The 112,437-nt window shown below is 70.2% G+C and carries 101 protein-coding genes, 2 tRNA genes and 10 pseudogenes (2 of these 113 cut by a window edge); 42 read left to right on the plus strand and 71 right to left on the minus strand.

What is annotated here, in order from left to right:
- Together HUV60_RS09375 and HUV60_RS09380 are read right to left on the minus strand one after the other, a co-directional pair.
- Window positions 1–34 (minus strand): annotated as a pseudogene (locus tag HUV60_RS09375) (DUF6400 family protein); its annotated part reaches 162 nt to the left of the window's first position; the annotation flags it as partial.
- 394 nt (window positions 35–428) lie between these two features.
- Entirely contained in the window at window positions 429–1,454 is a 1,026-nt protein-coding gene (locus tag HUV60_RS09380; RefSeq protein WP_257847855.1) for an ATP-dependent 6-phosphofructokinase, read from the minus strand.
- A 499-nt stretch (window positions 1,455–1,953) separates the two neighbouring features.
- Here HUV60_RS09380 and pta point away from each other — a divergent pair, with 499 nt between their 5' ends.
- The 3 genes from pta to pyk all read left to right on the plus strand — a co-directional run bounded on the left by pta (window position 1,954) and on the right by pyk (window position 6,756).
- Window positions 1,954–4,050 (plus strand): phosphate acetyltransferase, encoded by a 2,097-nt coding sequence (gene pta / locus HUV60_RS09385; protein ID WP_257847854.1) that lies wholly within the window; start codon window positions 1,954–1,956, stop codon window positions 4,048–4,050.
- A complete protein-coding gene (locus tag HUV60_RS09390) occupies window positions 4,047–5,255 on the plus strand; it encodes an acetate kinase (RefSeq protein WP_257847853.1) in 1,209 nt (402 codons plus the stop codon). Before pta ends, HUV60_RS09390 begins: the two co-directional genes overlap by 4 nt.
- Window positions 5,256–5,328: 73 nt before the next feature.
- On the plus strand, window positions 5,329–6,756 hold the full coding sequence (gene pyk / locus HUV60_RS09395; protein WP_257847852.1) for a pyruvate kinase: 1,428 nt from the start codon (window positions 5,329–5,331) through the stop codon (window positions 6,754–6,756).
- Window positions 6,757–6,875: 119 nt separating this feature from the next.
- Here the strand turns inward: pyk and HUV60_RS09400 are convergent, their stop codons facing one another.
- The 4 genes from HUV60_RS09400 to HUV60_RS09415 all read right to left on the minus strand — a co-directional run bounded on the left by HUV60_RS09400 (window position 6,876) and on the right by HUV60_RS09415 (window position 11,267).
- Window positions 6,876–8,225 (minus strand): hypothetical protein, encoded by a 1,350-nt coding sequence (locus tag HUV60_RS09400; RefSeq protein ID WP_443047246.1) that lies wholly within the window; start codon window positions 8,223–8,225, stop codon window positions 6,876–6,878.
- On the minus strand, window positions 8,215–8,802 hold the full coding sequence (locus tag HUV60_RS09405; RefSeq protein WP_257847850.1) for a DUF6114 domain-containing protein: 588 nt from the start codon (window positions 8,800–8,802) through the stop codon (window positions 8,215–8,217). Before HUV60_RS09405 ends, HUV60_RS09400 begins: the two co-directional genes overlap by 11 nt.
- 192 nt (window positions 8,803–8,994) lie before the next feature.
- Window positions 8,995–9,639 (minus strand): DUF6230 family protein, encoded by a 645-nt coding sequence (locus HUV60_RS09410; protein ID WP_257847849.1) that lies wholly within the window; start codon window positions 9,637–9,639, stop codon window positions 8,995–8,997.
- Between the two features lie 647 nt (window positions 9,640–10,286).
- Window positions 10,287–11,267, minus strand: a complete 981-nt coding sequence (locus tag HUV60_RS09415) for a tetratricopeptide repeat protein (protein WP_257847848.1) — start codon at window positions 11,265–11,267, stop codon at window positions 10,287–10,289.
- A 277-nt stretch (window positions 11,268–11,544) separates the two neighbouring features.
- Here HUV60_RS09415 and HUV60_RS09420 point away from each other — a divergent pair, with 277 nt between their 5' ends.
- On the plus strand, window positions 11,545–12,171 hold the full coding sequence (locus HUV60_RS09420; protein ID WP_257850112.1) for a TetR/AcrR family transcriptional regulator: 627 nt from the start codon (window positions 11,545–11,547) through the stop codon (window positions 12,169–12,171).
- Between the two features lie 65 nt (window positions 12,172–12,236).
- On the opposite strand, the gene HUV60_RS09425 is transcribed toward HUV60_RS09420, so the two are convergent.
- The 3 genes from HUV60_RS09425 to HUV60_RS09435 form a co-directional block, all read right to left on the minus strand.
- The gene (locus HUV60_RS09425; RefSeq protein ID WP_257847847.1) at window positions 12,237–13,937 is read right to left on the minus strand and encodes an acyl-CoA mutase large subunit family protein; all 1,701 of its coding nucleotides are present in this window, start codon (window positions 13,935–13,937) and stop codon (window positions 12,237–12,239) included.
- 138 nt (window positions 13,938–14,075) lie between these two features.
- Window positions 14,076–14,414, minus strand: a complete 339-nt coding sequence (locus tag HUV60_RS09430; protein ID WP_257847846.1) for a DUF3817 domain-containing protein — start codon at window positions 14,412–14,414, stop codon at window positions 14,076–14,078.
- A 59-nt stretch (window positions 14,415–14,473) separates the two neighbouring features.
- A complete protein-coding gene (locus HUV60_RS09435) occupies window positions 14,474–14,983 on the minus strand; it encodes a MarR family winged helix-turn-helix transcriptional regulator (RefSeq protein ID WP_257847845.1) in 510 nt (169 codons plus the stop codon).
- A gap of 162 nt (window positions 14,984–15,145) precedes the next feature.
- Between HUV60_RS09435 and HUV60_RS33870 the strand changes: the two genes are divergently transcribed.
- From HUV60_RS33870 to HUV60_RS09450, 3 genes and pseudogenes are all read left to right on the plus strand, one after another.
- Complete coding sequence (locus HUV60_RS33870) at window positions 15,146–16,000, plus strand: hypothetical protein (RefSeq protein WP_257847844.1); 855 nt, start codon at window positions 15,146–15,148, stop codon at window positions 15,998–16,000.
- On the plus strand, window positions 15,997–16,677 hold the full coding sequence (locus HUV60_RS09445; RefSeq protein ID WP_257847843.1) for a DUF4166 domain-containing protein: 681 nt from the start codon (window positions 15,997–15,999) through the stop codon (window positions 16,675–16,677). The genes HUV60_RS33870 and HUV60_RS09445 overlap by 4 nt, the downstream gene beginning before the upstream one ends.
- Window positions 16,674–17,316, plus strand: a pseudogene (locus HUV60_RS09450) (TetR/AcrR family transcriptional regulator). The gene HUV60_RS09445 and the pseudogene HUV60_RS09450 overlap by 4 nt, the downstream one beginning before the upstream one ends.
- Before the next feature lie 47 nt (window positions 17,317–17,363).
- Here the strand turns inward: HUV60_RS09450 and HUV60_RS09455 are convergent.
- Window positions 17,364–17,675: an MTH1187 family thiamine-binding protein gene (locus tag HUV60_RS09455; protein ID WP_257847842.1), complete on the minus strand. Its 312-nt coding sequence runs from the start codon at window positions 17,673–17,675 to the stop codon at window positions 17,364–17,366.
- Entirely contained in the window at window positions 17,672–18,025 is a 354-nt protein-coding gene (locus tag HUV60_RS09460) for a DUF3817 domain-containing protein (protein ID WP_257847841.1), read from the minus strand. The genes HUV60_RS09455 and HUV60_RS09460 overlap by 4 nt, the downstream gene beginning before the upstream one ends.
- Before the next feature lie 259 nt (window positions 18,026–18,284).
- On the opposite strand from HUV60_RS09460, the gene HUV60_RS09465 reads away from it, so the two are divergent.
- The 4 genes from HUV60_RS09465 to HUV60_RS09480 all read left to right on the plus strand — a co-directional run bounded on the left by HUV60_RS09465 (window position 18,285) and on the right by HUV60_RS09480 (window position 20,956).
- Window positions 18,285–18,917, plus strand: coding sequence for an AIM24 family protein (locus HUV60_RS09465; protein ID WP_257847840.1), 633 nt, complete (start codon window positions 18,285–18,287; stop codon window positions 18,915–18,917).
- A 1-nt stretch (window position 18,918) separates the two neighbouring features.
- Complete coding sequence (locus HUV60_RS09470; protein ID WP_257850111.1) at window positions 18,919–19,569, plus strand: AIM24 family protein; 651 nt, start codon at window positions 18,919–18,921, stop codon at window positions 19,567–19,569.
- Window positions 19,566–20,378 (plus strand): AIM24 family protein, encoded by an 813-nt coding sequence (locus tag HUV60_RS09475; protein WP_443047247.1) that lies wholly within the window; start codon window positions 19,566–19,568, stop codon window positions 20,376–20,378. Before HUV60_RS09470 ends, HUV60_RS09475 begins: the two co-directional genes overlap by 4 nt.
- A 101-nt stretch (window positions 20,379–20,479) precedes the next feature.
- Window positions 20,480–20,956: a MarR family winged helix-turn-helix transcriptional regulator gene (locus tag HUV60_RS09480; protein WP_257847839.1), complete on the plus strand. Its 477-nt coding sequence runs from the start codon at window positions 20,480–20,482 to the stop codon at window positions 20,954–20,956.
- Between the two features lie 60 nt (window positions 20,957–21,016).
- On the opposite strand, the gene HUV60_RS09485 is transcribed toward HUV60_RS09480, so the two are convergent.
- On the minus strand, window positions 21,017–22,555 hold the full coding sequence (locus HUV60_RS09485) for a sensor histidine kinase (RefSeq protein WP_257847838.1): 1,539 nt from the start codon (window positions 22,553–22,555) through the stop codon (window positions 21,017–21,019).
- A complete protein-coding gene (locus HUV60_RS09490) occupies window positions 22,552–23,220 on the minus strand; it encodes a response regulator transcription factor (RefSeq protein ID WP_257847837.1) in 669 nt (222 codons plus the stop codon). The genes HUV60_RS09485 and HUV60_RS09490 overlap by 4 nt, the downstream gene beginning before the upstream one ends.
- 116 nt (window positions 23,221–23,336) lie before the next feature.
- Here HUV60_RS09490 and HUV60_RS09495 point away from each other — a divergent pair, with 116 nt between their 5' ends.
- On the plus strand, window positions 23,337–24,272 hold the full coding sequence (locus tag HUV60_RS09495; protein WP_443047249.1) for a PepSY domain-containing protein: 936 nt from the start codon (window positions 23,337–23,339) through the stop codon (window positions 24,270–24,272).
- Window positions 24,273–24,376: 104 nt separating this feature from the next.
- Here the strand turns inward: HUV60_RS09495 and meaB are convergent, their stop codons facing one another.
- Both meaB and HUV60_RS09510 read right to left on the minus strand, forming a co-directional pair.
- The gene (gene meaB / locus HUV60_RS09505) at window positions 24,377–25,333 is read right to left on the minus strand and encodes a methylmalonyl Co-A mutase-associated GTPase MeaB (protein ID WP_257847836.1); all 957 of its coding nucleotides are present in this window, start codon (window positions 25,331–25,333) and stop codon (window positions 24,377–24,379) included.
- Window positions 25,334–25,395: 62 nt separating this feature from the next.
- Complete coding sequence (locus HUV60_RS09510) at window positions 25,396–26,637, minus strand: acetyl-CoA C-acetyltransferase (RefSeq protein WP_257847835.1); 1,242 nt, start codon at window positions 26,635–26,637, stop codon at window positions 25,396–25,398.
- Window positions 26,638–26,784: 147 nt separating this feature from the next.
- Between HUV60_RS09510 and mce the strand changes: the two genes are divergently transcribed.
- From mce to HUV60_RS09545, 7 genes are all read left to right on the plus strand, one after another.
- Entirely contained in the window at window positions 26,785–27,225 is a 441-nt protein-coding gene (gene mce, locus HUV60_RS09515; RefSeq protein WP_257847834.1) for a methylmalonyl-CoA epimerase, read from the plus strand.
- Window positions 27,226–27,496: 271 nt separating this feature from the next.
- Window positions 27,497–31,345 (plus strand): polarized growth protein Scy, encoded by a 3,849-nt coding sequence (gene scy, locus HUV60_RS09520; RefSeq protein WP_257847833.1) that lies wholly within the window; start codon window positions 27,497–27,499, stop codon window positions 31,343–31,345.
- A gap of 235 nt (window positions 31,346–31,580) precedes the next feature.
- Window positions 31,581–32,516, plus strand: a complete 936-nt coding sequence (locus HUV60_RS09525; RefSeq protein ID WP_257847832.1) for a cellulose-binding protein — start codon at window positions 31,581–31,583, stop codon at window positions 32,514–32,516.
- 101 nt (window positions 32,517–32,617) lie between these two features.
- On the plus strand, window positions 32,618–33,586 hold the full coding sequence (locus HUV60_RS09530; protein ID WP_257847831.1) for an ATP-binding cassette domain-containing protein: 969 nt from the start codon (window positions 32,618–32,620) through the stop codon (window positions 33,584–33,586).
- Between the two features lie 2 nt (window positions 33,587–33,588).
- Window positions 33,589–34,359, plus strand: coding sequence for an ABC transporter permease (locus HUV60_RS09535; RefSeq protein ID WP_257847830.1), 771 nt, complete (start codon window positions 33,589–33,591; stop codon window positions 34,357–34,359).
- Between the two features lie 179 nt (window positions 34,360–34,538).
- A complete protein-coding gene (locus HUV60_RS09540; RefSeq protein ID WP_257847829.1) occupies window positions 34,539–35,828 on the plus strand; it encodes an ABC transporter ATP-binding protein in 1,290 nt (429 codons plus the stop codon).
- Window positions 35,825–36,673, plus strand: a complete 849-nt coding sequence (locus HUV60_RS09545) for an ABC transporter permease (RefSeq protein WP_257847828.1) — start codon at window positions 35,825–35,827, stop codon at window positions 36,671–36,673. Before HUV60_RS09540 ends, HUV60_RS09545 begins: the two co-directional genes overlap by 4 nt.
- A 188-nt stretch (window positions 36,674–36,861) precedes the next feature.
- On the opposite strand, the gene HUV60_RS09550 is transcribed toward HUV60_RS09545, so the two are convergent.
- The gene (locus tag HUV60_RS09550; RefSeq protein ID WP_257847827.1) at window positions 36,862–37,194 is read right to left on the minus strand and encodes an ATP/GTP-binding protein; all 333 of its coding nucleotides are present in this window, start codon (window positions 37,192–37,194) and stop codon (window positions 36,862–36,864) included.
- A gap of 245 nt (window positions 37,195–37,439) precedes the next feature.
- Between HUV60_RS09550 and HUV60_RS09555 the strand changes: the two genes are divergently transcribed.
- Window positions 37,440–38,477 (plus strand): LLM class flavin-dependent oxidoreductase, encoded by a 1,038-nt coding sequence (locus HUV60_RS09555; RefSeq protein ID WP_257847826.1) that lies wholly within the window; start codon window positions 37,440–37,442, stop codon window positions 38,475–38,477.
- A gap of 88 nt (window positions 38,478–38,565) precedes the next feature.
- Here the strand turns inward: HUV60_RS09555 and HUV60_RS09560 are convergent, their stop codons facing one another.
- A complete protein-coding gene (locus tag HUV60_RS09560) occupies window positions 38,566–38,958 on the minus strand; it encodes an SCO5389 family protein (RefSeq protein ID WP_164588632.1) in 393 nt (130 codons plus the stop codon).
- A 368-nt stretch (window positions 38,959–39,326) separates the two neighbouring features.
- On the opposite strand from HUV60_RS09560, the gene nucS reads away from it, so the two are divergent.
- A complete protein-coding gene (gene nucS, locus HUV60_RS09565) occupies window positions 39,327–39,998 on the plus strand; it encodes an endonuclease NucS (protein ID WP_257847825.1) in 672 nt (223 codons plus the stop codon).
- A gap of 125 nt (window positions 39,999–40,123) precedes the next feature.
- Here the strand turns inward: nucS and HUV60_RS09570 are convergent, their stop codons facing one another.
- The 3 genes from HUV60_RS09570 to HUV60_RS09580 form a co-directional block, all read right to left on the minus strand.
- Entirely contained in the window at window positions 40,124–42,673 is a 2,550-nt protein-coding gene (locus HUV60_RS09570) for an ATP-binding protein (RefSeq protein WP_257847824.1), read from the minus strand.
- Between the two features lie 283 nt (window positions 42,674–42,956).
- Window positions 42,957–43,280 (minus strand): STAS domain-containing protein, encoded by a 324-nt coding sequence (locus HUV60_RS09575; protein ID WP_257847823.1) that lies wholly within the window; start codon window positions 43,278–43,280, stop codon window positions 42,957–42,959.
- 154 nt (window positions 43,281–43,434) lie between these two features.
- On the minus strand, window positions 43,435–44,283 hold the full coding sequence (locus tag HUV60_RS09580; protein WP_257847822.1) for a 3-hydroxyacyl-CoA dehydrogenase family protein: 849 nt from the start codon (window positions 44,281–44,283) through the stop codon (window positions 43,435–43,437).
- A 335-nt stretch (window positions 44,284–44,618) separates the two neighbouring features.
- Here HUV60_RS09580 and HUV60_RS09585 point away from each other — a divergent pair.
- The 4 genes and pseudogenes from HUV60_RS09585 to HUV60_RS09600 all read left to right on the plus strand — a co-directional run bounded on the left by HUV60_RS09585 (window position 44,619) and on the right by HUV60_RS09600 (window position 48,688).
- Window positions 44,619–45,350: pseudogene (locus HUV60_RS09585) on the plus strand (D-Ala-D-Ala carboxypeptidase family metallohydrolase).
- Window positions 45,351–45,452: 102 nt separating this feature from the next.
- Window positions 45,453–46,025, plus strand: coding sequence for a cob(I)yrinic acid a,c-diamide adenosyltransferase (locus tag HUV60_RS09590; RefSeq protein WP_257847821.1), 573 nt, complete (start codon window positions 45,453–45,455; stop codon window positions 46,023–46,025).
- A gap of 458 nt (window positions 46,026–46,483) precedes the next feature.
- Window positions 46,484–46,744 (plus strand): annotated as a pseudogene (locus HUV60_RS09595) (response regulator transcription factor); the annotation flags it as partial.
- Window positions 46,745–46,864: 120 nt separating this feature from the next.
- On the plus strand, window positions 46,865–48,688 hold the full coding sequence (locus HUV60_RS09600; protein ID WP_257847820.1) for a glycoside hydrolase family 18 chitinase: 1,824 nt from the start codon (window positions 46,865–46,867) through the stop codon (window positions 48,686–48,688).
- 154 nt (window positions 48,689–48,842) lie between these two features.
- Here the strand turns inward: HUV60_RS09600 and HUV60_RS09605 are convergent, their stop codons facing one another.
- From HUV60_RS09605 to HUV60_RS09725, 25 genes are all read right to left on the minus strand, one after another.
- Complete coding sequence (locus HUV60_RS09605; protein WP_257847819.1) at window positions 48,843–49,289, minus strand: DUF2550 domain-containing protein; 447 nt, start codon at window positions 49,287–49,289, stop codon at window positions 48,843–48,845.
- Window positions 49,290–49,459: 170 nt separating this feature from the next.
- Window positions 49,460–49,837: a F0F1 ATP synthase subunit epsilon gene (locus tag HUV60_RS09610; protein WP_257847818.1), complete on the minus strand. Its 378-nt coding sequence runs from the start codon at window positions 49,835–49,837 to the stop codon at window positions 49,460–49,462.
- Window positions 49,838–49,950: 113 nt separating this feature from the next.
- Window positions 49,951–51,387: a F0F1 ATP synthase subunit beta gene (atpD, locus tag HUV60_RS09615; RefSeq protein ID WP_257847817.1), complete on the minus strand. Its 1,437-nt coding sequence runs from the start codon at window positions 51,385–51,387 to the stop codon at window positions 49,951–49,953.
- The gene (locus HUV60_RS09620; RefSeq protein WP_257847816.1) at window positions 51,384–52,304 is read right to left on the minus strand and encodes a F0F1 ATP synthase subunit gamma; all 921 of its coding nucleotides are present in this window, start codon (window positions 52,302–52,304) and stop codon (window positions 51,384–51,386) included. The genes atpD and HUV60_RS09620 overlap by 4 nt, the downstream gene beginning before the upstream one ends.
- A 23-nt stretch (window positions 52,305–52,327) precedes the next feature.
- Window positions 52,328–53,920, minus strand: coding sequence for a F0F1 ATP synthase subunit alpha (gene atpA / locus HUV60_RS09625; protein WP_257847815.1), 1,593 nt, complete (start codon window positions 53,918–53,920; stop codon window positions 52,328–52,330).
- A 175-nt stretch (window positions 53,921–54,095) separates the two neighbouring features.
- Window positions 54,096–54,911 (minus strand): F0F1 ATP synthase subunit delta, encoded by an 816-nt coding sequence (locus HUV60_RS09630; protein ID WP_257847814.1) that lies wholly within the window; start codon window positions 54,909–54,911, stop codon window positions 54,096–54,098.
- Entirely contained in the window at window positions 54,908–55,453 is a 546-nt protein-coding gene (locus tag HUV60_RS09635) for a F0F1 ATP synthase subunit B (RefSeq protein ID WP_257847813.1), read from the minus strand. Before HUV60_RS09635 ends, HUV60_RS09630 begins: the two co-directional genes overlap by 4 nt.
- A 44-nt stretch (window positions 55,454–55,497) precedes the next feature.
- Window positions 55,498–55,728 carry an ATP synthase F0 subunit C gene (atpE, locus tag HUV60_RS09640; RefSeq protein WP_257847812.1) on the minus strand — a complete coding sequence of 77 codons (231 nt, stop codon included), beginning with the start codon at window positions 55,726–55,728 and terminating at the stop codon, window positions 55,498–55,500.
- 71 nt (window positions 55,729–55,799) lie between these two features.
- A complete protein-coding gene (gene atpB, locus HUV60_RS09645) occupies window positions 55,800–56,621 on the minus strand; it encodes a F0F1 ATP synthase subunit A (protein ID WP_257847811.1) in 822 nt (273 codons plus the stop codon).
- Between the two features lie 225 nt (window positions 56,622–56,846).
- Complete coding sequence (locus HUV60_RS09650; protein ID WP_257847810.1) at window positions 56,847–57,296, minus strand: hypothetical protein; 450 nt, start codon at window positions 57,294–57,296, stop codon at window positions 56,847–56,849.
- 346 nt (window positions 57,297–57,642) lie between these two features.
- Window positions 57,643–59,028 carry an MraY family glycosyltransferase gene (locus HUV60_RS09655; protein WP_257847809.1) on the minus strand — a complete coding sequence of 462 codons (1,386 nt, stop codon included), beginning with the start codon at window positions 59,026–59,028 and terminating at the stop codon, window positions 57,643–57,645.
- 194 nt (window positions 59,029–59,222) lie between these two features.
- The gene (glyA, locus tag HUV60_RS09660) at window positions 59,223–60,467 is read right to left on the minus strand and encodes a serine hydroxymethyltransferase (protein WP_257850108.1); all 1,245 of its coding nucleotides are present in this window, start codon (window positions 60,465–60,467) and stop codon (window positions 59,223–59,225) included.
- Between the two features lie 240 nt (window positions 60,468–60,707).
- The gene (locus HUV60_RS09665; RefSeq protein WP_257847808.1) at window positions 60,708–61,385 is read right to left on the minus strand and encodes an arsenate reductase/protein-tyrosine-phosphatase family protein; all 678 of its coding nucleotides are present in this window, start codon (window positions 61,383–61,385) and stop codon (window positions 60,708–60,710) included.
- Window positions 61,382–62,029 carry an L-threonylcarbamoyladenylate synthase gene (locus HUV60_RS09670; RefSeq protein WP_257847807.1) on the minus strand — a complete coding sequence of 216 codons (648 nt, stop codon included), beginning with the start codon at window positions 62,027–62,029 and terminating at the stop codon, window positions 61,382–61,384. Before HUV60_RS09670 ends, HUV60_RS09665 begins: the two co-directional genes overlap by 4 nt.
- 55 nt (window positions 62,030–62,084) lie before the next feature.
- Window positions 62,085–62,972 (minus strand): peptide chain release factor N(5)-glutamine methyltransferase, encoded by an 888-nt coding sequence (gene prmC, locus HUV60_RS09675; protein WP_257847806.1) that lies wholly within the window; start codon window positions 62,970–62,972, stop codon window positions 62,085–62,087.
- 102 nt (window positions 62,973–63,074) lie between these two features.
- On the minus strand, window positions 63,075–64,151 hold the full coding sequence (gene prfA / locus HUV60_RS09680; protein ID WP_257847805.1) for a peptide chain release factor 1: 1,077 nt from the start codon (window positions 64,149–64,151) through the stop codon (window positions 63,075–63,077).
- Window positions 64,152–64,253: 102 nt separating this feature from the next.
- A complete protein-coding gene (gene rpmE, locus HUV60_RS09685; RefSeq protein WP_257847804.1) occupies window positions 64,254–64,475 on the minus strand; it encodes a 50S ribosomal protein L31 in 222 nt (73 codons plus the stop codon).
- Between the two features lie 169 nt (window positions 64,476–64,644).
- Window positions 64,645–65,739 carry an LCP family protein gene (locus HUV60_RS09690; protein ID WP_257847803.1) on the minus strand — a complete coding sequence of 365 codons (1,095 nt, stop codon included), beginning with the start codon at window positions 65,737–65,739 and terminating at the stop codon, window positions 64,645–64,647.
- Between the two features lie 152 nt (window positions 65,740–65,891).
- A complete protein-coding gene (gene rho / locus HUV60_RS09695) occupies window positions 65,892–67,955 on the minus strand; it encodes a transcription termination factor Rho (RefSeq protein ID WP_257847802.1) in 2,064 nt (687 codons plus the stop codon).
- 403 nt (window positions 67,956–68,358) lie between these two features.
- Complete coding sequence (gene thrB / locus HUV60_RS09700) at window positions 68,359–69,276, minus strand: homoserine kinase (protein WP_257847801.1); 918 nt, start codon at window positions 69,274–69,276, stop codon at window positions 68,359–68,361.
- Window positions 69,277–69,707: 431 nt separating this feature from the next.
- Window positions 69,708–70,766, minus strand: a complete 1,059-nt coding sequence (gene thrC / locus HUV60_RS09705; protein WP_257847800.1) for a threonine synthase — start codon at window positions 70,764–70,766, stop codon at window positions 69,708–69,710.
- 6 nt (window positions 70,767–70,772) lie between these two features.
- Window positions 70,773–72,065 carry a homoserine dehydrogenase gene (locus tag HUV60_RS09710; RefSeq protein ID WP_257847799.1) on the minus strand — a complete coding sequence of 431 codons (1,293 nt, stop codon included), beginning with the start codon at window positions 72,063–72,065 and terminating at the stop codon, window positions 70,773–70,775.
- Between the two features lie 181 nt (window positions 72,066–72,246).
- Window positions 72,247–73,647, minus strand: coding sequence for a diaminopimelate decarboxylase (gene lysA / locus HUV60_RS09715; protein WP_257847798.1), 1,401 nt, complete (start codon window positions 73,645–73,647; stop codon window positions 72,247–72,249).
- Window positions 73,648–73,662: 15 nt separating this feature from the next.
- Entirely contained in the window at window positions 73,663–74,742 is a 1,080-nt protein-coding gene (gene nrtL, locus HUV60_RS09720; RefSeq protein ID WP_257847797.1) for an ArgS-related anticodon-binding protein NrtL, read from the minus strand.
- Between the two features lie 95 nt (window positions 74,743–74,837).
- Window positions 74,838–75,425: a response regulator gene (locus HUV60_RS09725; protein ID WP_443047250.1), complete on the minus strand. Its 588-nt coding sequence runs from the start codon at window positions 75,423–75,425 to the stop codon at window positions 74,838–74,840.
- Between the two features lie 59 nt (window positions 75,426–75,484).
- On the opposite strand from HUV60_RS09725, the gene HUV60_RS09730 reads away from it, so the two are divergent.
- Window positions 75,485–75,556 (plus strand) — tRNA-Arg (locus HUV60_RS09730).
- Between the two features lie 211 nt (window positions 75,557–75,767).
- Here the strand turns inward: HUV60_RS09730 and HUV60_RS09735 are convergent.
- Both HUV60_RS09735 and HUV60_RS09740 read right to left on the minus strand, forming a co-directional pair.
- Window positions 75,768–76,367, minus strand: a pseudogene (locus HUV60_RS09735) (tyrosine-type recombinase/integrase); the annotation flags it as partial.
- Window positions 76,368–76,403: 36 nt separating this feature from the next.
- Window positions 76,404–77,699 carry an ISAs1 family transposase gene (locus HUV60_RS09740; RefSeq protein WP_257847795.1) on the minus strand — a complete coding sequence of 432 codons (1,296 nt, stop codon included), beginning with the start codon at window positions 77,697–77,699 and terminating at the stop codon, window positions 76,404–76,406.
- 154 nt (window positions 77,700–77,853) lie between these two features.
- On the opposite strand from HUV60_RS09740, the pseudogene HUV60_RS09745 reads away from it, so the two are divergent.
- Window positions 77,854–78,258, plus strand: a pseudogene (locus HUV60_RS09745) (DDE-type integrase/transposase/recombinase); the annotation flags it as partial.
- On the opposite strand, the gene ltrA reads toward HUV60_RS09745, so the two are convergent.
- Window positions 78,207–79,484: a group II intron reverse transcriptase/maturase gene (gene ltrA / locus HUV60_RS09750; protein WP_269441160.1), complete on the minus strand. Its 1,278-nt coding sequence runs from the start codon at window positions 79,482–79,484 to the stop codon at window positions 78,207–78,209. The pseudogene HUV60_RS09745 and the gene ltrA overlap by 52 nt on opposite strands.
- Window positions 79,485–80,038: 554 nt before the next feature.
- Here ltrA and HUV60_RS09755 point away from each other — a divergent pair.
- From HUV60_RS09755 to HUV60_RS09765, 3 genes are all read left to right on the plus strand, one after another.
- Window positions 80,039–80,275 carry an integrase core domain-containing protein gene (locus HUV60_RS09755; protein WP_443047507.1) on the plus strand — a complete coding sequence of 79 codons (237 nt, stop codon included), beginning with the start codon at window positions 80,039–80,041 and terminating at the stop codon, window positions 80,273–80,275.
- Window positions 80,276–80,357: 82 nt separating this feature from the next.
- Window positions 80,358–80,735 (plus strand): phosphotransferase family protein, encoded by a 378-nt coding sequence (locus tag HUV60_RS09760; protein WP_257850107.1) that lies wholly within the window; start codon window positions 80,358–80,360, stop codon window positions 80,733–80,735.
- 276 nt (window positions 80,736–81,011) lie between these two features.
- Window positions 81,012–81,836 (plus strand): RNA methyltransferase, encoded by an 825-nt coding sequence (locus HUV60_RS09765; RefSeq protein WP_257847793.1) that lies wholly within the window; start codon window positions 81,012–81,014, stop codon window positions 81,834–81,836.
- A 10-nt stretch (window positions 81,837–81,846) separates the two neighbouring features.
- Here HUV60_RS09765 and HUV60_RS09770 read toward each other — a convergent pair whose 3' ends face one another.
- The 10 genes from HUV60_RS09770 to HUV60_RS09815 form a co-directional block, all read right to left on the minus strand.
- Window positions 81,847–82,836, minus strand: coding sequence for a glycosyltransferase (locus HUV60_RS09770; protein WP_257847792.1), 990 nt, complete (start codon window positions 82,834–82,836; stop codon window positions 81,847–81,849).
- A gap of 8 nt (window positions 82,837–82,844) precedes the next feature.
- A complete protein-coding gene (locus tag HUV60_RS09775) occupies window positions 82,845–83,744 on the minus strand; it encodes a glycosyltransferase family 2 protein (RefSeq protein ID WP_257847791.1) in 900 nt (299 codons plus the stop codon).
- Window positions 83,741–84,496, minus strand: a complete 756-nt coding sequence (locus HUV60_RS09780; RefSeq protein ID WP_257847790.1) for an HAD family hydrolase — start codon at window positions 84,494–84,496, stop codon at window positions 83,741–83,743. Before HUV60_RS09780 ends, HUV60_RS09775 begins: the two co-directional genes overlap by 4 nt.
- Window positions 84,493–85,515 (minus strand): NAD-dependent epimerase/dehydratase family protein, encoded by a 1,023-nt coding sequence (locus HUV60_RS09785; RefSeq protein ID WP_257847789.1) that lies wholly within the window; start codon window positions 85,513–85,515, stop codon window positions 84,493–84,495. The genes HUV60_RS09780 and HUV60_RS09785 overlap by 4 nt, the downstream gene beginning before the upstream one ends.
- A 109-nt stretch (window positions 85,516–85,624) precedes the next feature.
- The gene (locus tag HUV60_RS09790; protein WP_257847788.1) at window positions 85,625–86,857 is read right to left on the minus strand and encodes a polysaccharide pyruvyl transferase family protein; all 1,233 of its coding nucleotides are present in this window, start codon (window positions 86,855–86,857) and stop codon (window positions 85,625–85,627) included.
- On the minus strand, window positions 86,854–87,909 hold the full coding sequence (locus HUV60_RS09795; protein WP_257847787.1) for a glycosyltransferase family protein: 1,056 nt from the start codon (window positions 87,907–87,909) through the stop codon (window positions 86,854–86,856). Before HUV60_RS09795 ends, HUV60_RS09790 begins: the two co-directional genes overlap by 4 nt.
- Window positions 87,906–88,949, minus strand: coding sequence for a glycosyltransferase family 2 protein (locus HUV60_RS09800; RefSeq protein WP_257847786.1), 1,044 nt, complete (start codon window positions 88,947–88,949; stop codon window positions 87,906–87,908). The genes HUV60_RS09795 and HUV60_RS09800 overlap by 4 nt, the downstream gene beginning before the upstream one ends.
- Window positions 88,946–89,644 carry a phytanoyl-CoA dioxygenase family protein gene (locus HUV60_RS09805; protein WP_257847785.1) on the minus strand — a complete coding sequence of 233 codons (699 nt, stop codon included), beginning with the start codon at window positions 89,642–89,644 and terminating at the stop codon, window positions 88,946–88,948. The genes HUV60_RS09800 and HUV60_RS09805 overlap by 4 nt, the downstream gene beginning before the upstream one ends.
- Window positions 89,641–90,642: a UDP-glucuronic acid decarboxylase family protein gene (locus tag HUV60_RS09810; protein WP_257847784.1), complete on the minus strand. Its 1,002-nt coding sequence runs from the start codon at window positions 90,640–90,642 to the stop codon at window positions 89,641–89,643. The genes HUV60_RS09805 and HUV60_RS09810 overlap by 4 nt, the downstream gene beginning before the upstream one ends.
- Window positions 90,643–91,628: 986 nt before the next feature.
- Window positions 91,629–92,294 carry a YdcF family protein gene (locus HUV60_RS09815; RefSeq protein WP_168104046.1) on the minus strand — a complete coding sequence of 222 codons (666 nt, stop codon included), beginning with the start codon at window positions 92,292–92,294 and terminating at the stop codon, window positions 91,629–91,631.
- Between the two features lie 218 nt (window positions 92,295–92,512).
- Here HUV60_RS09815 and HUV60_RS09820 point away from each other — a divergent pair, with 218 nt between their 5' ends.
- Window positions 92,513–92,911: a helix-turn-helix domain-containing protein gene (locus tag HUV60_RS09820; protein WP_257847783.1), complete on the plus strand. Its 399-nt coding sequence runs from the start codon at window positions 92,513–92,515 to the stop codon at window positions 92,909–92,911.
- 9 nt (window positions 92,912–92,920) lie between these two features.
- Here HUV60_RS09820 and HUV60_RS09825 read toward each other — a convergent pair whose 3' ends face one another.
- The 3 genes from HUV60_RS09825 to gltX form a co-directional block, all read right to left on the minus strand.
- Entirely contained in the window at window positions 92,921–93,784 is an 864-nt protein-coding gene (locus tag HUV60_RS09825) for an IS3 family transposase (RefSeq protein WP_443047251.1), read from the minus strand.
- On the minus strand, window positions 93,735–94,115 hold the full coding sequence (locus HUV60_RS33875) for a transposase (RefSeq protein ID WP_257853085.1): 381 nt from the start codon (window positions 94,113–94,115) through the stop codon (window positions 93,735–93,737). Before HUV60_RS33875 ends, HUV60_RS09825 begins: the two co-directional genes overlap by 50 nt.
- Window positions 94,116–94,447: 332 nt before the next feature.
- On the minus strand, window positions 94,448–95,815 hold the full coding sequence (gltX, locus tag HUV60_RS09830) for a glutamate--tRNA ligase (protein WP_257847781.1): 1,368 nt from the start codon (window positions 95,813–95,815) through the stop codon (window positions 94,448–94,450).
- A 460-nt stretch (window positions 95,816–96,275) separates the two neighbouring features.
- Between gltX and HUV60_RS09835 the strand changes: the two genes are divergently transcribed.
- Window positions 96,276–97,508: a helix-turn-helix domain-containing protein gene (locus HUV60_RS09835; RefSeq protein ID WP_257847780.1), complete on the plus strand. Its 1,233-nt coding sequence runs from the start codon at window positions 96,276–96,278 to the stop codon at window positions 97,506–97,508.
- 5 nt (window positions 97,509–97,513) lie between these two features.
- Complete coding sequence (locus HUV60_RS09840; protein WP_257847779.1) at window positions 97,514–98,068, plus strand: flavoprotein; 555 nt, start codon at window positions 97,514–97,516, stop codon at window positions 98,066–98,068.
- 388 nt (window positions 98,069–98,456) lie between these two features.
- Here the strand turns inward: HUV60_RS09840 and HUV60_RS09845 are convergent, their stop codons facing one another.
- Window positions 98,457–99,236, minus strand: coding sequence for a transposase (locus HUV60_RS09845; protein ID WP_257853091.1), 780 nt, complete (start codon window positions 99,234–99,236; stop codon window positions 98,457–98,459).
- Complete coding sequence (locus HUV60_RS09850; protein WP_269441099.1) at window positions 99,233–99,916, minus strand: transposase; 684 nt, start codon at window positions 99,914–99,916, stop codon at window positions 99,233–99,235. Before HUV60_RS09850 ends, HUV60_RS09845 begins: the two co-directional genes overlap by 4 nt.
- Window positions 99,917–100,681: 765 nt before the next feature.
- On the opposite strand from HUV60_RS09850, the gene HUV60_RS09860 reads away from it, so the two are divergent.
- Together HUV60_RS09860 and HUV60_RS09865 are read left to right on the plus strand one after the other, a co-directional pair.
- Window positions 100,682–101,182 carry a restriction endonuclease gene (locus tag HUV60_RS09860; RefSeq protein WP_257847777.1) on the plus strand — a complete coding sequence of 167 codons (501 nt, stop codon included), beginning with the start codon at window positions 100,682–100,684 and terminating at the stop codon, window positions 101,180–101,182.
- Window positions 101,183–101,266: 84 nt separating this feature from the next.
- Window positions 101,267–102,563: pseudogene (locus HUV60_RS09865) on the plus strand (ISAs1 family transposase).
- On the opposite strand, the gene HUV60_RS09870 reads toward HUV60_RS09865, so the two are convergent.
- Window positions 102,564–102,953 carry an IS3 family transposase gene (locus tag HUV60_RS09870; protein ID WP_257847776.1) on the minus strand — a complete coding sequence of 130 codons (390 nt, stop codon included), beginning with the start codon at window positions 102,951–102,953 and terminating at the stop codon, window positions 102,564–102,566.
- 26 nt (window positions 102,954–102,979) lie between these two features.
- Window positions 102,980–103,267 (minus strand): transposase, encoded by a 288-nt coding sequence (locus HUV60_RS09875; protein ID WP_257847775.1) that lies wholly within the window; start codon window positions 103,265–103,267, stop codon window positions 102,980–102,982.
- A 752-nt stretch (window positions 103,268–104,019) separates the two neighbouring features.
- On the opposite strand from HUV60_RS09875, the gene HUV60_RS09880 reads away from it, so the two are divergent.
- Window positions 104,020–104,083: transfer RNA gene (locus HUV60_RS09880), tRNA-Arg, on the plus strand.
- Between the two features lie 252 nt (window positions 104,084–104,335).
- Here the strand turns inward: HUV60_RS09880 and HUV60_RS09885 are convergent.
- Complete coding sequence (locus HUV60_RS09885) at window positions 104,336–104,881, minus strand: GNAT family N-acetyltransferase (protein ID WP_257847774.1); 546 nt, start codon at window positions 104,879–104,881, stop codon at window positions 104,336–104,338.
- A 141-nt stretch (window positions 104,882–105,022) separates the two neighbouring features.
- On the opposite strand from HUV60_RS09885, the gene HUV60_RS09890 reads away from it, so the two are divergent.
- The 4 genes and pseudogenes from HUV60_RS09890 (at window position 105,023) to HUV60_RS09905 (ending at window position 106,444) form a co-directional block, all read left to right on the plus strand.
- Window positions 105,023–105,265 (plus strand): hypothetical protein, encoded by a 243-nt coding sequence (locus HUV60_RS09890; protein ID WP_257850310.1) that lies wholly within the window; start codon window positions 105,023–105,025, stop codon window positions 105,263–105,265.
- Window positions 105,262–105,465 (plus strand): annotated as a pseudogene (locus HUV60_RS09895) (pyridoxal-5'-phosphate-dependent protein subunit beta); the annotation flags it as partial. The gene HUV60_RS09890 and the pseudogene HUV60_RS09895, both read left to right, overlap by 4 nt.
- A pseudogene (locus HUV60_RS09900) lies at window positions 105,458–105,610 on the plus strand (MFS transporter); the annotation flags it as partial. The pseudogenes HUV60_RS09895 and HUV60_RS09900, both read left to right, overlap by 8 nt.
- Entirely contained in the window at window positions 105,602–106,444 is an 843-nt protein-coding gene (locus HUV60_RS09905; protein WP_257850106.1) for a class I SAM-dependent methyltransferase, read from the plus strand. The pseudogene HUV60_RS09900 and the gene HUV60_RS09905, both read left to right, overlap by 9 nt.
- A 106-nt stretch (window positions 106,445–106,550) precedes the next feature.
- Here HUV60_RS09905 and HUV60_RS09910 read toward each other — a convergent pair.
- The 5 genes and pseudogenes from HUV60_RS09910 to HUV60_RS09930 all read right to left on the minus strand — a co-directional run.
- Window positions 106,551–106,910: pseudogene (locus tag HUV60_RS09910) on the minus strand (copper resistance protein CopC); the annotation flags it as partial.
- On the minus strand, window positions 106,889–107,620 hold the full coding sequence (locus tag HUV60_RS09915; protein ID WP_257847773.1) for a superoxide dismutase family protein: 732 nt from the start codon (window positions 107,618–107,620) through the stop codon (window positions 106,889–106,891). The gene HUV60_RS09915 and the pseudogene HUV60_RS09910, both read right to left, overlap by 22 nt.
- 187 nt (window positions 107,621–107,807) lie before the next feature.
- Window positions 107,808–108,572 (minus strand): hypothetical protein, encoded by a 765-nt coding sequence (locus HUV60_RS09920; protein WP_257847772.1) that lies wholly within the window; start codon window positions 108,570–108,572, stop codon window positions 107,808–107,810.
- Window positions 108,573–109,092: 520 nt separating this feature from the next.
- Window positions 109,093–109,710, minus strand: coding sequence for a sigma-70 family RNA polymerase sigma factor (locus tag HUV60_RS09925; RefSeq protein ID WP_062189525.1), 618 nt, complete (start codon window positions 109,708–109,710; stop codon window positions 109,093–109,095).
- Window positions 109,711–109,895: 185 nt separating this feature from the next.
- The gene (locus HUV60_RS09930; protein ID WP_257847771.1) at window positions 109,896–110,669 is read right to left on the minus strand and encodes a hypothetical protein; all 774 of its coding nucleotides are present in this window, start codon (window positions 110,667–110,669) and stop codon (window positions 109,896–109,898) included.
- A gap of 282 nt (window positions 110,670–110,951) precedes the next feature.
- Here HUV60_RS09930 and HUV60_RS09935 point away from each other — a divergent pair, with 282 nt between their 5' ends.
- Both HUV60_RS09935 and HUV60_RS09940 read left to right on the plus strand, forming a co-directional pair.
- Window positions 110,952–112,070: an MFS transporter gene (locus HUV60_RS09935; RefSeq protein WP_078878221.1), complete on the plus strand. Its 1,119-nt coding sequence runs from the start codon at window positions 110,952–110,954 to the stop codon at window positions 112,068–112,070.
- Window positions 112,067–112,437: the 5' end (the start) of a sugar ABC transporter permease gene (locus HUV60_RS09940; protein WP_257847770.1), read on the plus strand. The gene runs 649 nt beyond the window's last position; only the first 371 of its 1,020 coding nucleotides appear in the window; its start codon is at window positions 112,067–112,069; its stop codon lies off the right edge, out of view. The genes HUV60_RS09935 and HUV60_RS09940 overlap by 4 nt, the downstream gene beginning before the upstream one ends.

Raw genomic sequence — 112,437 nt, forward strand, 5'->3', positions numbered from 1 at the left:
CCTCCGCGGTCAGGTCGAGGGTGAAGGGGACCAGGTGGTCGGGAGCATCGGGCTGGTCCCTGCGCGCGCCTTCCCGCGGTACGAACTGCTTGAAAGCCACATGTACCAGCCGGTGCCCGGCCGCCGGAAGGAGGTATGACGGATCCCATCGCCGGCCGGGCACACCGACGGCCCGCTCCCCGACCGGGCCTCCTCCGGCCGGCGCCCGGACACGAGCCCGCGAGGACGTGGCACGAGCCGAGCCCCGCCCGGTGCGCCCGCGTCTCGCGCCGGGCGGGCGGTCGAGGAGCGAGAGGACCTGTGGCGACGGCGGCACGGGGGAGGCGGCCCGGAGTTCTCCGGCCGGGCCGCCGGGTGCCTCCGGACGGCGGTCGGGGAGCGGCCCGAGGGGGAACCGCGCAGGTGCCGCCCCGGCCGCCCGGGGCGCGTCAGTAGACCGACTCGGCCTCGTCCATCCGGTCCTTCGGGACCGTCTTCAGCTCGGTGACGGCCTCCGCCAGCGGGACCATCACGATGTCCGTGCCGCGCAGCGCCGTCATCCGGCCGAACCGCCCCTGGTGCGCGGCCTCCACCGCGTGCCATCCGAAGCGCGTGGCGAGCACCCTGTCGTACGCGGTCGGGGTCCCGCCGCGCTGGATGTGACCGAGGATGACCGGCCTGGCTTCCTTGCCGAGGCGCCGCTCCAGCTCGCGGGCCAGTGCCGTGCCGATGCCCTGGAAGCGCTCGTGGCCGAACTTGTCGATCTTGCCCTTGCCGTAGTCCATGGCGCCGTTGGCGGGGTGGGCGCCCTCGGCGACGCAGATCACCGCGAACTTCTTGCCGCGGGCGAAACGCTCCTCGATCATCTTCACCAACCGGTCCGGGCCGAAGGCCCGTTCGGGCAGGCAGATGCCGTGGGCGCCGGCGGCCATGCCGGACTCCAGGGCGATCCAGCCCGCGTGCCGGCCCATGACCTCGACGACCATGACCCGCTGGTGGGACTCGGCGGTGGTCTTCAGCCGGTCCATCGCCTCGGTGGCGACGCCGACGGCGGTGTCGAAACCGAAGGTACGGTCGGTGGAGGAGATGTCGTTGTCGATCGTCTTCGGGACGCCGACCACCGGCAGGCCCGCCTCCGACAGCATGTGCGCCGCGGTGAGCGTGCCCTCGCCGCCGATCGGGATGAGCGCGTCGATGCCGAAGTCGCGGATCATGTCCGAGGCGTTCTCGCAGGCCTCGCGGAGCCGGTCGCGCTCCAGGCGTGAGGAACCGAGTATGGTGCCGCCGCGGGCCAGGATGCCGCTGACCGCGTCGAGGTCGAGGGTGCGGTAGCGGCCGTCGAGCAGGCCCGCGTAGCCGTCCTCGAAGCCGATGACCTCGTCGCCGTAGTTGTCGACCGCTCGGTGCACGACCGACCGGATCACTGCGTTCAGGCCTGGGCAGTCGCCGCCTGCGGTGAGAACTCCGATACGCATCGTGCAGTCGTCTCCTGGTCGCTGTGGAGGCCGGTGAGCCGTCTCCGATTGTTCCATGCCGCCCGGCACACCGCGGCCCTGTCCCTCCCCGGGTACCGGTCCCCCTGCCCCTCCCCCGCCCTGCCTCCCGTCCCCGGCCCGGGTCCCGCCCTCTCCTGGCCTCGCCGAAGCCGCCCCGGCCGGGCCGTCCCGTTGCGGTCGCGTATCCCGTCCCGGGGTCTTGCGTTCGGGGCCCCGGCATGACCGGCATGATGCGAGCGGAGGGCCGCTGCGCGCACCGGACCCCGCTCAGCCGCGCCGGAGAGCGCCGTCCGCTGCCGCCGACCCGGTCCGCCGGACGGGCCCCGGCGCCCCCGCCCCCGGGCGGGCACTCCGACCAGCGGCGGAGGTACTGTCGAGGAGGATCCGCGCACCCCGGCGGGCGGGTGCCGGCCGGCGCCGGGAGGCCCTGGTCCGCCGGGCCCGAAGCACCGCGAGACCCCGACGAAACGGAGCACGCGTGACCCGCAGTGTGTACGTCACCGGAATCGACCGTGGCGACGGCCGTCAGGTCGTCGAACTGGGAGTGATGGAACTCCTGACCCGGCAGGTCGACCGGGTGGGCGTCTTCCGTCCTCTGGTGCACGACGGCCCGGACCGCCTCTTCGAACTGCTGCGCGCCCGCTACCGGCTCACCCAGGACCCGGCGACCGTCTACGGCATGGACTACCAGGAGGCGTCCGCCCTCCAGGCCGACCGCGGCACCGACGAACTGGTGTCGACGCTGGTCGACCGCTTCCTCCTGGTCGCCCGCGAGTACGACGTCGTCCTCGTCCTCGGCACCGACTACGCCGACACCCAGTTCCCCGACGAGCTGTCCCTGAACGCCCGCCTGGCCAACGAGTTCGGCGCCTCGGTGATCCCGGTCGTGGGCGGCCGGAGGCAGACCTCCGAGTCGGTGCGCGACGAGGCCCGCAACGCCTACCGCGCCTACCGGACCCTGGGCTGCGACGTGCTCGCCATGGTGGTCAACCGGGTCGCCCGCGAGGACCGCGACGAGCTCGCCGGGCGGCTCGCCTCCCGGCTGCCCGTGCCCTGCTACGTCGTCCCCGACGAACCCGCGCTCGCCGCCCCCACGGTGGCCCAGGTCGCCCACACCCTCGGCGCGAAGGTGGTGCTCGGCGACGACTCCGGACTGGCCCGCGACGCCCTGGACTTCGTCTTCGGCGGCGCCATGCTCCCCAACCTCCTCGCCGCCCTGACCCCCGGCTGCCTGGTCATCACCCCGGGCGACCGTGCCGATCTGGTCGTCGGCACACTGGCCGCGCACAGCGCCGGCACCCCGCCGATAGCCGGTGTACTGCTCACCCTGGACGAGGTGCCCGGCGACCGCATTCTCACCCTCGCCGCCCGGCTCGCCCCCGGCACCCCGGTGCTGTCGGTGCCCGGCAACAGTTTCCCCACCGCCGAACAGCTGTTCTCCCTGGAGGGGAAGCTGAACGCGGCCGCCCCGCGCAAGGCGGAGACCGCGCTCGGCCTCTTCGAGCGGTACGCCGACACCGTCGAACTCACCCGGCGGGTCTCCGCGCCCAGCAGCGACCGGGTGACGCCGATGATGTTCGAGCACAAGCTGCTCGAACAGGCCCGCTCCGACCTCAGGCGGGTCGTCCTGCCCGAGGGCGACGAGGAGCGGGTGCTGCGCGCGGCCGAGGTGCTGATGCGCCGGGGCGTGTGCGACCTCACCCTGCTGGGGCCGGTCGACCGCATCCGCAAGCACGCCGCCGACCTCGGCATCGCCCTCGGCGACACCCGGCTGATCGATCCGGCCGCATCCGAACTGCGCGACGCCTTCGCCGAGAAGTACGCCGCCCTGCGCGCCCACCGGGGCGTCAGCCTCGAACTGGCCTACGACGTCGTCTCGGACGTGAACTACTTCGGCACGCTGATGGTGCAGGAGGGGCTCGCCGACGGCATGGTGTCCGGCTCGGTGCACTCCACGGCCGCGACCATCCGTCCGGCCTTCGAGATCATCAAGACCCGTGAGGACGCCTCCATCGTCTCCTCCGTGTTCTTCATGTGCCTGGCCGACCGGGTCCTGGTCTACGGCGACTGCGCGGTCAACCCCGACCCGGACGCCGAGCAGCTCGGCGACATCGCCGTGCAGTCGGCGGTCACGGCCGCACGGTTCGGGGTGGAGCCGCGGATCGCGATGCTGTCGTACTCGACGGGTACGTCCGGCTCCGGCGCCGACGTCGACAAGGTGCGCGAGGCGACCGAGCTGGTCCGCGCGCGCCGCCCCGACCTGCGGGTCGAGGGGCCGATCCAGTACGACGCGGCCGTGGAGCCGTCGGTCGCGGCGACCAAGCTGCCGGACTCCGAGGTGGCCGGGCAGGCGACCGTACTGATCTTCCCCGACCTGAACACCGGCAACAACACCTACAAGGCCGTGCAGCGCTCGGCCGGCGCGGTGGCGGTCGGCCCGGTGCTCCAGGGTCTGCGCAAGCCGGTCAACGACCTGTCCCGGGGCGCCCTCGTCCAGGACATCGTGAACACCGTCGCCATCACGGCCATCCAGGCCCAGTCCCCCGCACCGAGCGAGAAGGCAGCGTCCCAGTGAGCACCCGTGTCCTCGTCCTCAACTCCGGTTCCTCGTCGGTGAAGTACCGACTGCTGGACATGAGGGACCGCGGCCGACTCGCGTCCGGCCTGGTCGAGCGGATCGGCGAACGGACCTCGCTGGTGAGGCACACGCCGTCGGCGTCGGACGGGGAGCCCAGGGAGCGCACCGGCCCGGTCGTGGACCACGAGGCCGCCCTGAAGGCGATGGCCGAGGAACTGGCCGCCGACGGGCTGGGGCTCGACTCCCCCGAACTGGCCGCGATCGGGCACCGGGTGGTGCACGGCGGGATGCACTTCACGGAGCCGACGGTCGTCGACGACGCGGTGCTTGCCGAGATCGAGCGGCTCGTCCCGGTCGCCCCGCTGCACAACCCGGCCAACCTGACCGGCATCCGCACCGCGATGGCGCTGCGCCCGGACCTGCCGCAGGTCGCCGTCTTCGACACCGCCTTCCACACCACGATGCCGGAGTCGGCCGCCCGCTACGCGATCGACGTGGCGACCGCCGACGAGCACCGGATCCGCCGCTACGGCTTCCACGGCACCTCGCACGCGTACGTGTCCCGCCGGACGGCCCGGCTGCTCGGGAAGGCGCCCGAGGACGTGAACGTCATCGTGCTGCACCTGGGCAACGGCGCGTCCGCCTCGGCGGTGCGGGGCGGGAGATGCGTGGACACCTCGATGGGGCTGACGCCCTTGGAGGGGCTGGTGATGGGTACCCGGTCGGGAGACGTGGACCCGGCCGTCATCTTCCATTTGACGCGCGTTGGCGACATGTCCGTCGACGAGATCGACACTCTCCTCAACAAGAAGAGCGGTCTGGCCGGCCTGTGCGGTGACAACGACATGCGGGAGATCCGCCGCCGGGTCGACGCGGGCGACGAACAGGCGAAGCTCGCGTTCGACATCTACATTCACCGTCTGAAGAAGTACATCGGGGCCTATTACGCCGTGCTCGGCCGGGTGGACGCGGTGGCCTTCACCGCCGGGGTCGGCGAGAACGCCGCCGAGGTGCGGGAAGCGGCCGTGGCGGGCCTGGCCGGGCTGGGCCTGGAGATCGACGTCGCGCGCAACGGCGTACGCGGCGACGGGCCGCGGCTGGTCTCCCCCGAGGGTGCGCGGGTCGCGGTCGCCGTGGTACCGACGGACGAGGAAATGGAGATCGCCACCCAGACCTACGCACTGGCGGGAAAGGACAACTGAGCGCCGGCCATCTCATCTGCACCTTCCGCCAGACGGAATATTCCGGAGCGAAACAAACCGTTAGGATCGCCCCATGCGCCGTTCCAAAATCGTCTGTACTCTCGGCCCCGCGGTCGACTCCCACGAGCAGCTCGTCACCCTGATCGAAGCCGGCATGAACGTGGCCCGCTTCAACTTCAGCCACGGCTCGCACGCCGAGCACCAGGGCAGGTACGACAGGGTCCGTGCCGCCGCCAAGGAGACGGGCAGGGCCATCGGCGTCCTCGCCGACCTCCAGGGCCCGAAGATCCGTCTGGAGACCTTCGCCGAGGGACCCGTCGAGCTGGTGCGGGGTGACGAGTTCACCATCACCACCGAGGACGTCCCGGGCGACCGGACGATCTGCGGGACGACCTACAAGGGCCTGCCCGGTGACGTGTCCCGCGGCGACCAGGTGCTGATCAACGACGGCAACGTCGAGCTGAAGGTGCTGGACGTCGAGGGCAGCCGGGTCAGGACGATCGTCATCGAGGGCGGCGTCATCTCCGACCACAAGGGCATCAACCTGCCCGGCACGGCCGTGAACGTGCCCGCGCTGTCCGAGAAGGACATCGAGGACCTGCGGTTCGCGCTGCGCATGGGCTGCGACATGGTCGCCCTGTCCTTCGTCCGGGACGCGAAGGACGTCGCCGACGTCCACCGCGTGATGGACGAGGAGGGCCGCCGGGTGCCCGTCATCGCCAAGGTGGAGAAGCCGCAGGCGGTGGAGAACATGGAGGACGTCGTGATGGCGTTCGACGGTGTGATGGTCGCCCGCGGCGACCTCGCCGTCGAGTACCCGCTCGAGCGGGTCCCCATGGTGCAGAAGCGCCTGATCGAGCTGTGCCGGCGCAACGCGAAGCCGGTGATCGTGGCGACCCAGATGATGGAGTCGATGATCACCAACTCCCGTCCGACCCGCGCCGAGGCCTCCGACGTGGCCAACGCGATCCTGGACGGCGCGGACGCGGTCATGCTCTCGGCCGAGTCGAGCGTGGGCGCGTACCCGGTCGAGACCGTGCGGACGATGTCGAAGATCGTGCGGGCGGCCGAGCAGGAGCTGCTGTCCAAGGGCCTGCAGCCGCTGGTCCCCGGCAAGAAGCCGCGCACGCAGGGCGGCTCGGTGGCCCGTGCCGCCGCCGAGATCGCCGACTTCCTCGGCGGCAGGGGCCTGGTGGCCTTCACCCAGTCCGGCGACACCGCGCGCCGGCTGTCCCGTTACCGCGCGAGCCAGCCGATCCTGGCGTTCACCACGGACGAGTCCACCCGCAACCAGCTCGCGCTCAGCTGGGGTGTGGAGTCCCACGTCGTGCCGTTCGTGAACAGCACCGACGAGATGATCGACCTGGTCCAGCAGGAGCTGGTCCGGCTGCAGCGCTTCGACGAGGGCGACATCGTCGTGATCACCGCCGGCTCGCCTCCCGGCGTCCCCGGCACCACCAACATGGTCCGCGTCCACCACATGGGCGGCGCCACCAGCTGACCCGGCCGGCGCGTACAACGTGTACGGCACCGGGGGCGCCCCCTGTGGCAGGGGGCGCCCCCGGTGTCTCTCCGCGGCTCCCGGAGCAGTCCTGACGGGTGCTCGGGGGACGTACGGGTTCAGGTGACGTACTGGCTCAGTCCGGGGATGCGCAGGGTCCCGCCGAACTGGCCGGCCTGCTGCACCGTCACGTCCGTGAAGTAGATCAGCGGGATGTCGAGCGGCGGCGGGTTCTCCGGGTCGAAGGTGACCGGGATCAGCCCGAGCAGCTTGCCGGAGATGGACTCCGTGTACATCACGGTGTCGCCGTCGCGGATGGTGGACATCGACCCCTCGGCCGCCCGCACGTGGTGGGTCCTGCCGGACATCTTGTCCTCGACCGTCTGGTGCAGGTCTCCGATGTCGGTGCCGTCGGAGACGACGTACTTCAGAACCTTCTTGATCTTGCCGCTCGCGGTGCGCACCTCGACGACGCCCTGGTAGTCGGCGCCCTTCAGCAGCAGTGAGCTGGCGTTCAGGAACCACGGGTCCTCGGGCAGAAGGATCTCGTTGTCGACTCCGCCCTCGGCGTCGGTGGCGACCGGGCAGTCCTCGGCGTCGGTCGTGGCGCTCTCGGAGGGGCTGGGGCTCGGCGAGGCGGTGGCCCCGGGGGTCGCGGTGGCCTCCTCGGTCTCCGCGACGGCGTCCTCCGCTCCCTCGGCTGCCTCGTCCGCCTGGCCGGCCGTTTCCCCGGCGGCGTCCTCCACGGCGTCGGCGGCCTCTCCCGCGGCCTTCCCGGCGGACTCCTCCACCGTGTCCGTCTCGTCCCCGGCGGACGCGGAGGCCGACGGGGCGGGGCTCGCGGTCGCCTCGCCGGTCTTCCTGTCTTTCGAGGTGAGGAGGTCGGTGAGGGAATCACCGAGCTCCTCCAGAGCGTTGCGCTCGGTCTTCGAGGGCGACGGCCCGGGCTCCTCGGCCCGGTCGCCGGAGGACTCGGAGCCGGCGGGCGCCGTCTCGTCCTTGTCGTCGGAACCTGGATCCGGCGAAGAGGACGGGGGGGCACCCCTGCCCGTGTCCGAGCCCGCGCCGGAGTCCTCGGCCGCGTCGCCGTCGGCGGATGCCGAGAAGCTCGGCTCCGTGGCGGGCTCCCCGGCCTCCGGGGAGGCCGTGTCACTCGCCGGCGCCGACGGCGACGCGGCCGGGGAGGACGCGCCGCCCTCGGAGGCCTCCAGGGCCGCCACGCAGTCCTTGTACTCGTCTGTGGTCAGGCTGTTCGAGAGCGGCTGCTGCTCGTCGGCCTGGGCCAGCGTCGGCGTGAACCCCATGCCCATGAGGACCGCGGTCGGCATCGCCGCGAGGGCTATCGCCTTCCCGGCGGGCATGTGGAACCTGGTGAACAGTGGCTTCCTGGGGGCCGCGTGGCGCGGCCCCCTTCTCTCCGGGACCGGCACCGCGGCAACGCTCCGGCCCCGGGTCTCGTCAGCCGACACGGTGCCCCCTGTCGTGGTCCTCGATCCGGGCGTCCGCCTCCCCGGACCCGTCGGCCCCGTACGGGGGATGCGGCTGCCCCGTCCCGGTGCCCTCGGGGGCGCCCTCGGAGACGTCCTTCTGCGCGCCGGTCCTGGAAGGCCCACCGGGGAACCTCCAGCGTCCGCCCGCCTCGGCCTGCGGCTTGTCCGGCACCCAGGAGAGGGCCAGCGCACCGCCGACCAGCGCGAGCAGGAAGCCGACGACGAAGCCGCCTAGGTTGGAGACCACCAGGGACACCAGGGCCAGAAGTATCGACGCCACACCGGCGAAGATGCGGGTGGCCTGCTGGAACCACATGGTCAGACCCAGCGTGATCAGCAGGACACCGATGATCAGGGAGCCCGCGCCGGCGGTCGTCGCCATGGCGATCGACATGTGGCCCAGTTTCAGCGTGGCGTAGGGGAAGTATGCGATGGGCACCCCGCCGAGCAGGGTGAACAGACCCGCCCAGAACGGCCGGTGGCCCCGCCAGTCACGGAATCGCAGACGCAGCCGGTTGAAGGGCCCGGCGCTCTGGACCGGAGTCTCGGCACTCATGGAAAACAGCTCCCTGGTCCGGTGAAGGTACATACCGGCTCGGCCTGGGGGTGGAGAAGCCGGAAAGTCTGAGTCTGTGCAAACACCCGGACACGAGGTACCGGGCTGGGGGTACGGGGCGGAGAAGCGGCTGCTTCCCCGCCCCCCCCTCGGCCGCTCAGCCGACCGAGGGCGGCTCCGGAGCGGAGACCGTCAGTAACACTCCATCTTGGGGTCCGCGCCCAGACGCATCTTCAGGCCGCTGAGCTTGAACGTCCCTGCCGTGGTCGCCCACGCCGTCTGCTTGACGTTGGTGAGGTCGGCCTTCTCCGCCTGCTGGGCGAAACCACCCGGCAGGACGTTCTCGCCTTCCTTCACCGCGGGACCGCGGGTCTTGTCCCTGATCGCAACACCGATGTCGATGTTGGTGAAGGTCGCGTCGGCGTCGAGCTGGGCGACGTCGATGTAGAGGTTCTTGGCCTCGACCTTGTTCTTCTCGTTCGGACCCGCCTCCAGACGGAGGTAGACCGTCTTCCCTATGAGGGGAATCTCCGTCTTGACGGACTGGCACATCTTGGTGATCTCGGCCGTGTCGAACGACGAGATCGCCACCGGGTGCTGGGTCTTCTTGTTGCCGTCGGTCGACGTGTAACCGGTGTCGATACCGCCGTACTGGGCGAATCCCCATCCCTCAAGATGCTGGGCCGTCACCTTGAACTGCTGGCCCGACACGCTGAACGACGCCGCGAGGGCACCCTGCGCCAGGCCGACACCCACCGCGGCCGTGGCGACCGCACTGGGCACCATGACCACGGCGAACCGCTTCCATCTGGTCCCGCCACGCACCTGGGACTCCATATTTTCCTCCTTCTCGGACGTACATCTCCTGCTCTGACGCGCCCCCAGCAGGCGGACGGCCGGGCAGGGATGGGAGAAGTGCTACGTCCTCGGGAAGGAGAGCGCCGCGCTCGGCAGCGCACTAGGCGTCCGAATCACCGGCGATCACCCCCGAGCGACAACCACTGGTCGCGTCTGACACGCATCACGCACCACCTGCTGGACAGGCTTCGCCGATCGGGCGAAGACCCCCCTGTCCGAGAACCGGCTCCACTGCCACCGGTTCTGCCCGGTGGGGACCCAGGGCGCCCGCGTCCCGACCGGATGTCGGGGGACGGGCAGTGGACCGAGCGTCGCCGATCGTGGTGCATTCTCGGCGCCCGCACAAGGGGGTTCGTTACTTGCCAGTAACGACCGGATGACCCAGGGGCGACACGCCGGCACCGGACGGCGACCCTCGGTACCCCGGGACGGGATCGCAAAGCGGTTGATCGCCGGACGGAACGCGACAGACCCGCGCGGGCGACTTACTCGCAGTAACGGCGGCCGCGATTACCAAGTTTCGGTAAAACGCGGCCGCACCGGTCCCCGTCGGTCATTCCTTCACTCGGGCATCACTTCTCCGGAAACCGGCTTCGGGCGGCCGGAAACCAGGTGCCCGCCCCGCTCTAGAACAGGGCGCGTGCCAGCGCCCGACGCGCCGCAACGACCCGCGGGTCCTCGGCGCCGACCACCTCGAACAGCTCCAGCAGCCGCACCCGTACGGCGTCGCGGTCGTCGCCCGCGGTACGCCCCACCGTCTCGATGAGCCGACCGAAGGCGTCCTCCACATGGCCGCCCACCAGGTCCAGGTCGGCTGCGGTGATCTGCGCCTGGATGTCCTTCGGTTTGCCGGCGGCGTCCGCGCGCACCTGCTGCGGGTCCAGGCCCTGCACCCGGTGGAGCAGTTCGGCCTGGGCGAGACCCAGCTGAGCCTCCGGGTTGCCCGGGTCGTCACCGAGCACGTTCTTGTACGCCTGGATCGCGCCGCCCAGGTCACCGGCGTCCATCGCCCGCACCGCGGCCTCCAACAGGGCGTCGTACGGACCGACGGGCTCCTCGGCGTCCGAGGAGGCGGGGCCCTCCCCGGGCACGGCCTCGGGGTCGACGGTGAGCCCGGTCAGGCCGAACCGCTCCTCGGCGACCTGCACCAGCTGGTCCAGCGTCTGACGGATCTGCGCCTCGCCGGCGGCCCCCTGGAAGAGCGGCAGCGCCTGGCCGGCGACCACCGCGAAGACCGCCGGGATGCCCTGGATCCCGAACTGCTGCATCAGCATCTGGTTGGCGTCGACGTCGACCTTGGCGAGCAGGAAACGCCCGTTGTACTCGACGGCGAGGCGCTCCAGGACGGGGCTCAGCTGCTTGCAGGGCTCGCACCACTCGGCCCAGAAGTCGATGACGACCGGGACCTCGGCGGACCGCTGCAGGATCTCGCTCTCGAAGCCGGCCTCGTCGACGTCGATGACGAGGCCGGCCGGGGAGACGGCGCCCCCGCCGCCCTGCCGGACCGATTCCGCGCGGGCCTGCTCCGCCTTCGTCTTGGCCTCTTGGGCCGCCTTCACCGCGGCGAGGTCGACGACCCCGCTCATGGACATGTTCCGTGGCTGCATGCGTCTATCCTCCCCCGTACCCCGCCTGTCTGTGAAAAGCGCCCGGAAACCGGTCCGTACGGGCACTGTTGGCCGCACGTACCGTCGGGCGCCGTACTGTCGGGCGCCGGGCCCCCACCCCACGCCGGTGGTCGTCGCTCGAACGTGTGGGCCCGACCGGGCGGCCACGCTTACGCTACAGGTCGTAGCGTCATACGACGCGGGGTGCACGGAACAGCACGCCCCGGTGATCTCCCTCACGGCCGTACCCGCACGGATCCGCACGGAAACCGCGGTTATGGTCGTGCGCTGCACGCCCGTCGGCCGCCCCGGCCGGCCGCGCAGCGCCGCCGACGCCGCGATCCCGGCCACCACGCGGGAGGCGCTGGCCGAGGCGGGGTGGCCCGGGATCGCCCTGGGGGATGCGGCGAGCCGCGCGGGGGTCGCCAAGACGACCCTCTACCGGCGCTGGGCGGGCAAGAACGAACGGGTCGTGGACGCGGTCGCCGAACTCTTCGACGAACCCGAACTCCCCGACCGCGGCAGCCTCGCCGCGGGCATCGAGGGCGTGGTGCTCCAGTTCGCGGCCCTGCTGTCCCGTCCGGAGGCCAGATGCGGACCGATGGCGGTGGTCGCGGAGTCCACCCTCGACGAGGCGCTGCGCGAACGCATCCGCGTCTCGATCGTCGAACGGCAGAAACACCTGGTCCACACCGGCCGGGCCCGCGCCCAGCACCGGGGCGAGCTGCCGCCGGAGCCGGAGCCGCAGGAGGCGGCCCGCACGGTGGGCCTGATCTTCGACATGGTGGCCGGCGCGGTGGTCCACCGCACGCTGGTCGGCGGCCGACCGGTGGACGAGGAGTGGATCCGCGACTTCACCCGGATCCTGCTGTCGGGCCTCGTCACGGCCGCCACCGGCCCGTAGCGGAAGGCATCCCCCGGCGGACCGGACTCCTGCGCCGCCCTGCGGTCCGGCCCCCTGCCGTCCGGTCAGAAGCCCGCCGGCTCCGTGTACACCCCCCACTCGTCGCGCAGTACGTCGCAGATCTCACCGAGGGTGGCCTCCGCGCGTACGGCGTCCAGCATCGGTTCGATCATGTTGGCGCCGGAGCGGGCCGCGTCGAGCATGCCGGCCAGGGCGTCGCGTACCGCCGCGTCGTCGCGGGCGGCCCTGCGCTCGGCCAGGGTGCGCACCTGTTCACGTTCCACCTCGTGGCTGACCCGCAGTATCTCCAGGTCGCCGGTGACCGAGCCGGGGTGGACGTTGACGCCGACGACGTTCTTGTCGCCCTTCTCCAGGGACTGCTGGTAGCGGAACGCCGACTCGGCGATCTCGCCGGTGAACCAGCCGTCCTCGATGCCGCGCAGGATGCCGGAGGTGACGGGGCCGATGGGGTGCCGCCCGTCGGGGTGGGCGCGCAGGCCGCGCTCCTTGATCTGTTCGAAGATCTTCTCGGCGTCGGCCTCGATCCGGTCCGTCAGCTGTTCGACGAACCAGGAACCGCCGAGCGGGTCGGCCACGTTGGCGACGCCGGTCTCCTCCATGAGCACCTGCTGGGTGCGCAGGGCGATCTCGGCGGCCTGCGCACTGGGCAGCGCGAGGGTTTCGTCCAGGGCGTTGGTGTGCAGGGAGTTGGTCCCGCCGAGCACGGCGGCAAGGGCCTCGACGGCGGTGCGTACGACGTTGTTGTACGGCTGCTGGGCGGTCAGCGAGACGCCCGCGGTCTGGGTGTGGAAGCGGAGCCACTGCGCCTTCTCGCTCTTCGCGCCGTACACGTCCCGCATCCAGCGGGCCCAGATGCGGCGCGCGGCGCGGAACTTGGCGATCTCCTCGAAGAAGTCGAGGTGCGCGTCGAAGAAGAAGGACAGGCCGGGGGCGAACACGTCCACGTCGAGCCCGCGGCTGAGCCCCAGCTCCACGTACCCGAAGCCGTCCGCGAGCGTGTACGCCAGCTCCTGGGCGGCCGTGGAGCCGGCCTCGCGGATGTGGTAGCCGGAGACGGAGAGCGGCTTGTAGGCGGGGATGCCGGCCGCGCAGTGCTCCATCAGGTCGCCGATGAGGCGCAGATGCGGCTCGGGCGTGAAGAGCCACTCCTTCTGGGCGATGTACTCCTTGAAGATGTCCGTCTGCAGCGTGCCGTTGAGCACGGCGGGGTCCACGCCCTGGCGCTCGGCGGCGACGAGGTACATGCAGAAGACGGGCACGGCCGGCCCGCTGATCGTCATCGAGGTCGTCACGTCCCCGAGCGGGATGTCCTTGAACAGGACCTCCATGTCGGCGGCCGAGTCGATGGCCACCCCGCAGTGGCCGACCTCGCCCAGGGAGCGGGGGTCGTCGGAGTCACGGCCCATGAGCGTGGGCATGTCGAAGGCGACGGACAGTCCGCCGCCGCCGTTGCCCAGGATCATCCGGTAGCGCTCGTTGGTCTGCTCGGCGTTCCCGAACCCGGCGAACTGCCGGATCGTCCAGGTACGCCCCCGGTAGCCGGTCGGATAAAGGCCGCGGGTGAAGGGGTACTCACCGGGCCAGCCGATCCGCTCGAACCCTTCGTAGGTGTCCCCGGGCCGGGGCCCGTACGCCGGCTCCACGGGGTCGCCGGAGAGCGTGGTGAAGTCCGCGTCGCGCTTGCGTGCGGCGTCGTACCGGGCCTGCCAGCGACGGCGGCCCTCCTCGATGGCGTCAGCATCCATACCCTCGAATTTACTAGGACGTCCTAGTAGATGTCGATGGCTGACCGCCGCACGCTGCTCCGTACGGCGGCACGGCCCGGGAAGGACGCGGGCGCGGGACCGGGAACCCCCGGGACGCCCGGTCGTGACGCCCGGTGGCTACGCCTTGGCGGTCGCGGGCGCCTCGGCGGCGGATGCCGACTCCAGCTCGCGGGAGATCCGGCGCTCGACGAAGAACGCGGCGGTCGGGACGGTGCCGGCCAGCAGCACCCAGATCTGCTTCTTGACCGGCCACTTCAGCGTGGAGCCGAGGTCGAAGGCGAAGACCAGGTACAGGATGTACAGCCAGCCGTGGGCGATGCTGACCACCTGCGTGAAGTCGGCCGCGCCGTCCATGTCGAGCGCGTACTTGCCGATCATGCCGAAGATCAGCAGGACAAGCAGGACACCGGTGACATAGGCCATGACCCGGTAGCGGGTCAGCACGCTTCGCTTCATGGCGTCGAGCGTAACGGCCCGTTCCGGCGGATCCCGGACCGGGTCCGGGGTGCCGTCGCTCACTTCTCCTCGAAGTCCCCGGCGGCGAGGCGCAGCGGACGGAGCATCGCGAACAGCTCCGTGCACTCCGCGGCGTCGTAGGCGCCGAGGCCGAAGTCCATCGCCATCAGGTCGGCGGTGGCCGCCTCGACGACCTCACGGCCCTTGTCGGTGATGCTCGCGAGGGTGCCGCGGCCGTCGTTGGGGTTGGGGCGCTTGCCGACCAGGCCCGACCGCACCAGCCGGTCCACGGTGTTCGTCACGGACGTGGGGTGCACCATGAGCCGCTCGCCGATCTTGGACATCGGCAGTTCGCCGGACTTCGAGAAGGTCAGCAGCACCAGCGCCTCGTACCGCGCGAAGGTGAGACCGTACGGCTTGACGACCGCGTCGACCTCGGCCAGCAGGATCTGGTGGGCGCGCATGACCGAGGTGATCGCGGCCATGGACGGCACGCTTCCCCAGCGCTGCTTCCAGAGTTCGTCGGCGCGGGCGATGGGATCGAACGAGAGACTGAGCGGCTTCGGCACGCAGCAGACCCTACCGGCCGGTCACATGCCGGTCAGCCCTGTCTCGCCCTTCGGCCGGGGCCTGTACGGCACCCCCTCGTTGAGCGAGTGCTCAAAATGACGTGCGCTCCCCACCGCAGCTCTTGCGCACTCGCTCAAACATGCTGCTGACAGAGGGTCGGCATGAGGCTGTACACAGAAACGCGCGTCCGCGCGGATTTCGACGAGCTGTGGGCGCGCACCCAGGACCCGGCCGAGCACCAGCGCTGGGACCTGCGCTTCACCGAGATCCGTTGCCTCCCGCGCACCGGGGGCGAATCCCGGCACTTCCGCTACGCCCCGCGCGTGCTGCCGTTCCTCACCATCGCCGGCACCGGCGTCTCGGCCGGTGAGGAGGCGCGCCCCGACGGCACCCGCACCTCCGCGCTCCGCTTCTCCTGCCCGCACCCGCTCTCCCCGCTCGCGGACGGCAGCGGCTACTGGCTGTTACCTCCCGGACGGGACCGGCACCGGCGTGCGCTTCCTCACCGGGTACGACTGCCGGCCCCGCTGGGGTGCCGCGGGAGCGCTCGCGGACCGGCTGGTGCTGCGGCCCCTGATGGGCTGGGCGACGGCCTGGTCCTTCGACCGGCTCCGGATCCGGCTGGAGCACGGGGTCACCCCCGAACGCTCCCGCCGCAACCGGCCGACGGAAGTGACGCTCCGGGCGGCGGTGACCGCCGCCGGCACCGTCCTCGCCCTGGAGCCGGTCGCCCTGCCCGGCTCCGCGGGAGCCTTCCTGTCCCCGCTGCTCCTCATGGCGGCGATCACCGCCGCGCTGCGCCTCCCGCCGCCGGCACCGTCCTCGCCCTGGAGCCGGTCGCCCTGCCCGGCTCCGCGGGAGCCTTCCTGTCCCCGCTGCTCCTCATGGCGGCGATCACCGCCGCGCTGCGCCTCCCGCCGCCGGCCCGCACCCCGGCCGCCCGCCGCTGTCTGCGCACCCCGCCGGCCCCGGTCCGTCCGCCCCGCCTGCTGCGCACCCTGGAGACCCCGCGATGACCTCGATCTCCCGCACCGTGACGGGCGCCGACTTCGACCGCCTCCACCCCGAGCTGCGACGCCGCTTCTCCGTCGGCCTGACGAGCGGCGAGGCCTGTACGGGTCACGGGGTGACGGACCGCGTCCGACACGGCGGCGCCTTCGTGAAGCCGTTCCTGGCGCTCGGCGCGACCCGGAACGTCCTGGTCCCCCGCCAGGGCCGGCACGTCCCCTTCATCATCGAGAACGTGCCGTACACCGACGGCTTCGGCCGTAAGACGGTGACCTTCGTGCGTACCTTCCGGCTGTCCGGCCGCCCCTACCGCTTCGAAGCCCAGATGGTGCCGGGTCCCCGGGGCGACCGCGTCGTCGACTGCCTCGGCACCCACCAGCACCTCGCCACCGACCTCGGCTTCCGCGCGGAACCCGACGGCTCGCTGCTGATCCGCTCGGGCGACCACCGCTTCGGGGAGGGCCCGGTGGACGTGCGCGTGCCCGAGTTCGTCGGCGCGACCGCGGAGGTACGCGAGTCCTACGACGAACGCGCCGGCCGCTTCCGTATCCGGGTCGACGTCGCCAACCGGCGCTTCGGACCGCTCTTCGGCCACGAGGGTTCCTTCACCGCCGTCTACAGCGACATCCGCGCCCGCGGGGTGCGCCCCGGTCTGCGTCCGGTCCGTGAGGAGCCGCGCGCGTGAGCCCCGCCGACAGCACCAGGACGAAGCTGCTGGAGGGCGCCCTGCGCACGCTCGCCGAACAGGGCATCGCCAAGGCCTCGGCGCGGGCGATCGCGACGACGGCCGGGGTCAACCAGGCGCTGGTCTTCCACCATTTCGGCTCGGTGGACGAACTGCTCTCCGCCGCCTGCCGTCACGGGGCCGAGCAGCGGGTGGCCCGCTACCGCGCCCGCCTCGCGGAGGTCGGCTCCCTCACGGAACTCCTCGCCTTCGGCCGAAAGACGCACGACGGGGAGCGCGCCGCGGGCCAGGTGGCCCTGCTCGGGCAGCTGCTGGCCGGCGCACAGACCCACGACAGCCTGAAGGCGGCGACGTCGGCGGGGCTCGACCTGTGGATCGTGGAGGTCGAGAAGGTCCTCGAACGGGTGCTGCCCGGAACCCCGTTCGGCGAGTTCACCGACTCCGCGCGGGCTCGCCCGCGCGGTGGCGGCTGCCTTCGTGGGCCTCGGGCTGTACGAGGGGGTGGACCCGGCGGGGGCGGGCGCGGCGCTGGACGCCCTGGAGCAGCTCGGGATCCTCGTCGCCGCCCTGGACGACCTCGGCCCGGTCGCCCACCGCGCGGTACGCCATCACCTGCGCCGCACGGCGGGGCGCGCGTGAGGCGCGAGGCCCCGTTGACGCCCCGCGCCCCCGCGCTCCTTGTCGTACTACGCGCTCTCGTCCGCGCCCCGGACCAGGTGCCGCTCGAGGGTGTCGACCTTGGAGGTGAGGCCGTCCTCGACCCCGGGGCGGATGTCCGCCTTGAGGACCAGGGAGACCCGCGGGGCGCGCGCCTCGACGGCGGCCACGGCGCGCCTCACGACGTCCATCACCTCGTCCCAGTCGCCCTCGACCGAGGTGAACATGGCGTCGGTGCGGTTCGGCAGCCCGGACTCGCGGACCACCCGCACGGCGTCGGCGACGTACTCCCCCACGTCCTCGCCCACGCCGAGGGGGGTCACGGAGAAGGCGACGATCACGCGCTCACGGCCCCTTCCGCGCCTTCCGCACGGGCGCGGGAGGAGATCACCGCGTCCTCGGCCTCCCGCCTGAGCCGGCGCTCGGCGAAGAAGCCGCCGGTGGGCAGGACCGACATCAGGAAGTAGAAGGCGGCGGTCTTCAGCGTCCACTTGGCGCGGTTCCAGGCGTCGGCCCAGAAGAGCACGTACACGACGAAGAGGAATCCGTGGATCGCGCCCAGCGCCGGAACGGCGTTGAACTCCGTGGTCCGCTTCAGGACCGAGGCCACGAGCAGCAGCAGGAACGAGATCGCCTCGGGGCCCGATACCAGGCGGAGGCGGCGGAGGGCACTGGCGGTCTTGAGGTCCACGGATCACCTTCGGTGGGAGAGACAGCGATGTCTACGGGTCGTACTGGGCCGGGCGGCCCGGTGTCCTGTGCCTGACGGTTTGTGAACGCATACACAAGCCTCCGCCCATTGTGGCAAACACCGTCCGTGACCGGCGGAGGGGGTCCGGCTTCGACGCAGTGCAGTGCCTGGGGTCGCCCCGGGGGAATCTTCGGGGTGCGTGTCCCCCGACAGGGCCTGTTCCGGGGGCGGGGCTGCGGCTACCGTCGCACACGTGGCGATGTTCCGACTTCAGAGCAGCAAGGTGCTCGCCGTCGAGATGACCGGGGACGCCGTGAGGGCGAAGAACGGCTCGATGGTCGCGTACGACGGCGACATGGCGTTCAAGAAGCTCAGCGGCGGCGGGGACGGCATCCGGGGGATGGTGGCCCGGCGGCTGACCGGCGAGCAGATGACGGTGATGGAGGTGAGGGGGCGCGGGGTCTGCTGGTTCGCGGACCGTGCCGCCGAGATCAACCTGGTCGGCCTTCAGGGGGACACGCTCTCCGTGGAGTCGAGCAACCTGCTGGCGACCGACGGCGGCCTGCGCACGGGGACGGGTTTCACCGGCCTGCGCGGCGCCTCGCAGGGCAACGGGCTGTTCACGACCACCGTGGAGGGCCACGGGCAGGCGGCGATCATGTCGGACGGTCCCGCGGTGGTGCTCCGGGTCGCCCCGCAGCACCCGCTGACCGTCGACCCCGGCGCGTACGTGGCCCACCAGGGGAGCCTTCGCCAGTCCCTCCAGTCCGGGGTGACGTTCCGCACGCTGCTCGGCGAGGGCGGCGGCGAGGCGTTCCAGATGCGGTTCGAGGGCGACGGGCTGGTGTACGTCCAGCCCAGCGAGCGGAACACGATCGCGGGAGATGTCTGACATGCCCTTCCAGGAGATCAACTCGAAGGTCGTCGAGGCGACCGTGGTGCCCGGCCGGCGCCTGTTCAGCCAGCGGGGCGCGATGCTCGCCTACCGGGGCGAGGTCGGCTTCACCCCCAGCACGACGGGCGGCCAGGGCGGGCTCCGCTCGATGGTCGGCCGGCGGGTGGCGGGCGAGGACACGCCCCTGATGACCGTCGAGGGCAACGGCACGGTCCTGTTCGGACACGGCGGCCACCACATCCAGGTGATCGACCTCTCCGGGGACACCCTGTACGTCGAGGCGGACCGCCTGCTGGCGTTCGAGGGCACGCTGGAGCAGGGCACGATGTTCCTGGGCTCGCAGGGCGGGGTGATGGGCATGGTCCGGGGCCAGGTCTCCGGGCAGGGCCTGTTCACCACCACGCTCAAGGGACACGGCTCCGTGGCGGTCATGGCGCACGGGGGCGTGATCGAGATCCCGGTCACGCCGCAGCGCCCGATCCACGTCGATCCGCAGGCCTACGTCGCCCATCACGGCGACGTCCGCAACAAGCTGTCCACCGCGCTCGGCTGGCGGGACATGGTGGGGCGGGGCTCCGGCGAGGCGTTCCAGCTGGAGCTCAGCGGCAGCGGCGCGGTGTTCGTCCAGGCCTCGGAGGAGAAGCTTTGAGTACGTACGCGACCCCGGGCGCGGGCCGGCAGCCGGGCGTGACGGTCTTCGACCCGATGACGCTGCCGTCCGACGACAACGTCGGTCACTACACCTTCTGCGTGGAGCTCGCGGGGAGCCAGTGGTTCCTGCAGAAAGGGAAGATGATCGCCTACTACGGCACGATCGAGTTCAACGGCATCGGACACGGCCGGCTCGACCGGATTGTCCGCACGTCGTTCCATTCGCCTCTGCACGCGAGTGACTGGGTCGTGGCGGAGGGCTCGGGCAAGATGCTCCTCGCCGACCGGGCGTTCGACGTGAACTCGTACGACCTCGAGGACGGCAACCTGACCATTCGCTCAGGCAATCTGCTCGCTTTTCAGCCAAGTCTGTCACTGAAGCAGTCGATCGTGCCGGGTTTCCTGACGCTCATCGGAACCGGAAAGTTCGTGGCCGCGTCCAACGGCCCGGTGGTGTTCATGGAACCCCCGCTCCGGGTGGATCCGCAGGCGCTGGTCGGGTGGGCGGACTGCCCCTCCCCGTGCCACCACTACGACCACGGATACATGACCGGCGTCATGGGCGGTCTACGTGCACTGACGGGCCTCGGCGGGGCCTCCGGCGAGGAGCACCAGTTCGAGTTCGTGGGGGCCGGCACCGTACTGCTGCAGTCGTCCGAGTCGCTGATGCCGGAGCAGGCCACGGGGGTCACTCCGCAGCAGCCGGGAGTGCCCGGCGGCGGGGCGCCCGGAGCACCCGGGGAGGGCGCGGGGGCGGGGCGCCTTCCCGGACAGCTGGGAGACCTCCAGCGTCGCTTCGGTCTGTGAGCGGTAGTCTGCGGAGTGTGACATCGAACGCGTGCACGCCGTCACCGTCACAGAGAAACCCTCACTAGTTCGCCTTTCAACTTCTTAGGTAGACTTCATTCATGGAGACCGAGACGGCCACACGCTGGCTGGCCAACGCGGAGCAGTGCGCCTGGCGCACCCACCTGGAGGTCAACAGGCTGTTGACGTACCAGCTCGAAAAGGATCTGCAGCCCTTCGGCCTGACAATGAACGACTACGAGATCCTGGTGAACCTCTCCGAGTCGGAGGACCGCCGGATGCGGATGAGCGACCTCGCCGCCGCCACCCTCCAGTCCAAGAGCCGCCTCTCGCACCAGGTCACCCGTATGGAGAACGCGGACCTGGTCCGGCGGGAGAGCTGCGAGTCCGACCGGCGCGGATTCTTCGCCGTCCTCACCGACCTCGGCATGGAGACCATGCAGAGAGTCGCGCCGCATCACGTGGCGTCGGTCCGCCGGCACTTCATCGACCTGCTCTCCCCCGAGACCCTCGGCGAGCTGGACAAGGCCCTGAAGCCCATCGCCGAGCACCTGCGCGGAGAGCGCGGGCGTTTCTGACCCGGTCGGCCGGCCCGGTGGTCCGGTGACCCGGCCGGGTCCGGTCCGTTCCGGTGCCTGTCAGACGAGCGGCAGACGGAGTTCGAACAGGGCTCCACCCGAGGGCACCGCACCCGCCGTGAGCGTCCCGCCGTGCCGTACGGCGACGTCCCGCGCGATGGCGAGGCCCAGACCGGCCCCGCCGTCGTCGCGGCTGCGGGCGGCGTCCAGCCGGACGAACCGCTCGAAGATCCGCTCCCGGTCGGCCTCGGCCACCCCGTCGCCGTCGTCGGCGACCCCGAGCACCGCCCAGCCGCCCTCCCGCCGCACGGTCACCGAGACCGTCTCGCAGGCGTGCCTGCGTCCGTTGTCGAGCAGGTTGCCGAGCACCCGGGCAAGCTGCCCCCGCGACCCGGCCACCTCCGCCGGCTCCACCTCCACGGTCACCCCCGTGCGTCCCGCCGCCTCCTCGCGGGCCAGCGCGGCCAGGTCGACCCGCGCGTCGACGGGCCGCTCCCCCGCGTCAAGGCGGGCGAGCAGCAGCAGGTCGGCGGCGAGGTGCTGGAGCCGCACGGTGTCCTCGACGGCACCGTCCAGGTCGAGGAGTTCGGGGTGCGCGGCGGCCACCTCCAGCTGGGTGCGCAGAGAGGCGATCGGGCTGCGCAGCTCGTGCGAGGCGTCGGCGACGAACCGCCGCTGACGCTCCACGGACGTCTCCAGGGCGGCGAGCGTCTCGTTGGTGGTGCGGGCGAGCCGGGCGATCTCGTCGTGGGTCGCCGGTTCCGGAACCCGGCGCGTGAGATCCTCGGACGCGGTGATCGCGGCCATTTCCTCGCGGATACCGGCGACCGGACGCAGGGCACGCCCGGTGACCACCCAGGTCATCCCGGCGACCAGCGCCGCCAGCAGCGGGAGGCCGATCAGCATGACGGTCAGCGCGGTGCGTACGGCGCTGTGTTCGGCGGCCAGCGGGGCGCCCGCGTAGACGGTGAGCAGGCCCCGCTCGTGGGTCCGCACGTCCACGGCCGCGAAACGGTAGTCCGCGGTGTCCTCGTCCATGGTCGCGGCGCCGCTGCTGAAGGTGGTCTGCCGGCTGGTCCCACCGGGGGTGAGGGAGGTTTCGGCCTCTCCGGAGTCCTCCGGGGCGACAGGGCTCCGCGGGGCCTCGTCGGCGTCGGAATCCTCGTCCTCGTCCTCGTCGCCGACGCCGACGCCGTCGCCGTCCTCGTCGTCGCGGGCCGGAGCCGACGGCGAGGGGGACGCCGACGCGGGGGGCGAGGGCGAAGGGGAGGACGACGGGCGGGACTCCACCTGGTCGGTGGTCGTGCCGGTGATCCACCGCAGGTCCTCGGTGGCCGCGACGAGGTTCCCGTCCTCGTCGACGACCTGTACGGGCCCGGTCTCGCTGTCCAGCTCGGACAACTGGTCGTACGGGGTCCGCGCGGCGAGTTCGGAGGCGACCGCCCGCGCCGTGCGCTCCGCCTGGGTACCCGCCTCGGCGGTCAGGTTGGAGCGCAGTGCCTGCAGGACCGCGGCACCGGTGAGGACGAGGGCCACCACGACCACGAGGGTGGCTCCGAGCGTCGCCCGGGAGCGGACCGAGCCGAACAGGCGGGTCACGGCGCGGTCTCCAGCCGGTATCCGGCGCCGCGCACGGTCCGGATCAGCCCGGAGCGCAGCTTGCGGCGCAGGGCGCTGACGTAGACCTCGACGATGTTCGGGTCTCCCTCGTAGGCGAAGTCCCAGACGTGCTCCAGGATCTCCGGCTTGGACACGACCTCGCCGGCCCGCAGCACCAGTTGCTCGAGCACGGAGAACTCCTTGGCGGTGAGCGTCACCTCGTCCTCGGCCAGGAAGACCCGGCGTGCGGCGGTGTCCACCCTCAGGTCCCCGAGCACGTGCAGCGGCGAGGCCCCTGCGCCCTGTCCCCGGCGGCGCAGCAGCGCCTTCACCCGGGCGACGAGGACGACGTAGGAGAACGGCTTGGTGAGGTAGTCGTCGGCGCCGGTGTCCAGGCCCTCGGCCTCGTCGTACTCGCCGTCCTTGGCGGTGAGCATCAGGATCGGCACGTCGTGTCCGGCGGCGCGCAGGGCGGCGCAGACGCGGTAGCCGTTGAGGCGGGGCAGCATGATGTCGAGGATCACCAGGTCGTACGCACTCTCCGTGGCCCGGTGCAGGCCCTCCCGGCCGTCGTGGACGACGTCCACGGCGTATCCCTCGGCGGTCAGCCCCTTCGCGAGGGACAGGGCAAGCCGCTTCTCGTCCTCGACTATCAACAGACGCATGCGCACAAGGGTTGCAGAGCGAACCTGAAGAGCGCTTCAGGCGGTTTCAGGCTCCTCTCAGCATCGGTCGGCGAGATTGAGGACGTCGAAAACGCAGCGAACGGGGAGGAACCCACATGAAGCGCAACATCGTGATCGCCGCCGTCACCGCCGCGGCACTGGTCGGCGGAGGCACCGCTACGGCCGTCGCGGTCTCGGGGGACGACGCGCCGACGACCACGGACCAGGCGGAGACGAGGGGACCGGACGACGACGGCCGGGACGACCGGCGCGACGACGACCGCGACAACCTGGACGACCTGGACGACCTGGACGACCTGGACGACGACTCTCGGGCGCTCTCCGCCGACGTGACCGCGGCCGAGGCCGTCGCCGCCGCGCTGAAGCACCGGGCGGGCACCGCGGTCTCCGTCGTGATGGACGACGATGACGACGACCACCGCGGCAGGACGGCCTGGAAGGTCGACGTCCTCGGCGGCGGCACCTGGCACAGCGTGTGGACCGACCCGAGCAGCGGCAAGGTCCTGGGCTCGGAGCGGGACGACGACGATGACGACGACGATGACGACGACACCGCCGAGGCGCGCGCCGCGCTGAAGGGAACGTCGGTGACGGCCGAGAAGGCCGCGCGGGCGGTGGCCGCCAAGGGCACCGTGACGTCGGTGGAGCTGGACGACGACACCAAGGCCTGGGAGGTCGGGACGGTCGCCTCCGGCGGGGACGACCGGGAGTGGAGGGTCGACCCGAACAGCGGCGAGGTCACCGCGGACGACACCTCGGTGGAGCTGGACGACGACACCAAGGCCTGGGAGGTCGGGACGGTCGCCTCCGGCGGGGACGACCGGGAGTGGAGGGTCGACCCGAACAGCGGCGAGGTCACCGCGGACGACACCTCGGTGGAGTTGGACGACGACACCAAGGCCTGGGAGGTCGGGACGGTCGCCTCCGGCGGGGACGACCGGGAGTGGAGGGTCGACCCGAACAGCGGCGAGGTCACCGCGGACGACGCCTCGGACGACCGCGACGACGCCGATGACCGCGACGACCGCTGAGCGGAGTTCCGGGCGGGCCTCCGAACCGGCCACGTGAACAGGGTGGTGCGGGCGAATGTGCCCGCACCGCCCTGCCCGTGCGTTCCTGCCCGCCCGGCCCCGCCTCAGCCCTGCGTCAGCCCCGCCACCAGTTCGTCCGCCGCGCGGTAGGGATCCAGCTCGCCGCCGAGGATCCGTTCCGCCAGCGCGCCCAGGCGGCGGTCGCCGTGCAGGTCGCCGATGCGCTCCCGCAGGGTCGTGACGGCGATCGTCTCGACCTCGCGGGCCGCGCGGGCCAGCCTGCGCTCCGCCAGGACCCCGTGCTCCTCCATCCACGCGCGGTGCTTCTCCAGGGCCTCGACGACCTCGTCGACGCCCTCCCCGCGCGAGGCGACGGTCTTGACGATCGGGGGCCGCCAGTCCCCGGGGGCACGGGACTCACCGAGGCCCAGCATGTGGTTCAGCTCGCGGGCGGTGGCGTCGGCGCCGTCGCGGTCGGCCTTGTTGACGACGTAGACGTCGCCGATCTCCAGGATTCCGGCCTTGGCCGCCTGGATCCCGTCGCCCATGCCGGGGGCGAGGAGCACCACCGACGTGTCGGCCTGGGAGGCGATCTCCACCTCCGACTGGCCTACGCCGACCGTCTCCACCAGGACCACGTCGCAGCCGGCCGCGTCCAGGACGCGGATGGCCTGCGGCGCGGACCAGGCGAGGCCGCCCAGGTGGCCGCGGGTCGCCATGGAACGGATGTACACGCCGGGGTCGGAGGCGTGCTCCGACATCCGGACCCGGTCACCGAGCAGCGCGCCGCCGGAGAACGGCGAGGACGGGTCGACGGCCAGGACGCCGACCCGCTTGCCCTGCCTGCGGTACGCGCTCACCAGCGCCGAGGTGGACGTCGACTTGCCGACGCCCGGCGAACCGGTCAGACCGACCACGTACGCGTTGCCGGTCAGCGGCGCCAGGGCCGCCATGACCTCCCTCAGCTGTGGGGACGCCCCCTCCACCAGGGAGATCAGCCGGGCCACGGCACGCGGCGCGCCCTCCCTGGCCCGTGCCACCAGAGTGGAGACGTCCTGCATCACTGCTCCGTTCACAAGGAAGACCCGTCAAGACCTACGGACGAAAGAGACGACCGGTTCGCTCAGGCCCTGGGTACCCGCACGATCAGCGCGTCACCCTGCCCACCGCCGCCGCACAGCGCCGCCGCACCGACACCGCCGCCGCGCCGCTTCAGCTCCAGCGCCAGGTGCAGCACCAGCCGTGCGCCGGACATCCCGATCGGGTGCCCCAGGGCGATGGCGCCGCCGTTGACGTTCACCTTTTCCGTGGACACGCCGAGGTCCTTCATCGACTGCACGGCCACCGCCGCGAAGGCCTCGTTGATCTCGACGAGGTCCAGGTCGGACACCTCGAGACCCTCCTTCTTGAGGGCGTGGGCGATCGCGTTGGACGGCTGCGACTGCAGGGAGTTGTCGGGTCCCGCCACGTTGCCGTGGGCGCCGAGCTCGGCGATCCACCCGAGGCCGAGCTCCTGCGCCTTGGCCTTGCTCATCACGACCACGGCCGCCGCACCGTCCGAGATCTGGGAGGAGGAACCGGCGGTGATCGTGCCGTCCTCGGCGAAGGCGGGGCGCAGCCTGCCCAGCGACTCGGCGGTGGTGTCGGCGCGGATGCCCTCGTCCTGGCTGAAGAGGACCGGGTCGCCCTTGCGCTGCGGGATCTCGACGGGAGTGATCTCCGCCTCGAAGATTCCGTTCTTCTGCGCTGCTGCGGCCCGCTGGTGGGACAGGGCGGCGATCTCGTCCTGCTCCGGTCGGCCGATGCCGAGGCGGGTGTTGTGCTTCTCGGTGGACTCGCCCATGGCGACGTTCTCGAAGGAGTCGGTGAGACCGTCGTACGCCATGGCGTCGATCATCTGGACCGCGCCGTACTTGAAGCCCTCCCGGGACTTCGGCAGCAGGTGCGGGGCGTTGGTCATGGACTCCTGGCCGCCGGCGACGACCACGTCGAACTCGCCGGCCCTGATCAGCTGGTCGGCCAGCGCGATCGCGTCGAGGCCGGACAGGCACACCTTGTTGACGGTGAGCGCCGGGACGTTCATCGGGATGCCTGCCTTGGCGGCGGCCTGGCGTGCCGGGATCTGCCCTGCCCCGGCCTGGAGCACCTGCCCCATGATCACGTACTGGACCTGGTCGCCGCCGATCCCCGCGCGGTCGAGGGCGGCCTTGATCGCGAAGCCACCGAGGTCGGCTCCGGAGAAGGACTTGAGCGAGCCGAGCAACCGGCCCATCGGGGTCCGGGCGCCCGCGACGATGACGGACGTCGTGCCGTTCGCCGCGGATGGTGCGGATGGTGCGGAAGTTTCGGAAGATGCAGAAGCCATGAGCTGCGATCCCCTTCCGGCTGCACAGCCGAGGAGTGAACGAGGGTTTACTTCGAATGTACTGAGCTGCGGTCCGCCCCGTCATCGGGCCGTCGGTGTGATCGCGCGCACGTTGCGTAACCGTCCCGGTGACGCTCCACTGATTCCATGCTGACGCGAATCGACCACATCGGAATCGCCTGCCACGACCTCGACGCGACCGTGGAGTTCTACCGGGCCACCTACGGCTTCGAGGTGTTCCACTCCGAGATCAACGAGGAGCAGGGTGTGCGCGAGGCCATGTTGAAGATCAACGAGACCTCGGACGGAGGCGCGTCCTACCTCCAGTTGCTGGAGCCGACCCGGGAGGACTCCACCGTCGCGAAGTGGCTCGCGAAGAACGGCGAGGGGGTCCACCACATCGCTTTCGGCACGGCGGACGTCGACGCCGAGGCCACCTCGGTCAAGGGCAAGGGGGTGCGTGTTCTGTACGAAGAGCCCCGACGCGGCTCCATGGGGTCACGAATCACCTTCCTGCACCCCAAGGACTGTCACGGCGTACTGACAGAACTGGTCACTTCGGCGCCAGTTGAGTCGCCCGAGCACTGACCCACGTACATAAGGGCCGGTAGGGTTGGGTGCGGTCGCCGCTCGATCCAGGGCGATCGGGTCCTGCCGTCAGAAAAGTGACGACTGCCTCCGTTCGGGTGAGCGTCGCCGGTCTTGGCAGCAGGACGTACCGGGGTCCGGGTTTCGGGGGCGAGCGCGGGGCAGCAGCGCATGTTCCTCCGTTGATCTGACACCATTCCCCGGGGGTCCCGTTCCGCTGATGGACGGGACCCGGCCAGAGTTGCGACCAGGGGACGGATGGGACCGCGCAGTGCGGGGCTACGAGAGCCAGGAGCGAGATCCGGCGGCTGACGTCGACCACCTCTCTCGGTTCGAAGCCGAGATGAAGCGGCTGAAGACCGAGCGGGAAAAGGCGATCCAGCACGCCGACGACCTCGGCTACCAGGTCGAGGTGCTGCGTGCCAAGCTGCACGAGGCGCGGCGCACCATCATGTTCCGGCCCGCCTACGAGGGCGGTGACATCGGCTACCAGGCCGAGCAGATGCTGCGGAACGCGCAGGTGCAGGCCGACCAGCTCCGCGCGGACGCCGAACGCGAGCTGAGCCAGGTCCGGGCACAGACCCAGCGGATCCTCCAGGAACACGCCGAGCAGGCGGCCCGGCTCCAGTCCGAGCTGCACCAGGAGGCCGTGACCCGGCGCCAGCAGCTCGACCAGGAGCTGGCGGAGCGCAGGCAGACCGTCGAGTCGCACGTCAACGAGAACGTGGCGTGGGCCGAGCAGGTCCGGGCCCGTTCCGAGCAGCAGGCCCGCCGGCTCCTCGACGAGTCCCGCGCGGAGGCCGAGCAGGCGCTGGCCGCCGCCCGCGCGGAGGCCGAACGGGTGACCGCCGAGGCCCGTCACCGGCTGCGCAGCGAGGCCGAGGCCGCCCGTACGGAGGCCGACCAGACGCTGCGCCGGGCCCGCGCGGAGGCGGAGCGGCTGCTGAACGCCGCCTCCACGCAGGCGCAGGAGGCCACCGACCACGCCGAGCAGCTGCGGACGTCGACGGCCAGTGAGTCGCAGTCCGCCCGCCGTGAGGCTCAGGAACTCGCCAGGGCCGCCGAGCAACGCATGGCGGAAGCCGAGGAGGCGCTGCGCACGGCCCGCGCCGAGGCGGACAAGGTGCTCGACGAGGCGAAGGAGGCAGCGTCGAAGGCGCTGGCCTCCGCCGAGTCCGCCAACGAGACCCGTACGCGTACGGCCAAGGAGCAGGTCGCCCGGCTGGTCACCGAGGCCACCAAGGAGGCCGAGACCACCAAGGCGGACGCCGAGCAGATCGTCGCGGACGCCCGCGCGGAGGCCGAGAAGATCGTCGCGGAGGCCTCCGAAAGGGCCCGTGCGCTCACCGCCGAGGAGAGCGCCACCCAGTTGTCGAAGGCGGCCCGGACCGCCGAGGATGTGCTCAACAAGGCGTCGGAGGAAGCCAAGCGCACCACCAAGGAGGCGGCCGAGGAGGCCGCGCGGATCCGTGGCGAGGCGGAGACGGAGGCGGACCGGCTGCGTGCCGAGGCGCACGACATCGCCACGCAGCTCAAGGGCGCGGCAAAGGACGACACCAAGGAGTACCGGGCCAAGACGGTCGAGCTCCAGGAGGAGGCCCGTCGGCTGCGCGGCGAGGCCGAGCACCTGCGCGCCGACGCGGTCGCCGAGGGCGAGAAGATCCGCGCGGAGGCCCGCAAGCAGGCCGTGTCGCAGATCGAGGAGGCCGCCCGGTCCGCCGAGGAGCTGCTGGCCAAGGCGAGGGCGGACGCCGACGAGCTGCGTTCCACCGCGCAGACGGACAGCGAGAAGGTCCGTACCGAGGCCATCGAGCGCGCCACGGCGCTGCGCCGGCAGGCCGAGGAGACCCTGGACCGTACCCGCAAGGAGGCGGAGCGGCACCACGCGGACGCCGTCGAGCAGGCCGACGCGCTCAGGGAGGACGCCGAGCGGGCCGCGCGCAAGGTCCACGAGGAGGCCGAGCGGGCCGTCACCGCGCGCCGCGCGGAGGCCGCCGAGGAGCTGACCCGGCTGCACACGGAGGCCGAGGAACGCATCGCCTCGGCCGAGCAGGCGCTGGGTGACGCCCGCGAGGAGGCGGCCCGTATCCGCCGGGAGGCGGCGGACGAGGCCGAGCGGCTGCGTACCGAGGCGGCGGAGCGGAGCCGCGCGCAGCGGCAGCAGGCGGAGGCGGAGGCGGAGCGGCTGCGCGGCGAGGCAGCGGCGGACGCGTCGGCCTCCCGCGCGGAGGGCGAGTCCGTGGCCGTGCGGCTGCGGTCGGAAGCCGCGGCGGAGGCGGAGCGGCTGAAGTCGGAGGCGCAGGACAGCGCCGACCGGATGCGGACCGAGGCACTGGCCGCCGCCGAGCGGCTCGGCGCGGAGGCACAGCAGACGCTGGCCGGCGCGCAGGAGGAGGCCGCCCGGCGCCGGCGCGAGGCCGAGGAGCTGCTGGGCGCGGCCCGCACGGAGGCCGACCAGGAGCGCGAGCGGGCCCGGGAGCAGAGCGAGGAGCTGCTGGCGTCGGCCCGCAAGCGGGTGGAGGAGGCACAGGCCGAGGCCGTACGGCTGGTCGAGGAGGCCGACCGGCGCGCCACCGAGATGGTGTCGGCGGCCGAGCAGCACGCCCAGCAGGTCCGGGACTCGGTCGCGGGGCTGCACGAGCAGGCGCAGGACGAGATCACCGGGCTGCGGCAGGCCGCCGAGCACGCGGCGGACCGCGCGCGCCGCGAGGCGCAGGAGGAGACGGAGCGGGTCCGGGCCGACGCCTACGCGGAGCGGGAGCGGGCCGGCGAGGACGCGGCCCGGCTGCGGCGCGAGGCGCAGGAGGAGACGGAGGCCGCCAAGGCGCTCGCCGAGCGCACGGTCTCCGAGGCGATCACCGAGGCGGACCGGGTCCGTTCGGAGGTCTCCGAGCAGGCCCGGCGGATGCGTACGGAGGCGTCGGACGCGGTCGCCGAGGCCGAGCAGGCCGCCGCGCACACCCGCGCCGAGGCCCGGGAGGACTCCAACCGGATCCGTTCGGACGCGGCGGCCCAGGTGGACACCCTGATCACCGAGGCCCGCGGCGAGGCGGAGCGGCTCACCGCGGAGACGATCGCGGAGACCGACCGGCTGCGCGCGGAGTCGGTGGCCAAGGCCGAGAAGCTGATCGCGGACGCGTCCGGCGACGCGGAGCGGCTGCGGGCCGAGGCGTCCCAGGCGGCCGGTTCGGCGCAGCAGCACGCGGAGCGGGTCCGCAGCGAGTCCGCACGGCTCAAGGCCGACGCGGAGCGGGAGGCGGACCTGCTGGTGACGTCCGCGCGCGAGGAGGCCGAGCGCACCCTCGACGAGGCCCGCAAGGATGCCAACAAGCGGCGTTCGGAGGCGGCCGAGCAGGTCGACACCCTCATCACGGAGACCGCCGCCGAGGCGGACAAGCTGCTCGCCGAGGCGCAGCAGCAGGCTCAGAGGACTACGGCGGAGGCGGAGGCCCGGGCCGACTCGATGGTCGGCGCTGCCCGTGCCGAGGCCGACCGGCTCGTCTCCGAGGCGACGGTCGAGGGCAACACCCGGGTGGAGAAGTCCCGTACGGACGCGGACGAGCTGCTGATCGGAGCCCGCCGGGACGCGACCCGGATCAGGGAGCGGGCCGAGGAGCTGCGGGACCGGATCACCGGGGAGATCGAGGAGCTGCACGAGCGGGCCCGCCGTGAGGCGTCCGAGACGATGAAGTCCACCGGTGACCGCTGCGACGCTCTGATCAAAGCGTCCGAGGAACAGCTGGCCAAGGCGCAGGCGAAGGCCAAGGAGCTCGTGTCCGAGGCCAACTCCGAGGCGGGCAGGGTGCGTATCGCCGCGGTGAAGAAGGCCGAGGGTCTCCTGAAGGAGGCCGAGCAGAAGAAGGCCACGCTGGTCAGGGAGGCCGAGGAGCTGAAGGCCGAGGCGGTCCGCGAGGCGCGGGCCACGGTCGAGGAGGGCAAGCGCGAGCTGGAGGTCCTGGTGCGGCGGCGCGAGGACATCAACGTCGAGATCTCGCGTGTGCAGGACGTCCTGGAGGCCCTGGAGTCGTTCGAGACACCCGGCGGCGGCAAGGACAACGGGGTGAAGGCGGCCGCGGCGGCCGGTACGCCCGGTCAGCGGAGCAAGTCTTCGGACAGTTAGGGCTTATCGTGATGAACCGGCCGAATCCCTTCGAGGGTGGGTGAAATCCCTTACTTACAGGTCAAACCTCCTGCCAGTAAGGGGGTTTGAGCATGAACTTGGCAAGCACTCCGGGGGGCAGCCACTCAAAAGGGGTGTCATTCTCCGTATCAAACGTGCATCCGCTCGATGACACAGCGCTTCGGCCCCTAGGATTCCCCCTATCACCTCACCGGTCTCATTCGACAGGAACCCCATGAGCGACACTTCCCCCTACGGCTTCGAGCTTGTGCGGCGTGGATACGACCGCGCTCAGGTGGACGAACGAATCTCCAAGCTCGTCTCCGACCGTGACAGCGCTCTCGCCCGCATCACCGCTCTGGAAAAGCGCATCGAAGAGCTCCACCTGGAAACGCAGAACGCCCAGGCCCAGGTCACCGACGTCGAGCCGTCGTACGCGGGGCTCGGCGCGCGGGTGGAGAAGATCCTGCGCCTGGCCGAGGAGGAGGCGAAGGACCTCCGCGAGGAGGCCCGGCGCGCGTCCGAGCAGCACCGCGAGCTCGCCGAGTCCGCCGCCCAGCAGGTACGCAACGACGCGGAGTCGTACTCCGCCGAGCGCAAGGCCAAGGCCGAGGACGACGGCGTCCGGATCGTCGAGAAGGCGCAGAGCGAGGCCGCGCAGCTGCGGTCGGACGCCCAGAGGGACGCCCAGTCCAAGCGCGAGGAGGCGGACGCCCTCTTCGAGGAGACCCGCGCGAAGGCCGCGCAGGCCGCCGCCGACTTCGAGACGAACCTCGCCAAGCGCCGCGAGCAGTCCGAGCGCGACCTGGCATCGCGTCAGGCCAAGGCCGAGAAGCGTCTGGCCGAGATCGAGCACCGGGCGGAGCAGCTGCGCCTGGAGGCCGAGAAGCTGCGTACGGACGCCGAGCGCCGGGCCCGCCAGACGGTGGAGACCGCCCAGCGCCAGGCCGAGGACATCGTGGCCGACGCCAACGCCAAGGCCGACCGGATCCGTTCGGAATCCGAGCGGGAGCTCGCGGCGCTGACCAACCGCCGCGACTCCATCAACGCCCAGCTGACCAACGTCCGCGAGATGCTGGCGACGCTCACGGGCGCCGCGGTGGCCGCGGCCGGTTCGCCGGCCGAGGAGGAGCCCGCCTCCCGCGGGGTCCCGGCCCAGCAGACCCGGTAACCAGCGGTTCCGGTTACCGGCCGGAACACCGCGGCCGAACATCGGCGAAGCCCTCTGCCACTGAGGTGGCAGAGGGCTTCGTCCCGTTCTAGCGTTGCCGCATGATCGAGCTCGTGGGGCTGACCAAGCGGTACGGCGAGAAGGTGGCGGTCAACAACCTGACGTTCACCGTCAGACCGGGCATCGTCACGGGTTTCCTCGGTCCCAACGGCGCGGGCAAGTCCACCACCCTGCGGATGATGCTGGGTCTGGACCGCCCCACCACCGGTGACGTCCGGATCGACGGCAAGCACTATGACCGGCTCAGGGATCCGCTGAAGTACATCGGCGCCCTGCTCGACGCCAAGGCCGTACACGGCGGCCGCAGCGCCTTCAACCATCTGCTGTGCCTCGCCCAGAGCAACGGCATCCCCCGGCGGCGGGTGCACGAGGTACTGGACACGGTGGGGCTCTCGTCGGTGGCGGGGAAGAAGGCCAAGGGGTTCTCGCTCGGCATGGGCCAGCGGCTGGGCATCGCCGGCGCGCTGCTCGGCGATCCGCGCATCCTGATGTTCGACGAGCCGGTCAACGGGCTCGACCCCGAGGGCATCCACTGGATCCGCACCCTGATGAAGACCCTCGCCGCGCAGGGCCGTACGGTCTTCGTCTCCTCCCACCTGATGAGCGAGATGGCGCTGACCGCCGACCACCTCGTCGTCATCGGGCAGGGCCGGCTGCTCGCCGACACCTCCATGGCCGGTTTCATCGCGCACAACTCCCGCACGTACGTCCGGATCCGCTCCCCGCAGCGGGAGCGGCTGCTGGACGTGCTGCACGAGGCCGGTATCACGGCCGTGGAGAGCGGCGGGGCGCTGGAGGTGGACGGCGCCGGGGCGGAGCGGATCGGGGAGCTGGCGGCCCGGCACCAGCTGGTGCTGCACGAGCTGAGCCCGCAGCGAGCCTCCCTGGAGGAGGCGTTCATGCGGTTGACCGCGGAGTCGGTGGAGTACCACGCGCAGTCCGACGCGCCCGCGTCCCCGCAGCAGCGGGGCGGCGGGCAGCGGTGGGGCGACGGCTGGAAGAGGGGCTGAGCATGGCGGCGGCGCAGGTCGTCCGGTCCGAGTGGACCAAGATCCGGTCGGTGGCGTCCACCGTGTGGACGCTCTCTCTGGCAGTGGTCGTCACCATCGCGCTCGGCATGCTGATCTCGGCCCTGTCGGCGAACGAGTTCGACACCATGAACGCCCGGGACCGGCTCTCCTTCGACCCGACACTCATCAGCTTCGCGGGGATGAGCCTCGGTCAGCTCGCGATGATCGTGTTCGGGGTGCTGGTGGTGTCGAACGAGTACAGCACCGGCATGATCCGCACCTCGCTGGCGGCCGTGCCGCAGCGGGGCAGCTTCCTGGCCGGCAAGCTCGGCGTGGCGACCGCGCTCGCACTCGTCGTGAGCATGGCCACCAGCTTCGCCGCCTTCTTCCTCGGACAGGCGATGCTCGGCGAGCACAAGGCGGCCCTGGGCGACGAAGGCGTGTTGCGGGCCGTGATCGGCGGCGGCCTGTACATGACGCTGATCGCAGTGTTCTCGATGGGCGTCGCCACGATGCTGCGCTCCCCGATGCTGTCGCTGGGCATCCTGATGCCGTTCTTCTTCCTGATCTCCAGCATCCTGGGCAACGTTCCCGCGACGGAGAAGATCGGCCGGTTCCTGCCGGACCAGGCCGGGAGCAGGATCATGCAGGTGGTCACGCCGCTCGACGACGACACCCCGTACGGGCCCTGGGGCGGACTCGGCATCATGGTGCTGTGGGTGATCGCGGCGCTCGCCGGCGGCTATCTGCTGCTGAGGAAACGCGACGCGTAGAGGACGCGGGGAGGACGCGGAGAGGACGCGGAGAGGACGCGGGGAGGACGCGGGGAGGACGCGGAGAGGCGGGCCGGTTTTTACCTCGCCTTGGGCGGAACCGTCAGCCTCTCGATATCCTCCTAACCCTTACGGGGGTGTGCGCCCTCGTTGTCCTGAACCTCTCGATGGGGCGGAGCATGATCGAGGCAGTCGGCCTGACCAAGCGGTACGGCGACAAAACCGCTGTGTACAACCTTTCCTTCCAGGTGCGGCCCGGCGCCGTCACCGGCTTCCTCGGGCCCAACGGATCGGGCAAGTCGACGACGATGCGGATGATCCTCGGTCTCGACAACCCCACCGCGGGCCATGTCACGATCGGCGGCTATCCCTACCGAAGGCTGCCCAGCGCCGCCCGGCAGGTCGGCGCCCTGCTGGACGCCAAGGCGGTGCACGGCGGCCGGTCCGCCCGCAGCCACCTGCTGAGCCTGGCCCAGCTGTCCGGCATCCCGGCCCGCCGCGTCGACGAGGTACTGGGCGTGGTCGGGCTGCACGAGGTGGCGCGGCGGCGTTCCAAGGGCTTCTCCCTGGGCATGAACCAGCGGCTGGGCATCGCCGCCGCGCTGCTCGGCGACCCCCAGGTGCTGCTCTTCGACGAGCCGGTCAACGGCCTCGACCCCGAGGGCATCCTCTGGGTGCGCAACCTGATGAAGGCGCTCGCCGCGGAGGGCCGTACGGTCTTCGTCTCGTCCCACCTGATGAGCGAGATGGCGCTGACCGCCGACCACCTCATCGTGATCGGTCGGGGGCAGTTGCTGTCCGACATGAGCGTGAAGGACTTCATCTCCGCGAACTCCGCCGACTTCGCCCGGGTGCGCACCCCGGACACCGAGCCGCAGCAGCGCGAGAAGCTGTCCGCCGCGCTCACCGAGGCGGGCGGTCACGTACTGCCCGAGCAGGACGGCGCACTGCGGGTGACGGGACTGCCGCTGTCCCGCCTGAGCGACATCGCCCACGAGGCCGGCGTACGGCTGTGGGAGCTGTCCCCGCACCAGGCCTCGCTGGAGGAGGCGTACATGCGGATGACGCAGGGCGTGGTCGACTACCGTTCGACCACCGACCAGAAGGAGGGGTTCCAGGAGCCGCTCCCGCCGGGTACGCAGCCGCCGGTACCGGTGCCGGGTCAGGGCCAGCCCGGCTGGTACGCCCCGCCGCCGCCCCAGCAGGGCGGTCAGCAGTTCGCGGCGGCGCCGGGCGCACCGCAGGCCCCCGCGAGCCCGTACGGCACTCCGGGCGGCCCTGCGGTGCTCCCGGTGGCACCGGTGGCCAACCCGTACGCCCAGCTCGTCCCGCAGCCCGGCCGGGGTGCCGCTCCGGCAACCGCCCCGCCCGCTCCCCCGTCGGCCGCACCGGCCGCGTCACATGCCGCCCCCGCTGCCCCGGCCGGCCCGGCCGGCTCCGACGTGACCAAGCCCGAGGACGCCCGATGAGCACGCCCCAGCCCCCGACGCAGCAGGCCGCGGCCGGATCCCCGTACCCCGGCTACACCTCGCCGATCCCGGTGGCGCGCACCCACTTCGGGCATGCGCTCGCCTCCGAGTGGACGAAGATCAAGTCGGTGCGCTCCACGATGTGGACGCTGGGCGTGTTCGCGCTCCTCGTCGTCGGCATCGGCCTGCTGACCGGTGTGGTGGCGAGCACCGAGCCGGACCTCGATGGTGAGAACGCGCTCTTCATGGGCTTCTTCGGCCTGCTCCTGGGCATCGTGTGCATCATCACGCTGGGCGTGCTGACCACCGCCTCGGAGTACGGCACCGGCATGATCCGCACCACCATGGTGGCCTGCCCCTCGCGCGGCCGGGTGCTCGCGGCGAAGGCCCTGGTGTTCTTCCTGATCGCCTTCCTGGTCACGCTGGTGTCCGTGACGATCGTCGCCCTCCTGCACGTGTCCATGCTGGAGGGCAACAACGCGGACGAACCCACCGGAGACGAGTGGCTGAAGGGCACCGTCGGCATCTCGCTCTACATCGCGCTGCTCGGCACGCTCTCGCTGGCGGTCGGCTCGATCGTCCGGCACTCGGCGGGCGCCATCACCCTCATGATCGGCGCCGTGCTCGCCCCGCTGGTGATCGCGATGTTCATGTTCGCCTCGTCACTGCAGGACGTGCGCACCGCGCTGTTCGAGTACTCCATCCCGAACCAGCTGAGCATCTTCTACGCCAACTCCCTCAGCACGTCCGGCCCGTCCGGCTGGGACCCGCTGTGGATCATGCTCGGGCTCACGGCCGTGGCGTTCGGCGCCGCCTTCACCCTCCTCGGAAGGCGGGACGTCTAGGTCCTGTCTGGAGTTTCCCGTCATCGTCCCCAGGGCGGCCGTGCGGTGTCTGGTGCGGTGCATCGGGGTGCGGCCGGACCGCCCTCGTACCGGACGTACCTGGATGATGCGGCCGTGCGGCGCGATGCCGTGCCAGACGCCGCACGGCCGACGGGAAACTCCAGACAGGGCCCAGGGTCCCGGAGACCTCAGAACCTGGGCGCGTTACGGGACCGCTGCACCCGCGTGGTGCGGCGGTCCCTGGCGTTCCAGCAGGACTTGTGCCAGTGCCGGCGCTCGTCGACCCCCGAGTGGTCCGGCCAGGCCACCACGTGCGGCACCCCGTCCGGGATCAACTGGTCGCAGCCGGGACAGCGGTACGCCTTGCCCTGGGCGCTGGCTCCCGCCACATGCCGTACGTTCCACTCCTCGCCCCGCCAGTTCTGGGCGGACTGCCAGCCCCCGTAGCGCCCGGACCGGTCGTCCTCGGCGCTCCTGCCGGACGAACCGGCTCCCTTGGCTCGGTTGCGACGCGGGGACACAGGACACCTCACGGGGGCTATACAGGATGCAGGGACCGCATCCAGCCTACGCGGGGCGGAGCCGGGTACACGTGCGGAACCAATCATCACAAGCCTCGCTTCACGGCGACGCAACACCGGTTCCCTGACCGCTCATTCTGTAGACAATCCGTAAATTCTCCCCTCCCGGCCGTGCCCTCGGCACGTGTCAGACGGTTATGCCCTGCGGGGGAGCTCCGGGTCGGAGCCAAGGAAGCAGGAAAGCGATGCGTGTGGGAAGTTTCGTGCTGGGCGCCCAGTTCCCCGGGCAGGGCGAAGGGGAGGCGCTGCACCGAGCGGTCCGTTCCGCCGAACTGGCGGAGGAGGCGGGGCTGGACACGGTCTGGCTGGGCGAGCACCACTTCGTGCCGTACGGCATCTGCCCGTCGGCGATCACCCTGGCGGCGTTACTGCTCGGCCGCACCCGCCGCATCCGTGTCGGTACGGCGGTGAGCGTGCTGCCCACCGTCCATCCGGTGGCGCTCGGCGAGCAGGCCGCGCTGCTGCACGTCACCAGCGGCGGCCGGTTCTCGCTGGGTGTCGGACGCGGCGGGCCGTGGGTCGACCTGGAGGTGTTCGGCGCCGGCCTGAAGGCGTACGAACAGGGGTTCCCCGAATCCCTCGATCTGCTGATGCGCTGGCTGCGCGAACCGTCCGTCGCGGCCGACGGGGAGCGCTACCGCTTCCGTGAAGTGCCCGTCGTGCCACGCCCGTCGGAGGCCCTCACCGGGGCCGCGGGCCCCGAGGTCGTGGTCGCCTGCACCTCCCCGGCGAGCGTGCGGCTCGCCGCCGAGCGCGGGCTGCCGATGCTGCTCGGCATGCATGTCGGGGACGAGGAGAAGGCCGAGATGGTCGCCCTGTGGGCACGGCACGCGCGCGCGTGCGGGCGGTCCGTGCCGGAGATCCGCCGGGCGTCCCATGTGTCGGCCGGTGTCTGCCAGATCGCCGACCGGCGCACCGACGCGGCGGAGGCGCTGCTGAAGGCGATGCCGGGCTGGCTGCGGCAGGGGCTCGGCGCCCACGTCACGGTGAACGGCCGCCGACGGCGGATGCGTGACCCGCTGGCCTACACCGAACTGCTCTGCGGGCTGCACCCGGTGGGCACCCCGCGGCTGTGCGCGGACCGGCTCGCCGCGACCGCGGAGCGGACCGGCATCTCCCGGTTCGCGCTGCTCGTCGAGGGTTCCGGTGACCTCGCGGCGACCGAGGAGACCGTGCGGCGGCTCGGCTGCGAGGTGATCCCCCGACTCGCCGACAGGCCCTGAACGAGCCGGGGGTTCGAGGGTGGCTTGCCGCCCCGGTGCAAAAAACCGCACCTCCGCGTACGGAGCGGCAAGCGACCGACGTGGTGCGTCAGCAGTCACGCAGTTCCGGTGACTGGTTCAGCAGTTGTCCGCGGACCGAGGTGAACCTGGCCAGCCTCTCGTCGACCGAGGAGTCCAGCGGGAACACGGCCACCCGGTGGCAGTTCTGGAAGGCCAGCCGGACACCGAAGTGCCGCTGCAGCGCGCCGCGTATCGCGTCACTCGCGAGCGCACGCAACAGCTGACCGCGCGCCTGCTCGTCCGGCGGGGGCGTCTGGTTGTCGGCGAACTCTCCGCCGTCGACCTTCAGCTGGGCCACCAGGGAGCTGATCATCTCCCATGCGTAGGGCAGGGAGGTCCGGACGCAGTCGACGAAGTCAGCTTCGTCGACCTCGCCTCGCTCGGCCTGTTCGAGTAGGGCCGGTGAGACGTCGAGCGACATGGGTTCTCCTCTCGCACCCCCGCAGGGCGGGGGATGCCTGACAGATACGGGAGCTCGCAAATTTCGACACGCTGCGTACACACTTCGCGACCTCCCGTTCAATACCGTAAGCAACGGACCGTGACCGCACCAGGAGAATCCCCGGATGCGGGACTTCCCGTGGGCCGGTAATCAGCCATCGGCGAACACGCGTTTTCCAGGAGATACAGGACGGGCCGTGTGGGTCCGGAGGGGCTCGTGGGAGTCGGTGGCACGTGCGGTGCGAGGGCTGCGCGGGACCCGCCGCGGTGCTGTGCGCGGGTGCGCCGACGGGGTGCCCGTGAGGGCGGATCGCATCGACCCCGGCCCGTCGAGTAGCGTTGCCGACCATGCGTCTCGTCATTGCCCGCTGCTCCGTGGACTACGCCGGGCGGCTCACCGCGCACCTGCCCCCGGCACCCCGTCTGATCCTGGTCAAGGCGGACGGCAGCGTGTCCATCCATGCCGACGACCGGGCCTACAAGCCCTTGAACTGGATGTCGCCGCCCTGTGCCCTCACAGAGGGCACCGGCGACGAGGAGGGGGTCTGGACCGTCGTCAACAAGGCGGGCGAGAAACTCATCATCACGATGGAGGAGATCCTGCACGACTCCTCGCACGAACTGGGCGTCGATCCCGGTCTGATCAAGGACGGCGTGGAAGCTCACCTCCAGGAGTTGCTGGCGGACCGCATCGAGACCCTCGGCGAGGGCTACACCCTCATCCGCCGCGAGTACATGACCGCCATCGGCCCGGTCGACATCCTCTGCCGCGACGCCGAGGGACAGACGGTCGCGGTGGAGATCAAGCGACGCGGTGAGATCGACGGCGTGGAGCAACTCACCCGCTACCTCCAGCTGTTGAACCGCGATCCGCATCTCGCCCCGGTGCGCGGTGTGTTCGCCGCCCAGGAGATCAAGCCGCAGGCCCGGGTGCTCGCCACCGACCGGGGCATCGGCTGCCAGGTCCTCGACTACAACGCGATGCGGGGCATCGAGGACGACAAGCTGCGCCTGTTCTGACCGTCGCCGCGGTGCCCGGCGCCGCGGCACGCGCCGTCACGCCACCACGGCATATGCGAAGGGCCGGATTCCTCTCCTCGGGTTCCAGGAGGGGCAGCCGGCCCTTCGTCGCGGGGTGACGTCCGTCAGATCACCGTGGCCCCGGAGCTGCTGGGCGTGCCCGCGTCGCCGCTCTGCGGGGCGCTCGCCGAACTGCTCGCCTCCGACTGCGTCTCGGCCGGGGTGGAGGGTGCGGGACCGCTCGCCGAGTTGGACGTCTCGGGCGGCGGGGGCTCCTCCGTGGGCTCCCCCGTCGACTCGGTGGGCTCGGACGGCTCCCCGCTCGGCTCCTCACCGGGCTCCGTCGGACCACCCGGCTCCGTCGGCCCGCCGGAGTCCGACGGCTCGCCGGACGGCTCGGACGGCCTGGGGGACTTCGACGGCCCCGTGCCGGTCGTCGGACCGTCCGGTTCCCTCGTGCCGCTCGGGTCGTCCGAGGGCTCGCCCGAGCCGGTGGCCGTCGGCGTCGGGCCGTCCGGGGTGCCGTCCGGGCCGGGGGCGGCCGGCCGGCCGGTGGCGTCACCGGTGTCGCCGTTCTCGTCGGCACGCGGGTCGGCGCCCAGGCTGCCGTCGTCGATGCCCCGGCTCGCGGACGGGTTGACGCCGACGTTCTCCGAGGGAGTGCCCGCGTCGTGGTCCGAGGTGGCTCCGAGGGTGACCACCGTGCCCAGCACGGCCACGAGCAGCGCGCCCGCGCCGGCCGCCACCAGGTTGCGCCGGGCCATACCCTTCAGGCCGCCTGCCGCCCTGTGCGCGGGAGCGGGCCCCGGCACGGGCGCGGGCGCGGTGCGGTGGACGATCAGCCCCGTGTCGGCGGGCGGCCGGAGCTCCGGGAAGGCCGTCGGCACCCCGCGGGGCGGCGACACCGACTCCTCGTCGCGGGCGTCGGGCACCTCCTCCCCCGCGGCCGGCGTCACCGGGATGCCGGAACGGTCGGCGACCAGGGCCAGCGCGCGGCGTCCGGCGACGGTGCCGCGCTTGTCGGCGAGGGCGCCGCGCAGGCCGATGGAGGCCTCCAGCTCGGCACGGGCACGGTCGAGATCGCCGGTGCACAGGGCGTGGATGCCGAGCTCGTGGTGGAAGTAGGCCTCCTCCGCCACGTCCCCGGCGAGCCGGGCGGCCTCCGCGCCGGCCCGCAGCGCCCGCTCCCAGGCGCTCCAGCGCAGGCCCGCGGCGAACGCGGGTGCGGCGGAGCGGGCGAGCTGCACGGCGGCGCTGGGCTCGCCCTCGCCTGCGGACGAGCCGAGCGGCGACAGCAGGCCGAGCGCGGCGAGCACGGCGTCGGCCTCGGCGCAGACCCGCTCGGGGGTGACCGAGGGGTGCCCGGTCCACCAGGCGTAGTGCTGGGCGGCGGTACGGGCCTGCGCCTCGGCCTCGTCGGTGTACCCGGCGGCCTCCAGCTGGGCCGGCACACCGGCGGCGAGCCGGTAGCGGGAGCCGACGGCGGAGACCAGTCCGCACGCGGTCAGTTCACCGAGCGCGGCGTCGGCGTGGGTGTCGCCGACCAGCGCGGGCAGGTGTGCCCGGTGCGGGAGTTCACCGCCGAGCGCGACGGCGAACCGCAGGGTGGCACGGGCGGAGGCACTGAGCCGGGAGGCGAGCAGCGGGGCGGGGGCGGCCGCCTCGCCGAGCGAGGGCAGCGGGACAGCGTCACCCTCGACGGCGCCCTCGGGCAGGTCCTCGGGCGGGGTGTCCTCGAAGACACCGAACTCGTCGACGGCACTGGTCCCGATGCGCAGCCGGTCGCGCTGCCGCAGCAGGGCGCCGGCCTGGACGAAGCGCAGCGGCAGCCCCTCGGACTCGAACCAGAGGTCACCGGCCCAGTTCGACTCGTCCTCGGTGAGGCGCCGGCCGACGGCGTGCTCCAGCAGGTCCAGGCCGGCCGCGCGGTCGAGACCCTCGAGGGCGACCTCCTCGACACCGGAGTCGGCGGACGGGGCGGGCACGTCCGGTGTGGCGCCGAGCAGGAAGGCGCACTCGGGGGTGGCGTCCAGCAGTTCGTCCAGGGCCGCCCCGCCGAACCCGAGGTCGTCGAGGACGACGACCGCGCCGACCTCCCGCAGGCAGTCGGCCAGTTCGTCCCGGCCGGGGCGGTACAGGGGAGCGCCGTGGACGGCGTAGAAGAGGTCGTACAGCAGGTCGTCGGCGCTGCGGCGGTGGCCGTTGATGCGGACGACGCCGTCGGGGGCGAGGTCCGCGCAGTCCTCGGCGACGGTGTCGAGCAGCCGGGTGCGGCCGGATCCCGCGGGCCCGGTCAGGAGCACGGAGCGGCCGCGGGCGAGCAGCCGGACCAGCTTCTCGCGCTCGTCGTGACGGGCCAGCAGCGGCAGCTCGGCCTGGGCGGGCCCCGGCGGGACGGGCGGCTTCGCGGCACGGGCGGTCCCGGCGCGCTCGGCCTCCGCCAGCTTCACCGGACGGGCGGGCCGCTCGGCGGGCGGGCAGGGCTCTATCTCGCTGCCGTCGACGGGGTTGACGGTGAGCAGGTAGTCGCCGGAGACGAGCTGCACCGTGCGCGCGAGTGCGGGCACGTGCTGTCCGATTTCGGATGCGAGGGAATCCCTGGGCGGGCGCTGGCGGGGCGCGTGCCCGTCGCCGTCGCGACCGTACTCCTCGGGTCCCGGGTTGTTCGGGTCCATAGGTCCTAGCCCCCCAAAAGCGTTGTGTGCCTGGGTCCTGTCGTCGGACTCCCGGTGTCGCTGCACACCGCGCTGTCGCTTCTGGTCCGGTCCCGCCCGAGGGTTGCAAGGCGGCGGGTAGCCGAACCCTAAACCTTCGCTCAGTATCCACGACAGCCCGGGGTGCCGGGCGGTCCGAGACGTCACGGTCTCGTGAGGATTGTGCGTGCGTCACACCGTTGGCCGAGGTCGGCCCGGGTCCGCCTGTCCTTCCGGTCCGGTCCGGCAGATCCCGTCCCGCACCTCATACACGGGGCAGCGTGTCCACCCCGATGCCTCCTTCGATCGCCAGGATCCGGTGCAGCCGGGTGGCCACCAACAGGCGCTGCATCTGCAGTGGTACGTCACGCAGCACCAGACGACGGCCGCAACGGCCGGCCCGCCGGTGGGCTCCCATGATCACACCGAGTCCGGTGGCGTCCCAGGAGTCCAGTTCGGACAGGTCCAGCAGCAGGTCGCCGACTCCGTCGTCGACGGCCGCGTGCAGGGCCGTACGGGCGTCCGCCGCGCTGCGGACGTCGAGGCGGCCCCCGACGACCAGCTCGGTGTGGTCGCCCCTGATGTGCATATGCGCTCCCCGGTGCGTGCGTCTCGTGTCTCCGTAGTTCGGTCATGACGGTGATGCAACCTCTGACTGCGTGGAGCCTGCGGAGGTTGCCCCGCGTAAGCGAACCGATACCGAATTCACCCCGGCGCGTGACCGGGCCGGGGGTTCGGATGGATCAGTACGTGTAGAAGCCCTGCCCGCTCTTCCGGCCGATGTCACCGGCATCAACCATCCGGCGCATCAGCTCGGGAGCGGCGAACTTCTCGTCCTGGGACTCGGTGTAGATGTTGCTGGTGGCGTGCAGCAGGATGTCCACGCCGGTCAGGTCGGCGGTGGCCAGTGGTCCCATGGCGTGGCCGAAGCCCAGTTTGCAGGCCAGGTCGATGTCCTCGGCGCTCGCCACACCCGACTCGTGGAGCTTCGCGGCCTCGACGACGAGGGCGGAGATGAGGCGGGTGGTCACGAAGCCGGCCACATCGCGGTTGACGACGATGCAGGTCTTGCCGACGGACTCGGCGAACTCCCGCGCGGTGGCGAGGGTTTCGTCGCTGGTCTTGTAGCCGCGGACCAGTTCGCACAGCTGCATCATCGGCACCGGCGAGAAGAAGTGGACGCCGACGACCCGCTCCGGGCGCCGCGTAGCCGCCGCGATCTTGGTGATCGGGATGGCGGAGGTGTTGGAGGCGAGGACGGTGTCGTCGCGCACGATTCCGTCCAGGGCGCTGAAGATCTCGTGCTTGACCTCGAGCTTCTCGAAGACCGCCTCGACCACGACGTCGGCGTCGGCGCAGGCGTCCAGGTCGGTGGTCGTGGTGATCCGGGCGAGGGCCGCGTCGGCGTCGTGGGCCTCGAGTCTGCCCTTGCTCACGAACTTGTCGTACGACGACTTGATCCCGTCGGTGCCTCGCGCGAGCGCCTCGTCGGTGACGTCGCGCAGCACGACGTCCCAGCCCGCCCGGGCGGAGACCTGGGCGATTCCGGACCCCATGAGACCGGCCCCGATGACGGCGAGCTTCCGTGCCACTGTGCGACTCCCCTTCGAAACGCTCACACACTGTTCATGTCTGTCACTCGCGGACATTAGCGTCCGCGAGCGGATGTGTGAGGGGTTAGTAATGCGTGTCACGTCTCACGCCGTGAGACGCCGATCACGCCCGAGGACCGTACCGTTTCCGACTCCGGCGGGGCTCCCGGCCGGTGACGGACGGCAGGGTTCGCTCACCGGGTCCCCCCGCAGTCAACTCCGGTCATTCACCGGCGCGTTGTTGACGCGCGTAGCGGTGTGGCGCACGCTGGCCGGCGGTCGCCGTCCGGCCGACGGCACCGCCCCCTCCAGCGACCGACGGCCGGGAGGCCACCATGCTCGGACGCGCGGCACGCACCCTCCTCCCTTTGCCATGATCATGACTGACACGGTCCTCGGTGTGGGGGCCACCGCGGGCACGGCGCACGCCGACGACGGCCACCCCTGGAACCGCACCCTGTCCCAGGGCTCCTCCGGCAGCGACGTGACCCAGCTGCAGATCCGGGTCGCGGGCTGGGTGACCTCGGGCGAACGCCTCTCCTACGACGGCCGGTACGGCGCCCGCCCACCGCCGCCGTCAAGAAGTTCCGGGCGGCCTGCGGACTGACCGCGGACGGCGTGGCCGGACCGGCGGCCTTCGGCAGGATCTACACGCTCCAGGACTCCGACCGCACGCCGGTCCACTCCACCTACGCCGCCCGACCAGGTGCAACTCCACCCGGTCGGGCGGCGCGGTCCCGGCGGCCACCGCCGGGGTGAACGCCCTGAAGACCATGTGGAAGCTGGAGGCCATGCGGCGCCAACTCGGTGACGTGCCGATCACCGTCTCCAGCGGCTTCCGGTCCCGCGCCGGCGACAACGCGGCCGGCGGCTCCTCGACCAGCCGTCACCTCTACGGCGACGCGGCCGACCTGGTCGGCTCCCCGGGCTTCTGCACCCTCGCCAGGCAGAGCAGGACCCACGGCTCCTCGGAGATCCTCGGCCCCGGCTACATCGGCCACAACGACCACCTCCACGTGGCCCACGACCCGTCACCGTACTGGTCGGCCCTCACCTGCGGCATCTGACGGACCGGTCCGACGTCCCGACGCCGCACGGCGGGCGGACCCGCGCCCACCGGGGCCCGCCCACCGTGCCGTCCGCGCCCGGGCGCAACTAGGCTGGGCCGCATGGTCAATCTGACGCGCATCTACACCAGGACCGGTGACAGGGGCACCACGAACCTGGGTGACATGAGCCGGGTCCCCAAGACCGACCTGCGCATCGCCGCCTACGCCGACGCCAACGAGGCGAACGCGGTGATCGGCACGGCGATCGCGCTGGGCACTCTGGACGAGGAGGTCGTCACGGTCCTCACCCGCGTGCAGAACGACCTGTTCGACGTGGGCGCCGACCTGTCGACACCGGTCGTGGAGAACCCGGAGTACCCGCCGCTGCGGGTCGAACAGTTCTACGTGGACCGGCTGGAGGCGGACTGCGACCGCTTCAACGGGCAGCTGGAGAAGCTCCGCTCCTTCATCCTGCCGGGCGGGACGGCGGGTGCCGCCCTGCTCCACCAGGCGTGCACGGTGGTCCGCCGCGCGGAGCGCTCCACGTGGGCCGCGCTGGAGGCGCACGGCGACACGATGAACGCCCTCACCGCCACCTATCTCAACCGCCTCTCCGACCTCCTGTTCATCCTGGCGCGCATCGCCAACAGGGAGACCGGCGACGTGCTGTGGGTGCCGGGCGGGGAGCGCTGAGCCCCAGGGCGTGTTCCGGAAGTCCCGTCCGGCACGCGGCGTCCGGCACGGCACCTCGCCGTGGTGCGGGGCCGTCCGCGTACACCTGGTACGCGGACGGCCCTCCGCCTTGCGATGCACCGCGCCGGACGCCGCGGGCCCGCCCTCCGGGCGGACGACGCCGCTCCCGCAGCACGCCCTACCGGGACCCGGCCGCTCGGTCACCCTTTCAGGCTCCCGTGCGCACCGGCCGCCGGCGTCGTCGCCGCCGATGAACTCCCCGTACATCGAAAGGTGCAGTCCAGCGCCGCCGAGGACCGTTCTCGGGCATCGGGCGACGGCCGCGCGCAGCGTGTTGGACGGAGGCATGGCCCCACGACTTCCCCGGCCCCACCGCTTCGACGTGTGGGCGTCGCTCGCCGGACTGTCCGGCGGGCTGCTGCTGTGGGGCATCGGGCTGGGCATGCGGCCCGCCGACGCGGCTGATCGCCGAGTTCGCGGCGAAGCCCGCCCGCGCGGCCACGGCCGATCCGGCGGTGCTGGACTCCCTCACCCGGCGGGAGCGGGAGGTGCCGGCCTGTCTCGGCGAGGGCCTGTCCAACGCCGATGTCGCCGGGCGTCCCGACATGGCGGAGACCACGGTGAAGACACGCGTCAGCCGCCTTCTGGGGAAGCTGGGCCTGCGCAGCCGGGTACAAGCTGCGGTGCTCGTAAAAGAGTTGGGCGCCCACCGGACATGACGGACTAGTGGTCCAGACCTATTGACCCGTGGTCCAGACCTTTCTATCCTCACGGCACCGCGGGTGTGATGGCTCAGTCATACCCACGACGACATCCGGCCCTCACAAAGGAGGCGCAGCATGCGCTTCAGACACAGAGCCGTGGCAGGGTTCGCGACCCTGCTCCTCCCCTTCTCCGCCCTCGTCGCCCTCGCGAGTCCCGCCCAGGCAGCGACGTCCGCCACCGCCACCTACGCCAAGACCCAGGACTGGGGCTCCGGCTTCGAGGGCAAGTGGACGGTGAAGAACACCGGCACCACCGCCCTCAGCGCCTGGACCGTCGAGTGGGACTTCCCCTCCGGCACCTCCGTTACCTCCTCCTGGGACGCCGACGTGACGTCCTCGGGCCACCACTGGACCGCCAAGAACACGTCCTGGAACGGCACCCTCGCCCCCGGCGCCTCCGTCAGCTTCGGCTTCAACGGCTCCGGCACCGGCTCCCCCGCCGGCTGCGAGCTCAACGGCGGCAGCTGCGACGGCACCTCCGTCCCCGGCGACGCGGCACCCTCCGCGCCCGGCACCCCCTCGGCCTCCGGCGTCACCGACACCTCGGTGACGCTGTCCTGGTCCGCGGCCACCGACGACAAGGGCGTCAAGAACTACGACGTCCTGCGCGACGGCGCCAGGGTCGCCACCGTGACCGGCACCTCGTACACGGACAGCGGTCTCAGCAAGGGCACCGACTACTCGTACGGCGTGCGGGCCCGTGACACCGCCGACCAGACCGGCCCGGTCAGCGGCTCGGTGAAGGTCCGCACCACCGGCGGGACCACCGAGCCGCCGCCCACCGGCGACAAGATCAAGCTGGGCTACTTCACCGAGTGGGGCGTCTACGGCCGCGACTACCACGTCAAGGACCTGGTGACGTCCGGCTCGGCCGAGAAGATCACGCACATCAACTACGCGTTCGGCAACGTCGTGGGCGGCCAGTGCAAGCTCGACGACGCCTACGCCGCCACCGACAAGGCCTACACCGCGGACCAGTCCGTCAGCGGCACCGCCGACGCCTGGGACCAGCCGCTGCGCGGCACCTTCAACCAGCTGCGCCAGCTGAAGGCGAAGTACCCGCACATCAAGGTGCTGTACTCCTTCGGCGGCTGGACCTACTCCGGCGGCTTCGGCCAGGCCGCGCAGAACCCGGCCGCGTTCGCCGCCTCCTGCAAGCAGGTCGTGGAGGACCCGCGCTGGGCCGACGTCTTCGACGGCATCGACATCGACTGGGAGTACCCGAACGCCTGCGGCCTCACCTGCGACACCAGCGGCCCGGCGGCCTTCACGAACCTCTCCCGGGCCCTGCGCGCCGAGTTCGGCCAGGACTACCTGGTCACCGCGGCCATCACCGCGGACGGCTCGGACGGCGGCAAGATCGACGCGGCCGACTACGGCGGCGCCGCCCAGTACCTCGACTGGTACAACGTGATGACGTACGACTACTTCGGCGCCTTCGACAAGGACGGCCCCACGGCCCCCCACTCGCCGCTGACCTCGTACGACGGCATCCCGCAGGACGGCTTCAACTCCGCGGCCGCGATCTCGAAGCTGAAGGCGAAGGGCGTCCCGGCGAGCAAGCTGCTGCTCGGCATCGGCTTCTACGGCCGCGGCTGGACCGGTGTCACCCAGGCCGCCCCCGGCGGCGCGGCCACCGGAGCGGCGCCCGGCACCTACGAGGCCGGCATCGAGGACTACAAGATCCTCAAGAACAGCTGTCCGGCCACCGGCACCGTCGCCGGCACGGCCTACGCCCACTGCGGCGACACCTGGTGGTCCTACGACACCCCCGCCACCATCGACAGCAAGATGGACTGGGCCAAGGACCAGGGCCTGGGCGGTGCGTTCTTCTGGGAGTTCAGCGGTGACACCGCCAACGGCGAGCTGGCCACCGCCATCGACAGCGGCCTGAAGTAGACCGCAGGTCCGCAGAACCCCGCATGACAAAGGTGCTCCCCCGGACCCCGTCCGGGGGAGCACCCGCGTGTGGGCACCCGGCTACGCGACGTTCGCCCTCCCCCAACAGCTCCGCCGCCGGAGACCCCCACCCAGCGGGGCCCTGAACGCCGCTCTACGCCACGTTCACCCTCTGGCCGGGCGGGGCCGCCTCCAGCCAGGCGAGGAAGCCGGTCAGCGCGTCGTCGCTCATCGCGAGCTCCAGCCGCCTGCCCCGGTGCAGACAGGCGAGGATCACCGCGTCCGACAGCAGCGCCAGCTCCTCCTCGCCCTCGGGCACCCGGCGGCCGGCCACCTCGATCGCCGAGCGCTCCAGGACCCGGCGCGGGCGCGGGGCGTAGGAGAAGACCCGGAACCACTCCACCCGGTCCCCGTTGTAGCGGGCCACCCCGTACGCCCAGCCCTTGCCGCCGGAGTCGCCCGGTTCGGGGGCGTCCCAGCGCAGGCTGCAGTCGAAGGTCCCGCCGGAACCCTGGATGAGGCGGCGGCGCAGACCGAAGACGAAGAGGCCCACCACCACGAGCGCCACGACGCTTCCGCACACAGTCAGAGCGAGGACCATCGACACCGACCTCCTCGTCTCCTAGGTAACGGAACGGAAAAATCATCCAGATCTGCCTCAGCCGCGACCGGGTCCGGATCGCTCCGGTCCCAGCCGCGGCTGAGTGACGTCATCGTACGGCTCCCTCAGAGCCTAAACGGCCCGGAAGGCGCCTCGGGCACCCCGGTCGTTCAGCGGCCCGCCGTAGCGGCCCGCAGGCGAACGTCCGCGCGACGCTCCGCAGCGGCGTCGGCGTCCGACTTCGCACGGCCGAGCGCCCGCTCGGCACGCTGGACGTCGATCTCGTGCGACAGCTCCGCGATCTCCGCCAGCACCGACAGCTTGTCGTCGGCGAACGAGAGGAAACCGCCGTGCACCGCGGCGACGACCGTCCCGCCGTCGTTCGTACGGATGGTCACCGGGCCCGACTCCAGCACACCCAGCAGCGGCTGGTGACCGGGCATGACGCCGATGTCGCCGGACGTGGTGCGCGCGACGACCAGGGTGGCCTCGCCGGACCAGACCTCTCGGTCGGCCGCGACCAGCGCGACGTGCAGCTCAGCAGCCAAGATGGCTCCTCGGGTCACCACCCGGCAGGTCCGCCGGGTGTTGGTTACAAGTCTAGTGGGCGTGGATCGGGGGGCGGGACGGCGCCCGCCCCCCTCTCAGTCGAGCGCGTGGCTCAGGAGACGCCCAGCTCCTTCGCGTTGTTCTTCAGGTCCTCGATGCCACCGCACATGAAGAACGCCTGCTCCGGGAAGTGGTCGTACTCGCCGTCGCAGATCGCGTTGAACGCGGCGATCGACTCGTCCAGCGGCACGTCCGAACCGTCCACGCCGGTGAACTGCTTGGCGACGTGGGTGTTCTGGGACAGGAAGCGCTCCACGCGACGGGCGCGGTGGACGGCGAGCTTGTCCTCCTCGCCGAGCTCGTCGATACCGAGGATCGCGATGATGTCCTGCAGGTCCTTGTACTTCTGCAGGATGTTCTTCACCCGCATGGCCGCGTCGTAGTGGTCCTGCGCGATGTAGCGCGGGTCCAGGATGCGGGACGTGGAGTCCAGCGGGTCCACGGCCGGGTAGATGCCCTTCTCGGAGATCGGACGGGAGAGAACCGTCGTCGCGTCGAGGTGGGCGAAGGTGGTGGCCGGGGCCGGGTCGGTCAGGTCGTCCGCGGGGACGTAGATCGCCTGCATCGAGGTGATCGAGTGACCGCGGGTCGAGGTGATGCGCTCCTGGAGGAGACCCATCTCGTCGGCCAGGTTCGGCTGGTAGCCCACCGCGGAGGGCATCCGGCCGAGCAGGGTCGACACCTCGGAACCGGCCTGCGTGAAGCGGAAGATGTTGTCGATGAAGAACAGCACGTCCTGCTTCTGGACGTCACGGAAGTACTCGGCCATGGTGAGGCCGGCCAGCGCGACCCGCAGACGGGTGCCCGGCGGCTCGTCCATCTGGCCGAAGACCAGCGCGGTCTTGTCGATGACGCCCGACTCGCTCATCTCGTCGATGAGGTCGTTGCCCTCACGGGTGCGCTCGCCGACACCGGCGAACACCGAGACACCGTCGTGGTTGTTGGCGACGCGGTAGATCATCTCCTGGATGAGCACCGTCTTGCCGACGCCGGCACCGCCGAACAGACCGATCTTGCCGCCCTTGACGTACGGGGTCAGCAGGTCGATGACCTTGACGCCGGTCTCGAACATCTCGGTCTTCGACTCGAGCTCGTCGAAGTTCGGCGCCTTGCGGTGGATCGGCCAGCGCTCGCCCGTGTAGGACTCGTCACTGTTCAGCACCTCACCGAGGGTGTTGAACACCTTGCCCTTGGTGAAGTCGCCGACGGGGACCGAGATCGCCGAGCCCGTGTCGGTCACCACGGCCTGACGGACCAGGCCGTCGGTGGGCTGCATCGAGATGGTGCGGACCAGGCCGCTGCCCAGGTGCTGGGCGACCTCGAGGGTCAGCGTCTTCAGTTCGCCCGCGTTCGCCGGGTCGGCGACCTCGACGTGCAGGGCGTTGTAGATCTCCGGCATCGCGTCGACGGGGAACTCCACGTCGACGACCGGGCCGATGACCCGGGCGACTCGGCCCGTGGCCGTCGCGGTCTCAACAGTGGTGGTCATGAATTGTCACTCCCCGCGTTTGCGTCGGCCAGAGCGCCTGCGCCACCGACGATCTCGCTGATTTCCTGGGTGATTTCGGCCTGGCGGGCCGCGTTGGCAAGACGGGAGAGCGTGTTGATCAGCTCGCCCGCGTTGTCGGTGGCCGACTTCATCGCGCGCCGCGTGGCAGCGTGCTTCGAAGCGGCCGACTGGAGCAGCGCGTTGTAGATACGGCTCTCCACGTAGCGCGGCAGCAGGGCGTCGAGGACGTCCTCCGCCGAGGGCTCGAAGTCGTACAGCGGAAGGATCTCGTCCTTGGTGGACGACTCCTTGGCGACCTCGTCGAGGCGCAGCGGAAGCAGCCGGGAGCCGAGCGCGGTCTGCGTCATCATCGAGACGAACTCGGTGTAGACGATGTGGAGTTCGTCCACGCCGCCGTCCGCCGTGTCCTTCTCGATGGCCTCGATGAGCGGCGCCGCGACCTTCTTGGCGTCCGCGTACGAGGGCTCGTCGGTGAAGCCCGTGAACGACTCCGCGACCGTGCGCTCGCGGAAGTTGTAGTGCGCGAGCCCGCGACGGCCGACGATGTACGTGTCGACCTCCTGGCCCTCGCGCTCAAGGCGCTCGGTGAGCTGCTCCGCCGCCTTGATGGCGTTGGAGTTGAAGGCGCCGGCCAGGCCGCGGTCGCTCGTGAGGAGCAGGACCGCGGCACGGGTCGGGTTCTCCGCCTCCGTCGTCAGCGGGTGCTTGGCGTCCGAACCGGTGCCGACCGCCGTGACCGCACGGGTCAGTTCCCGGGCGTACGGCGAGGAGGACCGCACCTTGCGCTGCGCCTTGACGACGCGCGAGGCGGCGATCATCTCCATCGCCTTGGTGATCTTCTTGGTCGCGGTGACGGATCGGATGCGACGCTTGTAGACCCGGAGCTGGGCTCCCATGAGTCAGGTCCCTTCCTTGGACGTCACTTGGCGGCAGTGGCCGGGGCGTCCTCGCCGAGCAGCTTGCCGTCGCTCGTCTCGAACTGCTTCTTGAAGGCCGCGACCGCGTCGCCCACGGCCTGGAGGGTGTCGTCCGACATCTTGCCGCCCTCGCGGATGGAGGTCATGAGGCCCTGCTCACTGCGGTGCAGGTACTCCAGCAGCTCCTTCTCGAAGCGGCGGATGTCGGCGACCGGCACCTCGTCCATCTTGCCGGTGGTGCCGGCCCAGACGGAGACGACCTGGTCCTCGGTGGACATCGGCTGGTACTGGTCCTGCTTCAGCAGCTCGACCATGCGCTGGCCGCGCTCCAGCTGCGCCTTCGACGCGGCGTCCAGGTCGGAACCGAAGGCGGCGAACGCCTCCAGCTCACGGAACTGGGCGAGGTCCACGCGCAGACGGCCGGAGACCTGCTTCATCGCCTTGTGCTGGGCGGAGCCACCGACGCGGGAGACCGAGATACCGACGTTCAGGGCCGGGCGCTGACCGGCGTTGAACAGGTCGGACTCCAGGAAGCACTGGCCGTCGGTGATGGAGATGACGTTGGTCGGGATGAACGCCGACACGTCGTTGGCCTTGGTCTCGACGATCGGGAGACCGGTCATCGAGCCGGCGCCCATCTCGTCGGAGAGCTTGGCGCAGCGCTCCAGCAGACGGGAGTGCAGGTAGAAGACGTCGCCCGGGTAGGCCTCACGGCCCGGCGGGCGGCGCAGCAGCAGGGAGACGGCACGGTAGGCGTCGGCCTGCTTCGACAGGTCGTCGAAGATGATGAGGACGTGCTTGCCCTCGTACATCCACTGCTGGCCGATGGCGGAGCCGGTGTAGGGCGCCAGGTACTTGAAGCCGGCCGGGTCGGACGCCGGGGCGGCGACGATGGTCGTGTACTCCAGGGCGCCGTTCTCCTCCAGCGCGCGGCGGACCGACGCGATGGTGGAGCCCTTCTGGCCGATAGCGACGTAGATGCAGCGGACCTGCTTGTTCACGTCGCCCGTGCGCCAGTTGTCGCGCTGGTTGATGATCGTGTCCACGGCCAGCGCGGTCTTGCCGGTGCCGCGGTCGCCGATGATCAGCTGACGCTGGCCACGGCCGACCGGGGTCATGGCGTCGACGGCCTTGTAGCCCGTCTCCATCGGCTCGTGCACCGACTTGCGCTGCATGACCGTGGGGGCCTGCAGTTCGAGGGCGCGGCGGCCCTCGGTCTCGATCTCGCCGAGGCCGTCGATCGGGTTGCCGAGCGGGTCGACCACGCGGCCGAGGTAGCCCTCGCCCACGGCGACGGACAGGACCTCGCCGGTGCGGGAGACCGGCTGACCCTCTTCGATGCCGCTGAACTCACCGAGGACGACGGCACCGATCTCGCGCTCCTCGAGGTTGAGGGCGAGGCCGAGGGAGCCATCCTCGAACTTCAGCAGCTCGTTGGCCATGGCCGAGGGAAGACCCTCGATCTTGGCGATGCCGTCGCCGGCGACGGTGACCGTGCCGACTTCCTCGCGCGAGGCCGCGTCCGGCTTGTACGACTGGACGAAGTTCTCCAGTGCGTCCCGGATCTCCTCCGGCCGGATCGTGAGCTCCGCCATCTGAGTTCCCTGCTCTCCTTGTTGGGCCCGAAGTTTCACTTTGGGGGTATTCCACGAGTCGGGGACTCCCCCCGGAAAGAGGTGAATCCTCTGCACGGCCCAACCAGGGCCGTAGGTACGTACTCCATGTTCAGTTGCCGCGTCCGCCGCGTGGTGCGCGGGGGCCGCGTCGGCGCTAGCCCGCCAGCCGGCGGCTCGCGTCCTCCAGCCGGTCCGCGAGAGAGCCGTTGATGATCTCGTCGCCGACCTGTACCCGCATCCCGCCGACGACCGCGGGGTCGACGTCGAGGTTGAGGTGCATGGTGCGGCCGTAGAGCTTCGCGAGGGCGGCGCCGAGGCGCTGCTTCTGCGGGTCGCTCAACGGCACCGCGGAGGTGACGACGGCCACCATGCGGTTGCGACGGTCGGCGGCGAGCTTGGACAGGGACTGGAGTCCCGTCTCCAGGCTACGTCCGCGCGGCGCGGAGACCAGACGCGTCACCAGACGTGCGGTGGCCGCGTTCGCCCTGCGTCCGAGCAGGCTGCTCAGCAGCTCACTCTTGGCCGGGGCGGTGGCCTTGCGGTCGGTCAGCGCGGCGCGCAGGTCGTTGTTCGCGGAGAGGATCCGGCCGAACCGGAACAGCTCGTCCTCGACGTCGTCGAGCGCGCCGGCCTGCTGCGCGGCGGTGAGGTCGGCGAGGTCGGCCAGCTCCTCCAGTGCGTCCACCAGGTCGCGGGGCTGCGACCAGCGGGAGCGCACCATGCCGGAGACCAGGTCGGCGGCGCTGCCGCTGAGCTGGGATCCGAGCAGGCGCCGGACCAGGTCCGCCTTGGTCCCGCCGTCCTGCGCCGGGTCGGTGAGGACCCGGCGCAGCGACACCTCGCGGTGGAGGAGCGCGGTGACGGAGGCCAGCTCTTCGGCGAGCGAGCCGGCGTCCACGGACGTGGAGTCCGTCAGCGCGTCGAGACGCTCACGTGCGGCTGCCAGGGCCTCGCGGCTCGCTCCGTTCATCGTGCGGCCTCGGCCTTCTGGTCGAGGTCGTCGAGGAACCGGTCGATCACACGGCTCTGCCGGGCGTGATCCTCGAGGGACTCGCCGACGAGCTTGCCGGCCAGGTCGGTGGCGAGCTTGCCCACGTCCTGGCGCAGCACGGACGCGGCGGCCTTGTGGTCGGCCGCGATCTGCGCGTGACCGGCGGCGATGATCTCCTCGCGCTGCCGCTGGCCTTCCGCGCGCATCTCGGCGATGAGCGTGGCGCCCTGCTCCTGCGCCTCCTGGCGCAGGCGTGCGGCCTCGTGCCGGGCTTCGGCGAGCTGAGCCTTGTACTGCTCAAGGACGCTCTGGGCCTCGGTCTGAGCGGCCTCGGCCTTCTCGATACCGCCCTCGATGGACTCGCGGCGCTCCTCCAGAACCTTGTTGATGTTCGGGAGAAGCTTCTTCGCGAGGAAACCGAAGACGATGACGAAGGCGAGCAGGCCGATGACGAGCTCGGGAATCGGCGGAACGAGGGGGTTCTGCGCCTCCTCGGCCGCGATATGAAGCAGCTGGCTCATATCAGAGTGCCTTTCGTCTGGTGAAACGGTCGCGGATCAGCTGATCACGTGCCGTAGACGAACGGCATGACCAGGCCGATGAGGGCGAGGGCCTCACAGAAGGCGAAGCCGAGGATCTGGTTGGAGCGGATGAGACCGGCGGCCTCGGGCTGGCGGGCGAGAGCCTCGGTGCCCTTGCCGAAGATGATGCCGACGCCGATGCCGGGGCCGAACGCGGCGATGCCGTAGCCGATGGAAGCGATCGAGCCGGTGACGGCGGCCAGGGTGTAGGACATTCCGGTTCTTCCTTTTCTTCACGGGCCGGTGGGGGGTGGGCCACCGGACGAAGGGGGGTGGTGCGGGGCGCTCAGTGCTGCTCGGCGAGCGCGCCCTGGATGTAGGTGCAGGCCAGGAGAACGAAGACGTACGCCTGCAGGGCCTGGATGAAGAGCTCGAAGAGGGTCATCACCAGGACCATCACGAACGAGACGCCGGCGTAGGCGACCCCGATGCCGTTCAGCAGGTACCAGCTGGCGATGGTGAACAGCACCAGCAGGATGTGGCCCGCGAACATGTTCGCGAAGAGTCGCACGGCGTGGGTGAAGGGCCGCACGAGCAGGTTGGAGAAGGCCTCGATGAGCATGACGACGGGAAGCGCCGCACCGAGCGACTTGTCGTAGCCGGTGAAGTTCTTCAGGGCGCCGACGAAGCCGTGCCGCCTGAAGGTCAGCGAGACCCACACGGCGTAGACGATCAGCGCGAGCCCCAGCGGGTACGCGATGACCGACGTCACCGGGAACTGGGCGAGCGGGATGATCGACCAGAGGTTCATCATCCAGACGAAGAAGAACAGCGCGACGATGAACGGAACGTACTTCTCGCCCTCGCGCTTGCCCATCGTCTCGTAGACGACGCCCCGGCGGACGAAGTCGTAGCCGGCCTCGGCGACCATCTGGAGCTTGCCGGGGACGACCTGGGGCCGGCGGAACGCCGCCCAGAAGAAGCCGATGATGATGACCGAGCCGAGCAGCGCCAGCAGCATCGTCTTGTTGAAGTACACACTGCTGTCGCCGTCGCCCCACATGGGCTCGAACAGGAACGAGTGCAGCCCGGGAGACGGGAAGCCACAGCCGTCGAAGATGTGGCAGTCGGTCTCGAAGGCGAGCACCTGTGTCGGGTCAGCACTCACCGCGGGCTCCTTCAGCGTGGCGCATTGATTCGGCAACCTCGTGGTGTCGGCGCGGCACGGAGCCGCGGATCGGCACGGGACTGGTGTTACGGATGTGAGGGCGGCTGTGGGGCATCTCGCCTCGCGATGTGTCAGGCGTCAGCGTGAATGCCCGCGCCCGCGATGCCGCAGTTGGCACCGGACCATAGCAGGGTCTGCCATGCGCCCTTATCCCGGCCCTACGTCTCACGGCTGGCGCCCCGAAGCTTCCTTCGCCTCAGCCGTGTTGCCGGCCGCCGCTGGTTCGGGGTCCACGTAATAGGTCTTGGCCTTCATGGTGGCGCGCGCCTGCGCCGTGACCCAGGTGAGGGTGGAGACGAGCAGGGAGAGAGCGAAGGCCTGGGGGTGGAAGAGCGTCGTGTCCTTGAAGAGCGCGATGAAGACGAAGATCAGCAGGATCTGCGTCAGGTACATCATCATGCCCATGGCCTGGAACAGGTGCGGGATCGACCTGGCGATCCACTGGAGGACGTACAGCCCCGTCCCCATGAGCAGGATCACGAGCACCGCACCGATGACCGCTCCGATCGCCCCTTGGCCGCCTTTGACGGCACCACCGACCGCGACCGCGACGGCACCGACGGCGGCGGTGGGTACGGCAGCCTGGATCAGGATCCGGACGTCGTTGGACGGCATGGCGGAACTCCGCTTTGAGCAGGGGGCAAAGGATGTCGTCAGGGACGAGCGTAGTCCCGCGGACGGGATGCGATTTCCCTCCGCCGGCGAACCGTCGTACTGCGGTTCTCCGGCTTCTCCCCGGCGAGACTCGTGAACGGTATCACAAACTATTTGATGCAGTCTTTACCTAGTGGCCGCACAAGAGGTCACACATGCGGGTGAGCCTGCCTGCCTGAGGGTGCGCGGGGTCGTCTTGTCTGGTATTGGGGGACTTCGCACCCCCAAGAGTGCCCCATCGCCACCCCACGACTTGGCAATGCTCTAGTCGGATTCTTACCTTGGCCGTGATGTGTGCCATGCCGCCTCAGCGGGAACGCGCGGATTTCCCCCGGTCGCCCGGGTGCGCGTGGTGGCCCAGGGCGGTCGCGCCGTTGCCCCCCAGGACACCGGCGGTCACCGGGGCACGGTGGTCGGCCACGACGGCTGCGGCGGCCTGGTCGTCCTCGTCCGGCTCCGTGCCCGCCGAGGCGCCCGGGGCCCTCTCCCCCGCCCCCTGAGGGGCGGACGCGACCGCCCGGGACCGGCGACGGCGGTAGCGCGGCGGGACGACGTGCTGGGCCCACAGGGGCGCGCGCGGGGTGAACCGGGGCAGCAGGAGCAGCAGCAGGCCGAGGGCGCTCAGGATGACCACGCTGAGCACGATCCACATGGATGCCGAGTTGACCGAGTAGGCGAGCGCGCCGAAGGCGATCAGCGCCGACCAGAAGTACATGATCAGCACCGCCCTGCTGTGCGAGTGGCCGATCTCCAGCAGGCGGTGGTGCAGGTGGCCCCGGTCCGCCGCGAACGGCGACTGGCCACGCCAGGTGCGGCGCACGATGGCCAGGACCAGGTCGGCGGCCGGCACCGCGATGATCGTCAGCGGCAGCAGCAGCGGGATGTAGACCGGCACCGTCTGGTGGACGGCCTCCTTCTCCCCGCCCGCGTACAGGTTCAGGGCGTCGGGGTCGACCTGGCCCGTGATGGAGATCGCACCGGCGGCGAGGACCAGACCGATCAGCATGGAGCCGGAGTCGCCCATGAAGATCCGCGCGGGATGCATGTTGTGCGGCAGGAAGCCCAGGCACATGCCCATCAGGATCGCCGAGAACAGCGTCGCCGGGGCGGCCGCCTCGATGCCGTACGAGTACCAGATGCGGTACGCGTACAGGAAGAACGCCGCCCCCGCGATGCACACCATGCCGGCCGCGAGGCCGTCCAGGCCGTCGACGAAGTTGACCGCGTTGATGGTGATGACGACCAGGGCGACGGTGAGCAGGGTGCCCTGCCCCTGGGTGAGTGCGACCGAGCCGACGCCGGGGACGGGCAGCCACAGGATCGTCAGACCCTGCATGACCATCACACCGGCGGCGATCATCTGCCCGCCCAGTTTGATCAGGGCGTCGATCTCGAACTTGTCGTCCAGCACACCGATCAGCCAGATCAGCGCCGCTCCGGAGAGCAGTGCCCGTGGTTCGTTGGACTCCTCGAAGAGCTGGCTGAGGTTGGTGAGGTGGTCGGCGACCAGCAGGCCCGCGCACAGTCCGAAGAACATGGCGATCCCGCCGAGCCGGGGAGTGGGCTCCCGGTGCACGTCGCGTGCCCGGATCTCCGGCATCGCTCCCGCCACGATCGCGAATTTCCGTACCGGCCCTGTCAGCAGATACGTCACCGCGGCCGTGATGCAGAGCGTCAGCAGGTATTCACGCACAGGCTTCCCCACAGGTCTCGCTGGCCGTCACAGCCTCACACCCTAGCGAGGCACGCATAGGGGTGAGGACTTCCGGGTAGCGACGATGGTTGCACGTCCGTCTGTGCACAGCGGCGCGCACGGCCCGGTACCCGGGCTCGCCGAGCCCGCACGGGCACCGGTACGGGTGCGTATGCCCGGCCTGGTGACACGTCTCAGCCGGGATACGGCGGAAAGGCGGCGGTCAGTTCGTGTACGTCCGCACGGGCCTGCGCCGGCCCGGTGCCGCCGCGCAGAACGCTCGCCAGCAGCCCCGCGATCAGCGCCATCTCGCGCTCCCCCATGCCCTGTGTGGTCACCGCCGCGGTGCCCAGGCGCAGCCCGCGGACGTCGGTGTGCGGCAGGACACAGCAGTCCAGAACCATTCCGGCCGCCGCCAGCCGGCCGCGGGCCCCGCGTCCGTCGACGCCGAACGGAGCCGGGTCGGCGGTGATCAGGTGGGTGTCCGTGCCGCCGGTGGTGACGACCAGCCCTTCGTCGGCCAGGCCCCGGGCGAGGGCCCGCGCGTTGGCGACGACCTGGTGGGTGTACGCGGCGAAGGCCGGGGTCGCCGCCTCCCCGAAGGCGACCGCCTTGGCGGCGACGGTGTGCATCTGGGCCCCGCCCTGGGTGAAGGGGAAGACCGCGCGGTCGACCCGTTCGGCCAGCTCCGCGCCGCAGAGGATCATGCCGCCGCGTGGCCCGCGCAGCACCTTGTGCGTGGTCGCGCAGACGATGTCCGCGTACGGGACCGGGCTGGGCGCCGCTCCCCCGGCGACGAGCCCGATGGGGTGCGCGGCGTCGGCGATCAGGTAAGCGCCGACCTCGTCGGCGACCTCGCGGAAGAAGGCGTGGTCGACGTGGCGGGGATAGGCGATGGAGCCGCAGACGATCGCCTTGGGCCGGTGGGTGCGGGCCAGGGTGCGGACCTGGGCGTGGTCGATCAGGCCGGTCCCGGCGTCCACGCCGTAGCCGGCGAAGTCGAACCAGCGGCCGGAGAAGTTCGCGGGCGAGCCGTGGGTGAGGTGGCCGCCGTGGGCCAGGCCGAGGGCCAGGACGGTGTCCCCGGGGCGCAGCAGGGCGGCGTAGGCGGCCAGCACGGCCGACGATCCGGAGTGGACCTGGACGTTGGCGTGGTCGGCGCCGAAGAGTGCCTTGGCCCGTTCGACGGCGAGGCGTTCGGCGACGTCGGCGATCTCGCAGCCGCCGTGGTGGCGGGCGCCCGGGTACCCCTCGGCGTACTTGTTGGCGAGCGGTGAGCCGAGGGCGGCCAGCACGGCGGGCGAGGTGAAGTTCTCGGCGGCGGTCAGCTGGAGGGTGGTCGCCTGCCGCGCACGCTCACCGAGCAGGATCCCGGCGAGCTCGGGGTCCTGCCGGTGCAGGACCCCGAACCCGCCCTCGAGGGCGTGGGTGACCGTCATGGCGCGCTCCTGGACGTCGAAGCCGACGTACGACCAATGTAGGCCCGCCACCTCCGCCCCGCTCGGCTGCCGGGCCCCCGGGCACGCCACCGGGGAACAGCGTCCTCGCTCCCCCGCTCACGACCCGCTCACGCCCGGGGCGCCGGGGACGCCCCCGGCGGCTCGTACGGGGCACGTCGGCGGCCGGAGCAGACACCCGGACGGCCCGTGCCGGCGGCCGGACGGGCCCGAGCGGAGCGGTCAGGCCCGGGGCGGGACGCCGGTGAGGGCGGTGACGACCGGGTCCAGGGCCTGGCGTATCTCGTCGCCGATGGAGCGGAAGAACGGCAGGGGCCCGCCGTAGGGGTCGTAGACCTCGTCCGCCTCGGCGGTCGGGGCCAGCAGCCACCCGCGCAGCGCGGCGGCGGCGCGGACCAGGGCGCGGGCGCGCATGACCAGGCCCTCGTCCAGTGTGGGCAGGGTCGCCGGGTCGATCGCGTTCACCAGGCGGGTGAACTCCTTCAGCGTGAAGGTGCGCAGGCCCGCCGAGTGGCCCATGGAGATGACCTGGGCGCGGTGGTCGCGGGTCGCGGTCAGCACCAGGTCGGCGCGGATCACGTGGTCGTCCAGCAGTTCACGGCCGGTGAAGCCGGAGGCGTCCGCGCCGAAGTCGGCCAGCACGGTCTCCGCGTGGGACTCCATCGGCGCGCCCTCGTGGCCCCAGGTGCCCGCGCTCTCCACGATCAGCCCGCCGCCCAGGATGCCCAGCCGCTGGCTCACGAAATGCCGGGTCAGCCGCTCGGTGATGGGCGAGCGGCAGACGTTTCCGGTGCTGACGTGGAGGATGCGGAAGGTGTCGCGCGGGAACCCGAAGGTGGTCGTCTCCTCCGCGCTGCGTTCCCCGTCGCCTATGCCACGCCCCGACTCGGGGGCCGTCAATTCGCCACCTCTAGGTCGGGTACCACTTTCCGCAGCTCCTCCGGCGGGATGGCGCCTTCGCGCAGCAGCACGGGCACGGGGCGCGTGACGTCGACGATCGACGAGGGGACGATGCCCGGGGTGGGCCCGCCGTCGAGGTAGACGGAGACGGAGTCGCCGAGCATCTCCTGGGCCGCGTCGCAGTTCTCCGGCGCGGGGTGTCCCGTCAGGTTGGCCGAGGAGACGGCCATCGGGCCGACCTCGGTGAGCAGCTCGATGGCGACCGGGTGCAGTGGCATGCGGACGGCGACCGTGCCGCGGGTGTCGCCGAGGTCCCACTGGAGGGACGGCTGGTGCCGGGCGACCAGGGTCAGCGCGCCCGGCCAGAACGCGTCGACCAGTTCCCAGGCCAGCTCGGAGAAGTCCGTGACCAGGCCGTGCAGGGTGTTCGGGGAGCCGATGAGGACGGGCGTGGGCATGGTGCGGCCGCGCCCCTTGGCCTCCAGGAGGTCGGCGACGGCCTCGCCGGTGAACGCGTCGGCACCGATGCCGTAGACGGTGTCCGTCGGCAGCACCACAAGCTCGCCGCGACGGACCGCGGACGCGGCTTCACGCAGACCGGTCGCGCGGTCGGTCACGTCGTTGGTGTCGTATCGCCGAGCCATCTGGCGGGCCTCCTCGTGCACATGCGGCTGGGGGTGGTCGAAGTCTGCCGGACGGTCACGGCAGCGCCTTGCGGGCGGTGGCGAACCGGGGCCGGTTGTTCAGGTCGGGGTGGTCGGCTGCGTCGGTCCAGCCGCGGTCCTCGGCGAAGATCCACGGGACCTGGCCGCCCTGGGTGTCGGCGTGCTCGACGACGACCACTCCGCCGGGGCGCAGCAGGCGGTACGCGGTACGTTCCAGACCGCGGATGAGGTCGAGGCCGTCCTCGCCGGAGAACAGCGCCAGGCCGGGGTCGTGGTCGCGCGCCTCGGGGGCGACGTACTCCCATTCGGTGAGCGGGATGTACGGCGGGTTGGAGACGACGAGGTCGACCTGGCCGTCGAGGTCCGGGAAGGCCGTCAGGGCGTTTCCCTGGCGCAGTTCGACGCGCGAGCCCTCCACGTTCCTGCGGGTCCACACGAGGGCGTCCTCGGACAGCTCCACGGCGTACACGCGGGAGCGCGGCACCTCCTGGGCGAGGGCGAGCGCGATGGCGCCCGAGCCGGTGCACAGGTCGACGACGCACGGCTCGACGACGTCCATGGCCCGTACCGCGTCTATGGCCCAGCCGACGACCGACTCGGTCTCCGGGCGCGGCACGAACACCCCGGGCCCCACCTGGAGTTCGAGGTAGCGGAAGTAGGCGTGCCCGGTGATGTGCTGGAGCGGTTCGCGCGCCTCGCGGCGGGCGACGACCTCCCAGTAGCGGGCGTCGAAGTCGGCGTCCCGGACGGTGTGCAGTGCGCCGCGTTTGACGCCGTGCACGAACGCGGCGAGCTCCTCCGCGTCGGTGCGCGGCGAGGGCACGCCCGCGTCGGCGAGCCGCTGGGTGGCCTGGGCCACCTCCGCGAGCAGCACGCTGCGAGGGCTTGGGGGTCGCCCCCCTCTATGGTGCTGCACGCTCATCCTCCGGAAGTTCTTGTACGGTCGCTGCGGCGGCCCGGTTGTCCGGGCCCCTCGCGCGGGGCCCGGACAGCGGGCCCGGTGCTCAGGCCCGGTGGGCCGGCCTCATGCCGCGGCGAGCTTGGCGGCCGAGTCCGCGTCGACACAGGCCTGGATCATCGCGTCCAGATCGCCGTCCAGGACCTGGTCCAGGTTGTACGCCTTGAACCCGACGCGGTGGTCCGAGATGCGGTTCTCCGGGAAGTTGTAGGTGCGGATCTTCTCGGAGCGGTCGACGGTGCGGACCTGGCTGCGCCGGGCGTCCGCGGCCTCCTTCTCCGCCTCCTCCTGCGCCGCCGCGAGCAGCCTGGAGCGCAGGATACGCATCGCCTGCTCCTTGTTCTGCAGCTGGCTCTTCTCGTTCTGGCAGGAGGCGACGACTCCGGTCGGAAGGTGCGTGATGCGCACGGCGGAGTCGGTGGTGTTGACGGACTGCCCGCCGGGCCCCGAGGAGCGGTAGACGTCGATCCGCAGGTCGTTCGGGTTGATCTCGACGTCGACCTCCTCCGCCTCGGGGGTCACCAGGACGCCCGCCGCGGAGGTGTGGATGCGGCCCTGCGACTCGGTGGCCGGCACCCGCTGCACGCGGTGCACACCGCCCTCGTACTTCAGCCGGGCCCACACGCCCTGGCCGGGTTCGGTGGCGCCCTGGCCGCCCTTGGTCCTCACGGAGACCTGGACGTCCTTGTAGCCGCCCAGCTCGGACTCCGTGGCGTCGATGATCTCGGTCTTCCAGCCCACGCGCTCCGCGTACCGCAGGTACATCCGCAGCAGGTCACCGGCGAACAGGGCGGACTCGTCGCCGCCCGCGCCCGCCTTGACCTCGAGGATGACGTCCTTCTCGTCGCTGGGGTCGCGCGGGACCAGCAGCAGGCGGAGCTTCTCGGTGAGCTTCTCGCGCTGCTTCTCCAGGTCCTTCAGCTCGGCGGCGAAGTCCGGGTCGTCCACGGCCAGTTCACGCGCGGTCCCGATGTCGTCACCCGTCTGCTTCCAGGCGCGGTACGTGGTGACGATCGGGGTGAGTTCGGCGTAGCGCTTGTTCAGCGTGCGCGCGTTGGCCTGGTCGGCGTGGACCGACGGGTCGGCGAGCTTCGTCTCCAGGTGGGCGTGCTCGGCGACGAGTTCCTCGACGGCCTCGAACATCTTGGGCTCCTGCTGGTACGTGGGTGAAGGGGCGGACCAAAAACGCCGGTCCCGGCCTGCCCCGGGCGGGGGCGCGGCCGTGGACCGGCGAAATGGGGCTCGCTACTTCTTGGAGCCGGGGGCCTTGCCGAAGCGGGCCTCGAAGCGGGCCACACGGCCACCGGTGTCGAGGATCTTCTGCTTACCCGTGTAGAACGGGTGGCACTCGGAGCAGACCTCGGCCCGGACGGTGCCGGACTCGATGGTGCTGCGGGTGGTGAACGACGCGCCGCAGGTGCAGCTGACCTGCGTCTCGACGTACTCGGGGTGGATGTCGCGCTTCAAGGTGACTCCTAGGTTCGGGAGGGCGCCGGGTCGCCGCCGCGGGATGCGGGAGCGTGAACCGGAGCCGACGTACCAGTCTGCCAGGACTGGTGCCATCCCCCCAAACCGGGGGCCGCCTCCTTTTGTTCCCGGCGCGGCGGCGCCGGCTCCGCGGGGCCTTCGGCGCTGCTCACGGGGCACCTGCGATGCCCCCGGCCCCGCCGGTGGTCGTGTCGTCCGTGGCCGCCCCCGGGATCGGCTCGTCGTTCCTCAGGGCGTCCCAGACCAGCCGCGCCTTCCGCGGCTCGGGCACGAGGCGGTTGGGGTCGGCGGGGTCGTAGCGCACCGGCATGGTCACCATGTGCAGGCCGGCCGGGTCGATGTCGCGCAGGCCGCCGGCGAAGGACATCAGGGAGTTCACCGAGCCCAGACCGGTGTCGGTGGTGAGGGCCCGGGTGGCGGTGTCGGCGATGCCGTGGAGCTTCCCGGGGTCGGTGAGGAGGCCGACGCCGTCCACCTGCTGGGCCAGGGCCCTGACGAAGGCCTGCTGGAGCTGGATGCGGCCGAGGTCGGAGCCGTCGCCCACGCCGTGCCGGGTGCGGACCAGGCCGAGGGCCTGCGCGCCGTCGAGCCGGTGGGTGCCGGCGGCGAGGTGCAGGTGGCTGTCGGGGTCGTCGATGTCCTCGGTGGTGGTGATCTCGACGCCGCCCAGCTCGTCGACCAGTTCCCGGAAGCCGCTGAAGTCGATCTCCAGGTAGTGGTCCATGCGCAGGCCGGTCATCGACTCGACGGTCTTGACGGCGCAGGCGGCCCCGCCCGTGGCGTACGCGGAGTTGAACATCACGCCGTCCGCGGCGGGGTGCCTGCCGCCCTCGGCGCCGGTGCACTCGGGACGGTCGACGAGGGTGTCCCGCGGGACGGACACCACGGAGGCCTCGTCCCGTCCCTCGTGGACGTGCACGATCATCGCGGTGTCGGAGCGGGCCGTGCCGTCGTCGGTGCCGCCGCCGAGCTTCCCGTTGCCGCCGGAGCGGGTGTCGGAGCCGAGGACGAGGATGTTCTCGGAGCCGTCGTCGGCCTTCTCGGGCCGGTCGGCTCCGAGTATCCGGTCGATGTCGACGCTCCTGAGGTTGCCGTCGAGGGTGGCGTACACGTATCCGAGGCCGGCGCCGCCGAGGACGGCGACGAGGGCCGCGGTCCACGCCACGACCTTCATGCCCCGCCCCCTGCGGCTGCGGCCCCCGGCCCGCAGGCCGTCGCTCCGGTGCGTGCTCTCGGCAGACATAGGCGGCTCCCGTCCGCCCGGGTACCCCCTTCGACCACACCGGAACCGGCTGCACCACCCCGTCCGCGCCGTCGTCCGGAACCACGAGGGCCGCGCCCCGGATGTCCGGGAAGCGGCCCTCGTGAGGAGACGGGTGTGACGAACGGCGGACGTCAGTCGCCGTTGCCGGGCGTCGGCGTCGTCTTCTGGATCTGCAGCAGGAACTCGCCGTTCGACTTCGTCTGCTTCATCTTGTCGAGAAGCAGCTCGATCGCCTGCTGCGAGTCGAGCGCGTGCAGCACCCGGCGGAGCTTCCAGGTGACGGCCAGCTCGTCGCTGCCGAGCAGGATCTCCTCCTTGCGGGTGCCGGACGCGTCGACGTCCACCGCGGGGAAGATGCGCTTGTCGGCGAGCTTGCGGTCGAGCTTGAGCTCCATGTTGCCGGTGCCCTTGAACTCCTCGAAGATCACCTCGTCCATGCGGGACCCGGTGTCCACCAGCGCGGTGGCGAGGATGGTCAGCGAGCCGCCGTCCTCGATGTTGCGGGCCGCGCCGAAGAAGCGCTTCGGCGGGTACAGCGCCGTCGAGTCGACACCACCGGAGAGGATGCGGCCGGAGGCCGGGGCGGCCAGGTTGTAGGCACGGCCCAGACGCGTGATCGAGTCGAGCAGCACGACGACGTCGTGACCCAGCTCCACCAGACGCTTGGCACGCTCGATGGCGAGCTCGGCGACCGTGGTGTGGTCCTCGGCCGGGCGGTCGAAGGTCGAGGAGATGACCTCGCCCTTCACCGACCGCTGCATGTCGGTGACCTCTTCCGGACGCTCGTCGACGAGGACGACCATCAGGTGGCACTCGGGATTGTTGTGCGTGATCGCGTTGGCGACCGCCTGCATGATCATGGTCTTGCCGGTCTTCGGCGGGGCCACGATCAGACCGCGCTGGCCCTTGCCGATCGGCGACACGAGGTCGATGATCCGCGTGGTGAGGACGCCGGGATCGGTCTCCAGGCGGAGGCGGTCCTGCGGGTAGAGCGGAGTGAGCTTGTTGAACTCCGGGCGGCCTCGGCCGTGTTCGGGCGCCATGCCGTTGACGGAGTCGAGGCGGACCAGCGCGTTGAACTTCTCGCGCCGCTCGCCCTCCTTCGGCTGACGCACCGCGCCGGTGAGGTGGTCGCCCTTGCGCAGGCCGTTCTTGCGGACCTGGGCGAGGGAGACGTACACGTCGTTCGGGCCGGGCAGGTAGCCGGAGGTCCGGATGAACGCGTAGTTGTCGAGGATGTCGAGGATGCCCGCGACCGGGATCAGGACGTCGTCCTCGGTGACCTGCGGCTCGGAGGTCATCTCGTCGCGGCCACGGCGGCCACGGCGGTCTCGGTAGCGGCCTCGACGGCCGCGACGGCCGCCTCCGTCGTCGTCGTAACCGTCGTCCTGACGGCCGCCCTGCTGCTGGTTCTGCTGACGGCCCTGGCCGCCCTGGTTCTGCTGCTGGTCGTCGCCCTTGCCCCGACGGTCGCCGCGCTCAGCACGGTCGCCCCGGTCGCCGCGCTCGGCACGGTCGCCGCGCTCGGCACGGTCGCCCCGGTCACGGCCGCGCTCGCGGCGGTCACGGCGGCGGCCGTCGCCGTCGCCGTCGGACTTGCCGTCGCCCTGCGACGAGGACTGCTGCGACTGCGCCTGGCCCTCGGCCTTCGCGTCGCTCCTCGCCTCGGCGGGAGCCTTCTCGGCCGCGGCGGACGGAGCACCCGCTTCCGCGGTGGCCCGGCGGCGGCGCTCGACGGGGACCTCGGCGGCGGGGGCCTGCTCGGCCGGGGCGGAGGCCTTCGGGGAGGGCTGGCCGGGAATGTCGATCTGCTGCTGGGCGGCGGCCTGTTCGGCGGGAGCCTCGGCAGCGGACTTCTTCTGGGCGGTGTCGCCCGTACGGGTCCTGGAGGTGGCGCGGCGCTTGGGCTTGGTCTCCGCCGCCTCGGCCGGAGCCTCGCTCTTCGGCGCGACGGAGCCGCCCGACGCCTGCGCTTCCTTGATGACCTCGATCAACTGGCTCTTGCGCATGCGCGCGGTGCCCCTGATGCCGAGGCCGGATGCGACCTGCTGAAGCTCGGCCAGCACCATGCCTTCGAGGCCGGTACCCCGGCGCCGCCGGGAGCCGGCACCGCTGGCAGGCGCGGAGGCGTCCGTGGCGGGCGCGGCAGCGGTCTCCTCGACACGTGCGCCCATCAGATCGGTGGTGTCGCTCACGAAGGGTCCTTCCCTGGAGCGGACGTCGGCCTGTCTGGCTCGGCGACCGGTTGTGCTGTCCGGCTTCGGTCCTTGCTGTGCGAACCGTGCCGGGGCGGTGGTCCGCCTCGACGGCGGAAGGGATATCTGGTGATGGCGCTTCCCCGAGCCGTGGCATCCAGTGTCACGTGGCGTGGTCGCACCGGTTCCGGAGCGTGCCCGGCGGGCCGTCCAGTGTCCGCGTACGACGTACTGCCCGCGTACGAAGCAGAGAACACAGTTGGGCTTGGGGGGCTCCCGGAAGAATGTCTGTCCCGATCGGGGACACGAGGCACCTCGCCATGGTGGAGTGCGGGTGCAGACTTGAGGTTAACACTACCGGATCCAACAAACATTCCCCCTCTCCTTATCCGGCAACCGTGTGTCAGGTGGCGAGCGGAAGCACGCTCGCTCCCTGCGGATCCAGGCCGAGCCGGTTGGCGGCCCAGTCGTTGCCGGCCAGCGCTTCGACCTTGTCGGCGGTTTCCGCGTCGGCCAGCGCCATGACGGTGGGGCCCGCGCCGGAGATCACCGCGGGGACGCCGTCCGCGCGCAGCCGCTCGACCAACGCCGCGCTCTCGGGCATGGCGGGGGCGCGGTACTCCTGGTGCAGACGGTCCTCGGTGGCGGGCAGCAGCAGTTCGGGGCGCCTGGTCAGAGCCTCGACGAGCAGGGCGGCACGGCCCGCGTTGGCGGCGGCGTCGACATGCGGCACGGTGCGCGGCAGCAGACCGCGCGCGGTCTCGGTGAGGACGGGTTTGCCGGGTACGAACACCACCGGCACGACGGACTCGGCGGGCTCCATCCTGATGGCGCGGGCCGCGCCGCTCTCCATCCAGGAGAGGGTGAAGCCGCCCAGCAGACAGGCCGCGACGTTGTCGGGGTGGCCCTCGATCTCGGTGGCGAGCTCGAGCAGCGCGGTGTCGTCGAGCCTGGCCTCGGCGCCTATGGTCACGGCGCGGGCGGCGACGATTCCGGCGCAGATGGCGGCGGAGGAGGAGCCGAGGCCCCGGCCGTGCGGAATGCGGTTGGCGCAGACGATCTCCAGGCCGCGCGGCTGTCCGCCGAGCAGGTCGAAGGCGGTACGCAGGGAACGTACGAGCAGGTGGTTCTCGTCGCGGGGGAGGGTTTCACCGCCCTCACCGGCGATGTCGATGTGCAGCCCGGCGTCGGCCACCCGGACGACCACGTCGTCGTAGAGGCCCAGCGCGAGACCGAGGGCGTCGAAGCCCGGACCGAGATTGGCGCTGGTGGCGGGGACGCGCACCCGGACGGCGGCTGCGCGGAACGCGGGACCGGCCATCGCTCGATGACTCTCCTTGAGCTGGTGACGGTGACAGTCGAAGACTGCCGGCCTGTCGAACTGTCGAATGACATTCGATGACGTACGGAACCCCTGGGACCGCCGCCGACCAGGGTGGCCGGCTGCTTCCCGAACCCCTCCGGGCTCCTCCGGACCATGGTCCGGACCACGGAGACGACGCGGGACCGCGGCATATGCGGCGGGTGGGTTGAGTACAGCCTATCGAAGGAAGGTTCTGTGTCGACACAGGGCGCACGGGAGGCGCACGATGCGTGTCGTAAGCCCTCTGTGCCCCCCTCATGGGAACTTTCCCGGACAAGCACCTTCTTACGCCCGTCCTGCCGACCCGTGCCGCCGCCGGGCGGGGAACGTCCGGGGCGGGTGGCCGGAGGGCCCGGGGTGCGGCACCCCGGGCCTTCCGGTTGTGGCGGTCAGACCAGTCCGAGCCGCTCGGCGGCCGTCGCGGCGTCGACCGGGACGGTGACCGGCTGCGGCGCCCCGGCGACGGCCCAGTCCGGGTCCTTCAGGCCGTTGCCCGTGACGGTGCACACGATGCGCTGGCCCGGGTCGACCTTGCCCTGCTCGGCGGCCTTCAGCAGGCCGGCGACCGACGCGGCGGACGCGGGCTCGACGAAGACACCCTCCTGTGAGGCCAACAGCCGGTAGGTGCGCAGGATCTCACGGTCCGTCACCTCGTCGATGAAGCCGCCGGACTCGTCCCGCGCGGCCAGCGCGTACTGCCACGAGGCGGGGTTGCCGATCCGGATGGCGGTGGCGATCGTCGCCGGGTCCTTGACGACCTCGCCGCGCACGATCGGGGCGCTGCCGGAGGCCTGGAATCCCCACATCCGGGGCTTGAGGGTGGAGACGCCGTCATCGGCGTACTCGCGGTAGCCCTTCCAGTAGGCGGTGATGTTGCCCGCGTTGCCCACCGGCAGGACGTGGATGTCGGGGGCGTCGCCCAGCATGTCCACGATCTCGAAGGCGGCCGTCTTCTGACCCTCGATACGCACCGGGTTGACCGAATTGACCAGCGCCACGGGGTAGTTGTCGCTGAGCGCGCGGGCCAGGGTAAGGCAGTCGTCGAAGTTGCCGTCGACCTGGAGGATCTTCGCGCCGTGCACCAGGGCCTGGCCCATCTTGCCGAGCGCGATCTTGCCCTGGGGCACGAGCACGGCGGAGACCATCCGGGCACGCACCGCGTAGGCGGCGGCGGAGGCCGAGGTGTTGCCGGTGGAGGCGCAGATGACGGCCTGCGCGCCCTCCTCCTTGGCCTTGGAGATGGCCATGGTCATGCCCCGGTCCTTGAAGGACCCGGTCGGGTTCGCGCCCTCGACCTTGAGGTGGACCTCGCAGCCCGTGCGCTCGGAGAGCACCTGTGCGGGTACGAGCGGCGTGCCGCCCTCACGGAGCGTCACGACCGGCGTGGTGTCGGCGACCGGCAGCCGGTCCCGGTACTCCTCGATGATTCCGCGCCACTGGTGGGTCATTGCTGCTTACTCTCCTTCAACCCGCATGATGCTGGCGACACCACGCACGGTGTCGAGCTTGCGCAATACGTCGACGGTGCCGCCGAGGGCCGCGTCGGACGCACGGTGGGTGACGACGACGAGGGAGGCCTCCCCGTCCTTGCCCTGCTGGCGAACCGTGTCGATCGAGACACCGTGCTCGGCGAACACGGTCGCGACCTGGGCGAGAACACCCGGTTTGTCGGCCACGTCGAGGCTGATGTGGTAGCGCGTGACGGCCTCTCCCATCGGGGAGACGGGCAGCGCCGCGTAGGCGGACTCACCCGGTCCGGTGGTCCCGCCGAGCCGGTTGCGGCAGACGGCGACGAGGTCGCCGAGGACGGCGGAGGCGGTGGGCGCCCCGCCGGCGCCGGGCCCGTAGAACATCAGCTGCCCGGAGGCGTCCGACTCCACGAAGACGGCGTTGTACGCGCCGCGCACGGAGGCCAGGGGGTGGGTGAGCGGGATCATCGCCGGATGCACCCGCGCGGTGACCGATCCACCGTCCGCGGCCCGCTCACAGATGGCCAGCAGCTTGATGGTGCAGCCCATCTCCCGCGCCGAGGCGAAGTCGGCGGCCGTGACCTCGGTCATGCCCTCACGGTGCACGTCGTCGAGGCGCACGCGCGTGTGGAAGGCGATCCCGGCGAGGATGGCGGCCTTGGCAGCGGCGTCGAAGGCCTCGACGTCGGCGGTCGGGTCGGCCTCGGCGTACCCGAGCGCGGTGGCCTCGTCGAGCGCCTCCTGGTAGCCGGCGCCGGTGGTGTCCATGGCGTCGAGGATGAAGTTCGTCGTGCCGTTGACGATGCCGAGCACCCGGTTGACCTTGTCACCGGCGAGCGACTCGCGCAGCGGCCGGATCAGCGGGATGGCACCGGCGACGGCGGCCTCGTAGTAGAGGTCCTTGCCGTGCTCCTCGGCGACGGCGTGCAGCGCGGCACCGTCCTGGGCGAGCAGTGCCTTGTTCGCGGAGACGACGGACGCGCCGTGCTTGAACGCGGTGGTGATCAGCGTCCGCGCCGGCTCGATCCCGCCGATGACCTCGACGACGACGTCGAGGTCGCCCCGTTTGACCAGGGCGGTGGCGTCGGTGGTGACGAGCTCCGGGGCGATGCCCTCGCGCACCCTGTCCGGGCGCCGCACGGCGACCCCGGCGAGCTCCACCGGGGCCCCGATGCGGGCGGCGAGGTCGGCGGCCTGCGTCGTCATGATGCGCGCCACCTCTGAGCCGACCACTCCACAGCCCAGCAGCGCCACCTTCAGCGGACGCGTACGCATCATCCGACCTCGTTTCCTGATTACCGTCTAGGTTGCACCAGTCTCACTCACCGGACGGAGGATTCTTCCCTTTGTCCGGATCGTGAGACATCAATTTCGTCGGAAAGCCGGAAGAACCGAAGATCTTCCGCCACTCCTTCTCTGCTTCCTTCCTGGTTTCCTTCTCCGCCCCTGCCGTTCCCCCTCACCCGACGTCGAGGCGGAGGAGGTCCTCCTCGGTCTCGCGCCGGACGATCACCCGTGCCTCACCGTCCGCGACGGCGACGACGGGCGGGCGGAGCACGTGGTTGTAGTTGCTCGCCATCGACCGGCAGTACGCCCCGGTGGCCGGTACGGCGATCAGGTCGCCCGGCGCCAGGTCCCCCGGCAGGAAGGCGTCGCGCACCACGATGTCACCACTCTCGCAGTGCTTGCCGACGACCCGGCAGAGCATCGGGTCGGCGTCGGAACTGCGGGAGACGAGGGCGACGCTGTACTCGGCGTCGTACAGCGCGGTGCGGATGTTGTCCGACATCCCGCCGTCGACGGAGACGTACGTGCGCAGCCCGTCGAGCGGCTTGACGGTGCCGACCTCGTACACGGTGAAGGCCGTCGGTCCGGCGATGGCCCGCCCGGGTTCGACGGAGATGCGGGGGGTGGCGAGACGGGCGGACTCGCACTCCCGGGTGACGATCTCGGTCAGCGCCTTGGCGATCTCGTGCGGCTCGCGGGGGTCGTCCTCGCTGGTGTAGGCGATGCCGAGACCACCGCCGAGGTCGATCTCCGGCAGCTCGACCCCGTGCTCGTCCCTGACCTCCTTGAGCAGCCCGACGACCCGGTGGGCCGCGACCTCGAACCCGGACATGTCGAAGATCTGCGACCCGATGTGCGAATGGATGCCGATGACCTCCAGCCCGTCCAGCTGGAGCGCCCGCCGCACAGCCTCGGCGGCCTGCCCGCCGGCGAGCGGGATCCCGAACTTCTGGTCCTCGTGCGCGGTGGCGATGAACTCGTGCGTGTGCGCCTCGACGCCGACGGTGACACGGATCTGTACCCGCTGTCGCCTGCCGCGCGACTGCGCGATGTGCGCGACCCGGACGATCTCCTGGAAGGAGTCGAGCACGATCCGCCCGACCCCGGCCTCGACGGCCCGGGTGATCTCGGCCACGGACTTGTTGTTGCCGTGGAAGGCGATCCGGTCGGCGGGCATTCCGGCGGACAGGGCGGTGGCCAGCTCCCCGCCGGAGCAGACGTCGAGGTTCAGCCCTTCCTCGTGGAGCCACCGCACGACGGCCCGGGAGAGGAACGCCTTGCCGGCGTAGAACACGTCGGCGTCGTCCCCGAAGGCGGTGCGCCAGGCCCGCGCGCGGGCCCGGAAGTCGGTCTCGTCGAGGATGTAGGCGGGGGTGCCGAACTCCTCGGCGAGCCGCGTGACGGGGACCCCGCCGACGGTGAGCGCGCCGTCGGCGTCACGGCTGACGGTCTGCGCCCACACCTTGGGGTCGAGGGCGTTGAGGTCGGCGGGCGGTGCTGTGCTCGCTGCGGAGCGCCCCTCGGGCAGGACGTCGGCGTGACGGGGCCCGGCGGGATGTGCGGAACGGCTCATTCTTCGCGTGCTCTCTCAAAGATGGTCGGGGGCGTCGATGCCGAGCAGGGACAGGCCGTCGGCGAGCACCGTCCCGGCGGCGTCGGCGAGCGCGAGCCGGGCGCGGTGGACGGCCGAGGGTTTCTCCGCGCCGAGCGGCAGCACGGCGGGCAGCAGAGGCTGGGTGGCATCGGCGACGGTGACGAGATGCCGGGCGAGCCGGTCGGGAGCGCGGTGCCGCGCGGCGGCCGCGAGCACGCGGGGGTGGTCGGCGAGGGCGGTGAGCAGCGGCCGGTTTCCGCTCACTCCGACGGGGCCGGGCTCGGGGCGGAACCCGAGGTCGGCGGCGTTGCGCGCGAGGGCACGGGTGCGGGCGTGGGCGTACCGCACCCGGAAGAGAGGGTTGCTCTCCCTCTGCTCCAGGTGCTCGCCGCTGATCCGCGGCCGGTCGCGCGCCGCGGGCCGCAGCAGCGCCCAGCGCGCGGCGTCCCGGCCCAGCGGCAGCGGGTCGGCCGGGGCGGGAACGGGGCGGACGGTGACGGGGGGGCGGCTGTCCTGGGCGTCGGCGCTCTGCTCGTCCTCGAGAGGGGCGCCCTCGATGCCGCCCTCCCCGAGCACGGCGCCCCACTCGGAGGCGGGCGGAGCGTCGAAGCCGACCCGTACGAAATGCCCCTGTGCCCGCAGGGTCCGGGCCAGCGCATCGAGGTGCACGAAGGCACGCACGTCGGCCGCGCCACGCAGCAGCACGGGCTCCCGGCTCCCCTCGGGGAGATGCCCGTAAGGGATGTCACCCGCGCCGAGGACCTCCGTCACGAGAGCGACGGACACGTCGGCCTCACACAGGCTGATGTTGAGGAACCCGGGGCCGGTGATGACGACGTCGCCGATGCCGTCGGTGCGTAGAAGGCGGGTCCGGAGCACCTCGGCGACGTGCTGCGGCGTCCGGCCGGCCGGACGGGCCAGCCGAAGGGCGACGTTGGTGGCGTACTCCCCGCACCCCCCGGGCCCCGGCGGCGCGACGACGACCCGCTCGGGCACGGCCACGCTCAGCTCCCCGTCGTCGACAGCACGACGTACCGCGCGCAGCACGGTACGGGAGAGCTCGACGGGGGTCACGGGACAAGGGTAGGGGAGGAGGGGGGTGGGGAGGCGAGCCGGCTCGGCCGGGATCCCATGATGTGGACGCCCGAATGGACGGACCGGGCGCGCGACTACCCGGGGGCGTGCCCGGCGGCCCGCTCGGCACCCCCGAGGCCACCGCCGTTGCCCGTCCCGCCACCGCCCCCACTGGCTCCCCGCCTCCGCCGATCGACCAACTGCCAGACCAACCGCACGAGTTCAGCAGGATCGAAGGGCTTGGCGAGGAAGACGTCAACGCCGACATCGAGCCCGCTCTCGACCTCGCACTGGGTACAGGCGCTGATGATGGCGAGCGGCAGGTCACGGGTCCGGGGATCGGAACGCAGCCGGGCCGCGGTCCTGAGCCCGTCGAGCCGCGGCATGGCGACATCGAGGGTGACCAGGTCGGGCCGCACCTGATGAACGACTTCCAGACACTCGGCACCATCGGCCGCGGTCACGACCTCGAAGCCCTCAAGCTCGAGATTGACCCTGATCAACTGCCGGATGACCTTGTTGTCGTCCACAACAAGCACCCGGCGCGACGCCCCTGGCACAACTCGAGAATAGGTCGAGACCGGCCACCGCGTCCGCGCTTTCCCCACTTCCGCCTCCCGTGGGTGGCGCCTCGAACGCACAGGGCGACACCGGCCTCCCCCACCCCGCGGAAAACGGTTCATGACCACCCCGCCGGAACTGGTACTGTTCTACCCGTCGAAGCGATCACCGCAACCGACACGCCCCCGTAGCTCAGGGGATAGAGCAACGGCCTCCGGAGCCGTGTGCGCAGGTTCGAATCCTGCCGGGGGCACTGCAGGCCAGAGGGTTAAAACGCCATCTGACCAGCGCAGATGCCAAAACGAAGTAACCGCAGCTATATGCAGCCAGGGGCCAGCGAAAGCAGCCGTAGGACGCACGCTGCGGGACATACGCGGGATCGGACATTGAGTCACTTAATGGCCAATCCGCCACATAGCAAACGCCCCGAGGGTTCACCCCCGGGGCGTTCGGTGTGATCATCGTCACTCGTATTCGAGCAACAGATCCTCGATTCGTTTGTTGGCCACCACGTGCCGCCCATGGAGACACTTCGCATACCGAGCGAGTAGCACCTCCACGGTGTTTCCGGCCCGCTCTGCGACCTCCGTCGGATCGACTCCGGCATTCAGCCATGTCGACAGCGCCGAGTGACGCAGGTCGTACGGTCGGTCAGCTAGCGGGCTCACGACAAGTTCTGGTGGCAGGCCGAGCTCGCGGGCCTCGGCCCACACGCGCGAGTAGGTCGAGGAGCCGACCAGTCCGCCACGCTCGTTGAAGAAGAGTCTGCCGTCATCTGCCGTGCCGAACGTGGCGATGCTGTCGCGCCAGATGGCCACGAGGATCGGCGGCAGAGGCGTCGGACGCACCTCCTCGGGATCGCGGTTCTTCAGGCCGCGGTCGTCGTGCACCTCACCCGTCTTGGTCCACTTCTTCCCCGCGGTCGGCCTGGTCCGATGGAGATTCGCCAGCCCCCACCCCTCCTCGGGGAGGTAGCAGTCCTGGATCGCGACCCCGACGGTCTCCGCCGGACGCATCCCGGCGTAGTACATGCCGGCGAACATGCCCACCAGTCGCCTGCCCCTCAGGGCCCCGGCGAGTGCCTGGATCGTCCGGTTTGATCATGTGATGCCGTAGAGGGCGAGGACGCGGGGGCGTTCGGTGTGGGCTCGTCGTCCGGCGGCGGTGTTGATGTAACCCGCGAGCTTGAGTGTGCTGCGGATCAGGTCGCGGAGGGCTGCGAGTACGGCGGGCGTGTTGTGGGTCCTGACCTGGGACTTGTCCTCGTTGAAGGTGACATCTCGGCACCAGTGGACGGTGTTTTCCGCGGTCCAGTGCCCGCGAGCCCAGGACGCGATCTCGGCGGCGTTCGCTTCCTCGGCGGGCAGGTCGGTGATCGCGTAGACGGTCTCGCTGGACCACTTCTTCGCGCCGTAGAGGCGGCGTCTGCGCTGGATGCGCAGGACCTGGGCCGCGTGCGGGAAGAGCAGGCCGTCGACGGTGACGACCTGCACGAGCCGCTGCTCGTGTCGGCCGTGGCCCCGGGCGTCGTCACGGTGGATCACGGGGATCTTCTTCCAGGGCAGGGAGTGGAGCTGACGGGCTTGTGCGCGTTGGTTGTTCTTGATGGTCAGCAGGTAGTGAGCGCCGCGTTCGTGCAGGTAGGTGGCGTGGTCGCGTGGGGCATGGAGTGCATCGGCGGTGACGATCGTCCCCGCGAGGTCCGCGTCGTCGATTCCGTCGAGGAGGGGTGCGAACTCGGGGATTTCGTTGGTCTTCGCGCCGATCTCGCGGGAGGCGAGCGTGACGCCGTCGCCGTGGCGGACGGCGGACAGGACGAAGACCCGGCTGCCGTCCGGGCGGCGGGCGCCGCGCAGGCACTTGCCGTCCACCGCGATCGCCCGCCGCCGGATGCGTATCGGGTCGGCGTGGGCGGCTGCCCGGTGGGCCCGGCGCTGTTCACGCTCGGTGCCGCCGTCGGGCATCACCGGCTCCGGCCGACGGGGCTGTGCGGACAGCAGGGGCCAAAGGTAGTCGTAGGCCGCCGCACAGATCTCACCTGGATCCAGGCGTCCCAGGACGCTGCGCAGGGTCTTCTCGCTCGGCACCCGGTAGCGGCCGAGGAGCGGGTGGTAGGGCAGGCCGAAGGCGGCCAGTTCCTCCGGCGTCGCGCGTCGGCACCACTCCGCCGCCGCGGTGATCGAGTCGTGGCCGGCGGGTGTCATCGCGCAGACCACCAGGGCCAGCAGCGAGGAGAGCCGGTACCGCACCCCGCAAGCCCCTCTCGGATCGGTGACCGACTCGAACTCGGCCACCAGGCAGCGGACTTGATCCTTGGCGGCCCCCTCGCCGAGGGCTTCCAGGCGGGGCACCGCGCAAGCGGGGGCAGCGACAGGGGATGATGGAGGAACGAACACGGCACCTTCGTGGATCTTGAAGCGTAGAGAACTCCATGATCCACGGGTGCCGTGTTCACCTGCTTCCGGGACCCATCACCGAGATCAACATCCCAGAACGGGATGATCCAGGCACTCGCCGGGGCCCTGCGACTTCACCGCCGACGCGCCCGGAGAAAAACTCGTCGGCGACATCACCTACATTCCGACCGGTGAGGGGTGGCTCTATCTGGCGACCGTCATCGACTGCTGCACCAAGGAGATCATCGGCTACGCCATGGACGACCACTACCAGACACCGCTGATATCCCGGGCGATCCGGAACGCGGCCCGCAACAGGAAGCTCGCAAAGGGCGCGATCTTCCACTCCGATCGCGGCAGCAATTACATGTCGGCCGAGTACGGGAAGGTCCTCGGGAGACTCGGGTTGCGGCGCTCGGCCGGCCGGACCGGAATCTGTTTTGAGGTGAGTCGGCGGCGGGAATTTCACCCACCGCCGCTCTCAGAACCGTGCGTGAACCTCGCGACTCACACGGCTCCCATTGTTGAACCAGTGGGCAACGCGCCATGCTTCCAGTGAGCGAACATGCCCGGGAATGCTGAGGCAATCTCAGCCAGCCTTCTCCGGGCCTTCCTTGAAGCACGACGATACCGTTTGTACTTCCTCCGGGCCCATTTCACCAGGAACGGATTGATCTGCTGTTCCAGAAACCTGATCAACCTGGACTTGTAGAAGCGCCCATAGTAGTTGATCCATCCCGCCACGACGGGGTTGATCATCGCGGCGATCTCCTGAAAGCTCAGCTCGGTACAGCGCCCCAGTCGCCAGCTCCGGATAGTCCTCGCCATGGACTTCATGGCTGTTTCGCTCACTGCGGGAAGGAAGCCGGTCTTCAGCCTCCCATCCCGCAAGCGGGCAGCCCGAGGACGGAAGGTATACCCCAGAAACGTGAACTTCGTGACCGGGAACTCCCGTTCACGACCTTCCTGTTTGCAGTACACCACCCTGGTTTTCTCCGGATGGAGACGTAATCCGAACTGCAGCAGCCTGCCCTCGATGATGTCGCGGACGAAAATCGCCTGCTTCTCACTGGCACAGTGCACCACAGCATCGTCGCCGTACCGCTCGAATCTGATCGCCGGGTACTCCCGGACCAACCACGCGTCAAAGGCGTAGTGCATGAACAGATTCGACAACAATGGTGAAATAGCAGACCCTTGGGGAGTCCCCTTTTCCCGCCTGACGAGCGTTCCGTCGGGCTGTTGTACGGGGGCGACTAGCCACCGTTTCACATACAGCAGAACCCACGGAAGATTGGTATGCCTTTCCACTGCCGCGTTGATGGGGCCGTGCGGCACGTTGTCGAAGAAGCCCTGGATGTCAAGGCCGATCACCCAAGGATGCCTCCAGCACCGCTGCTTGCACGTCTCCACCGCATCCAGCGCGGACCGCCTCGGGCGGTAGCCATACGAGTCCTGATGGAAGATCTGCTCCACCTCAGGCTCCAATGTCATAGCCACTACCGTCTGGGCGATCCTGTCGGCCACGGTCGGAACCCCAAGGCTCCGAATCCCACCGCCGGCTTTGGGAATATCAACCGCTCTCACGGGTGGAGGGAAGTAGCTTCCCGAGGACAGCCGGTTCCACAGCTTGTACAGGTTGTTCTTCTCATCCTGCTCAAACTCCGCTAAAGACTGCCCATCCACCCCAGCCGCTCCCCTGTTGGCCTTGACCTTCAGGTATGCGTTCCAGACCAGCCGCCTCGGAATATCAAACGGCTTGTCCGCTGGCCTTGTCTCGACCATCCGATTCCTCCCATCGCTGGTTGATCGCCGATCGACACCCAACAACACGTCCCCTTCGCTCCACCCCTATTACGGAGGTTTCATCACTACTACGGGACGTTCCGCCCTCCCGACGCGCGACCGGTACTCCGGCCCTCATGACTCTTCGCCACTTGCGCCTCTCCCTCTCGCGAGCCACGTCAACCCATGGATCGCGGTTTCGCGTCGAGGAGTTCTCCAGTTCCGTTGTGAAGCCCAGACTGAGCTCGCGCCACCTTCATGCCGGACACCGCCAGACCAGTAAACAGGTTCCCGTCTGGCTTGTCCCAGGACAGCATTGAGGCCCTGGTTTTGATGTCGTCTAAGCTTTACGACACGTCATCGGCGGTTCACTTGCGTTCGCCTTCTCAGCCCACACCTGCCATATTTAGTACGGCTTTTCCATGACGCTCACCACCACGGCTCATTCACCGCAGCAGCTCATGGTGGTTTGACACCTGCACCTGCATGCCGATGCCGAAGGACCTACCTTCATCTCCACAACAGCATGGCAACTGTTCGTTCCCGTCTTCTACATCAGAACCTCACAATCACCTTCTGGACACACCAACGCCATGGCCGAATCGTTCTTCGGTGCCTTGAAGAACGAACGTGTGTCACGCGTGACGTATCACACTCGCGAGGAGGCCCGGCGGGACATTATTCGGTATATCGAGTTCTGGTACAATCGCAAGCGTCTTCACTCGGCGATCGGCTATCGCCCGCCACGAGAAGCACACGCCGATCATGAACGACTCCGCCTCGCCGCATGAAATAACCGGCTAAATTACCTGTCCGGAAAACGCGAGGCCCCTCACCGCACGCCGAGGTGAGCTCCTGGAGTCCTACAGGGATCTGGAATTTCCTCTCGGGTACGGTCATCTCCACGCCGACGCGTATCCAGGCAACACGTTGTGGGACGGCCAAGAGGTGAGGCTCGGTGACTGGGACGAGGCATCATTCGGTCCACGCGAGATCGACCTGGCGAACACATTCCAAGGCATCCGCTTCGGTCGTAGCACTGAGGAACTGGACGAATTCAGCCTTCGGTACGGCTATGACATCAGGGAGTGGCCTGGCCTTCGGGTCCTCTGCGGAATCCGTGACCTACACACACTCGGTTCCTTCATTCGGCGTGCGGACCGTGGCGACGAAGCGGCTGGCAAGCAGCTTGGCTACCGCATTGAAACGCTCAGGAACGAAGACGGTCAGGCCCAGTGGAGCGCAGCTTGATCGCCACTCCTACGGTTTCGGGCCGTTCTCCGGTTCGAGAGGCGCAGCGCTCCGCCGAAGGAGTTCGACCACATCGCCTGGGCGCGAGCGGTTCCCCTTCGAAAACTGGCCGGCCCTCACCTCCGCGCACATCGCGACCGAGCCCATGATGTAACGAGCTGGGCACACATGGTCACCTCTGCGGGGCGTGTAACCTGCTGGTTGCCCGGTGTCGTGGTTCACCGAGGGACGGCCGGGCTAGCAAATGATCATCTTTGGCTTGGAGGACGGGTAGCAGTGCAGCGGATCACGACCCGCAATGCCCGTTTCCAGCAGCTGCAGACGCTGCTCAACAACCGCACCAAGCGAGGGCGTGCCAAGGAGTTCCTGGTCCAGGGCGTACGTCCGATCACGATGGCCGTGGAGCACGGCTGGACCATTCGTTCCCTGCTCTACGACGCCAGCCGCCCGCTCTCCCGATGGGCTGAGGATCTACTTCGCGGCATCGGTGCCGAGCGCGTAGCGATGGCACCGCAGCTGCTCGCCGAGCTCAGCGAGAAGGCCGACGGGGCTGCGGAGGTCCTAGCGGTGGTCGAGATGGCGCCGGACAGTCTGTCGCGGATCAAGGTCCACGACGACTTTCTCGGTCTGGTCTTCGACCGGCCGACACAGCCCGGCAACATCGGAAGCATCGTGCGGTCGGCCGACGCGTTCGGTGCCGACGGGCTCATCGTGACCGGACACGCTGCGGATCCGTACGACCCCAAGTCGGTGCGTGCCTCCACGGGGTCGTTCTTCGCCGTGCCCGTGGTGCGCAGCCAGTCGCACCACGAGGTCATGGAGTGGCTGGAGAAGGAGCGCACTCAGGGGCGGCCGGTGGCCGTAGTCGGCACGGACGAGAACGGTGACGCCGAAGTCTCGGAATTCGACCTGACCCAGCCGGTCCTGCTGCTGATCGGCAATGAGACCGCGGGCCTCAGTGCGGCCTGGCGTGAGCTCTGCGACCACGTGATCAGCATTCCGATGACGGGCTCGGCCAGCTCCCTGAACGCGTCGAACGCCGCCTCCGTCGTTCTCTACGAGGCGCGCCGTCAGCGTCTCGCGAGGCAGCGCTCGGCGTGATCTGCCGAGGTCACGTCCAGACCTTGCCGCTGACCGCTCTCTTGTAGACCGCGAGGTACTGGCGCGCGATGGTGTGGTGGCCCCATCGGTCGACCGCCGTTTCGCGCACGGCCTGGGCCGTGGGCAGCGATGCCAGCACCCGCTTCGCGTCTCCGAGGGTGATCTTCTGCCCGACCGGTAGTACCGTGCCGACGCCGGGGACGATCTCAGGCAGGCAACCGTTGTCGCTGGCTATCACCGGGGTGCCGCTGGCTGTGGCCTCCGAGACCACGGTGGCGCCAGGCTCGATCCATCGTCCGCCGAATGGGCCGCCCCAGGGCTGAGACAGCACGAGTTGTGCCCGGGCGCGTGCGATGAGTCGGGTACGGGTGCCGCCGCCGACTTCGCCTACGTAGCGGACGGTGTGCGGGAAGTCGGCCAGCAAGGCGTCCAGGTAGTCCTTCTCCCAGGCTGGTCCGGCAACGGTCAGCGGCAGGCCGGCGGCGCGTGCGAATGCCGCCGCCTCGCGTACGCCCTTGTGTGCGGAGACCCGCCCCAAGAAGAGCAGGTAGTCGTCCTTCGCCTCCTGGAATGGATATCGCGAGGGATTGACCGGTAGCCGGATCACCGGGGCGGACACGGACCCCGCGGCGGTGCGTTGTGCGCAGGAGAGGTAGATGCCGTTGATCTGACGCTCCGGCACGCCGTTGAGGTGGTGCGTGCTCACGGTTGGCCTTAGCACGTCCGGTGGAAGCGCGGCAGCGTTTGAGTGGTCGTGGACGATGTCCGGGGCGAACGCCTCGATGGCGGCGTGGATCTCGGCTGTCTCAACCGCGGCGGACACCGTGACTCCCGCCTGGACGGGGCTTCCAGGGGCTCCGAGAAGCAGGATCTGGCACCCGGCCTCCAGCAGTCCGTCCATGAGCGTGGCTACGACCCACTGGATACCGCCGTAGCCCTGGGGCGGCACAGTGATCCACTGACTGGGGTCGGCCCCGTACCGATACGGCGGAATGACCATGGCCACCTTCATCGGTCACCCTTGGTCTCGACATTGGCGGCGCCGGTCGGGCTCTGGGCCATGGCCTCCCGGAGGACTCCGAGGAGGACGCTCGCGGTGTAGAGCACAGCGAGGGCAGCTCGCACTGGACGGGGGCCGTCCCCCGACCAGTTACGGTTCCATTCCTTCCCGATGCCTCGCCGCGCATCGTTGCGCCGTGCTTCACTGCGCCCCTGCCAGAAGGCGCGGCGCAGCAAGTAGGACAGGGTCAGCCGGTGAGCGGGGATGAGGTGTTGGACCTCGGCGTCATGCAAGACCGTCGCGGTGGCGCCGCGCGCGGTCATCTCCCGTACGAAGGTGGTGTCCTCGGCCGAGTTGAGGGAGCCGCCGATCCGGCCGAGGCGTTCGTCGAAGCCGACTCCGAGCAAGCGGGCCTGCTCGGAGTCGATGGCGAAGCTGCCGCCCCAGATCGACGCCGGCCGGGCAGGAACATGGGATCCGAGGTAGTGCAGCTGGCCAGAGGTGAGGAACCACGGACAGTGGTGCCCCTGAAGATGGGCGCTGATCCTCGTCCCGGTGACATGCGCACCGGCGGTCAGCGCGGCCCGTATCTGCGTCAGCGCCTCGACGGTGGGGACTATGTCGTCGTCGAGGAAGACGAGGTGCCGTGTCGTGGCCTCCTTCATGGCCTTGTTGCGGCTGTAGGCGAGTCCCTGGTTTCCCTCATTGCAGATGACGCGGATGCGTGAGAGAGGCAGCGAGGAGCTCGAGGGCAGTGCGGGAAGGTGGATGGCGGGCATATCCTCGATGATCAGCAGGCGGTCTCGGGGGCCGATCGCCGCGGCGGTACGAGCGACGGCTCCCGGCAGGAGATCAGGGCGGTTGCTGCAGATGGCGATGGTGAGGGGCAGGTGGGCGCCGGGACTCACAGGCGCACCTCCTGGCTCGGCCGTGGGCAGCTCTCATCGCGGCCGATTGCCCGGAGAACATCGGCCAGGTCTCCGAAGGCAGCGACGGCCCAGTGCCTCGCGCCTCCCTCGGTTGTGTGGTCACGATGGGCTTTCAGCTCGCGGTAGGCGGTCACGATCTCGGGACCGACTCCAGCAGGAGCGTTCCATCCGCTGTCGACGTTGACGATCGCTGCGGAGCAGCCGAGAGCTAGGGCCGGAGCAGCGTCGTGGTCGGTCCGGTCGCCGACGACCATGGTGTGTTCCGGCTTCCAGCTCAGCCGCTCCAAGGCCCACTTGAAGAGGCGGGGGTCGGGTTTGGCGTAGCCGACGAGGGAGTCGAGGGCGACGAGCTGGACCTGGTCCTCGACGCCGATGGCACGCAGGGCAGCGAGGCATTCCGGGGGCTGGTTGGCGACGATGCACACGTCGTACTCCCCAGCAAGTTGGCCGAGCGCGTCGACGGCTCCAGGAATGGGCTGGACGAGCGAGGTCCAGCGTTCGCGGACGCTCTGCCAGCTTTTCGTGCCGTTGGGTGGGAAGAGGCTGGGAGGCGGTGATCCGGGCGTGCGGTCCTGGTAGAAGTCCCGCATCGCCTGGAGGAAGGCTTTCATGGTGAGGGTTGGATCGTCCGCGCGCGCGAGTTCCCAGACGCCCTGGAGCCAGGCGAGGTCGAAGGGCTCGTCGTAGTAGATGATGCCGCCGACGTCGATGGCCAGGGTGCGGCCCCTCATGACGTGACCGCCCGTCCGGCGGCCCAGGTGAACCACTCGGGCTTGTCCTCGGTGTCGTTCTCGATGCTGAGGGAGGTCACGGGTTCTACGGGTCCGTGCTCACGGGCCCAGGCCGCGGTGCGTCGCAGACCTTCGGCGAGCGGGGTGTCGGTCCAGTCGCCGAGCGTCCTACGAGCGAGGCTGTTGTCGGTGTACGCGGCGTGGACCTCGGCGCGGGCTGCCAAGTGCTTGATCGGGTGGTCGGGTACGCCCATAGCGGTGCGCACGGCGTGGGCCATGTCCAGCACGGTGGTGGTGTGCGAGGAACCGACGTTGAAGACCTGTCCCCAGGCGGCCGGCTGGTCGGACGCGGCGAGGAAGGTGCCGACGATATCCGGGGCATAGGTGAAGGCCCGGATCTGGCTGCCGTCTCCGTACACGCTGATCGGCTCGCCGCGCATGATCTGGTTGAGAAAGATGGCGACGGCGTTGCGGTAGGGATCGCCCATGTTCTGCCGCTCGCCGTAGACGTTGTGCATGCGCAGAGCGAAGTACGGCAGGTCCTGCAGCTTCATGGTGACGGCGAGTTCGCGCTCCACGGCGAGCTTCGCGTTGCCGTAGCTGTCGGCGGGGACGGGGCGCTCGTCCTCGCGCATGGGGACGTGTCCGTGACCGTACACGGCGACCGACGAGGCGAAGCCGAAGAACCTGACCTTGGCGGCCAGCGAGGCGTTGATCAGGTTGATGCTGCCGAGCAGGTTGACCGAGTAGTTGTGGTGCTTGACCGCGTGGCTGATGCCCTCGGCGGCGAAGGCGGCCAAGTGGTAGACGCCGTCGAAGCGGTAGGAGGCGAAGAGTTCAGCGACCGTTGCCTGGTCGGCGACCGAGCCGACGAGGAGGGTCGCACCGTCGGGCACGTTCTCGGTCTTGCCGCCGTCGAGGTTGTCCAGGACGACGACGTCGTGGCCGCGCTCGATCAGGGACGCGGCAAGGTGGGACCCGATGAACCCGGCGCCGCCGGTCACCAAATGCGTGGGCATGTCGTGTCTCCCATGGCGTGAGTGGGGTCCCGCTGCTGCCCCGGAACGGGCCGCAGCGGGTCGTGCGAGATGCCGTGCGGGCAGGCGCCCGCCCTGTGCGACTGGCGGTTCAGGCTCCGAGGAGCTTGTTGATCTGAGCGAAATCGCTCTGGACGCGGTCCGTGATCAGCGGAAGCCGCTGCCACAGGGTGGTGCGCAGTACGGCCGCGTCGGTGTCGTGGACGAGCCGGTCGAAGACGGTGGCGTCCTGGGCGAAAGCGCGGACGTCCGCGTGGATGCCGACAACGTCGACCGTGCCGCCGTAGGTTTCGGCGAGCACCCCGTTGAACTTGTGCGAGTGGCCGATCGCGATCGCCGGGGCGCCGCCGGACAGTGCGCCGATCGCGGCATGCAGGCGCTCGGAGATCACGAGCTCGGCCTGTGACAGCACTCCCTTGTAGTCGGATGCCGTCAGCGCGCCCGGCAGCGCCATGACCTCGGGCATGTCGGCCGCTTCGGCGATACGGGCGGCGAGGATCCGGTCGTCGTTGTGCGGACGGGAGTCGTGGCAGTGCGGGACGAGGACGACCGGCATCTTCCGGGTGCGGACGAGGGAGGTGGCGAGTCGCGTCAGTGCTGCCGCGTGCTGGGACTCCTCCAGGGTGCTGAAGCGGGTGATGCCCTGGCTGGGGGCGAGGCAGAGGTAGGGGTCTTCGGGAGCGAGCCCCAGAGGCCCGAGCACGGCCGCTGTTCGCTCGCCGGTAGCGGCCGGCAGCAGGAAGGCGGGGTCGGAGGACAGCCGCACACGGTGTTCGGGAAGGCCGAGCTTGCCCACGAGGTAGTCGAGGGAGACGCTCTCCCGGACGGTGAGGAGACCGCACCGGGCGGCGACGGTGAGCCACGCCTCGGCATCGGCCGGGTCGTCGAAGGGGCCGACGGACTGGCCGATCATGACTGTCGGGATGTCCCGCTGTTGCGCGGCGGTGAGGGCACGGAGGTACGGCGTGGAGACCCCGTAGTCCGAGGTGTGCAGGTCGCCCCCGGTGGCGATGACCAGATCGGTTTCGGCGAGGAGCTGTTCGCGGCGTTCGGCCAGTTCGGCGGGGCTCTCCTGGGGGCGCATCTGCTGCCAGGAGCGGGAGACGACGAACGGGTCGGCCACGCAACGGGCGCCGGTGGGGGCGAGGGATTCCGCGTCGAGCACCGGGGTCTGGGTGAGGACGGTGACGTTGTCGCCTCCCCCGGGGCCTTCGGTGTTCAGCTGTTCGATGATGGAGCGGGCCAGGGCCTCGACGCCGCGGCTCTCACAGCTGGTGATGCCGGTGATCAGGACGTTGGACACAGCAGACCTCTCAGGGATCATCGGGTGAACCGGATGAGTTCGGCCAGAACCGTGCGGTAGTTGAAGCGTTCGTGTACTCGGCGCTGGATGGTCGCCAGCCGCTCGCGGTACCGGATCGGCTCGCGGATCATTCGGGCGAGGCTCTCGGCGGGATCGTCGTCGAGCAGGAACAGCTCCGTGTCGTCGCCGTAGAGTGCGGACAGGTAGCCCAGGTCCGGCCAGAGTGCGGGGATGCTGCCCGAGGCGAGGGTTTCGAACATGCGGGGGGTCAGGAGTTCCATCCGCGCGAGCAGCGGACGGGCCAGTACCGGCGTGATCGCCGCCTGGGACATGGTGGAGATCACGTGTCCGAACGGAACGGGTGGTGCCACCTCGACACGGTGATCCTGCATCCAGCCGGACACGTTGGCGGTGGCGGTCGGGTGGTCGGGGTGCGGGGCGCCGGTCCACCAGCGTCCGCACACGCGGATGCGTCGGATCGGCGGCTGGGCGGCGGCTGCGGCCCGGATGAGGCTGGTCATCTCGTTCCAGCGCCACCAGTTCGCGCCGACGTACTGCAGCTCGTACGGGAGTGCTTGCGGGTGCGGGAGGTCGCTGGCGAGCCGGTGGATGTCCGGCATTCCGAAGTAGCTGAAGAACTCGGCTCCGTCGGGAAGACGTTCGTTCATGCGCGGTTGCAGGATCAGATCGCTGAGGTCGGCATACAGCTTGTGCCAGGACTCGGTGGTGTCCGCACCCGCGTTGTCGTCCACGCCGGCGGTGACGTACGGACCCCAGTGGCCGTCGGGATCGACGACGATCCGCCGCTGCCGCGGCACGGCCTCGCAGAGTTCACGCTGCTGGGCCGAGAGGAACTGCCTGCTCTCGAAGACGAGGACGAGGTGGGTCGCCCAGGTGAGGTCGTCCACGAGCGGCAGGCGGCCGTTCACCGTGCCGTCCAGGCGCGACAGTTGGCTGGAGACGCCGACTTCGCATCCCGCCGTTGCAGCGACCTGGGAGTACTCGGCGATCATGTGGCTGGAGCCCGCGTTCCAGTGGAAGACGCCAGCAAACAGAATCCGGGGTGTGGTCATCGTGCGCTCCTCGCCTGCGGACGACTGTGACTGTCCGTCCGTCGGCCGAGCTGGCGGTGGGCGCGGCGGCGGGCCCGCATCAATGGTGCGCGGCGCATGAGCCAGCGCACGGCCTCGGCGGTCTCCCACGTCCCGCGCCACCAGGTGGTGACTCCGCCCACGCCATGCCCGCGCAGATCGTCCTTCAGCCACCGGGTCGCCAGCCGCAGCATGGGCAGTGGGTGCCATTCGATGTCGGTGAGGAGGTAGTAGTAGCGGTTGCGGCGCATCTGGACGCGCCGGTAACTGCTACCCGTGGTTCCACCGCCGCCGTAGTGCTGTATCCCGAGGTTGAGCAGAAGGGCGACGCGCCAGCCGGCCCAGCGGGCGCGACGACACAGGTCGGTCTCCTCGTAGTACGTATGAAAGACCTCGTCGAAGAGTCCGACGGTGCGTAGCAGGGCGGCGCGAACGAAGAAGGCCGCCCCCTGGACGTACGCGTGTTCCAGGGTGTTCGGAGCTCGCCCTTCGGGCGGGCCGGCGGGTGATGGGTGGTTCGGCCAGTCACCGGCGAAGGCGTGCTGCTCGCCCCAGCGCAGAGCGGTCTTTGACCAGTCGTTGTACGCGTCGAGGGCGATGCTGCTCGATTCGTCGTACTCGTACTGCATGGGGCCGACCACGCCGTAGTCGGTCCAGGTCTCCATGAACTCGGTCAGGTCGCGCAGCAGGGACTTCGGAGTGTGGGTGTCCGGGTTGACGAGGAAGACGTAGTCGGCGCCGTCGTCGAGCGCCGCACGCATGCCGATGTTGTTGGCGCGGGCGAAGCCGACGTTCCCTTCGTTCTGGATGATCCGCACCTGCGGGAAGCGGTCCTTCACGAAGGCGGTGCTGCCGTCGTGGGAGTTGTTGTCGACATACCAGACCGCCAGGTCGATCCCGGGGATGTCGCTCTCCAGGAGTGAGGCTAAGCAGGGCTCCAGCCAGCGGCGCTCGTTGGTGCCAACCGTAATCGTCGCTACCCGCACGAGCGGCGCCTGTCCGGCGGAGTCGGGGCCGGTCACGGCAGCTCCAGGTCTGCGGGGGCGAACTCGACAACGATGCTGCGCCGGATGCGCGGGGAGGTGTTGCGGCGCGAGGCATGGGCGATGCGTACGTCGTGGACGGCTACGTCACCCGCAGCGAGGGAGACCGCGCGGACAGGGCCCTGCGCCTGGAGCGCTTCGGCGTCCTCGCCGTCGGGCTGGAGGTGCGAGCCGGGGACGAATTCCAGGCATCCGTTGCCCGGGTCGGAGTCGTCGAGGAAGACGCTCAGGTTGCACACGGTGTGGGGCGGCACATCGGTCCGGTCGCGGTGCCAGGGCACGGGGGCGGCCACCTCGGGCAGCTTGACGATCATGGCGCAGGCGGTGGCGCGGACGGGGCCGCCAAGGATGGCGGCGGCCAGAAGGTGCAGGGGACTTCCGTCGGTGTAGAAGCGTGCCGATGCCGGTGCGCCCTGGTCCTGCAGGTTGTGGATCCGGTAGAGGACGGGTGTATCGGTGCCGGCGGGTGTGAAGTACCAGTAGTCGGGCGACCGGAAGCCGTGCTGGGTGAAGCGCCGGATCAGGTTGGCAGCCTCGATGCGGAGTGCCTCAAGCGCCACCCCAGTAACCTGCTGGGGAAGAGCGGTGTAGCCATCCCTATGAAAGTCTCGGAGCGGCTCCTCGCCGAGTGGCGACGCTAAGGCGCCGGTCGGGCGCGGTGGATGCTGGGTCATCGTTCCCTCGCTGCGGTGGGGGTGAGCTGCGTGGTGAACCAGTCGATGGTGGTGCTGAGGCCCTTGCGAAGGTCGGTCTCCGGCGTCCAGCCGCACTTCTCCCAGACCAAGGCGAGGTCGGGCCTGCGACGGCCCGGGTCGTCGACCGGGCGGTCGACGAACTTGATCGGAGACGAGGATCCGCACAGTTCGCGGACCAGATGTGCGAGCTCCAGGACCGTGGTCTCGGCGGCGTTGCCCAGGTTCAGGGGGCCGGCGTGATGACCTGCGGCGACGGCGAGGATGCCACGGACGGTGTCGTCCACGTAGCACAGCGAACGTGTCTGCGAGCCGTCGCCGGTGACGGTCAGCGGTTCGCCCGCCAACGCCTGGCGGATGAAGGTCGGTACCGCCCGCCCGTCCTCGGCACGCATCCGCGGCCCGAACGTGTTGAAGATCCGTACGATCGCGGCGTCGACACCATGCTCGTTGCGGTAGGCGATGGTCGTCGCCTCGGCGAACCGCTTCGCCTCGTCGTACACGCTGCGCGGCCCGACCGGATTGACATTGCCCCAGTACGACTCGCGCTGCGGATGTTCAAGCGGGTCGCCGTACACCTCAGAGGTGGAGGCGAGTATGAAGCGGGCCTTCTTGCGCCGGGCCAGTTCCAGCATGTTGAGCGTTCCCAACGAGCCGACCTGGAGGGTCTCGATCGGCAGGCGCATGTAGTCCTGTGGGGAGGCCGGCGAAGCGAGATGCAGTACTAGGTCAACAGCGCCCTGTATCGAGAGCGGATGGGTGACATCGTGAACCAGCAGCTCGAAACGGCCATCCGTCTGCCGATGCACGATGTTGTCCGCTGAGCCCGTAAGAAGGTTGTCAACGCACACCACGTCGACACCGCTGTCGAGTAGCAGATCGCACAGGTGGGAGCCGACGAATCCGCAACCTCCGGTGACGACGGCTCGGCGGAAAGGCGCTCGCCCCGCTAAATCCTGCCTCCTTGTGGAGGTATCCATAAGACCTCTTTCTCGCAATTCGGATGAAACTTGGCATAGCTGTGCCCGCTCATGGTGCGATCAGGGTGTGGCGGGCCCAGCCAGGTTCGGCACCGGCTGGTCTTCGCGAACGAATCGGGGGCCGTGCTGATCAGCCCTTAGACGACTCTGTCCCCTCGGGGAACGGTGTCCGGCCGCTCGTGGGTGAGCTCTGCGACCAGAATCCGTCCCGGCCGGTCTCCATCTGTTCGTCGTCCGACATCCTCGGCCTGCTGCCGACCGGGCCCTCTACCTGGTCGACACCATCTGCGTCAGCCGACCAGACGCCGAACTTCACGGCACGGATGCCCCATAGCCGCAGAGGCGTTGACGATCAGTTCGGTTGTGACCATGACTGTGTCGGCGATGACGCCCGGGCTCAGCCCGTTTGTGAAACGGGCGCACACAAGGTGGCAGACCGCCAGGTCGGCAGCAAAGCGCAGATGCGGGAGTGCTGTGCAACGAGGGCGTCTGTGTGGACTGCCCGGTGGTGGTCATCAAGGTCATCGTTTGGCTCTCGCCAAACGTGGTCCCCTGGCCCAGCACGGTGTCACCTCCGTCGGAGGCCGCCGTGGGATGCGGAGCCATGCTCGGTCGGCCCGCACTCCACGATGGGCGGCGAGTTGCGCCCTCGTTCGTGGGCGCTTATGAGAGTGCCGTCCGCGCCCGCCGTACTAGCACGGGTTCCGGACGCATTCCGTAAGACTGGTGACTGCGGCGGCGAACCGCACATTTCACGAGTGATATCACTGGAGTGATGCAGTGATCCGGCCATTTGAGATGCAACGGCTATCGCCTGCACGGACCGGCGCTCTGGGCAAAGTGTGCGCGCCTGAGCGCCAGCCCGCTTTCTGATGGTCTCCCGATTCGATGCCTCTCAAGGCCGCTGGATCACCTAAGCGATACAACCGACGCGATGCGCGAAGCTCGCCACATAGGACGCGGTCTCAGAGGGGGTGGACCGGCGCTCAGGCCCGTTCCGCCTCTTCCGGCACGAGCCGACTCGTGAAGCCCTCGCTACGCAACCGTTCGAAAGCCGCCGCTACCTCGTCAGGAATCTCTTGCTCGATCATGAACCCTTGCCTTGGGTACACCATGAGACGCTGCTGGGCCCCCACCAACATGTCGATGACGAGACGCGCGTCCTGGATCGAGTCGACGTACTCGGAGAGCGTCATAGGCGTGGAGGCGCTCACCCACTCGACATCCGGCCAGAGCTTTCGCGCCGTTGCGTAGGCCCGTCGCTCCTCGTACGGCTTGCTGACCAATAGGACCGACGAGACGGGAACACGCTGTTCTTCGAGCAGGGCGCGGGAGAAGCGGATGTTCTCGCCTGTGTTCCTGGCCTTCGGCTCGACGATGATGGCGCTCGCAGGAACCCCCAGCTCCACCGCGCGGTCCCGGTAGTGTTCGGCTTCACCGCGGGGCATCCGCTCACGCGTGGTACGGCTCGTCGCTCCGGTGAAGACAATGAGCGGCGCCATGCCACGGTGGTACAAGTCTGCGGTGGTGTCGGCCACCCCCAGGTCGTGGCTCCCGAGTCCGATCGCCACGGAGCAAGGGCGCAGCTCGTGGCGCATCTGCTGGAAGTCCCACAGCCGCCGAGCATCCGCCCATGCCTGCGTTGAGATCACTTACCCTCGCCCTCCAATGTTCGCCAACGGCTGCGCCCCGCCGCTGAAAACGTACAGCCCCGTCTCCGGGCATCACACGGAGATCAGCCGCACCCTCGATGGGCACCAGCCTACGTTCCGGATCACAGACGTCTTCAGGCGATGGCTCTCCTGTCCTACGCGCTCACACTGTGTGACACTCGATCGAGCAGGGTGAGGGGAGCGCGCCAATGCGGGGCATGACCGACCATCTTCCGTTCGGCAAGCGAGTCCGGTTCTACCGGAAACGCCGGGGCCTGAGCCAACGGCAGCTCGGCGATCTTCTGGGACGCTCTGAGGACTGGGTGTACCGGGTGGAGTCCGAACGCATCCCGGTGAACAACGTGAAGATGCTCGCAGACCTGGCGCACGCTCTGCGAGTGCACGTTGAGGATCTTCAGGGCACGCCAACACTCTTGGACGACCGCGGGCCGCACGCGGCCAGCATTCCGGCGATTCGAATCGCACTCATGCAGTCACGACGACTGGCGGGCTCGCTGTACGACGACCGTGAAACCGTGCGCCTTGAACGTCTCTCCTTCGCTGTCGAGGAAGCCTGGCGGCTTGAGGGGCCTCGCGTTTTCCGGACAGTGAGCTGACCGTCTATTTCACGCGGCTATGTGCAACTCCGTGTATTCGGCGTGGACTTCTCGCGGCGGGCGGTAACCAACAGCCGAGTGGAGGCGCTTGTGATTGTACCAGAGTTCGATGTATCGAGTGATGTCCTGTCGGGCGGCCTCTCGGGTCAGGTAAGTCACGCGGGAAACCCGCTCGTTCTTCAAGGCCCCGAAGAACGATTCTGCCATGGCGTTGTCGAAGCAGACCCCGGTACGCCCGGAAGATCTGCGGAGCCTGAACCGCTTCAGCGTCGCCGCGAACTCTGCTGACATGTAGTTCGACCCGCGATCGGAGTGAAATATCGCGCCGTCGGCGAGTTTCCTGTTCCGTGCCGCGTTGCGAATTGCCTGGGATATGAGGGGAGTTTGATAGTGGTCGTCCATCGCGTAGCCGATGACTTCCTTCGTGCAGCAGTCGATGACGGTCGCGAGATACAGCCACCCTTCTCCGGTCTTGATGTAAGTGATGTCGCCGACGAGTTTCTCGCCGGGGGCGTCGGCGGTGAAGTTGCGGCCGACGAGATCCGGCACGGCGCCCGCGGCGGCCTTGGTGAGCGACCACCGCTTCGGCTTCGGCTGGCAGGGCACCAGGCCCAGTTCACGCATCAGCATACGGATCAGCTCCAGGCCGGCGGTGTGGCCCCAGCGGGCGAGCTGGGCGTGGATGCGCCGGTAGCCGTAGGTGCTGTCGGACATGTCGAATGCCTTCTTGATGAGCAGTTTCAGTTCCTCGCGCCGCTGGACCGTCGCAGAATTGGGACGGTTCCGCCATTCGTAATAGCCAGACTTGGACACGCCGAGCCGTTCACACATGAACTCGACGGAATACGCGCACTCCGCTGTGCCGAGCCGCATCGTTTCGATGAACTCGTACTTGCTCGCTACCGGGGATCCTTCGCGAAGTACGCTGCGGCTTTTTCAAGAAGGAGACTTCCGCCTCCAGTTCACGGATGCGCCGGTCCTGTTCCTTCAAGCGCGCCCGCTCATCGAGCGTCAACGGTGCACCGGCAGCTGGCTCGTTCCGTTTCTGGTGTTTCTTCACCCAGCCCCGGAGTGTCTCCGAGTTCAATTCGAGCTCGCGGGCCGTCTCCGAGATGGTCTTGCTGGACCGGAGTGCCATCTGGACGGCTTCCTCACGAAACTCCGGGGTGTACTTGCTGGGTGGCGCCACTTCGAACTTCCTCATTTCCTTGACAGAACAACCCTATTGGGTCCCTGTCCGGAAACTCCGGGGCACCTCAGGGTGCGTCCACAGGTGATCCAACGAAACCGTCAGCAGCCCGGCAGGTGGCGGACGACCACCATGGACCACCGGCGGCCTGCCCCCTATCGCTGAGGTGATATCACCGCCGCAAGGTCATTGAGAGCGGGTCGGTCATTCACACGGCGGCAACAACCGAACAATCCGCGCGTTGGCGAACGCACTCCGCCCCTCCTCCTCTTGCGGTCCATGCCCACAATTCCGCGACGTCGGGTCCCGCCTCCCCACGCGGGCGACGGGATCTTGATCGCGAAGTGTCAGCCGGCGAGCTTCGCTAGGGCCGCGTCGATCCTGGACAGTGTGCAGTCCTTGCCGAGGACCTCCAGGGACTCGAAGAGAGGCAGGCCGACCGTGCGGCCCGTGACGGCGACGCGCACCGGGGCCTGGGCCTTGCCCAGCTTCAGGCCGTGCTCCTCGCCGGAGGCCAGGACCGCTTCCTTGAGGGACTCGGGGCTGGTCCAATCGGCCGTCTCCAGCTTGGCGCGGGCCGTGGCCAGGAGGACTGCCGGCTCGCCTTTCATCGCTTTGGTCCAGGACGCCTCGTCCTCCACCGGCTCCTTCAGGAAGAGGAAGTCGACGTTCGCTGTGATGTCCGACAGGACGGCCAGGCGGGTCTGGGCATGCGGGGCGATCGCCTCCCAGGCGGCCTGGTCGAAGTCCTCGGGCGCCCAGTTGGCATACGGGGTTCGCAGCCACGGCTCGCATGCCGCGATGAACTTCTCCAACGGCAGGGCGCGGATGTACTCGCCGTTGAACGCGGTCAGCTTCTTGATGTCGAAGAAGGCTGGGGAGGTGTTCACGTCCTCGACGCGGAACTTCTGCTCCAGCTCCTCGTACGGGAGGAGCTCGACGTCGTCGCCGGGGCCCCAGCCGAGCAGCATGAGGTAGTTGGTCATCGCCTCGGGCAGGTAGCCCTCGGCGAGGTAGTCCTCAAGAGCGACCTTGTCGCGACGCTTGGACAGCTTCTGCCGCTTCTCGTTCACGATCACCGGCAGGTGCGCCCACATCGGGGGCTTCGCGCCGAGGGCCTCCCACAGCAGCTGCTGCTTGGGCGTGTTCGACAGGTGCTCGTCACCGCGGATGACTAGGGTGATGCCCTCGTCCAGGTCGTCGACGACGTTGGCGATCAGGAAGACTGGAGAGCCGTCGCCGCGGGCGATGACGAAGTCCTCGATCGCCGAGTTCGGGAAGGACGGCTCACCTCGGATCAGGTCCACGACGACCGTCTCGCCCTCCGTGGGCGTACGGAACCGCAGAGCCCGGCCCTCCACGTGTTCCAGGCCCCGGTCCCGGCAGAAACCGTCGTAGCCGAGGTGCTGCGAGCCGGTCCGCTCCTGCACCTGCTCACGGGTGCAGTCGCAGTAGTACGCGCGGCCCTGCGCGTAGAGCTGCTGGGCGGCCTCGCGGTGACGGTCGGCGTTGTGCGACTGGAAGTAGGAGCCCTCGAACGTGGGATCGTCCTTGGAGATCCCGATGGACGCGAGCGCGCTGATGATGCCGTCGATCCACTCGGGCTTGTTGCGTGCCGTGTCGGTGTCCTCGATGCGCAGGACGAACTTGCCTCCCGACTGTCGTGCGACGGCCCAGTTGTAGAGAGCCGACCGAGCTCCGCCAACATGGAACATTCCAGTGGGAGACGGGGCGAAACGCACGCGTGTGGAGGCATCAGGCATACAGGCAGCCTACCGATTTCCAACGGGCGCTCGGGTCACCGTGGACGATCCCAGTATTCAGCTCTACCGAAAATCCTGCGATGCCTTCTGGCCGAGGGCAAGGTGCTGCTGTGCGGTGGAGTGCGCAACGAGTTCGGTGGAGGCTTCTTCGCGATCCGGCGGATCGGGGACTTCCATTGCGTTGCACCGCCACGCAATTAATCCCCAGGGCATCGAGCGTTGGCAGGGATGGCGGACCTGCAAAGCTCTGGCACCTCCTGGACTTGTGGGTGTAGCCGGACAAAGTGTCCGGCCTGTTCCAGGCCCGAGAGCGGATGTTGAACGTGGCACCGCAGCCCGACTCGCTGCCTGATCTCGCGGTCTGCTCGGCCGCTACCGTTAATGACGGACCAAAGTTGGGGAGGCAGCGCGCATGCGTGGTCTTGGTGATCACCTCAGCATAGGAGAGCGGATCGCGTTCTACCGCGAGCGCCGGGGCTACACGCAGCCCGTCCTCGCCGGCCTCGTCGGACACAGCACCGACTGGCTGTCGAAGATCGAGCGAGGAGTGCGAAAGCCGCCGAGAATCGACAAGCTCGCTGAACTCGCTCGCGTGCTGCGTGTCCCGCTCGGCGACTTGATGGGGCAGCCCGTCCTCTTGGAGGACGAGGAAAAGCGCATGGACGACGTGCCAGCGGTCCGCGATGCGCTGATGAGCCCTCGACGGCTCTCCAAGCTGCTGTTCGGTCCCACGGCGGAGCGGCAGTTGCCGAGGCCGGAGCAGGCGCAGGTCTTCGTCGAGCGCAGCTGGGGCGACTACCAGGCTGGCGCTCTTGGCGATGTCATCGCCGCCCTGCCCGGTCTGCTGAGGACTGCCCAGGAGTTGGAAGACCTTCCGCCTGGCGATCAGCGGCGACGTGGCCTCGCCGTCTCGGCCCGTACGCATCACCTGGCGGCAACCACCCTCGCCAAGGTCGGCGAGTCCGACTTGTCGTGGCTCGCGGCCGAGCGCGCCATGCGGGCCGCGGACGAATCCGAGGACCCGCTGTCGCTCGTCTCCGCCGCCCGCTCCGGTACGCACGCACTGCTGGCCAACGGGCGATACGAGGACGCCCTCGAACTGGGCGATACCGCCGCGGCCTGGCTCGCCAGTCGGGTTCGCGACGACGACCCGGCCGCCTTGAGCCTGCTTGGCATGATTCATCTGCGGGCTGCTGTGGCCGCTGCACGGCATCAGGATCGACACACCGCCAACTCCCTGTTGGAGAAGGCGAAGCGGCTCGCCGACCGGCTCGGTTCCGACGGGAACTACTGGCAGACGTGTTTCGGTCCGACGAACGTCGAGCTGCACCGCCTGTCGATCGAGCTTGACCTGGAGAACATCCCGTACGTCGTCGAACATGGCGGCATCGACGTTTCCCACATGCCGGCGGAACGCGCCGTGTCTCATCGCATCGACTACGCCCGCGGCCTCTGCCTCAGAGGTCGCGTCGACGAGTCCTTCAGCGAACTGCGGGAGGCCGAACGCACCTCGCCCCAGCTCGTGCGGAACAATCCACGGGTACGCGAGACCCTTCGCGACCTGAGGAAGCAGTCCCCGGTCACGGGCGGCGGCCACTCGTCCGAGCTGCTGGCCATGGCCCAACGATGCAGGGCGGTGCAGTGAGTTCGATGCAGGGCAAGGTGCTGGGCGTCGTCGGATCGAGCGCCGGCGGGATCGAGGAACTTCGTACAGGGCTCGTGGCCCCGGCGCTCGAACGGGGCTGGACGGTTGCGGTCACGCTCACACCGACCGCAGGTCAGTGGCTCAGCGCGAGCGGCGAGACGGCGCAGCTCGAGGGGCTGACCGGCCTTCCCGTGCGGTCCGAATCACGCCTGCCGGGTGACTCCCGGCCGCATCCGCCCGTGGACTGCTACGTCGTGGCCCCGGCAAGTGCCAACACCGTCGCCAAGCTCGCCCTGGGGATCTCAGACAACCAGGCGTTGACACAGGTCAACGAAGCCATCGGAACACTGGACCTTCCGCTAGTCGTCTGGCCGCGTGTGAACGCCGCGCACGCTCGCCACCCTGCGTGGGAAGGGCACATCAAAACTCTTCGCAGTTCAGGGGTGCGGTTGATCTACGGAGACGAGGTATGGCCGCTCGCCGAGCCGCGGGCTGGGATGCCGGGACGCCGGTACCCGTGGGAAGCCGTACTAGACGCGGCCAGCAGGGCAGTCTCCTGACAGTTCCACCAATAAGTCGTGGAAGTAAGAGCAATTGGACCCGGACAGTCTGTCCGGGCCCTTCGTCTTGACCGGCTCCAGTCTGAGGGCATCACCGGCTAACGGAGGGAACGGATGCCCGATCAGGGATTGAGCGCGGCGCTTCCCGGCGCAACGACGTGGGGCGACGCATCCAGAAGCTCCCCGAACGCACGCACGGATGCGATGGGTGGCAATGACCTCGATTCTTCACTTGCGGTGTGACGTCGGTCGGTTCGGCGGTTTGCCCGTAATGTCCCCTGCCGTTCGAGGACGGGCCGTCGCGTGACGCTGCGGGGCGTCGGGTTCCACGGGCCCGAGGGTGCTGCGGGTCCTCTCCTCTCCGCTGTCGTCGGGGCGGGGCCGACCGTCAGGTGTGGGCCGGAAGCTGGGTGGCCCGCTGCCAGGCGGTGGCGAACGCCGGCGCCCAGGGCCAGGTGCGGTCGAGGTGGAGGGTGCGTCTGCGTGCGTGGGCGGTGAGCCGGGCGGGCAGGTGGTAGAGCCTCCTGCGGATCGTCTCCGGTTCGGCGGCGGCGAGTTCGGGCTCGTCATGCAGGAGAAGGAGCCTGGTCCATGCGTCGAGGTCCGCGGCGATAGTGGCAGCCAGCACCCAGGCGGCGTTCAGCTGCCAGGACTTCGAGGGCAGCAGCCCGAGGCCGATCCGCTTGATCGCCTTGACACGATCCTCGACCTCGGCATGATCACGGTAGAGAGCATCGACGAACCACACCTGCCCGGAGCCGGACACCCCGGAAAGCCCCTGGTGGGCGGGGATGTTCGTGGCGACGATCTGGTAACGCCAGCCGGTGCGCTGCTCGAACGCGGTCAGCTTCTTCAGATCGCGGCGCGAGGGCTTGACCCGGCGCACGATCAGCCGCATCCCCTCGGGCCAGCCGCTCAGGTCGCGCACCCCGGTCAGCTCGGCGACCTGGTAGGTGACCTTCTGTCCGTCCGGGCCCTTGATCTCGTGGACCTCGCCGTCCTGCCGCAGCGCGTCGTTCCACACGTCCGCGGGCAGCAGTGCGATCGCGGCCTCGTCGGCGGTATTGATGGCCCAGCCGGTCACCCAGCGCACTCGGCGGCGGCTGGTGGTCAGCGCCTGCAGATGCTCAAGGAGGCCGTGGCTGAAGGCCGCGCCGTCGATCCTCACCAGCAGCTTCGACCACAGCGGCAGCGGAGTTGCCGCAGCGCGGCGGCCAGCACCGTCTTGTGGTCGGCGACGTCGTTGGACGCCGCGTTGCCCGGCCGTAGCAGCATGGTCACGCACTCGCGGGTATTGGCCAGCCAGGCGCCCAGCGGGTGATGTCCGTAGCCGCCCTTGAACGTGCCGGCCGCGCCGTCCTTCTTGCTGGTGCAGGTCACCAAGGTGGCATCGAGATCCAGGACGTACCAGTTGGTGAGCGTGCGCCCGCATACCGAGATCCACGGGAACCCACCGGGCCGCAGGGCGAGCAGCGTCCACACCCCACGCCGTATCACGGCGCGCACGCGCTCCACCCGGGCTCCGACAGGGCCGTCGATGGCTTCCAGCGTGCGCCACAGGGTGCTGTCCGAGACCGGACGGGGGAAGAACGGCCTCCAGTGCTGCTGCAGTTGCTCGGCCTGCAGGACATTCCTCGCGCCGAGGACGATCGCGCAGGCCAGCTGGACCAGGGCCATCCCGCGATCCCGCCACCCCGGCCCGACGCCGCGGGGCAGCGCGGCGGCCAGGGCGCGGGTCAGCCCGACCCGGTCCGCGATCCGGTGCAGCAGCACCACGCCCGCATGCCCGACCAGGTTCTTGCCGTCGGCCCGCACAACGAGCCGACGATCCCATTCGGTAGCCTGCACCTGTTGGGTGCCCCCACTCTGCGACGTTCTTGATCTAGGAAGTTCAGATCATCGCAGGTCAGGGGCACCCTTCCGCTATCAGGGCGTCACATCACTGACGGACGGCCCTCGTAGCTGAATACACGAGGATGACTTCTCATCTCGATGCTCGTCTGATGCCGCCCCAACGTCAGCGGGCATGGAGCGCATCGCCGTGAGCGCTGCAAGAAGCGCCCCCACGCCAACTAGCCGCACCCGGCTCTGCAGCCTCTGCCGATGCCACCTGAGCCGGTACAACAGTGAAGACCTCTGTTCCGGCTGCGCTCGCAGTGGGATAGCCGTACAGCCTGCGCTCTGCGTTCCACCCCGTGTATGGGCTCGCCAGGACGTCCGAGACGCCCTGTTACACAAGGACTTCGGCAGGCTGTGCCAACTCGTGCGAGAGTACGGCCACCTCCGTCAGGAGGACATGGCCGTCCTCACGGGGCTGAGCCAGGCATTTCTGTCGATGCTGGAATCTGGCCAGCGACGCCTCACCAACATCGACCGGATCACCGTGCTCCTGGACGGCTTGGACGCACCAGTCGACATCACAGGGCCGATGCTCCGCCCCATAGCTGCCGCTCCAGGCCCACCTATGCGGACAGCTTCTTGATGCTCAACCGCAGATCGTGATCTTGTAGTCAGACGGCGCTTGCATCACAGATCATGACGCCGCACCGAGCGCTGGGTGGGTGAGAGGATCAAGATCCGTCAAGAACTGGATCTCGGCAGGGGGAGTGCAGGGTGGCGAAGAGATCAGCGCTGCGTGGGTATCTGCTGGAGGAGGCGCTGGCCTGGCTTCTGCGGCACAGCGGCTACCGTCTACTCGTCGACGCGAGTCAAGATCGAACTGAGCTGACTGGGTCCGGCGGTACGCTCCGAGTCCGTGGGCGTGGCGCGGTTCACCAGGTGGACGTACTTGGAGAGTTCGCCTTCACGCCCGCTTTCTCCCTCCCTGTCCGTTTGTTCCTTGAGGCCAAACATTACCGGGAGCCGTGCCGGCTGGAGGTCGTACGCAACGCCCACGGCGTACTGCACGACGTCAATGAGAACTTCATGGACCACGGGGGTACCCGGCCCAGGCGACGCTTCCAGTACACGTACGCGCTGTTCTCCGCCAACGGGTTTACGCCGGAGGCTCAGCGGTATGCCCTGGCCCATCAGATCTCCCTGGTGGATCTATCCGGCGAGTCCTTTACCCAGGGCCCCGGCGAGTGCCTGGATCATCCCGTTCTGGGATGTTGATCTCGGTGATGGGTCCCGGAAGCAGGTGAACACGGCACCCGTGGATCATGGAGTTCTCTACGCTTCAAGATCCACGAAGGTGCCGTGTTCGTTCCTCCATCATCCCCTGTCGCTGCCCCCGCTTGCGCAGTGCCCCGCCTGGAAGCCCTCGGCGAGGGGGCCGCCAAGGATCAAGTCCGCTGCCTGGTGACCGAGTTCGAGTCGGTCACCGATCCGAGAGGGGCTTGCGGGGTGCGGTACCGGCTCTCCTCGCTGCTGGCCCTGGTGGTCTGCGCTATGACCCCGTCCGGACACGACTCGATCACCGCGGCGGCGGAGTGGTGCCGACGCGCGACGCCGGAGGAACTGGCTGCCTTCGGCCTGCCCTACCACCCGCTCCTCGGCCGCTACCGGGTGCCGAGCGAGAAGACTCTGCGCAGCGTCCTGGGACGCCTGGATCCAGGTGAGATCTGTGCGGCGGCCTACGACTACCTTTGGCCCCTGCTGTCCGCACAGCCCCGCCGGCCGGAACCGGTCATGCCCGACGGCGGCACCGAGCGTGAACAGCGCCGGGCCCACCGGACAGCCGCCCACGCCGATCCGGTACGCATCCGGCGGCGGGCGATCGCTGTGGACGGCAAGTGCCTGCGCGGCGCCCGCCGCCCGGACGGCAGCCGGGTCTTCGTCCTGTCCGCCGTCCGCCACGGCGACGGCGTCACGCTCGCCTCCCGCGAGATCGGCGCGAAGACCAACGAAATCCCCGAGTTCGCCCCTCTCCTCGACCAGATCGACGACGCGGACCTCGCGGGGACGATCGTCACCGCCGATGCACTCCATGCCCCACGCGACCACGCCACCTACCTGCACGAACGCGGCGCTCACTACCTGCTGACCATCAAGAACAACCAACGCGCACAAGCCCGTCAGCTCCACGCCCTGCCCTGGAAGGAGATCCCCGTGATCCACCGTGACGACGCCCGGGGCCACGGCCGACACGAGCAGCGGCTCGTGCAGGTCGTCACCGTCGACGGCCTGCTCTTCCCGCACGCGGCCCAGGTCCTGCGCATCCAGCGCAGACGCCGCCTCTACAGGGGCGAAGAAGTGGTCCAGCGAGACCGTCTACGCCATCACCGACCTGCCCGCCGAGGAAGCGAACGCCGCCGAGATCGCGTCCTGGGCTCGCGGGCACTGGACCGTGGAAAACACCGTCCACTGGTGCCGCGATGTCACCTTCAACGAGGACAAGTACCAGGTCAGGACCCACAACACGCCCGCCGTACTCGCAGCCCTCCGCGACCTGATCCGCAGCACACTCAAGCTCGCCGGCTACGTCAACACCGCCGCCGGACGACGAGCCCACACCGAACGCCCCCGCGCCCTCACCCTCTACGGCATCACATGATCAAACCGGACGATCCAGGCACTCGCCGGGGCCCTGGGTGAAGTCGCGCCCGACGAGGTCCGGCACCGGGCCCGGCGCCGTCCGGGTCAGCGCCCACCGCTTCGGCCTCGGTTGGCAGGGCACCAGGCCCGACTCCCGCATCAGTTGCCGAACCAGTTCCGGGCCGGCGGCGACGCCCCAGCGCAGCATCTGGGCACGGACGCGCCGGTAGCCGTAGGTGCCGTCGGACATCTCGAACGCTTTGGTAATGAGGAGCCGCAGTTCCTCGCGCCGCTGGGCGGTCGCGGAGTCGGGCCGGTTTCGCCAGTCGTAGTAGCCGGAGGTGGATACGCCGAGTTGTCTGCACATGAACTCGACGGAGTAGGCGTACTCCGCGTTTCCGAGTCGCATCGATTCGATGAACTCGTACTTGCTCGCTACCGGGGATCCTTCGCGAAGTACGCTGCGGCTTTTTTCAGGAAGGCGACTTCCATCTCCAGCTCACGGTTACGGCGTTCGAGTTCCTTCAGCCGGGCCCGCTCGTCCACCGGCAGCGGTCCGTCCTGCCGTCCGTTCTCACGCTCGTGCCGGCGCACCCAGGTGCGCAGCGTCTCGGGGTTCATGCCGAGTTCTCGCGCGACATGAGCGATCGGTTTACTGGATTTCAGCGCCAGCTGGACCGCTTCCTCACGGAACTCTGGCGAGTACGAGCTTGGACGTGCCACGTGCTTCTTCCCTCGATTCCTTACAGGACAACCCTATTGGGTCCCTGTCCGAGATCTTCGGGGCCCCTCACGCCCTGCATTCACGAGCAGGCGGGCAGGACCGCCGCACCCACGTCCAGGACCCGCTCGACACTCAGTCCGTGGTCCGTCTCCCAGGGACGTCGCAAGAGGATCACAGCTCCCACGCCGAGCACTTCCAGGGACGCCGGGAGACCGGTGCCATTTCCGCCCTGGTGTACGCCTCGCCAGCCTTCACTCGCCGGTCCACCGTCGTTCGCAACCCTGCCCAGCGTCGGACGGGCCTGTTCGCTGTCGCGACTCATGAGACGCCGCTCGATCACCGCGTGGGCCGGCGCGCGGTGGCCACTACGGCACCGCGTCAGCGATGGCCCCCACAGAGCCCGCCGGAAGCCCGGCACGGGCACATGCTCTCAGGACATCCTGACGAGAGGCGGCGGGACACGCCCGTCAGTCACCGCGCGCTCTGACACCACGGGGGAGCACCCCAACCGGCCCGTCGCACAACCGGCTCGCTTGGCCTGCCCGCGCGCTCCGGACAGCCTCCTTGTTCGATTGAAGGGCGCACCATATACCCCCTACCCTTGTCCGAGGAAGCCATGATCTACGTCACGGTGCATGGATCAACCACGACAGGGAATGATCCGGACAAGACGACCGAATGGCCCATTTCATTCTCGCGGGACATGCGCGGGACCGCGGGCCTGACAACCTGTCAGGTAAGCCGCTGACCTGCGAAAACGCACGGGAATCGGACGGCCTCCGGAGCCGTGTGCGCAGGTTCGAATCCTGCCGGGGGCACTCCGGATCAAGCTTGTGACCTTCAGGAATGCGGGTCACAAGCTTATGCCCATGCCAAAGACGCAAAACGCAAGCGGTGGGGTGGGGTGGGGTGGGGTGGGGTGGGGTGGGGTGGGGTGCTGCCGTTTCGGCCTGGATTGTTTGCAGCAGCCTCACGGGGCACACCAGCCCCCATGCGGCCGGGCGACTTGCAGGAGCGACTGGAGACGGCTCTCGCCGCCCGGGGTCCTCTCGGGTTGCGGTCAGTCGTCACATCGGAATCTCGAAGTGCACCGCGGCGATGCCCGGTCCGTGTTCGCCGGTGGTACGGGCGTCGAACACCTCCTTGGCCACGCTCCGCCAGAAGGGTTCCGTCCCCTTGATGTTCACGTTGGTGTGGAGGTAGATGCACTCGTAGCCCGGCGTGTCCGCGATGAAGTCGCATGCCGCGCCGACCAGGGTACGGGCGGGCCCTCGGCGTCGGTGGTCGGGCCGCGCGTAGACGCGGACCAGTGGGGCGGTGGTTCCGGACGGGTAGCGTTCGGCCAGCCAACGCGGGTGGGGCGGGTGGTTGGGACCCTGTGACCGCACGCCGGTCGTGGCAACCACCTCGCCGTCGTGAACGGCCACGATCAGCAGGTGCCGGGGATCGTCGAGATACGTGCCCTTGATGTCCACCACGTCGTGATGCCACTGGGGCACGTACCCGTAGCCGAACTCGTTGCAGAAGGTGTCGAACATGACGCGGCGCGCGCCGTCGACGTCGGCCGGTGTCGCGGGGCGCACGGTGTACTCGTGGTGCGCGGCCTGGGTCACGGGGGCTCCTCCGTCTGGCGTGTGCCGAGCGCACGGCAGCGTCGGCAGCGGGACCCGGGAGCCGCGCCGCCCGGGTCCCGCCACGCTAGCCAGCTGAAAACACTTTTCAAGAAGGCTCGGGGCGCGTCCCGGCACCGGGCAATGCGGGCCCACACGGCGCGCGTCCGCCGCCGGCACCGTCCCGTCGACGAGGCACACGGCCGCGGTGTCGTCCGCTCAGGTGTCGCCCCGGCTTTCGCCCAGACCGGCAGCGCCGTGCTGCCCCGCTTCCCGGGCCACGGAGTGAGCGCGGTGTGTGCGGAGCCGTACCCCTTCTTCTGGCTGGACGGCGGCCCCGGCACCGTCCACCGCTACCGCGCCGACACTCCGGGAGGCGCCCGGTGACAGCGACCGCCCCCACCGATATACGGTCCGCCGCCCGCCCGGAGCTGCTCACCCTGCGCGGTCGTACCCCCGTCGTGCGCATCACGGCCGGCCTGCCGGAACCGCACCCCGGCTTCTGGGCCAGGCCCGAAGGGCTCGCCGCGGGCGGCATGAAGGCCCGGGCCGCCGTTTCCATGCTGGTGGGCGCACGCGAGCGCGGCCGGGATCTTCGCCGTCCTCACCGTCGCGCAGGCCCTGGTCCTGCCCGCCCGGGAGGTCGAACCGAGCAGGGGCACCGTGCTCGTGGACTGGCGCGAGGTCCTCGGCAACCGGACCTTCCTCGCCTTCGCGCTCGCCATGGCCGGCGACAACCCCGAGCTGTACGAGGCCCGCTTCCCCGACCCCGACCGGCTCGCCGGACGCTGGACCGAGGACTGCCCGCGGCGGCACGGGGCGGGCCCGCGCGTGCTGGACATCGGCCGCGGCAGCGGCCGCGACGCCACCCACCTGCGCGGCGCCGGCCGCAGGGTGACCGGCGCTGACCTCTCCGAGGCGATGCTCGCCCACGCCCGCACCCACCCTCCCGGACCCGAGTACGTCCACACCGACCTGCACAACTTCGACCTGGGCCGGGCGGCCTTCGACGCGATCGTCTGCCTGGACAGCGCCCTGCTGTACTGCCACACCAACAACCAGCTCGACGGCTTTCTCGCCTCCTGCCGCCGCTCGCTGGTCCCCGGCGGACTGCTGGTCGGCGAGATGCGCAACGGCGCGTACTTCCTCGGCCGTACCGACCTGCTGGACGCACCCGCCGTCAGTTCCTTCGTCTGGCAGGGCACCGCCGACCGGTCCACCACCACGCTCACAGTGGACCGTACGGCCCCATTCCTGTGCCGTACACGGGTCACGTGTGGACCCGGCCCGACTATCCGCCGGAACCGGGCCCGCCGCCGCGATAGGTGCCCCCCTGTCAGATCCCTTCGGATGCGTCCTTGTCGATCGCTTCAGGCGGTGCTCGGGCGCGCTCGGGCCGTGTCCGGTGAGCGCGCCCGGGGCGCGGGGTGCTCCGGTGTCACACGGGCGCCCCCTTTCTCCGCCCCGTCGGCCCCGCCCCGCGCAGCCCGCGCACGGCGAGGACGCCCGCGCCCACGACCGCGACGACGCACCCCGCGAGGACGACCAGCGCCGTGGTACGGCTGAGCCCCGGCAGCGTGTCCTCCCCGCCCGCGTCCGGCGCCGACAAGGTCAGGCCCTGGCAGGCGGACGGCGTGGCGACAGGCTCGGTGCCGTCCACGACCTGGAACTGGAACGCGTTGGTCTGGGTGTCGCCGTCGGTGGCCGTGACGGTGTAGGTGAGGGTGGTGACTCCCGCGCGCAGCGGGGTGACGGCGGCACAGGCGACGGAGCCGTCGGCCAGAACCGGCTGCCCCACGGGCACTGTGGTGCCGTCGGGTCCGGTCAGGCCGATCTCCGGCGTGGTGCCGGGCATCAGACGGTCGAAGGTCAGCGCGACGACGCTGGTTCCGGAGCCGGCCTTGGCGCCGGGTGCCGGCGTGGCGTCCTTCAGTGCGGTGTGGGCGTACGCGGGCGCGCTGCCGAGGAGCAGCAGCGCGCACAGGCAGCCCAGCAGGACGGCCGGCGCCCTCAGAAGTCGAAGTCCGCGCATGCTGTCCGGTTGTCCATCGCCTCACGGGGGTGGACCACGAGGGCGACCGCGTCCTCGCCGGTCTTCTGGGCGTTGTTCACCGTCGTCATGGCCTTGCCCGACTTGTCGGCGACGAACATCAGGTGCACCTCGTTCGGCGGTGTGGTCGCGCCGCCCTTCTCGAACTGGAAGTGCTCCCCGCCGTTGTCGTCCGCGCAGTGCTGGGCGTGCAGGTGGGCCATGTAGGCGTCGCCCGGCTTCAGGCCGGTCAGGGACACCGTCACCGTGGTGCCCTTCGGGCCCTGCGCCAGCCAGGCCGTGCCCTTGACGTCGTCCATGCCCGGCGGCCGGGTGTCCAGCACCTGAAGCGTGCCCTTCACCACCTCCGCGTCGGGGATCTTGTTCGCGGGGGTGGCCGAGGGGTCCCCCATCGCCATGTCGTCCATACCGTCCATGCCGTCCATGCCGTCCATGCCGTCCATGCCGTCCATGCTCTTGGAGGGGGATGAGGACGCGGCCGTGTCGGCGGACGTGTTCGAGGTGTTCTCGGAGGAGTCGCCGCCGCAGCCGGACAGCAGGGCGGCCGTCGCCGCCAGCGTGGCGCCGGCGACGGCGAGACGGGTGCGCGGGCGACGCGGCACGGCCGCGGGCCCGTCCCGTTCGGGCATCACCGAAGGCACCACTGACGTGGTGTCACGCAGGGGCGGGCGGGCGGACGTGTGGTGGTTCATGGGTCAAACTCCCGATCGATGACTGAGGCCGGGGCCCGGACGACGAGACTGCGGCGGCGCACAGCAGGCCGTCGCGTGGCCATGGGCGGACACGGCCCGGGCCGAAGAGGACAGGCCGACGCGCCTGCGGGCAGGTCGGCCGTCGCCTGTCTCCCGGCCACGGCAACAACCGGACATCGGGCCGGATTCAGGGCCGTACGGCGAGCAGCGGATCGGGAGACGGGCGGCTGACTGCGGACCGGCTCCGCGGTGGCCCTCTTCGGACGAGGACATGCCTCAGGGAGACGGGTGTCGGTTGCGGCCGCTCCCAGTCACCGGCGGCGGCCCGGTACGGCCGCGCCTCGCGCCCGTCGCCCGGGTGGAAGAGGACGCCGCAGACCCGGCGCAGTGGTGCGAAGAGGAGGGCTGCCAGGGCCCGGCCGATCCGGTGGACGGCCGCCTCGCCCCGCCAGAGCCACAGCCCGCACACGACGGCGGCCAGCAGGTGCGTCAGGAGCATCCCGGCAGTACTCCCGTGCATCACAGCGGACAACAGCGGTGTGCCGGAAGCTGTCTCCACCACCCCGGAACGGGCCCCGTGATGGTGCACGGCCACGCCGGAGTGGGTGAAGACCGCCCCGTGGTGCATGCCGGAGGCCTGTTCCGTCCCCGGCCCACCGGCCGGGGCGTCCGGCGGGCGGATCAGCAGGTGGGCGAGGCTGAACAGCAGATGCAACAGCCCCTGCGCGCCCACCGTGGCTCCGACGACGGTCGCGGCGCCGCGTTCCCGGCCGGTCAGCCACCAGGCGCCCGGGACCGTCACGGCGAACGCGAGGCCCACCGCCCACCAGGGCAGGAGGTCGCCCGACATCAGGGCATGGCCCAGCGCTGTCGTCACCACGCAGACGGCCGCCAGGACCCCGGCCCGCGCGAGACGCAGGACATCGGCGGCGTCTTCGGTGACGCCTGCCATGCGGCACCTCCGGGACATCGGGGAGACTTCTCAGGACCGACCGTTCCCGTTACTTACGGGTGGCCGGGCAGCCGCGTTCACGCATGCCATCGGTCGATGGAGGCGCGTGTGTCAGCACCGCTCGGTCACGTCCCGCTGTTCGGTGTAGCCGATCTTGTGTCTCCCGCCCCGCGGACACCGGCGCACCGGCCATCGGGGGCAGCGCCTCCCAGCGGAGCGTGATCCGCTGCACCGCTCCACGGGACACCATCCACCGTTCGAAGTGGCCCGGTCTGCCGTTCCGGCGGACCGGGCGGCGGAGCCGCTCGGCCCTCGCCCGGGGCACGAGGGCCCACCTGCCGTCGGACTCCCGCGGGGCCGCCGAGTGCCAGGGAGTCGTCCAGGCGTCGGGCGCGTCATCAGGAGTCCCGCTCCCATGCCGCACAGGCCCGGTGCTGTTCGCCGGGCAGTGCATCCACTCCGCCCGGCAGAGACGCCGACGTGACGGCGTTCCCCGGCCCCCGGAGCGACGTACGGCCTGTCAGGCCGCAGCGGCCACCGGCGTGCAGTGCTCGGCGTCGTCGAGCCACTCGATCAGCGAGGTGCGGGCTCGGGCGACGCGTGAGCGCACCGTGCCGATGGGGCAGTCGCTCACACCGGCCGCCTCCGCGTAGGGAAGTCCCACCAGCTGGGTGAGGACGAACGCTTCGCGGCGGTCGTCCGGGAGTGTGTCGAGCAGCTGGGCGAGGGCGATGCCGTCGTCGAAGCCGGGCAGACCGCGCGGCTGGGCACGTTCGGCGGCCGACTGCCAGTCATCGGTGTCCGACAGGCGCGGGCGGGAGGAGCTGTAGCGGATGCTGTCGATCACCGTGCGGCGGGCGATGGACAGCAGCCAGGTACGCGCCGAGGAACGGCCTTCGAACCGGTGCAGGCTGCCCAGGGCACGCAGGAACGTGTCCTGGGTCAGGTCGTCGGCACTCTGAGGGTCGGCGCCGAGAAAGGTCACGTAGCGGCGGACGTCTCGGTGCAGGGCGCGGACGAACTTCTCGACAGCGTCGGGGTCGCCGCTGCGGGCGGCGAGTGCCCACGCCGTGATCGACTCGTCTCCCGACACATCTTTCGATTCTTCGCGTGCTGAGGACAGGGCGGGAATGATCACCTGGTGTCTCTCCTTCTCGGGAATCCAGGGAACCGATGTCCGGGGCGGCGCGCGCAGAACAGCGGGCGGCACGGCGGAACCGGTGAAGGGTGAACGGCCGGGCACAGCTGTGTGCGGCCGATGCCCGAGGCAGGGAGCCGACGGCTCGACGTCTGTGTGGACGGGCCTCGGGAAACCGGCTGTCGTCAGGCGACAGCGGTCCCGGCGGGCGGTCCCCGAGTAGCGATCGCGTGGGTGAGAAGGAGTTGCCGCAGCCCGCGACCCGTACGGGCCCGGCGGGACCGGACGCGTGGGCGGTCCGGCGGCGAGGGCAGCCGGAAGACCAGGCGCAGTGGTGCGACGAGCCAGCCGGCGAGCGCCCGCAGGATGCGGAAGGCGGCGCGTTCGCCGTGGGCGAGCCACAGGCCGGACAGCAACGCGGCCAGCAGGTGGGCGGCGAGCATGCCCGCCGAGGACATGCCGCCCATGCCGTGATCCAGGGAATGCGCGACCCCCATGGGACCCATCGATCCCATGGAGTGCGCCGCCCCCGTCATGTGGTCCATCGACCCCATGGAGTGCATGGCGCCCGTCCCGTGGTCCATGGAGCCCACGGACGTCGACATGGCGTCATACCCCGCGCCCGGCCCGGAGGGCGAACCGCACAGCAGGTGGCCCAGCCACTGCTGGACGAGCGACCTGCCGCTGGACGGTTCCGGGTGCACGAGGGCCTGGGCGAACGAGAACGACGAGTGGAGGACGGCCTGAGCGGCCACCGCGACGGAGCCGACCAGGACCGGCCCGCGCTCGCGTCCTGCCAGCCGCCAGGCCGTGCAGCCGGTCACAGCCGCCCCTGCGGCCAGGGCCCACCAAGGCACCGGGACCCCCGACATCATGACGTGACCCAGGGCAGTGAGCAGCACGCAGACGGCCGCGAACACCGCGGCCCGTAGCGTGCGAGAACACCACCCGACAGTCATGGCGCCTCATCTTCGCAGTCCGGGTCACCTGGGTCACGGAAGGGTACGGAAACGACCCAGGTATCCGACTCAGGCCCGCCGTTGTGATCCACACCACAGCAGCGGGCGGGAACTCGCCGGTCGTTCCTGCCGACTCCTACCGAGGCCCCGGGAAGTACCGCCGGGCGGAGTCGGGGTGGAGGAGGGGCGCCGGTGGCGGCGGAGCAGAGCGAGACCCGGACCGCGGTCGGCAGCGGCCCGGCGCGGGCGACCGCGGCTGTGACCGCGCTGCTGACGTGTGCCATGGCCTTCTCGATGATGCAGCTGTTCCTGCTCGGCGCCCTGGGACCGCGGCTCGTGGACGACCTGGACGTGTCGCCGACCGTGCTGGGCCTGACCACGACCGTCGGCTTCGGGGCGGCGGCTGTGCTCTCACCGGCCGGTGGGCGTGTGGTGGACCGTCTGGGGCCACGCCGTTGTCTGGTCGCGCTGCTGCTGGTGTCGGCGGTGGCGCTGGCACTGATCGGGGCGGCTCCGGGGGCGGGGTTCCTGCTGGCGGCGGTCGCGCTGGGCGGGCTGCCGCAGGCACTGGCGAACCCCGCCACGAACAAGACGATCCTGGCCGCCGTTCCCGCCGAACGGCGCGGTTCGGTGACCGGGATGAAACAGTCGGGCGTGCAGTTGGGCGCGTTCGCCGCCGGACTGCCGCTGGCCGCGCTGGCCGGGGCCGTCGGCTGGCGGGGCGCGGTGTGGACGGCGGCCGGGACGGCCGTGGTGGCCGCGGTCTGGGCGGCGCGGGCCCTGCCCGCCGATCCGCCCCCGAAGTACGCGCCCGTCTCGTGGATCCCCCGGGGAACGATCGCCTGGCTGGCGGCCTACTCGCTACTGCTGGGCTGCGGCATCGCCTCCGTGAACACCTACCTCGCCCTCTACGGCGTACGGCGGCTCGATCTCGGCCCGACGACGGCCGCCGCCCTGGTGGCGGTGCTGGGCGTGGCCGGGATCGCCGGGCGACTGGGCTGGTCCAAGGTCGCGGGACAACCGGGCCGAGCCGTGTGGCTGCCGGGCGCACTGGCGGCCGGTGCGGTGGGGGCGGCGCTGCTGCTCGCGGCCTCCGCGTACGCGCATCCGCTGGCCTGGGTCGCGGCGGTGGCCGTGGGCGTCTTCGCGGTCGCCGCGAACGCGGTCTCGATGGTGCTGGTGATGCAGCGCGCGGCAGCCGGCCGGGCCGGCCAGGACTCGGCGCTGGTCTCAGCCGGCTTCTTCGCCGGGTTCGCGCTCGGTCCGCCGCTGTTCGGGCTGCTCGCCGCGGCCGGTCACTACGGGGCGGGATGGCTGCTGGTCGCGGGAGAGTTCCTGGGCGCGGGCGTGGTGGCCCTGGTCTGGGCGGTGCGCGAACGGCGACCGGTCGTACGGCGATGAGTACGCCGCGTGCGGTCACGGGCCCCCCGCCTGCCGTACCCGACTGGGCCGGGCGGGCGCTGAAGTCCGTCCTCGACCGGGTGGCTGTCGCCCGGACCGATGTCGGCGACCGCTTCCCGCTGTTCGCGGACCCCGGCGGCGGCCGGTGGACGACGACCGGGCGGGGCTCGTGGACGGGCGGCTTCTGGGCAGGACTGCTGTGGCTCCGCGCCCGGTATTCCGGGCAGGGGATCGACCGCGAGGCCGCCAAACGGTTCACCGCCCGGCTCACCGGCTGGGTGGACGCCGACACCGCCACGCGCGGACTGATCCTCTGGTACGGCACGGCGCTCGCCGACACACCCGAGGCCGCCGTTCTGCGTCTGCG

The organism is Streptomyces sp. KMM 9044 (assembly GCF_024701375.2).
GTDB lineage: Bacteria > Actinomycetota > Actinomycetes > Streptomycetales > Streptomycetaceae > Streptomyces.

What these genes read in the sequence shown, in the direction of transcription:
- HUV60_RS09380 (WP_257847855.1), bottom strand. Translation starts at nt 1,454, where the DNA reads ATGCGTATCGGAGTTCTCACCGCAGGCGGCGACTGCCCAGGCCTGAAC.
- pyk (WP_257847852.1), top strand. Translation starts at nt 5,329, where the DNA reads ATGCGCCGTTCCAAAATCGTCTGTACTCTCGGCCCCGCGGTCGACTCC.
- HUV60_RS09405 (WP_257847850.1), bottom strand. Translation starts at nt 8,802, where the DNA reads ATGAGTGCCGAGACTCCGGTCCAGAGCGCCGGGCCCTTCAACCGGCTG.
- HUV60_RS09410 (WP_257847849.1), bottom strand. Translation starts at nt 9,639, where the DNA reads ATGGAGTCCCAGGTGCGTGGCGGGACCAGATGGAAGCGGTTCGCCGTG.
- HUV60_RS09415 (WP_257847848.1), bottom strand. Translation starts at nt 11,267, where the DNA reads ATGCAGCCACGGAACATGTCCATGAGCGGGGTCGTCGACCTCGCCGCG.
- HUV60_RS09420 (WP_257850112.1), top strand. Translation starts at nt 11,545, where the DNA reads ATGGTCGTGCGCTGCACGCCCGTCGGCCGCCCCGGCCGGCCGCGCAGC.
- HUV60_RS09425 (WP_257847847.1), bottom strand. Translation starts at nt 13,937, where the DNA reads ATGGATGCTGACGCCATCGAGGAGGGCCGCCGTCGCTGGCAGGCCCGG.
- HUV60_RS09430 (WP_257847846.1), bottom strand. Translation starts at nt 14,414, where the DNA reads ATGAAGCGAAGCGTGCTGACCCGCTACCGGGTCATGGCCTATGTCACC.
- HUV60_RS33870 (WP_257847844.1), top strand. Translation starts at nt 15,146, where the DNA reads ATGAGGCTGTACACAGAAACGCGCGTCCGCGCGGATTTCGACGAGCTG.
- HUV60_RS09445 (WP_257847843.1), top strand. Translation starts at nt 15,997, where the DNA reads ATGACCTCGATCTCCCGCACCGTGACGGGCGCCGACTTCGACCGCCTC.
- HUV60_RS09465 (WP_257847840.1), top strand. Translation starts at nt 18,285, where the DNA reads ATGTTCCGACTTCAGAGCAGCAAGGTGCTCGCCGTCGAGATGACCGGG.
- HUV60_RS09470 (WP_257850111.1), top strand. Translation starts at nt 18,919, where the DNA reads ATGCCCTTCCAGGAGATCAACTCGAAGGTCGTCGAGGCGACCGTGGTG.
- HUV60_RS09480 (WP_257847839.1), top strand. Translation starts at nt 20,480, where the DNA reads ATGGAGACCGAGACGGCCACACGCTGGCTGGCCAACGCGGAGCAGTGC.
- HUV60_RS09490 (WP_257847837.1), bottom strand. Translation starts at nt 23,220, where the DNA reads ATGCGTCTGTTGATAGTCGAGGACGAGAAGCGGCTTGCCCTGTCCCTC.
- HUV60_RS09495 (WP_443047249.1), top strand. Translation starts at nt 23,337, where the DNA reads ATGAAGCGCAACATCGTGATCGCCGCCGTCACCGCCGCGGCACTGGTC.
- meaB (WP_257847836.1), bottom strand. Translation starts at nt 25,333, where the DNA reads ATGCAGGACGTCTCCACTCTGGTGGCACGGGCCAGGGAGGGCGCGCCG.
- HUV60_RS09510 (WP_257847835.1), bottom strand. Translation starts at nt 26,637, where the DNA reads ATGGCTTCTGCATCTTCCGAAACTTCCGCACCATCCGCACCATCCGCG.
- mce (WP_257847834.1), top strand. Translation starts at nt 26,785, where the DNA reads ATGCTGACGCGAATCGACCACATCGGAATCGCCTGCCACGACCTCGAC.
- HUV60_RS09525 (WP_257847832.1), top strand. Translation starts at nt 31,581, where the DNA reads ATGAGCGACACTTCCCCCTACGGCTTCGAGCTTGTGCGGCGTGGATAC.
- HUV60_RS09530 (WP_257847831.1), top strand. Translation starts at nt 32,618, where the DNA reads ATGATCGAGCTCGTGGGGCTGACCAAGCGGTACGGCGAGAAGGTGGCG.
- HUV60_RS09535 (WP_257847830.1), top strand. Translation starts at nt 33,589, where the DNA reads ATGGCGGCGGCGCAGGTCGTCCGGTCCGAGTGGACCAAGATCCGGTCG.
- HUV60_RS09540 (WP_257847829.1), top strand. Translation starts at nt 34,539, where the DNA reads ATGATCGAGGCAGTCGGCCTGACCAAGCGGTACGGCGACAAAACCGCT.
- HUV60_RS09545 (WP_257847828.1), top strand. Translation starts at nt 35,825, where the DNA reads ATGAGCACGCCCCAGCCCCCGACGCAGCAGGCCGCGGCCGGATCCCCG.
- HUV60_RS09555 (WP_257847826.1), top strand. Translation starts at nt 37,440, where the DNA reads ATGCGTGTGGGAAGTTTCGTGCTGGGCGCCCAGTTCCCCGGGCAGGGC.
- HUV60_RS09560 (WP_164588632.1), bottom strand. Translation starts at nt 38,958, where the DNA reads ATGTCGCTCGACGTCTCACCGGCCCTACTCGAACAGGCCGAGCGAGGC.
- nucS (WP_257847825.1), top strand. Translation starts at nt 39,327, where the DNA reads ATGCGTCTCGTCATTGCCCGCTGCTCCGTGGACTACGCCGGGCGGCTC.
- HUV60_RS09570 (WP_257847824.1), bottom strand. Translation starts at nt 42,673, where the DNA reads ATGGACCCGAACAACCCGGGACCCGAGGAGTACGGTCGCGACGGCGAC.
- HUV60_RS09575 (WP_257847823.1), bottom strand. Translation starts at nt 43,280, where the DNA reads ATGCACATCAGGGGCGACCACACCGAGCTGGTCGTCGGGGGCCGCCTC.
- HUV60_RS09590 (WP_257847821.1), top strand. Translation starts at nt 45,453, where the DNA reads ATGGTCAATCTGACGCGCATCTACACCAGGACCGGTGACAGGGGCACC.
- HUV60_RS09600 (WP_257847820.1), top strand. Translation starts at nt 46,865, where the DNA reads ATGCGCTTCAGACACAGAGCCGTGGCAGGGTTCGCGACCCTGCTCCTC.
- HUV60_RS09605 (WP_257847819.1), bottom strand. Translation starts at nt 49,289, where the DNA reads ATGGTCCTCGCTCTGACTGTGTGCGGAAGCGTCGTGGCGCTCGTGGTG.
- atpD (WP_257847817.1), bottom strand. Translation starts at nt 51,387, where the DNA reads ATGACCACCACTGTTGAGACCGCGACGGCCACGGGCCGAGTCGCCCGG.
- HUV60_RS09620 (WP_257847816.1), bottom strand. Translation starts at nt 52,304, where the DNA reads ATGGGAGCCCAGCTCCGGGTCTACAAGCGTCGCATCCGATCCGTCACC.
- atpA (WP_257847815.1), bottom strand. Translation starts at nt 53,920, where the DNA reads ATGGCGGAGCTCACGATCCGGCCGGAGGAGATCCGGGACGCACTGGAG.
- HUV60_RS09630 (WP_257847814.1), bottom strand. Translation starts at nt 54,911, where the DNA reads ATGAACGGAGCGAGCCGCGAGGCCCTGGCAGCCGCACGTGAGCGTCTC.
- HUV60_RS09635 (WP_257847813.1), bottom strand. Translation starts at nt 55,453, where the DNA reads ATGAGCCAGCTGCTTCATATCGCGGCCGAGGAGGCGCAGAACCCCCTC.
- atpE (WP_257847812.1), bottom strand. Translation starts at nt 55,728, where the DNA reads ATGTCCTACACCCTGGCCGCCGTCACCGGCTCGATCGCTTCCATCGGC.
- HUV60_RS09650 (WP_257847810.1), bottom strand. Translation starts at nt 57,296, where the DNA reads ATGCCGTCCAACGACGTCCGGATCCTGATCCAGGCTGCCGTACCCACC.
- glyA (WP_257850108.1), bottom strand. Translation starts at nt 60,467, where the DNA reads ATGACGGTCACCCACGCCCTCGAGGGCGGGTTCGGGGTCCTGCACCGG.
- HUV60_RS09670 (WP_257847807.1), bottom strand. Translation starts at nt 62,029, where the DNA reads ATGGCTCGGCGATACGACACCAACGACGTGACCGACCGCGCGACCGGT.
- prmC (WP_257847806.1), bottom strand. Translation starts at nt 62,972, where the DNA reads ATGAGCGTGCAGCACCATAGAGGGGGGCGACCCCCAAGCCCTCGCAGC.
- prfA (WP_257847805.1), bottom strand. Translation starts at nt 64,151, where the DNA reads ATGTTCGAGGCCGTCGAGGAACTCGTCGCCGAGCACGCCCACCTGGAG.
- HUV60_RS09690 (WP_257847803.1), bottom strand. Translation starts at nt 65,739, where the DNA reads ATGTCTGCCGAGAGCACGCACCGGAGCGACGGCCTGCGGGCCGGGGGC.
- thrB (WP_257847801.1), bottom strand. Translation starts at nt 69,276, where the DNA reads ATGGCCGGTCCCGCGTTCCGCGCAGCCGCCGTCCGGGTGCGCGTCCCC.
- thrC (WP_257847800.1), bottom strand. Translation starts at nt 70,766, where the DNA reads ATGACCCACCAGTGGCGCGGAATCATCGAGGAGTACCGGGACCGGCTG.
- HUV60_RS09710 (WP_257847799.1), bottom strand. Translation starts at nt 72,065, where the DNA reads ATGATGCGTACGCGTCCGCTGAAGGTGGCGCTGCTGGGCTGTGGAGTG.
- lysA (WP_257847798.1), bottom strand. Translation starts at nt 73,647, where the DNA reads ATGAGCCGTTCCGCACATCCCGCCGGGCCCCGTCACGCCGACGTCCTG.
- HUV60_RS09725 (WP_443047250.1), bottom strand. Translation starts at nt 75,425, where the DNA reads ATGAACCGTTTTCCGCGGGGTGGGGGAGGCCGGTGTCGCCCTGTGCGT.
- ltrA (WP_269441160.1), bottom strand. Translation starts at nt 79,484, where the DNA reads ATGGTCGAGACAAGGCCAGCGGACAAGCCGTTTGATATTCCGAGGCGG.
- HUV60_RS09770 (WP_257847792.1), bottom strand. Translation starts at nt 82,836, where the DNA reads ATGGTCATTCCGCCGTATCGGTACGGGGCCGACCCCAGTCAGTGGATC.
- HUV60_RS09780 (WP_257847790.1), bottom strand. Translation starts at nt 84,496, where the DNA reads ATGAGGGGCCGCACCCTGGCCATCGACGTCGGCGGCATCATCTACTAC.
- HUV60_RS09785 (WP_257847789.1), bottom strand. Translation starts at nt 85,515, where the DNA reads ATGCCCACGCATTTGGTGACCGGCGGCGCCGGGTTCATCGGGTCCCAC.
- HUV60_RS09790 (WP_257847788.1), bottom strand. Translation starts at nt 86,857, where the DNA reads ATGATCCCTGAGAGGTCTGCTGTGTCCAACGTCCTGATCACCGGCATC.
- HUV60_RS09795 (WP_257847787.1), bottom strand. Translation starts at nt 87,909, where the DNA reads ATGACCACACCCCGGATTCTGTTTGCTGGCGTCTTCCACTGGAACGCG.
- HUV60_RS09805 (WP_257847785.1), bottom strand. Translation starts at nt 89,644, where the DNA reads ATGACCCAGCATCCACCGCGCCCGACCGGCGCCTTAGCGTCGCCACTC.
- HUV60_RS09810 (WP_257847784.1), bottom strand. Translation starts at nt 90,642, where the DNA reads ATGGATACCTCCACAAGGAGGCAGGATTTAGCGGGGCGAGCGCCTTTC.
- HUV60_RS09820 (WP_257847783.1), top strand. Translation starts at nt 92,513, where the DNA reads ATGACCGACCATCTTCCGTTCGGCAAGCGAGTCCGGTTCTACCGGAAA.
- HUV60_RS09825 (WP_443047251.1), bottom strand. Translation starts at nt 93,784, where the DNA reads ATGCGGCTCGGCACAGCGGAGTGCGCGTATTCCGTCGAGTTCATGTGT.
- HUV60_RS33875 (WP_257853085.1), bottom strand. Translation starts at nt 94,115, where the DNA reads ATGAGGAAGTTCGAAGTGGCGCCACCCAGCAAGTACACCCCGGAGTTT.
- gltX (WP_257847781.1), bottom strand. Translation starts at nt 95,815, where the DNA reads ATGTTCCATGTTGGCGGAGCTCGGTCGGCTCTCTACAACTGGGCCGTC.
- HUV60_RS09835 (WP_257847780.1), top strand. Translation starts at nt 96,276, where the DNA reads ATGCGTGGTCTTGGTGATCACCTCAGCATAGGAGAGCGGATCGCGTTC.
- HUV60_RS09840 (WP_257847779.1), top strand. Translation starts at nt 97,514, where the DNA reads ATGCAGGGCAAGGTGCTGGGCGTCGTCGGATCGAGCGCCGGCGGGATC.
- HUV60_RS09870 (WP_257847776.1), bottom strand. Translation starts at nt 102,953, where the DNA reads ATGCGACTCGGAAACGCGGAGTACGCCTACTCCGTCGAGTTCATGTGC.
- HUV60_RS09890 (WP_257850310.1), top strand. Translation starts at nt 105,023, where the DNA reads ATGCGGGCCCACACGGCGCGCGTCCGCCGCCGGCACCGTCCCGTCGAC.
- HUV60_RS09905 (WP_257850106.1), top strand. Translation starts at nt 105,602, where the DNA reads ATGGCCGGCGACAACCCCGAGCTGTACGAGGCCCGCTTCCCCGACCCC.
- HUV60_RS09915 (WP_257847773.1), bottom strand. Translation starts at nt 107,620, where the DNA reads ATGAACCACCACACGTCCGCCCGCCCGCCCCTGCGTGACACCACGTCA.
- HUV60_RS09920 (WP_257847772.1), bottom strand. Translation starts at nt 108,572, where the DNA reads ATGGCAGGCGTCACCGAAGACGCCGCCGATGTCCTGCGTCTCGCGCGG.
- HUV60_RS09930 (WP_257847771.1), bottom strand. Translation starts at nt 110,669, where the DNA reads ATGACTGTCGGGTGGTGTTCTCGCACGCTACGGGCCGCGGTGTTCGCG.
- HUV60_RS09935 (WP_078878221.1), top strand. Translation starts at nt 110,952, where the DNA reads ATGGCCTTCTCGATGATGCAGCTGTTCCTGCTCGGCGCCCTGGGACCG.